Source organism: uncultured Parabacteroides sp., assembly GCF_947855115.1.
GTDB lineage: Bacteria > Bacteroidota > Bacteroidia > Bacteroidales > Tannerellaceae > Parabacteroides.
This window is the reverse complement of sequence record NZ_CANTZW010000002.1, coordinates 173,015-288,357: the sequence shown is the minus strand read 5'-3', so window position 1 is coordinate 288,357 and position 115,343 is coordinate 173,015. Positions and strand designations below refer to the sequence as shown.

The 115,343-nt window shown below is 46.5% G+C and carries 96 protein-coding genes and 2 pseudogenes (1 of these 98 cut by a window edge); 45 read left to right on the top strand and 53 right to left on the bottom strand.

Features of this window, described 5'->3' with window-relative positions; genetic code table 11:
- The 3 genes in view from nqrC to Q0110_RS02890 are tightly spaced (at most 23 nt apart) and all read right to left on the bottom strand, a layout consistent with a single transcriptional unit that may run on beyond the window.
- On the bottom strand, nucleotides 1-141 hold the 5' portion of the coding sequence (gene nqrC, locus Q0110_RS02900) for an NADH:ubiquinone reductase (Na(+)-transporting) subunit C (RefSeq protein WP_297902151.1). It extends 672 nt beyond the left edge of the window; the window shows 141 of its 813 coding nt (coding positions 1-141); its start codon is at nucleotides 139-141; the stop codon falls past the left edge of the window.
- A gap of 13 nt (nucleotides 142-154) precedes the next feature.
- The gene (locus Q0110_RS02895) at nucleotides 155-1,357 is read right to left on the bottom strand and encodes an NADH:ubiquinone reductase (Na(+)-transporting) subunit B (RefSeq protein WP_297902146.1); all 1,203 of its coding nucleotides are present in this window, start codon (nucleotides 1,355-1,357) and stop codon (nucleotides 155-157) included.
- Between the two features lie 23 nt (nucleotides 1,358-1,380).
- Nucleotides 1,381-2,727, bottom strand: coding sequence for a Na(+)-translocating NADH-quinone reductase subunit A (locus Q0110_RS02890; RefSeq protein WP_297902143.1), 1,347 nt, complete (start codon nucleotides 2,725-2,727; stop codon nucleotides 1,381-1,383).
- Nucleotides 2,728-2,859: 132 nt separating this feature from the next.
- On the opposite strand from Q0110_RS02890, the gene Q0110_RS02885 reads away from it, so the two are divergent.
- The 3 genes from Q0110_RS02885 to Q0110_RS02875 are packed head-to-tail and all read left to right on the top strand — an operon-like array spanning nucleotide 2,860 to nucleotide 6,136.
- Entirely contained in the window at nucleotides 2,860-4,128 is a 1,269-nt protein-coding gene (locus tag Q0110_RS02885) for a DUF5103 domain-containing protein (protein WP_297902141.1), read from the top strand.
- A 43-nt stretch (nucleotides 4,129-4,171) separates the two neighbouring features.
- Complete coding sequence (locus Q0110_RS02880) at nucleotides 4,172-5,155, top strand: DUF3843 family protein (RefSeq protein WP_297902138.1); 984 nt, start codon at nucleotides 4,172-4,174, stop codon at nucleotides 5,153-5,155.
- 3 nt (nucleotides 5,156-5,158) lie between these two features.
- Nucleotides 5,159-6,136 carry a 4Fe-4S binding protein gene (locus tag Q0110_RS02875; RefSeq protein WP_297902134.1) on the top strand — a complete coding sequence of 326 codons (978 nt, stop codon included), beginning with the start codon at nucleotides 5,159-5,161 and terminating at the stop codon, nucleotides 6,134-6,136.
- Here the strand turns inward: Q0110_RS02875 and guaD are convergent.
- Genes guaD through Q0110_RS02860 form a run of 3 tightly spaced genes read right to left on the bottom strand, consistent with a single transcriptional unit; the run spans nucleotide 6,101 to nucleotide 9,171 of the window.
- Nucleotides 6,101-7,432 (bottom strand): guanine deaminase, encoded by a 1,332-nt coding sequence (guaD, locus tag Q0110_RS02870; protein WP_297902467.1) that lies wholly within the window; start codon nucleotides 7,430-7,432, stop codon nucleotides 6,101-6,103. The two genes, Q0110_RS02875 and guaD, sit on opposite strands and share 36 nt — an antisense overlap.
- A gap of 36 nt (nucleotides 7,433-7,468) precedes the next feature.
- On the bottom strand, nucleotides 7,469-8,761 hold the full coding sequence (locus Q0110_RS02865; protein WP_297902131.1) for an L-serine ammonia-lyase, iron-sulfur-dependent, subunit alpha: 1,293 nt from the start codon (nucleotides 8,759-8,761) through the stop codon (nucleotides 7,469-7,471).
- Between the two features lie 38 nt (nucleotides 8,762-8,799).
- Nucleotides 8,800-9,171 carry an Hpt domain-containing protein gene (locus tag Q0110_RS02860; protein WP_297902127.1) on the bottom strand — a complete coding sequence of 124 codons (372 nt, stop codon included), beginning with the start codon at nucleotides 9,169-9,171 and terminating at the stop codon, nucleotides 8,800-8,802.
- Nucleotides 9,172-9,356: 185 nt separating this feature from the next.
- Between Q0110_RS02860 and Q0110_RS02855 the strand changes: the two genes are divergently transcribed.
- From Q0110_RS02855 to Q0110_RS02810, 10 genes are all read left to right on the top strand, one after another.
- A complete protein-coding gene (locus Q0110_RS02855; RefSeq protein ID WP_297902125.1) occupies nucleotides 9,357-11,279 on the top strand; it encodes an AAA domain-containing protein in 1,923 nt (640 codons plus the stop codon).
- 183 nt (nucleotides 11,280-11,462) lie between these two features.
- Nucleotides 11,463-12,695, top strand: a complete 1,233-nt coding sequence (locus Q0110_RS02850; RefSeq protein WP_297902121.1) for a Cof-type HAD-IIB family hydrolase — start codon at nucleotides 11,463-11,465, stop codon at nucleotides 12,693-12,695.
- 17 nt (nucleotides 12,696-12,712) lie between these two features.
- Entirely contained in the window at nucleotides 12,713-13,873 is a 1,161-nt protein-coding gene (locus Q0110_RS02845; protein ID WP_297902118.1) for an isochorismate synthase, read from the top strand.
- 14 nt (nucleotides 13,874-13,887) lie between these two features.
- Nucleotides 13,888-15,576, top strand: a complete 1,689-nt coding sequence (gene menD / locus Q0110_RS02840; RefSeq protein ID WP_297902115.1) for a 2-succinyl-5-enolpyruvyl-6-hydroxy-3-cyclohexene-1-carboxylic-acid synthase — start codon at nucleotides 13,888-13,890, stop codon at nucleotides 15,574-15,576.
- A 3-nt stretch (nucleotides 15,577-15,579) separates the two neighbouring features.
- Nucleotides 15,580-16,404: a 1,4-dihydroxy-2-naphthoyl-CoA synthase gene (gene menB / locus Q0110_RS02835; RefSeq protein ID WP_297902108.1), complete on the top strand. Its 825-nt coding sequence runs from the start codon at nucleotides 15,580-15,582 to the stop codon at nucleotides 16,402-16,404.
- 25 nt (nucleotides 16,405-16,429) lie between these two features.
- Entirely contained in the window at nucleotides 16,430-17,482 is a 1,053-nt protein-coding gene (locus Q0110_RS02830) for an o-succinylbenzoate synthase (protein ID WP_297902105.1), read from the top strand.
- Nucleotides 17,483-17,485: 3 nt separating this feature from the next.
- A complete protein-coding gene (locus Q0110_RS02825; protein ID WP_297902102.1) occupies nucleotides 17,486-18,472 on the top strand; it encodes an AMP-binding protein in 987 nt (328 codons plus the stop codon).
- A gap of 2 nt (nucleotides 18,473-18,474) precedes the next feature.
- Nucleotides 18,475-20,436, top strand: coding sequence for a DUF3857 domain-containing protein (locus Q0110_RS02820; RefSeq protein WP_297902100.1), 1,962 nt, complete (start codon nucleotides 18,475-18,477; stop codon nucleotides 20,434-20,436).
- 13 nt (nucleotides 20,437-20,449) lie between these two features.
- Nucleotides 20,450-22,048: a DUF3857 domain-containing protein gene (locus Q0110_RS02815; RefSeq protein WP_297902097.1), complete on the top strand. Its 1,599-nt coding sequence runs from the start codon at nucleotides 20,450-20,452 to the stop codon at nucleotides 22,046-22,048.
- 143 nt (nucleotides 22,049-22,191) lie between these two features.
- Complete coding sequence (locus tag Q0110_RS02810) at nucleotides 22,192-24,705, top strand: beta-N-acetylglucosaminidase domain-containing protein (protein ID WP_297902093.1); 2,514 nt, start codon at nucleotides 22,192-22,194, stop codon at nucleotides 24,703-24,705.
- 275 nt (nucleotides 24,706-24,980) lie between these two features.
- On the opposite strand, the gene Q0110_RS02805 is transcribed toward Q0110_RS02810, so the two are convergent.
- The 10 genes from Q0110_RS02805 to Q0110_RS02760 all read right to left on the bottom strand — a co-directional run bounded on the left by Q0110_RS02805 (nucleotide 24,981) and on the right by Q0110_RS02760 (nucleotide 35,675).
- Nucleotides 24,981-26,252: a DUF4934 domain-containing protein gene (locus Q0110_RS02805; protein WP_297902088.1), complete on the bottom strand. Its 1,272-nt coding sequence runs from the start codon at nucleotides 26,250-26,252 to the stop codon at nucleotides 24,981-24,983.
- Nucleotides 26,249-27,550, bottom strand: a complete 1,302-nt coding sequence (locus Q0110_RS02800; RefSeq protein WP_297902086.1) for a M56 family metallopeptidase — start codon at nucleotides 27,548-27,550, stop codon at nucleotides 26,249-26,251. The genes Q0110_RS02805 and Q0110_RS02800 overlap by 4 nt, the downstream gene beginning before the upstream one ends.
- A gap of 8 nt (nucleotides 27,551-27,558) precedes the next feature.
- Complete coding sequence (locus tag Q0110_RS02795) at nucleotides 27,559-27,924, bottom strand: BlaI/MecI/CopY family transcriptional regulator (protein WP_297902083.1); 366 nt, start codon at nucleotides 27,922-27,924, stop codon at nucleotides 27,559-27,561.
- A gap of 159 nt (nucleotides 27,925-28,083) precedes the next feature.
- Nucleotides 28,084-28,539 carry an ATPase gene (locus Q0110_RS02790; protein ID WP_297902080.1) on the bottom strand — a complete coding sequence of 152 codons (456 nt, stop codon included), beginning with the start codon at nucleotides 28,537-28,539 and terminating at the stop codon, nucleotides 28,084-28,086.
- Nucleotides 28,540-28,594: 55 nt separating this feature from the next.
- Entirely contained in the window at nucleotides 28,595-30,415 is a 1,821-nt protein-coding gene (locus Q0110_RS02785; RefSeq protein ID WP_297902075.1) for a V-type ATPase 116kDa subunit family protein, read from the bottom strand.
- The gene (locus Q0110_RS02780; RefSeq protein WP_297902068.1) at nucleotides 30,412-31,035 is read right to left on the bottom strand and encodes a V-type ATP synthase subunit D; all 624 of its coding nucleotides are present in this window, start codon (nucleotides 31,033-31,035) and stop codon (nucleotides 30,412-30,414) included. The genes Q0110_RS02785 and Q0110_RS02780 overlap by 4 nt, the downstream gene beginning before the upstream one ends.
- Nucleotides 31,036-31,110: 75 nt before the next feature.
- Complete coding sequence (locus tag Q0110_RS02775) at nucleotides 31,111-32,436, bottom strand: V-type ATP synthase subunit B (protein WP_297902058.1); 1,326 nt, start codon at nucleotides 32,434-32,436, stop codon at nucleotides 31,111-31,113.
- Nucleotides 32,437-32,443: 7 nt separating this feature from the next.
- Nucleotides 32,444-34,201, bottom strand: coding sequence for a V-type ATP synthase subunit A (locus Q0110_RS02770; protein WP_297902055.1), 1,758 nt, complete (start codon nucleotides 34,199-34,201; stop codon nucleotides 32,444-32,446).
- A gap of 3 nt (nucleotides 34,202-34,204) precedes the next feature.
- On the bottom strand, nucleotides 34,205-35,083 hold the full coding sequence (locus tag Q0110_RS02765) for a DUF2764 domain-containing protein (RefSeq protein WP_297902051.1): 879 nt from the start codon (nucleotides 35,081-35,083) through the stop codon (nucleotides 34,205-34,207).
- A 1-nt stretch (nucleotide 35,084) separates the two neighbouring features.
- The gene (locus tag Q0110_RS02760) at nucleotides 35,085-35,675 is read right to left on the bottom strand and encodes a hypothetical protein (protein WP_297902048.1); all 591 of its coding nucleotides are present in this window, start codon (nucleotides 35,673-35,675) and stop codon (nucleotides 35,085-35,087) included.
- A gap of 196 nt (nucleotides 35,676-35,871) precedes the next feature.
- Here Q0110_RS02760 and Q0110_RS02755 point away from each other — a divergent pair, with 196 nt between their 5' ends.
- Nucleotides 35,872-36,378, top strand: coding sequence for a GNAT family N-acetyltransferase (locus Q0110_RS02755; protein WP_297902045.1), 507 nt, complete (start codon nucleotides 35,872-35,874; stop codon nucleotides 36,376-36,378).
- Between the two features lie 52 nt (nucleotides 36,379-36,430).
- Here Q0110_RS02755 and Q0110_RS02750 read toward each other — a convergent pair whose 3' ends face one another.
- The 3 genes from Q0110_RS02750 to Q0110_RS02740 are packed head-to-tail and all read right to left on the bottom strand — an operon-like array spanning nucleotide 36,431 to nucleotide 38,777.
- Nucleotides 36,431-36,583 carry a hypothetical protein gene (locus Q0110_RS02750; protein WP_297902043.1) on the bottom strand — a complete coding sequence of 51 codons (153 nt, stop codon included), beginning with the start codon at nucleotides 36,581-36,583 and terminating at the stop codon, nucleotides 36,431-36,433.
- Between the two features lie 33 nt (nucleotides 36,584-36,616).
- Nucleotides 36,617-37,525 (bottom strand): DMT family transporter, encoded by a 909-nt coding sequence (locus tag Q0110_RS02745; RefSeq protein ID WP_297902041.1) that lies wholly within the window; start codon nucleotides 37,523-37,525, stop codon nucleotides 36,617-36,619.
- A gap of 25 nt (nucleotides 37,526-37,550) precedes the next feature.
- On the bottom strand, nucleotides 37,551-38,777 hold the full coding sequence (locus tag Q0110_RS02740; RefSeq protein WP_297902038.1) for an MFS transporter: 1,227 nt from the start codon (nucleotides 38,775-38,777) through the stop codon (nucleotides 37,551-37,553).
- Nucleotides 38,778-39,000: 223 nt separating this feature from the next.
- Here Q0110_RS02740 and Q0110_RS02735 point away from each other — a divergent pair, with 223 nt between their 5' ends.
- The gene (locus tag Q0110_RS02735) at nucleotides 39,001-40,440 is read left to right on the top strand and encodes a glutamate decarboxylase (protein WP_297902035.1); all 1,440 of its coding nucleotides are present in this window, start codon (nucleotides 39,001-39,003) and stop codon (nucleotides 40,438-40,440) included.
- A gap of 75 nt (nucleotides 40,441-40,515) precedes the next feature.
- Nucleotides 40,516-41,481, top strand: coding sequence for a glutaminase A (gene glsA / locus Q0110_RS02730; RefSeq protein ID WP_297902032.1), 966 nt, complete (start codon nucleotides 40,516-40,518; stop codon nucleotides 41,479-41,481).
- A 107-nt stretch (nucleotides 41,482-41,588) separates the two neighbouring features.
- Here glsA and Q0110_RS02725 read toward each other — a convergent pair whose 3' ends face one another.
- Entirely contained in the window at nucleotides 41,589-42,566 is a 978-nt protein-coding gene (locus Q0110_RS02725) for a lytic transglycosylase domain-containing protein (protein WP_297902029.1), read from the bottom strand.
- Nucleotides 42,547-43,890, bottom strand: coding sequence for a gliding motility-associated C-terminal domain-containing protein (locus tag Q0110_RS02720; protein ID WP_297902026.1), 1,344 nt, complete (start codon nucleotides 43,888-43,890; stop codon nucleotides 42,547-42,549). The genes Q0110_RS02725 and Q0110_RS02720 overlap by 20 nt, the downstream gene beginning before the upstream one ends.
- Nucleotides 43,891-44,079: 189 nt before the next feature.
- On the opposite strand from Q0110_RS02720, the gene Q0110_RS02715 reads away from it, so the two are divergent.
- Nucleotides 44,080-45,888 (top strand): LysM peptidoglycan-binding domain-containing protein, encoded by a 1,809-nt coding sequence (locus Q0110_RS02715; RefSeq protein WP_297902023.1) that lies wholly within the window; start codon nucleotides 44,080-44,082, stop codon nucleotides 45,886-45,888.
- Nucleotides 45,889-45,893: 5 nt separating this feature from the next.
- Nucleotides 45,894-46,571: a porin family protein gene (locus tag Q0110_RS02710; protein ID WP_297902018.1), complete on the top strand. Its 678-nt coding sequence runs from the start codon at nucleotides 45,894-45,896 to the stop codon at nucleotides 46,569-46,571.
- Between the two features lie 275 nt (nucleotides 46,572-46,846).
- Here the strand turns inward: Q0110_RS02710 and Q0110_RS02705 are convergent, their stop codons facing one another.
- The 6 genes from Q0110_RS02705 to Q0110_RS02680 form a co-directional block, all read right to left on the bottom strand.
- Complete coding sequence (locus tag Q0110_RS02705; RefSeq protein WP_297902012.1) at nucleotides 46,847-48,190, bottom strand: cobyrinate a,c-diamide synthase; 1,344 nt, start codon at nucleotides 48,188-48,190, stop codon at nucleotides 46,847-46,849.
- A 13-nt stretch (nucleotides 48,191-48,203) separates the two neighbouring features.
- A complete protein-coding gene (panB, locus tag Q0110_RS02700) occupies nucleotides 48,204-49,025 on the bottom strand; it encodes a 3-methyl-2-oxobutanoate hydroxymethyltransferase (RefSeq protein ID WP_297902008.1) in 822 nt (273 codons plus the stop codon).
- A gap of 41 nt (nucleotides 49,026-49,066) precedes the next feature.
- Nucleotides 49,067-49,513: a cold shock domain-containing protein gene (locus Q0110_RS02695; protein ID WP_297902004.1), complete on the bottom strand. Its 447-nt coding sequence runs from the start codon at nucleotides 49,511-49,513 to the stop codon at nucleotides 49,067-49,069.
- A gap of 315 nt (nucleotides 49,514-49,828) precedes the next feature.
- Nucleotides 49,829-50,269 (bottom strand): PepSY-like domain-containing protein, encoded by a 441-nt coding sequence (locus Q0110_RS02690; protein WP_297902001.1) that lies wholly within the window; start codon nucleotides 50,267-50,269, stop codon nucleotides 49,829-49,831.
- A gap of 94 nt (nucleotides 50,270-50,363) precedes the next feature.
- Nucleotides 50,364-51,611, bottom strand: a complete 1,248-nt coding sequence (locus tag Q0110_RS02685) for a HAMP domain-containing sensor histidine kinase (protein ID WP_297901998.1) — start codon at nucleotides 51,609-51,611, stop codon at nucleotides 50,364-50,366.
- 15 nt (nucleotides 51,612-51,626) lie between these two features.
- Nucleotides 51,627-52,304, bottom strand: coding sequence for a response regulator transcription factor (locus tag Q0110_RS02680; RefSeq protein ID WP_297901995.1), 678 nt, complete (start codon nucleotides 52,302-52,304; stop codon nucleotides 51,627-51,629).
- Nucleotides 52,305-52,421: 117 nt separating this feature from the next.
- Between Q0110_RS02680 and Q0110_RS02675 the strand changes: the two genes are divergently transcribed.
- The 5 genes from Q0110_RS02675 (at nucleotide 52,422) to Q0110_RS02655 (ending at nucleotide 58,304) form a co-directional block, all read left to right on the top strand.
- On the top strand, nucleotides 52,422-53,000 hold the full coding sequence (locus Q0110_RS02675) for a 3'-5' exonuclease (RefSeq protein WP_297901991.1): 579 nt from the start codon (nucleotides 52,422-52,424) through the stop codon (nucleotides 52,998-53,000).
- Between the two features lie 74 nt (nucleotides 53,001-53,074).
- Nucleotides 53,075-54,130: an N-acetylmuramoyl-L-alanine amidase gene (locus Q0110_RS02670; protein WP_297901988.1), complete on the top strand. Its 1,056-nt coding sequence runs from the start codon at nucleotides 53,075-53,077 to the stop codon at nucleotides 54,128-54,130.
- Between the two features lie 89 nt (nucleotides 54,131-54,219).
- Nucleotides 54,220-55,461: an anaerobic sulfatase-maturation protein gene (locus Q0110_RS02665; RefSeq protein ID WP_297901983.1), complete on the top strand. Its 1,242-nt coding sequence runs from the start codon at nucleotides 54,220-54,222 to the stop codon at nucleotides 55,459-55,461.
- Nucleotides 55,451-56,983 carry a metallopeptidase TldD-related protein gene (locus tag Q0110_RS02660; protein WP_297901980.1) on the top strand — a complete coding sequence of 511 codons (1,533 nt, stop codon included), beginning with the start codon at nucleotides 55,451-55,453 and terminating at the stop codon, nucleotides 56,981-56,983. The genes Q0110_RS02665 and Q0110_RS02660 overlap by 11 nt, the downstream gene beginning before the upstream one ends.
- A gap of 1 nt (nucleotide 56,984) precedes the next feature.
- Nucleotides 56,985-58,304: a TldD/PmbA family protein gene (locus tag Q0110_RS02655; RefSeq protein WP_297901977.1), complete on the top strand. Its 1,320-nt coding sequence runs from the start codon at nucleotides 56,985-56,987 to the stop codon at nucleotides 58,302-58,304.
- 79 nt (nucleotides 58,305-58,383) lie between these two features.
- On the opposite strand, the gene Q0110_RS02650 is transcribed toward Q0110_RS02655, so the two are convergent.
- Genes Q0110_RS02650 through Q0110_RS02640 form a run of 3 tightly spaced genes read right to left on the bottom strand, consistent with a single transcriptional unit; the run spans nucleotide 58,384 to nucleotide 61,487 of the window.
- Nucleotides 58,384-59,034, bottom strand: coding sequence for a hemolysin III family protein (locus Q0110_RS02650; protein ID WP_297901974.1), 651 nt, complete (start codon nucleotides 59,032-59,034; stop codon nucleotides 58,384-58,386).
- 17 nt (nucleotides 59,035-59,051) lie between these two features.
- Nucleotides 59,052-59,258: a cation transporter gene (locus Q0110_RS02645; protein WP_297901971.1), complete on the bottom strand. Its 207-nt coding sequence runs from the start codon at nucleotides 59,256-59,258 to the stop codon at nucleotides 59,052-59,054.
- Between the two features lie 15 nt (nucleotides 59,259-59,273).
- Nucleotides 59,274-61,487 carry a heavy metal translocating P-type ATPase gene (locus Q0110_RS02640; protein ID WP_297901968.1) on the bottom strand — a complete coding sequence of 738 codons (2,214 nt, stop codon included), beginning with the start codon at nucleotides 61,485-61,487 and terminating at the stop codon, nucleotides 59,274-59,276.
- Between the two features lie 215 nt (nucleotides 61,488-61,702).
- On the opposite strand from Q0110_RS02640, the gene Q0110_RS02635 reads away from it, so the two are divergent.
- Nucleotides 61,703-62,179 (top strand): YhcH/YjgK/YiaL family protein, encoded by a 477-nt coding sequence (locus Q0110_RS02635; RefSeq protein ID WP_297901966.1) that lies wholly within the window; start codon nucleotides 61,703-61,705, stop codon nucleotides 62,177-62,179.
- Nucleotides 62,172-62,987, top strand: a complete 816-nt coding sequence (locus tag Q0110_RS02630; RefSeq protein WP_297901963.1) for an MBL fold metallo-hydrolase — start codon at nucleotides 62,172-62,174, stop codon at nucleotides 62,985-62,987. Before Q0110_RS02635 ends, Q0110_RS02630 begins: the two co-directional genes overlap by 8 nt.
- 4 nt (nucleotides 62,988-62,991) lie before the next feature.
- Here the strand turns inward: Q0110_RS02630 and Q0110_RS02625 are convergent, their stop codons facing one another.
- A complete protein-coding gene (locus Q0110_RS02625; RefSeq protein WP_297901961.1) occupies nucleotides 62,992-63,834 on the bottom strand; it encodes an aldo/keto reductase in 843 nt (280 codons plus the stop codon).
- Nucleotides 63,835-64,079: 245 nt separating this feature from the next.
- Between Q0110_RS02625 and Q0110_RS02620 the strand changes: the two genes are divergently transcribed.
- From Q0110_RS02620 to Q0110_RS02595, 6 genes are all read left to right on the top strand, one after another.
- Nucleotides 64,080-65,258, top strand: coding sequence for a Xaa-Pro peptidase family protein (locus Q0110_RS02620; protein WP_297901959.1), 1,179 nt, complete (start codon nucleotides 64,080-64,082; stop codon nucleotides 65,256-65,258).
- 44 nt (nucleotides 65,259-65,302) lie between these two features.
- Complete coding sequence (locus Q0110_RS02615; protein ID WP_297901956.1) at nucleotides 65,303-67,003, top strand: alkaline phosphatase; 1,701 nt, start codon at nucleotides 65,303-65,305, stop codon at nucleotides 67,001-67,003.
- A gap of 74 nt (nucleotides 67,004-67,077) precedes the next feature.
- The gene (pyrB, locus tag Q0110_RS02610; RefSeq protein ID WP_297901953.1) at nucleotides 67,078-67,998 is read left to right on the top strand and encodes an aspartate carbamoyltransferase; all 921 of its coding nucleotides are present in this window, start codon (nucleotides 67,078-67,080) and stop codon (nucleotides 67,996-67,998) included.
- 12 nt (nucleotides 67,999-68,010) lie between these two features.
- A complete protein-coding gene (pyrI, locus tag Q0110_RS02605) occupies nucleotides 68,011-68,475 on the top strand; it encodes an aspartate carbamoyltransferase regulatory subunit (RefSeq protein WP_297901949.1) in 465 nt (154 codons plus the stop codon).
- A gap of 86 nt (nucleotides 68,476-68,561) precedes the next feature.
- Complete coding sequence (locus Q0110_RS02600; protein WP_297901947.1) at nucleotides 68,562-69,128, top strand: flavin reductase family protein; 567 nt, start codon at nucleotides 68,562-68,564, stop codon at nucleotides 69,126-69,128.
- Nucleotides 69,129-69,132: 4 nt separating this feature from the next.
- Nucleotides 69,133-69,858, top strand: coding sequence for a porin family protein (locus Q0110_RS02595; RefSeq protein ID WP_297901943.1), 726 nt, complete (start codon nucleotides 69,133-69,135; stop codon nucleotides 69,856-69,858).
- A 51-nt stretch (nucleotides 69,859-69,909) separates the two neighbouring features.
- On the opposite strand, the gene Q0110_RS02590 is transcribed toward Q0110_RS02595, so the two are convergent.
- Nucleotides 69,910-71,184, bottom strand: coding sequence for a hemolysin family protein (locus Q0110_RS02590; RefSeq protein ID WP_297901940.1), 1,275 nt, complete (start codon nucleotides 71,182-71,184; stop codon nucleotides 69,910-69,912).
- 167 nt (nucleotides 71,185-71,351) lie between these two features.
- Here Q0110_RS02590 and pheS point away from each other — a divergent pair, with 167 nt between their 5' ends.
- The 4 genes from pheS to Q0110_RS02570 all read left to right on the top strand — a co-directional run bounded on the left by pheS (nucleotide 71,352) and on the right by Q0110_RS02570 (nucleotide 74,516).
- Nucleotides 71,352-72,371, top strand: coding sequence for a phenylalanine--tRNA ligase subunit alpha (pheS, locus tag Q0110_RS02585; protein ID WP_297901936.1), 1,020 nt, complete (start codon nucleotides 71,352-71,354; stop codon nucleotides 72,369-72,371).
- 70 nt (nucleotides 72,372-72,441) lie between these two features.
- Nucleotides 72,442-72,828, top strand: coding sequence for a fluoride efflux transporter CrcB (gene crcB, locus Q0110_RS02580; protein WP_297901933.1), 387 nt, complete (start codon nucleotides 72,442-72,444; stop codon nucleotides 72,826-72,828).
- A 171-nt stretch (nucleotides 72,829-72,999) separates the two neighbouring features.
- Entirely contained in the window at nucleotides 73,000-73,638 is a 639-nt protein-coding gene (nth, locus tag Q0110_RS02575; RefSeq protein WP_297901930.1) for an endonuclease III, read from the top strand.
- Nucleotides 73,635-74,516: a hypothetical protein gene (locus Q0110_RS02570; protein WP_297901927.1), complete on the top strand. Its 882-nt coding sequence runs from the start codon at nucleotides 73,635-73,637 to the stop codon at nucleotides 74,514-74,516. The genes nth and Q0110_RS02570 overlap by 4 nt, the downstream gene beginning before the upstream one ends.
- Here Q0110_RS02570 and Q0110_RS02565 read toward each other — a convergent pair.
- The 4 genes from Q0110_RS02565 to murB form a co-directional block, all read right to left on the bottom strand.
- On the bottom strand, nucleotides 74,513-75,619 hold the full coding sequence (locus Q0110_RS02565; protein WP_297901924.1) for a Wzz/FepE/Etk N-terminal domain-containing protein: 1,107 nt from the start codon (nucleotides 75,617-75,619) through the stop codon (nucleotides 74,513-74,515). The genes Q0110_RS02570 and Q0110_RS02565 overlap by 4 nt on opposite strands.
- Nucleotides 75,620-75,625: 6 nt before the next feature.
- Entirely contained in the window at nucleotides 75,626-78,004 is a 2,379-nt protein-coding gene (locus tag Q0110_RS02560; RefSeq protein WP_297901921.1) for an SLBB domain-containing protein, read from the bottom strand.
- A gap of 115 nt (nucleotides 78,005-78,119) precedes the next feature.
- On the bottom strand, nucleotides 78,120-78,875 hold the full coding sequence (locus Q0110_RS02555) for an MBL fold metallo-hydrolase (RefSeq protein WP_297901919.1): 756 nt from the start codon (nucleotides 78,873-78,875) through the stop codon (nucleotides 78,120-78,122).
- Nucleotides 78,875-79,888 carry a UDP-N-acetylmuramate dehydrogenase gene (gene murB, locus Q0110_RS02550; RefSeq protein ID WP_297901916.1) on the bottom strand — a complete coding sequence of 338 codons (1,014 nt, stop codon included), beginning with the start codon at nucleotides 79,886-79,888 and terminating at the stop codon, nucleotides 78,875-78,877. Before murB ends, Q0110_RS02555 begins: the two co-directional genes overlap by 1 nt.
- A gap of 100 nt (nucleotides 79,889-79,988) precedes the next feature.
- Between murB and Q0110_RS02545 the strand changes: the two genes are divergently transcribed.
- The 3 genes from Q0110_RS02545 (at nucleotide 79,989) to upp (ending at nucleotide 82,088) form a co-directional block, all read left to right on the top strand.
- A complete protein-coding gene (locus tag Q0110_RS02545; protein ID WP_297901913.1) occupies nucleotides 79,989-80,825 on the top strand; it encodes a hypothetical protein in 837 nt (278 codons plus the stop codon).
- 182 nt (nucleotides 80,826-81,007) lie between these two features.
- Nucleotides 81,008-81,292 carry an HU family DNA-binding protein gene (locus tag Q0110_RS02540; RefSeq protein ID WP_005856836.1) on the top strand — a complete coding sequence of 95 codons (285 nt, stop codon included), beginning with the start codon at nucleotides 81,008-81,010 and terminating at the stop codon, nucleotides 81,290-81,292.
- Nucleotides 81,293-81,434: 142 nt separating this feature from the next.
- Entirely contained in the window at nucleotides 81,435-82,088 is a 654-nt protein-coding gene (upp, locus tag Q0110_RS02535) for a uracil phosphoribosyltransferase (RefSeq protein WP_297901906.1), read from the top strand.
- On the opposite strand, the gene Q0110_RS02530 is transcribed toward upp, so the two are convergent.
- The 11 genes and pseudogenes from Q0110_RS02530 to Q0110_RS02480 form a co-directional block, all read right to left on the bottom strand.
- Nucleotides 82,031-83,929: a PAS domain-containing sensor histidine kinase gene (locus Q0110_RS02530; RefSeq protein WP_297901903.1), complete on the bottom strand. Its 1,899-nt coding sequence runs from the start codon at nucleotides 83,927-83,929 to the stop codon at nucleotides 82,031-82,033. The genes upp and Q0110_RS02530 overlap by 58 nt on opposite strands.
- A 141-nt stretch (nucleotides 83,930-84,070) precedes the next feature.
- Entirely contained in the window at nucleotides 84,071-87,535 is a 3,465-nt protein-coding gene (locus Q0110_RS02525) for a DUF1080 domain-containing protein (RefSeq protein WP_297901899.1), read from the bottom strand.
- A 12-nt stretch (nucleotides 87,536-87,547) separates the two neighbouring features.
- A complete protein-coding gene (locus Q0110_RS02520) occupies nucleotides 87,548-88,804 on the bottom strand; it encodes a Gfo/Idh/MocA family oxidoreductase (protein WP_297901897.1) in 1,257 nt (418 codons plus the stop codon).
- Nucleotides 88,805-88,952: 148 nt separating this feature from the next.
- On the bottom strand, nucleotides 88,953-90,353 hold the full coding sequence (locus Q0110_RS02515; protein ID WP_297901894.1) for a Gfo/Idh/MocA family oxidoreductase: 1,401 nt from the start codon (nucleotides 90,351-90,353) through the stop codon (nucleotides 88,953-88,955).
- A 99-nt stretch (nucleotides 90,354-90,452) separates the two neighbouring features.
- Nucleotides 90,453-91,979: a sulfatase-like hydrolase/transferase gene (locus Q0110_RS02510; protein ID WP_297902464.1), complete on the bottom strand. Its 1,527-nt coding sequence runs from the start codon at nucleotides 91,977-91,979 to the stop codon at nucleotides 90,453-90,455.
- 6 nt (nucleotides 91,980-91,985) lie between these two features.
- On the bottom strand, nucleotides 91,986-93,677 hold the full coding sequence (locus tag Q0110_RS02505) for a RagB/SusD family nutrient uptake outer membrane protein (protein WP_297901891.1): 1,692 nt from the start codon (nucleotides 93,675-93,677) through the stop codon (nucleotides 91,986-91,988).
- 14 nt (nucleotides 93,678-93,691) lie between these two features.
- Nucleotides 93,692-97,000, bottom strand: a complete 3,309-nt coding sequence (locus tag Q0110_RS02500) for a SusC/RagA family TonB-linked outer membrane protein (RefSeq protein ID WP_297901888.1) — start codon at nucleotides 96,998-97,000, stop codon at nucleotides 93,692-93,694.
- A 76-nt stretch (nucleotides 97,001-97,076) separates the two neighbouring features.
- On the bottom strand, nucleotides 97,077-98,099 hold the full coding sequence (locus Q0110_RS02495) for a FecR domain-containing protein (protein WP_297901885.1): 1,023 nt from the start codon (nucleotides 98,097-98,099) through the stop codon (nucleotides 97,077-97,079).
- A gap of 78 nt (nucleotides 98,100-98,177) precedes the next feature.
- Entirely contained in the window at nucleotides 98,178-98,783 is a 606-nt protein-coding gene (locus Q0110_RS02490) for an RNA polymerase sigma-70 factor (protein WP_366139632.1), read from the bottom strand.
- Nucleotides 98,784-99,003: 220 nt separating this feature from the next.
- Nucleotides 99,004-100,263: a DEAD/DEAH box helicase gene (locus Q0110_RS02485; RefSeq protein ID WP_297901880.1), complete on the bottom strand. Its 1,260-nt coding sequence runs from the start codon at nucleotides 100,261-100,263 to the stop codon at nucleotides 99,004-99,006.
- Between the two features lie 700 nt (nucleotides 100,264-100,963).
- A pseudogene (locus Q0110_RS02480) lies at nucleotides 100,964-101,032 on the bottom strand (DNA-binding protein); the annotation flags it as partial.
- A 173-nt stretch (nucleotides 101,033-101,205) separates the two neighbouring features.
- Here Q0110_RS02480 and Q0110_RS02475 point away from each other — a divergent pair.
- From Q0110_RS02475 to Q0110_RS02460, 4 genes are all read left to right on the top strand, one after another.
- On the top strand, nucleotides 101,206-101,817 hold the full coding sequence (locus tag Q0110_RS02475) for a TetR/AcrR family transcriptional regulator (protein ID WP_297901877.1): 612 nt from the start codon (nucleotides 101,206-101,208) through the stop codon (nucleotides 101,815-101,817).
- 121 nt (nucleotides 101,818-101,938) lie between these two features.
- Nucleotides 101,939-102,760: a class I SAM-dependent methyltransferase gene (locus tag Q0110_RS02470; RefSeq protein ID WP_297901874.1), complete on the top strand. Its 822-nt coding sequence runs from the start codon at nucleotides 101,939-101,941 to the stop codon at nucleotides 102,758-102,760.
- A 10-nt stretch (nucleotides 102,761-102,770) separates the two neighbouring features.
- Nucleotides 102,771-104,573: an ABC transporter ATP-binding protein gene (locus tag Q0110_RS02465; protein ID WP_297901872.1), complete on the top strand. Its 1,803-nt coding sequence runs from the start codon at nucleotides 102,771-102,773 to the stop codon at nucleotides 104,571-104,573.
- Between the two features lie 28 nt (nucleotides 104,574-104,601).
- Nucleotides 104,602-106,332 carry an ABC transporter ATP-binding protein gene (locus Q0110_RS02460; protein WP_297901869.1) on the top strand — a complete coding sequence of 577 codons (1,731 nt, stop codon included), beginning with the start codon at nucleotides 104,602-104,604 and terminating at the stop codon, nucleotides 106,330-106,332.
- Between the two features lie 336 nt (nucleotides 106,333-106,668).
- Here the strand turns inward: Q0110_RS02460 and Q0110_RS02455 are convergent, their stop codons facing one another.
- Nucleotides 106,669-107,370: an MBL fold metallo-hydrolase gene (locus tag Q0110_RS02455; RefSeq protein WP_297901866.1), complete on the bottom strand. Its 702-nt coding sequence runs from the start codon at nucleotides 107,368-107,370 to the stop codon at nucleotides 106,669-106,671.
- 144 nt (nucleotides 107,371-107,514) lie between these two features.
- Here Q0110_RS02455 and Q0110_RS02450 point away from each other — a divergent pair, with 144 nt between their 5' ends.
- The 3 genes and pseudogenes from Q0110_RS02450 (at nucleotide 107,515) to recQ (ending at nucleotide 110,954) form a co-directional block, all read left to right on the top strand.
- Entirely contained in the window at nucleotides 107,515-108,450 is a 936-nt protein-coding gene (locus Q0110_RS02450; RefSeq protein WP_297901864.1) for an AraC family transcriptional regulator, read from the top strand.
- 346 nt (nucleotides 108,451-108,796) lie between these two features.
- Nucleotides 108,797-108,991 (top strand): annotated as a pseudogene (locus Q0110_RS18270) (Abi family protein); the annotation flags it as partial.
- A 124-nt stretch (nucleotides 108,992-109,115) separates the two neighbouring features.
- Entirely contained in the window at nucleotides 109,116-110,954 is a 1,839-nt protein-coding gene (gene recQ / locus Q0110_RS02445; RefSeq protein ID WP_297901861.1) for a DNA helicase RecQ, read from the top strand.
- A 54-nt stretch (nucleotides 110,955-111,008) separates the two neighbouring features.
- On the opposite strand, the gene Q0110_RS02440 is transcribed toward recQ, so the two are convergent.
- The 5 genes from Q0110_RS02440 to Q0110_RS02420 all read right to left on the bottom strand — a co-directional run bounded on the left by Q0110_RS02440 (nucleotide 111,009) and on the right by Q0110_RS02420 (nucleotide 115,319).
- Nucleotides 111,009-111,623: an aminotransferase class IV family protein gene (locus Q0110_RS02440; RefSeq protein ID WP_297901859.1), complete on the bottom strand. Its 615-nt coding sequence runs from the start codon at nucleotides 111,621-111,623 to the stop codon at nucleotides 111,009-111,011.
- A complete protein-coding gene (locus Q0110_RS02435) occupies nucleotides 111,607-112,614 on the bottom strand; it encodes an aminodeoxychorismate synthase component I (protein ID WP_297901857.1) in 1,008 nt (335 codons plus the stop codon). The genes Q0110_RS02440 and Q0110_RS02435 overlap by 17 nt, the downstream gene beginning before the upstream one ends.
- Complete coding sequence (locus Q0110_RS02430) at nucleotides 112,614-113,489, bottom strand: carbon-nitrogen hydrolase (protein ID WP_297901854.1); 876 nt, start codon at nucleotides 113,487-113,489, stop codon at nucleotides 112,614-112,616. Before Q0110_RS02430 ends, Q0110_RS02435 begins: the two co-directional genes overlap by 1 nt.
- 147 nt (nucleotides 113,490-113,636) lie before the next feature.
- Nucleotides 113,637-114,665, bottom strand: coding sequence for an agmatine deiminase family protein (locus tag Q0110_RS02425; RefSeq protein WP_297901851.1), 1,029 nt, complete (start codon nucleotides 114,663-114,665; stop codon nucleotides 113,637-113,639).
- Nucleotides 114,666-114,725: 60 nt separating this feature from the next.
- Nucleotides 114,726-115,319, bottom strand: coding sequence for a GNAT family N-acetyltransferase (locus Q0110_RS02420; RefSeq protein ID WP_297901847.1), 594 nt, complete (start codon nucleotides 115,317-115,319; stop codon nucleotides 114,726-114,728).
- Nucleotides 115,320-115,343: the final 24 nt, after the last annotated feature.

Below are 115,343 nucleotides of genomic sequence, written 5' to 3'. Positions count from 1 at the left end.
CCGGTTTAAGCCTTTCTTTGCGGCACCCTCTTCCCTGGTTTCCTCAAACTCGGAAACAGGAGCAGCACATACCGGGCAAGTATCAGGAGCCTTATTCCCCTCGTGGACATAGCCACATACCTTACATTTATATTTAGCCATATTCCTTCTTTCTTTATTTTATTACACGTTTCAATCTGCGAGAGATGTTAGCTTCCACTACATAATAATCGATCAGCGGAGCGAACACGTTCATCAACAGGATAGCGAGCATCATACCCTCTGGATAACCCGGGTTCAACGCACGAATAATAATGGCCATAGCACCTACAAGGAAACCATAGATATATTTACCGGTCTCCGTACGGGCGGAAGTCACAGGATCTGTAGCCATGAACACGGCTCCAAACGCAAAACCTCCTAAGAACAAATGATCCAACGGAGATACACACATAACGACCGTAGAACCGATCATGTTAAAGATCAATGACATGAAAGCACCACCCACGAATACCGAAACCATTGTCTTCCAGCTTGCGATACCCGTAACCAACAAGATTATCGCACCAATCAAGATAGCCAATACAGAGGTCTCACCGATAGAACCCGGGATCAAACCCAAGAATGCGTCCCAAGTAGAAATAGGATTGCCCAATACATCGACTGCCTGGAAAGAACCGATCATCTCCTTACCCGCGATAGCGACTTGTCCTAACGGAGTAGCCCCGGAGAAACCATCGACCACCTGGCCAGCCCCGATACCAAACGTATCAGCCGTACGAACGAACACCTGGTCTCCAGACATAGCCGCCGGATATGCGAAGAATAAGAACGCACGTGTAACCAAAGCCACGTTAAATATATTGTATCCCGTACCGCCAAATACCTCTTTCGCGAAAACAACGGCGAAAGCAGTAGCTACGGCGATCATCCATAACGGAGTATCAACCGGCACGATCATCGGGATCAAGATACCGGAAACCAAGAATCCTTCTTGGATCTCCTCTTTCTTCACCTGGGCGACAGCGAACTCGATCCCCAAACCTACCACATACGAAACAACGATCTTAGGCAATACCGCCAAAAATCCGAAAATAAAAGTCATCAAAAATCCCGGATCAGCCCCAATAGCTAAATTATGCTGATAACCGACATTATACATACCAAAAAGCAAAGCAGGCAACAAAGCGATAATGACCACTGTCATGGCACGCTTTGAATCAATACAGTCATGAATATGTACGCCCGTTTTAGAGGTCTCGTTCGGAACAAATAAGAATGTTTCGAAACCGTCAAAAACAGAACGGAACATCGCCAGCTTTCCGCCTTCCTCAAAGTTAGGCTTAATCTTGTCGAGATAATTCCTTAACGCTTTCAATGTATTATAAGTTTTTTATGTTATTAATTCATTTCCTTATACAACAGGTTCAATCCGTCGCGAACGATCTTTTGCAACTCGATCTTGGAAGTGTCCACGAACTCGCAAAGAGCGAAATCCTCGGGAGCCACCTCGTAGATACCTAAGTTCTCCATCTTATCGATATCGAACGCAATAATCGCTTTCAACAGATATTCCGGATAGATATCCATCGGGAACACCTTATCGTATTCATTAGACATAATCATGGCACGTCTACCACCTTTAATACGGGCATCGATCACATATTCCTTGTTCGAACACAACCAGCTGAAATAACTGTGGCTGGCGCTGAACTGATTGAAGCGAGGCATCGCGAACCCCAAGAACTCATGCGTCTCATCGCCTTCCGGTATCACGGTGATCTGGTTGTCGTAAGCGCCTAGGTAATCATCCATATTCACCTTGGTCCCTGTCAATACGTTACCACTGATAATACGGATATGCTCCTGTCCTAATACTTTACCGCTCACCAAGCTCTTGATCGTACAGCCAGAAATCGTCTTGACATAACCTCTCTCCGTAGTCTCGGAACCGGTAATAACGACCATACGGCTGAAATCGGCGACCCCCTTGTTGAACAAGCGTCCGATAACGATCACGTCGGCCGGATTAACCGTCCAGACCACCTCACCCTTATTAATGGGCTTGATATGATTGATCTGCACACCAACATTCGCAGCCGGATGCGGTCCTTCCACTTCCACGATTTCCACGCCTTTCATACCTTTCACGGCAGAACCGCTTCTCACCCCCACATACACTTTTCCATTCGTTAATTTAGCTAGGGCATCTAATCCAGTCTGAAAGTCGGCCTCCTGACCCTTTACGATAAAATCAAAGTTTGGAGCTAACGGGGCAGAGTAAAAAGCCGAAACGAAAATATCGCGCGGAGTATCCAGCGGAGCGGCAATAATGTCGTATGGGCGCTGCTTGATAAACGGCCACATTCCCGCGTTCAGAAGCGCTTCTTTCACTTCCTCTCCCTTCAAGGATGCCACGTTCTTTTTACCAAACTCCTCATACTCGATCTGCGCGTCCGGCTTCACAACGATGCTCAGCACCTTACGCTTCTCTCCTCGGTTTACGGCAGTTACTTCACCACTGACAGGCGAAACAAACTTGATCTCGGGGCGGTTCTTGTCTATCATCAGTACAGAACCGGCTTTGACTTTTTCTCCTACTTTCGCAACAACTTTGGGGAGAATACCGTTATAATAATCGGGGACGATCGCGTAAGACTCGCTCTTGCCGCCGTTTAACAGTACATCCGAAGCTTTGCCCTTCAGATTAATGTCTAAACCCTTTTTAATCTTAATCACATTTGCCATGATACAACTAAAATTGTTTATATGTAATTTTCCTGCAAAAGTAAACATTTTTTCATGCTTTAGAACAGGGAAAGGCAAATAATTAGAGAAATAATTCCATAATTTTGTGTCGTTAAAGAAAGTAATAAGAAAATGAAAGTTTTTAAAATCCTATTTCTGCTGCTTATCACGGTTTTAATGCCGCTGAACGCCCAGGTAACTTACTTTACCAACGTTAGCGATAAGCAAATAAAGACCCTCCAAGTGAAGGTTGCCGGCGAGATGTTCTCCGATCCTTTCATCGAGTTGGGCGGTGAGAACCGTATCGAGATTAATTTCGATGCCTTCAACCCGGGCTTCGGACGGTATGCCTATAATCTGATTCATTGCAACGCGGATTGGACGCAATCGAATCTTTCCCCGATCGAGTATATGGATGGTTTTCAAGGGAGCACGATCGAGGATTTCGCCAATGCGATGGGTACCACGGTGCAATACACCAACTACCGGCTGCTTTTCCCGAACGACGATGTGCAACCGAAAGTCTCAGGCAATTATGCTTTGCAAGTGTATAACGAGGATGATCCTTCCCAGATCGTACTCACCGCTTGTTTCTCTGTTTTTGAGCCGAAGGTCAGTATCGCCGCCACGGTAAGCGGGAATACGGATATCGACACCAATCAATCGCACCAGCAAGTCAGCTTCGCGATCAACAACAAGAACTTCCCTATCACCTATCCGCAGACAGACCTGAAAATCTGGGTCTACCAGAACAACCGTAGGGATAATGCCGTGACCGGTCTTCAGCCCATGACTATATTGGAGAACCAGATCTCTTACACGAACAACCAGAACTTGATCTTTCCGGCGGGAAACGAATACCGCCGCATGGAATTCTTGAGCAATAAATACAATGGTATGCACGTGGAAAGTATCTCGTTCCATAATCCATATTATCATGTAGAATTGATGACGGATTATCGCCGTGATCAAATATCATACCAATATGACCAAGATCAAGACGGGCGTTTCTTTATCCGTTGCAGCAATTGTAACGATCCGGATACGGAAGCGGATTATTACATCGTCCATTTTACCCTTGCCATGGATTTAATTCCCGATGGAAACGTGTATTTGAGCGGAGAGTTATATAATAATGTATTAGACGAGAAAAGCAGGATGGGCTATAATCCGGAGACTCATCAATACGAGAAATCCGTCTTGCTGAAACAAGGCAGTTACAATTATCAGTATCTTTTCGTCCCTAACGGCCAGACCGTAGGCCAGACCGGTCCTATCGAGGGGAATTTCTTCCAGACAGAGAATGAATATAGCATCTACGTCTATTATCGCCCGATGGGTACACGGTATGATCGTTTAATCGGCGTAACAAGTATCAGAAATACAATGCCTGTATTATAATTATTCGCGGAAAAGGCATACTTTTACGCACAAAATATTAAACATGAAAACGAAACGAATTTATCCAAAGGAATGGAGTGAGTGGCATCCATACAGAAAAACCACAGATGTAGACGTTTATTACGCTGATTTCGCAACCGATCTTTATGATTTCCTTGCTGATATACCAATACACAGAGAACTCTTCGAGCAAGATTGCCATACCCGGGAATTCTGTATCTGCCTTACCGCATGGTTCGAGGATATCATTTCCGGGACGGGGATCTGGCAATCGTTCACATCCGAGTGCAAACGGCTTTATGGCACGTATCTCCCTTTCTTCTATCTCAGCAAGAATTATTTCCCCGGTGAGATCAATGAGGAAGATATTCGTTTCCTTATCTGGCATCATGTGCGGCAAATGCGTGAGAACCCAGTCATTTATCCGGAAGATCCCATTATTGCGAGCATAGCCCGCGAGCTCTATCATTTTTTAATGGATGATTACGAGGTCGCCCCGGAAAACGAGCTGATGCAAGCCTATTTCAATCCGAGACGTACCTTCGAGGATTTCCAAGAATACCGCACGTTCTTGGAATGGTTTCATTTTCATTGCTATTTCAACGCATTCAACCATACGGAGTTAGCGACAGAAGAGAATACGACTCTTAATGAACTCGCATTTAAGAGCCGTAAGAATTTCCTTTCGTTGACAACCCCGGAATGGCTGGCGAAAATATTCGTGGAGAGTCCTCAAGCCGAGGTTTTGAGAAACGTAAAAAAAGAAGAACTCTCCTATTTCAAGATCACATCCGAAGAAACAGAATATCTCATCGCCGATGATCTTTGTGATGACAACAAAAAAGGCTTGCACATCATGAAGCAATCTTTGGACCAGAGGCAGATGCCGAAGGTGGGACAGACAATCTCTTGCGTACTCATCCATTACAACAACACTTATTGGCAAAGTGGCCCGTTGGCACACTGTCAGGAAAACCCGGCTTTGCTTCTAACAATAGAAAATTTCAAGAGAGAATCAGCGAAATAACATATGCTCTTTCCTGCAATCAATAGGTCTATTGCCAGTACCGTATTAGTAATCGGAGGATTACTTTCGATCGTCCAGGTCATGCCTAAATATCCGCTGTTGCTCGGTGAAAGGCTATTTCCACATGGAGGATGGATACAAGTAATGCTTGCCATGCTATACGGCGGCTGGCTTTGCCACAAGATGCAGGACCGGGAGGAACGGCCCAAATGGAGAAAAAGAGCGTGGTTATTATTCTCGATCGTTTTCTTCGGGCAACTCATGCTAGGGATTTTTGCCGATCCTATCTTCCTTATGTCCGGAAAACTGCATTTACCAATCCCCGCGGTCATTTTAGCCGGGCCGATTTATCGATTCGAGGGTCTATTTATGCCGATACTGTTTATCAGTACTTTATTACTATCCGGCCCTGCCTGGTGTAGCCAGCTTTGTTATTTCGGGGCATTCGACGCCTGGAACGCCCGGGGAAAATTGGAACGAAAGATGTTTCCCTACCATAAGCAAATGCGATACAGTGTCTTATTTCTGGTTATGGCGGGCGCTTTCCTGCTACGGATATCCGGAGCGAGCGGTGTGGTGGCTACCGCTTTTGGGATAGCGACCGGAGGTATCGGGCTACTTGTCATGTTATTATTTTCCAGGAAAAGACGGAAGATGGTACATTGCAGTAGTTATTGCCCGATCGGGACTTTGGTCTCTTGCCTCAAGTACCTCTCTCCTTTCCGGGTACGGCTGACAGCCGGCTGTTGCCATTGCATGGCCTGTACGAACGCTTGCCGTTATGATGCCCTGCATAAGGAAGAGATCAAGAAGGGAAAGATAGGGTACACCTGTACCTACTGTGGAGATTGCCTTTCCGCTTGCAAGCACGAGGCTATAGAATATTATTTTCCGGGTTTACGGCCGGCTAACGCTGAACGCTTATGGATCGTTATCACGGTGGTATTACATACTTGCTTCTTGATGATCGCACGGATCTGAGCCGTATACCCGCTTACCCATCAAATAGGTAGAAACGGTATTCCGGTCGTCACCGAGGGTTTGCAGGCCAAATAGCTTATTCTCGATCGTCCATTTATCTCTCGATCGGAGATACTCCATCCGTTTCTTTTGGACAGGGGTAGTGGCATAATCCACGACTATAAAATCCGCCTCGCGACCGGGAAGGAAATTCCCGATCCGGTCATCCAGAGACAAAGCCCGGGCAGAACCTAACGTGCATTTATACATAGCGTCTAAAACGGTCATCGGATAACCGTTCAATTGCTGTATCTTATAAGCCTCTCCCATCGTACGCCACATAGAGAAAGAGGTTCCGGCACCGACATCCGTCGCCAGGGTGGTACGTATGCCATAACGATTCGCTTCCTTCATATCAAATAACCCGCTTCCAAGGAAAAGGTTCGATGTCGGACAATGGGCGATAATGCCTCCCGCCTCTCCCAACCGCTTATATTCCCGTTCGGTTAGATGGACACAATGCCCAAATATCGAACGATCGGTCAGTAACCCGGCCCGCTCATAGACATCCAGATAATCCGTATGGCCGGGATAAAGCGATAAGACGGATTCGATCTCCCCTTGATTTTCCGAGAGATGCGTCTGTATATACGTATCGGGATACTCAACATGCAAACGGCCGGCGCACGCTAATTGATCCGGCGTACTGGTTATGGCGAAACGAGGCGTGATCACATAATGGTTACGCCCTTTCCCATCCCACTCCTCTATCAAGCTACGGCAGTCCGACTCACTCTGGCGTGTCGTATCAACCAAATAATCCGGAGCGTTCCGGTTCATCATCACCTTTCCCGCCAATATGCGCATATTATATTCCGAGGCTACGGAAAATAAAGCGGTTACGGAAACCGAATGAACCGTGGTATAAGCAGCGCAAGTCGTAGTTCCGTTTTTCAGCAGTTCCTTTACGAAAAAACGGGCGATATCTCGAGCGTACGCCATAGAAGAGAAAGCTTCCTCGGCTGGAAACGTATATTCGTCCAGCCAATCCAGGAGTTGCTTGCCGTACATACCTAATATCTCCGACTGGGAAAAATGAATATGGGAATCTATAAAACCGGGAGTGATCAATTTCCCGGAATAATCCGTCACCGGAAAATCCGGGTAACGGGAACGCATCGCCTCGAATGGGCCGGCCTCAACAATCTTTCCTTCTACAACAACCAAGCCTCCATCCTCAAAATAGCGGTAAGCCTCCGCATGTTCCAGCGGGGAAGCGAGTAAATAGAACACTTCCCCCCTATATAAGTCCTTCATCATAATCCGATAACAAATTGCCGGCCTGGCCGCATATTAACAAGATTTACCGGTCATGATGTCCAGCACCAAACGGTCTGTCGCCTCCATTCCCTTAGAACCGATAGCGGTCAGGTTGGCGATCGACTTGTCTACATCCTCATCGATGATACCCTCCACGGAAGTCACCACCTTATCTTCCATAGCCATCAGCGCGGAAAGCATAGCCGTAGATACGCCGCTAGACACCTTCATGGCACAACTAGGCTTGGCCCCGTCACAAATCATTCCCGTAATATTACCGATCATATTCTTTACGGCATAAGAAATCCGCGTCTTATCCCCTCCCATCAAATAAGTGATGGCGCAACTCGCCCCCGTAGCGGCAACCACACAACCACAAAGGGCGGACAAACGCCCTAGGCTTTGCTTGATATAGATCACCATCAAATGGCTTAACATCAGCGCACGAATCAGTTGTTCTTCCGAGCATTGGATATCCTCGGCGAAAGAAAGAACCGGAAGCGTAGCGGCAATTCCCTGGTTACCACTCCCCGAGTTACTCATCACCGGGATCATGGCACCATCCATACGAGCGTCGCAAGCGGCGGAAGTCATGATCAACATATGCGTGTAAGCGGAATCCCCCATGAATTTACGGCCAAAAGCCCCCGATACCGTCTTACTCACGGTATGCCCGTAATTACCTTTCATGGAAGCCTGAGCCGCTTTTTTATTCAACTCGGCCGTTTCTAAGATAAAACGAATCTCATCTAACGGCATCTCCATGGCAAACTCATAAACCATAGAAAAGGACAAACGCAAATCCTTGTTCTCGCAAACTTCCTCGCCAGAGGCATTTGTCGTACGCAAATCGGTCAGCACCTCCCCGTTTTTCTCTACATATATTATATGAGTGTGCTCATGGCAAATGATTACCTTCGAGCGGTCGTCTCCTGCGGAGCTTACAATCTCGATATAAAGTTTATCCACATTCTCTTTCAGATCTATATGGATACACTTCTTACAGACCATTTCCCTGCCTTCTTCCAATCCCTCCGGGGTAAGGTCTTTCAGTACTTCCAGCCCATAAGCGGATTTACCGATGAGCGACCCCAAAGCGATAGCGATAGGTAATCCCACCATTCCGGTTCCCGGGATCCCCACCCCCATGGCATTCTTCAAGATATTGGCACTCAGATGAACCTCTATCTTCTCCGGCTTGCGCCCCAGCACCTCCGCAGCTTTTGCGGCGGCCAAAGCCACGGCGACAGGTTCCGTACATCCGATAGCGGGGATTACCTCCCTGTGAATCAATTCTATAATTTGAGTTTTTATGATAGCATCCATAATGACCGTCTTTATTTAGATTTGAATGTTACATTAGATCAGGCGCAAAACTTATGAACGATCTCTTTCACGGCATCATATTGTTTTTCCAGCGCATCTTCATACCGCGACGCATCTTCCAGATTCCCTTTCCTTAACAGGGATAACATATCGTTTGATATACCGGATAATTTCACCAAGCCCAAATTGGCGGCTATCCCTTTCAAGGTATGCGAATATAATTTGGCATCCTCCAGGTTTCCCTCCTTCAAAGAGTCTCGCAATTTCGCGTAGGAACTATCCGTAGTGATAAATTTGCCCAGGAACTTCTTAAAAAGGATGTCATTATTCATAAAACGATCTAAGGTATTCTCTTTATCCCAAGCGGCAACATCTTCTAATGCGTTATAAAAAGCATCGTTCTCATTCATTTTTTTATGATATTAGTTTTCGTACAAAATTAGGAAAATTATAGATACCACCCAATCTAAGCCGTATTCTTTTTCTTTGCTCACCGCAACTTGGATACGAAACGATAATTTTAGTACTTTTGTCGCCTGCCTCGGGCCCCAGAACGCCCAGGCTTCGTTTATCCGACTAATTGAATTAATAAGGAATGGGAATTTCATCACCGCTTGTAGATTTGCGGCATCAATATGATCTCTTGCAAAAGGAATATGAATACGAGAAGGAAACATACCGGCAGCAATCCGAGCGTATGGGATTACGGAAACGAGTGGCGCAAGGCCTTTGCTGGTATCCGGTCGTTGCCGGACGCAGCTATTACAACTCCTTAAACCAGCTAGTGATCGAGATTGAAAGGACGGAAGATAGAGAGATCGAGCATAGTTTCGAATACGGCCGGCCGGTTTGCTTCTTCACGACAGATATCAGCGGTAAATTTAAGTATCTGGATTTCTCTGCCACGATCAGCTACGTGCAGGAAGACCGGATGGTGGTAATCCTTCCCTCTCTTCCCACCTTGGCAACCCTACAGGGACAAAACAAGGATCTCGGCGTGCAACTCTATTTTGACGAAACGAGTTATAAAGCCATGTTTTCCGCGCTCTCGGACGTGATGCGGGCGAAAAACAACCGCCTCTCTCACCTAAGAGACGTATTGCTGGGACAGGAAAAGCCGAGGCAGCGGGAATTATTCCCGATCCGTTTCCCTTGGTTGAACCACTCACAGGAAGAGGCCGTAAACAAGGTATTGGGAGCGAAACAGGTATCCATCGTACACGGCCCTCCCGGAACCGGGAAAACGACAACCTTGGTAGAAGCCATCTACGAGACGCTTCATCGAGAGAACCAAGTCATCGTTTGCGCCCAAAGCAATACCGCCGTAGACTGTATCTCGGAGAAACTGGTAGACCGGGGAATCAACGTCCTGCGTATCGGAAACCCGACTCGCATAAATGACAAGATGCTCTCTTTCACTTATGAACGCCGTTTTGAGGCGCATCCGGATTATACCGAGTTATGGAGTATCCGGAAAGCGATACGGGATATACAATCCAATATGCGAAAGAAAAGCCGGGGGGAACGGGATACGATCCGGAACCGCCTTTCCCGCTTGAAATTCCGGGCGACGGAATTGGAGGTCAAGATCGATATGGAGTTGTTCAACGAGGCTCGTGTCGTTGCCTGTACCTTGGTCGGTTCCGCGAACCGGGTCATGATGAACCGGCATTTCACGACGTTGTTTATCGACGAGGCCGCCCAAGCGTTAGAGGCCGCTTGCTGGATAGCGATCGGTAAGGCAGACCGTGTCATATTAGCGGGCGACCATCATCAATTGCCCCCCACGATTAAATGTATAGAAGCAGAGCGAGAAGGCTTGGGACATACCTTGCTGCAAAAGATAGCCTCGACAAAACCGGAAACGGTCTCTCTCTTAAGGGTGCAGTACCGAATGCATGAGGACATCATGCGCTTCTCCTCCCGATGGTTCTACCACAACCAACTTGAATCGGCTCCCGAGGTAAGCCACCGGGGTATCCTACGCTTGGATATCCCTATCGTATGGTTCGATACATCGGGGTGTGATTTCACGGAAGATACGAAAGAGGAGAGCATGAGCCGTGTCAACAGGCAAGAGGCTGAATTGCTCGTGGAACAATTACGTTCTTATATAGAAAAAATATCCATGGAGCGGGTACTGGATGAGAGTATCGACTTCGGGTTGATCTCTCCTTATAAAGCGCAAGTACAATATATCCGCAAATTGATCAGGCAAGACGCTTTCTTCAAGCGTTTGCGCCAACTGATCACCGTACATACCGTAGACGGTTTCCAAGGGCAAGAACGCGATGTCATCTTGATCAGCTTGGTGAGAGCTAACGAGAACGGGCAAATCGGTTTCTTGAGTGACTTACGGCGCATGAACGTGGCGATCACCCGCGCCCGCATGAAACTGATGATCTTGGGAGACGCCTCTACCCTTACCCGCCATGTGTTTTATAAAGAGCTCTATGATTATATCTCCCAAATAGGTAAAATAATCACGATCCACGCAAAACGAGAGCACGAACGATAGGCAGGATAAAGTGACCCGGTTCATACGAAAATCGCCTTGAAAAAACACGTACGTGTTTTCCAAGAAACATGTACATGTTTTCCGGAAAGCATGTACGTGTTTTTTTCAAAGTGTGTCCAAACAAGCTATCGAACCTCAACTATTTTCCCTATATTTGTATTCTAAACCATAAAATAAGACGCCATGAAGTACAAATTATTAGTCTTAGACGTAGATGGGACGTTGCTTAACGACAAGAGAGAGATAACTCCCCGGACCCATGCCGCCCTATTAAAGGCCCAGCAAATGGGAGTTCATGTTGTATTAGCATCCGGTCGGCCTACCAATGGGGTTCAGCCCTTGGCAGAGACCCTTGAATTGAATCATTACGGTGGTTTCATATTATCTTATAACGGAGGCCAGATCATCAACGCCCAGACCGGAGAGTTGATGTTCGAGAAACGAATTGATCCGGCCATGATCCCTTATTTGAATCGGAAGGCGAAAGAAAACGGCTTCGCGATTTTCACGTATCACAAGGATTATATCCTGACCGATAGCCCGGAGAACAAACATGTCCAAGAAGAGGCAGAACTCAATAAGATGCGTATCATCGGTGTGGAGAATTTCTCGGAAGCGGTGGATTTCGCCCCTTGCAAATGTATCCTTACCAGCGATGACGAGAACAATCTGGTAGGTTTGGAGAATCATTGGAAGAAACGTCTGGACGGTGTATTGGAGGCTTTCCGCTCCGAAGACTATTTCCTTGAGGTCGCTCCTCATTTCATCAACAAGGGAAATACATTGGCGGTCTTGATGGAGATGTTGAACATTACGACCGAGGAGGTTATCGCCATCGGCGACGGTGTGGCCGACGTGTCCATGCTTCAACTGGCCGGTACCGGTGTGGCGATGGGTAACGCACGCGACTCCGTAAAGGCTTGCGCCGATTTCACAACCTTGCCAAACAATATGGAAGGTGTGGCGATAGCGATCGAAAAGGCGATCCTCGCGACAATCAAGCCTACAGAAATTCCGCTAGACCAACTGAACGCACGGGCCAAACATGCCCTGATGGGTAATCTAGGCATTCAATATACCTATGCGTCCGAAGACCGTGTGGAAGCGACAATGCCCGTAGACGAACGGACCCGCCAGCCTTTCGGTATCTTGCATGGAGGCGCTACGCTGGCGTTGGCAGAGACCGTAGCCGGACTAGGCTCCATGATCTTGGCGAAACCGGACGAGATGGTAGTCGGCATGCAAGTCAGCGGCAGCCATATGTCGTCCGCCCACGAAGGAGATACGGTACGTGCCGTCGGGACGATTATCCACAAAGGCCGTTCATCCCATGTGTGGAACGTAGACATATTCACCTCTACCGACAAGCTGGTCTCGTCGGTACGGGTAATCAATAGTATACTAAAGAAGAAATGAAAAATGAACTTTGTTCAATGAGTAATGAAGAATGGCACCATCCGTCATTCTCCGCTCATTACTCATTGATAATAGACACGTTGATCGAGCAAGGCCGGAGTTTCGCTATCTGGCGTATTCCCGGTGAGGAAAAACTTCACTTTAGGATGCAAAGTGTCGGCTCTCCTTGCTTATTATACGACATAAAAGATTTAAATGAACGGAGCGGTTTTGTAATCGCTCCGTTTCAGGTGACAGCGGAGCGACCTATCGTTTTAATCCAGCCGGATTGCTTTGAGATTCCGTCCGAATCCATCGGAGATTTCTCTCGAGAGAAAAACGAAATCCCTTCGAATGAAATCGAAATCCCTTCCGAATCCGAGGAGAAGGAACGATATGCATACCGTTTCTCCCTGTTTACCAACCCTTTGCTGAAAGGAAGTCAAGATAAGTTAGTCCTATCCCGTAGCAAAACGATCCGGAAAGATCCCTCTTTCTCGCCCGGTAAGGCATTTCTCGCCGCGGTAGAGCGATATATCCGTTCCTATGTCTACCTCTGCCATACCCCGGAAACCGGGACCTGGATGGGTGGGACACCGGAAATCTTGTTATCCGGCGAGAAAGGCGACTGGCAAACGGTAGCCCTGGCCGGAACCCAATCTTTACGAGACGGGAAATTACCGAAAAGCTGGGACCATAAGAATTGGAGAGAGCAGCAATTGGTCGCCTCTTACATACGCCGCCAGTTATCCACCTTGGGGATTACCCCCGAGGAGAAGGGGCCTTATTCGGCCCGGGCCGGAGAGGTTTCCCATTTGAAAAGCGATTTCTTCTTCTCCTTGCCGGATTCCGAGAAGCTGGGTGATGTGCTTCAACTACTGCACCCTACTCCCGCCGTTTGCGGTCTTCCCAAGGAGGAGGCTTATCATTTCATCATCGAGAATGAGGGGTACGACCGTAGCTATTATTCCGGTTTCATCGGTTGGCTGGATCCCAAAGGCAAAACAGATCTGTACGTAAACCTCCGTTGCATGAATATCCTCCCCCAAACCTTTACGCTGTATGCCGGCGGCGGTCTTTTGGCTGCCTCGCGGCTTGAGGATGAATGGCAGGAGACCGAGGATAAATTAGATACGATGCGACGGTTACTTCATGATACTTCATTACGGACTACAAGCCTTTGGATTGATACCATTTAAACATTGTATATATTATGTATAGCGATAAAAAGAACATCCTTCAATTGGTAGCCTTGCTGATAGAGCACGGCGTAAGTAATATCGTGCTGTGCCCGGGAAGCCGGAACTCTCCGATTGTCCATACATTGGCAAACCATTCGTTCTTCAATTGCCATTCCGTGACGGATGAGCGAAGCGCGGGATTCTTTGCCGTAGGGCTAGCGTTGCACGGAGGTAAGCCGGCGGCTGTTTGCTGTACCTCGGGTTCGGCCTTGCTGAATATACATCCGGCGGTAGCGGAGGCTTTCTATCAGAAAGTTCCGCTTGTCGTGATATCTGCCGACCGTCCCGCCGCATGGATCGGGCAAATGGACGGACAGACCTTGCCGCAACCCGGAGTATTCGGCCCGCTGGTGAAGAAATCGGTGCAACTGCCGGAAATACATACGGATCAAGATGAATGGTATTGCAATCGATTGATCAACGAGGCCCTGTTGGAACTAAACCATCACGGCAAAGGACCGGTACATATCAACGTTCCGATCTCCGAGCCTTTATTCCAATTCACGACCCCCGAATTGCCGAAGGTACGGGTAATCACCCGTTATCAAGGCCTGAACGTGTACGACCGGAAATATGACGATCTGATCGAACGCTTGAACAAATATAGCAAGCGGATGATGATAGCGGGGCAAATGAGCTTGATCTATCTCTTCGAGAAAAAAATATGTAAGCTATTATACAAACATTTCACCTGGCTCTCCGAGCACATCGGTAACCGTATCGTACCGGGATTGCCTATCAAGAATTTCGACGCGATCCTGTACGCCACCCCCGAGGAGGAAAAAGAGAGGCTGGTTCCCGAACTCGTAATCACCTACGGCGGCCATGTCGTCTCCAAGCGGTTGAAAGAGTTTTTACGGAAGTATCCACCCAAGGAGCATTGGCACGTCTCATTGGATGGGGAGGTAGCGGATTTATTCGGTAGCCTGACCACGGTGATCGAGATAGACCCATTCGAATTTCTGGAGAAAATCGCTTATATGCTGGAGAATAGGCAGATTGAATATCCGAAGACTTGGGAATACAAATCCCGGAACCTGCCGGAACCGGAATTCGCTTATTCCGAGATGGCGGCGATCGGCGGTTTGATACGCTCGCTTCCGGCTGAATCGGCCTTGCATCTGGGAAATAGCTCCACCGTACGCTACGCCCAATTGTACACCGTACCCGACACGGTAGAGGTTTGTTGCAACCGGGGTACGAGCGGAATCGAAGGTTCCTTGTCTACGGCCATCGGATACGCCTCGGCCTCGCAAAAACTAAACTTTATCGTTATCGGCGATCTTAGTTTCTTCTATGACATGAACGCGTTGTGGAACGGCAACTTGCATAACAACCTCCGCATCCTGCTCTTGAACAATGGAGGTGGCGAGATCTTCCAAGCCTTGCCGGGATTTAAGATGAACGAGCGTACGCACCGTTACGTCACCGCCTCCCACCAGACCTCAGCGGAGGGATGGGCCGCGGAAAGAGGATTCATTTACACCGCCGTCCATAACGCCGAGGAATTGGCAACGGCGATGAGTGCCTTTACCCAGACGGAGCAACCAAGCGAACAACCCCTATTCATGGAGGTCTTCACGGACAAAGCGGAAGATGTGCGATTGCTCAAGGAATACTATCATCAACTAAAAAATTCATCCCAATCACAAAACATATAATATATGGAAACGAAAAGAGAATGGACAACCATCAAGGAATACGAGGAGATCTTATTTGATTTCTACAACGGCATCGCCCGCATCACGATAAACCGTGAACGGTATCGCAACGCTTTTACCCCTACTACAACCACGGAGATGAGCGACGCCTTTTACATCTGCCGGGAACGGCCGGACATTAACGTGGTCGTACTGACAGGAGCCGGAGACACGGCATTCTGCGCAGGAGGCGATATGAACGTGAAAGGACGCGGTGGTTACGTGGGTAAAGACGGCGTGCCTCGCTTGAACGTATTGGACGTACAAAAGCAGATCCGTTCTCTCCCGAAACCCGTTATAGCGGCCGTGAATGGTTTCGCTATCGGCGGTGGACACGTATTGCACGTGGTTTGCGACCTTACGATCGCTTCCGAGAACGCTATCTTCGGACAGACTGGTCCTCGCGTAGGTAGTTTCGATGCCGGGTTCGGCTCTTCTTACCTCGCCCGTGTGGTCGGGCAGAAAAAGGCTCGCGAGATCTGGTTCTTGTGCCGCAAATATAACGCGCAAGAGGCTTTAGAAATGGGATTGGTAAATAAGGTAGTCCCCTTGGATAAGCTAGAGGACGAGTATGTTCAATGGGCCGAGGAGATGATGTTGCTTAGCCCGTTAGCCCTGCGCATGATCAAGGCGGGCTTGAACGCCGAACTGGACGGGCAGGCCGGTATACAAGAATTAGCCGGAGACGCTACCATGCTTTACTATATGACCGATGAAGCGCAGGAAGGTGGCAAAGCATTTTTGGAGAAACGCCGTCCGCGTTTCGAGGATTACCCGAAATTCCCATAGTTAGTCGATAAGTGACAGTTACCTTATGAAAGGACATTATAAAACAGAGGTGGTTCCCCGGTGCTTGACTTTCAAGCGACCGGCGGGAACCTCACGAGGAGTTTATACGACCCGGAAATTGTGGGAGATACGAATCCGCAAGGAAGACGAGCCTTCGGTCTTTGGCATCGGGGAATGCGCCCCCCTGCCGGATCTCAGTCGCGACTATGGAGTGGATTACGAAACCGTATTAGCCAAGGCCTGTCTTGATTTGGAACAGAAGGGATACGTTGACACCGAATCTTTACGCCAATACCCCTCCATCCTATTCGGGCTGGAGACAGCCATGCGCCATTATCAGCAGGGAGGTTGGCGGCATTATGATACGCCATTCTCCCAAGGTAAGGTAGGCATCCCTATTAACGGACTGATCTGGATGGGGGATTATAAATACATGCTGGAACAAGTAGAAGAAAAGATGCGGGAAGGTTTCCGTTGCGTCAAACTGAAAATCGGCGCGATCGATTTCGACCGGGAATTGTCTTTATTAAAACATATCCGCGCTCATTTCTCTGCCAGGGAAATAGAACTTCGGGTAGATGCCAACGGCGCTTTTGCCCCTGCGGAGGCGATGGATAAACTGAAACGACTGGCCGAGATGGACTTGCATTCCATCGAGCAACCTATCCGTGCCGGGCAATGGGACGAGATGGCACGCCTCGCGGCGGAAACACCTCTTCCCATCGCTCTCGACGAGGAATTAATCGGTTGTAACGCTCCCGACGAGAAAAGGCGGTTACTGGAAACCATCCGTCCTCAATACATCATATTAAAGCCCTCCCTTCACGGAGGTATCGCCGGATGTACGGAATGGATCCGTTTGTCGGAAGATATTCTAGGGAGTACCCCTGAACAGCCGAAATGGTGGGTAACGTCTGCCCTGGAATCGCAAATCGGGCTGAACGCTATCGCCCAATGGTGCGCCACGCTAGGTAACCCGTTACCGCAAGGCTTGGGCACAGGCGAGATTTTCAAGGACGATGAGCGTAAGTTGATCCGGCGAAAAGGAGACACCATCTGGTTCATCAACGACTTTTGACCTATGCCGATACAAGAAGATTTACAGGCGTTTTTGGCAGAATGGCACGATCCATCCCCTTTTTTGGAAGTTCAGACTTCCGGTTCGACCGGTACGCCCAAGCGGATACGAGTACGCAAAGAACAGATGCTGAACAGCGCCCGGCTTACCTGCGATTATCTGGGGCTCAAGAAAGGTGACAAGGCCTTGTTATGTATGCCCCTGCGCTATATAGCCGGAAAGATGATGGTAGTACGCTCCCTATACGCTGGTCTGGACCTGATAGTACGTGAGCCTTCCGGACACCCGTTGGCAGATTGGGGAGACACGCCTTTGCGCTTTGCAGCCATGATCCCCTTGCAGGTCTACAATACGTTGCGAGTACCCGAGGAACGTAAACGGCTGGAACTAACGGATATACTGATTATCGGCGGCGGGGCGATCGACACAGCCTTGGAACAGGAGATCCGGCAGATGCCTAACACGGTTTATTCCACCTATGGGATGACGGAGACGCTGTCTCACATCGCCCTGCGCCGGTTAAACGGACCGGAAGCCTCGCCTTATTACCATCCTTTCCCCTCGGTAAAGCTATCCTTGTCTCCAGACAATACGTTAGTGATAGATGCCCCATTGGTCTGCGATGAGCGATTGGCAACAAACGATGTCGCCCGCATCCTGCCGGATGGGAGTTTCGCCATAATCGGAAGGAAGGATAATATCATCAATAGCGGAGGTATCAAGATACAGATCGAGGAGGTAGAAGAACGGTTACGGCCCTACCTCGACCGCCCCTATGCCATCACCGCGGTTCCCGATCCCCGGTTGGGCGAGGCGTTGGTATTGCTACGGCAAGGGGAAGTGCCCTCCGGGGCGTTTGAGACATTGACCAAGTACCAGCGGCCCCGATACGTCCTGAAGGTAGAGGCCATCCCCCAAACCGGAAGTGGCAAGATCGACCGTGCCGCCTGCCGGAAACTAGCGAAAAATATCATTACAAAAACACTATAAACATGAAAAGGATTCTAACAATCACCGCGGTCTCCCTATTGGCCTTATCGCCTATGTACGGGCAGGATTCTTGCCGATACCCGCAAGACCCTACCTTGGAGAAATCGCGAGCTTACGCAGGCTACGACTGCGTCACCTTGCTGGACAGCACCGCCGTTACGGTACAACCTACCGGCTCGGGAGCTTTTGCCGTATGCAAGGCTTTTAAGGTACAGACTCCCAAAGGGGCCGTCGACAACCGTATCATCAAATACGATTACGACCCGCTGACGGCACACGCCGAGTTCCGCTACGCCACGATCTATCGCGCGAATGGCGACGTGATCAATCTTGACGTGACCCAAGCTTGCGACTACGCCGCCCCCGCACGTGCCATCTATTGGGGGGCCCGGCAGATCATGCTGGAAGTGGGCCGCCTGCAACCGGGAGATGTCGTGGAATACGAGATCGCCAAAAAAGGCTTCACTTACGCCTTGCTGACAGCAAGCGACGATGACGAACGTTTCATACCTCCCATGCGAGGACAGTTTTACGATATCGTCCCCTTCTGGGCCTCCGAGCCTACCGTACGCAAGGTGTACCAGGTATCCATGCCAATGGAGAAAGAGTTACAATTCCAGTTCTACCAAGGCGAATGTACCTCTTCCATGCGGTATGAGGACGGACGGAAAGTGTATACTTTCTCCTCCGATGATATCCTTCCTTTCGCCAAAGAGCCGAACATGGTAGATCTATTCGATTCCGCTCCGAAACTAATGATGTCCAGCACTCCCCGATGGGAAGATAAATCCCTCTGGTTCAATAAAGTTAATGAGGATTACGGAAGCTTTACCGCGATTCCGGAAGCCCAGGAAAAAGTAGATGAACTGATCAAAGGCAAAAAGACGGAAATGGAGAAGATAGCCGTATTGACCCATTGGGTGGCCGACAACATCCGTTACTCCGGAATCTCGATGGGTAAAGGCGAGGGATTCACGCTCCACAACCTGAAGATGAATTATACCGATCGTTGCGGTGTCTGCAAGGATATCGCCGGTACATTGATCGCCTTCCTCCGCATGGCCGGCTTCGAGGCTTACCCGGCGATGACCATGGCGGGAAGCCGTGTAGAAAGCATTCCCGCCGACCATTTCAACCATTGCGTGGCGGTGGTAAAACTGGCGAACGGCACGTATATGCCTCTCGACCCGACTTGGGTTCCTTTCTGCCGGGAATTATGGAGCAGCGCCGAGCAACAGCAGAATTATCTTCCGGGTGTACCCGAAGGTTCCGACCTCTGCTTAACCCCTGTCTCCGCTCCTGAAAACCATTACGTCCGTATCCACGCCGATAACCGCCTAGACGAGAAAGGTACACTCCGCGGACAATTCACGATCACCGCCGAGGGACAGTCCGACAGTAATATCCGCCGTATCTTCACCACCGGATGGCAATCCGACTGGCAGAACACGATGGAGAAACAATTACTGGCCGTATCCCCCAACGCCAAATTACTTCGTGTAGATTACGGTAAGAACCCGAAGAACTACCAAGCGGCCCCGATCAAGATCACGTTCTCTTACGAGATCCCGAATTACGCGATCATCGCCGGAGACCAGATGCTTATCAAGCCCTTAGTCATGAACAATCTCTATAACCAAGTGAAAAGTTTCTTGCGTATCGACACGAAGCCGGAAAAACGTGCGTATGGATTCAAGGATGCTTGCTCCCGTTTGGTAGAGCAAGACGAGACCATCCGTCTCCCCAAAGGTTATACTCTCTTGAACGCCCCGAAGAATGACGCCTTACAAAGTAACGCGGCTGATTTCGAAGGCTCCCTGTCACAGGAAAACGACCGGAACATCGTCTTGCGCCAGAAATTGGCGTTGAAGAAACGCGTTTACAACGCAGCCGACTGGGAGGGTTTCCGTTCTGCCGTGAACGCCTATAAGAGTTATGGCGACTATTTGATTATCAAGAAATAAAAATAGAAAGACAATGAATAAGATAACCTATAAACTGCTTCTTCTCCTAGGCTTGTTAGCGATGACGGCCACTTCATTCGCCGCATCGGAGGCCGAGTACGGGAAAGTATCGAAAGCTTGGACCTTACATGCCGATGGTAGCCAAGAATATCGATCCTCCATGGAGTTGACGCTCTTCACGCATACAGCGATGAATAGCACGTATGGCGAGAGTTTTATCGTCTACAATCCAGATTTCCAAACACTGAAGATCCATTCATCTTATACAAGGCAGAAAGACGGAACGATCGTAAAGACCCCCAATAACGCCTTTGTAGAAGTCTTACCCCGCTTTGCCGCTAATGCCCCGGCCTATAACCGGCTCAAGGAGATGGTCGTGGTACACACCGGCTTGGAACTGGGGGCCACGATTTACCTAGATTATTCCATTATCACGAAACCGGGCTATTACCCGGCTTTAGATATCAACGAGCGATTGCAAGAAACCTCTCCCGTAAAGGAATGTAAAGTCTCTATCTCCGTCCCAGAGAATAATCCGCTCACTTGGCAATTATCGGGTAGCAATGTAAAAGCGTCTCAAGTCACCCGGAATGGCGTTAAAGAGGTAAGCTGGACTTTACGTAACCTGCCAGCCTCTTCACGGGAGGCTTTTCTTCCTCAGAATCAAGATGGGGTTCCCCGTTTAATCGCTTCAAGCTATACTTCCAACAAGGAGGCATTATCTACGCTAAATAAGCGTTTTAACGCTTCCGGAAATTACGAGAGCAAGACGTTCGGTCCCTATATTACGGAAAAGGCAACCAATGATGAAGAAAAGGTAAAGGCCATCCAAGACCATGTAGTCAATAACATGGGATATTGCGCCATCCCCCTTGCTTGTACGGGCTATTCTATCCGCAACGTCGATGAAGCCCTTCGTAGTGCCTACGGTACATTAGCCGAGAAGACCCAGCTTCTGAATGTCTTGTTAAATGCCGCAGGCATCCAATCGGAAGTTGTTGCCGTATACCCCGGCAACCTGGATATAAACGCTTGCGGATTAAGCGCGATCAAGACTCTAGCCGTAAAAGCGACTCTCGGAGGAAAAGACAAATACCTTTCTGCAACCAGCCTAGCCCCTTCCGTTTTAACAGCCCGGGGGGAATTAGATAAAGTAATCACGCTGAATGGTACGCCCATCTCCTTGCAAGCCGAGCCTATGATCATCAAGGAGCACAAGGCCGTCAGCGTCTCCAAAGAGCAGGCGCGAAACGGATTCGCAATCTGTACCCTTCCGGCTATAACAGGCGGTATCGACGGCTGGGGTATGAGCACCTTGAACAGCAAACGCTCCAATGTATTCGAACTTCCGTCTTTGATCAGGGAAGAGGTAACATACACGGTTACTCCTGCCGAAGGCATGAAATTGCAGACCTCTACGAAAGAGCAAGTGATAAACAAGCCTTTCGGTAAAGTAACCCGCACGATCACGCCGAAAGGAAATACGATCGAGGTGATACGTACGATCGAAGTGAACAAACAACAATTCACTCCTGCCGAATACGACGGTATACGTAGCTTGATCAATGAATGGATAAATCCGGACAACCGGGTATTGTTATTCTCCTTATAATATCGCAAGGGCGGGGTCTACCCGCCCTTGCCGATCTGTCATTCCTTATTATCGTACAGGGGTAGGCAAACTCCGTCTTTATGATATGATTATTCATAAATAATCCTTACATTTACGAACGTTAACGTTAAATCATACCGCATATGAAAACACTAAAGCTTTTATTCGCCACTATGCTGCTATCAGGCGTTTGCAGCCTAACGCATAGCCAGAGGTTATCCCTCGGAATCTTCCCTGAACCCCAAGAGATGACTATTTCCAGTCAAACGTATACGCCGACGAATGGATATACCCTACAAGGCATAGATAATCCGGACGCAGATGCGGTCAAGCTACTTAAAGAGGCACTGCCTTTCTCTAAATCAGGAAAGGGCCATCCTCTAGAGATCAAAAGATTAAAAGATAAAGCACCGGAGATGCAACGCTCGGGCGCTTACACTCTGACGATCACTAAAAAAGGTATCACGATCGGGATCGTTGACGATAATTCCTTGTTTTACGCCGCCCAAACGCTCAAACAATTAGCCAAATATGACGAAGGTAAAAAGGTGTTGCCACTCTGCTCGATCAAGGACTATCCAGACGTATTATTCCGAGGTACCGTGGAAGGTTTCTACGGACAGCCTTGGAGCCATGCCGACCGTATCGAGCAAATCCGTTTCTACGGAAAGATCAAACTAAACACGTATATCTATGGCCCGAAAGATGATCCTTATCACAGTTCCCCGAATTGGCGTAAACCTTATCCCGCAGAGGAAGCCGAGCATATCAAGGAATTGGCGAAAGAGGCCGCCCATAATAAGGTGAATTTCGTTTGGGCGATTCATCCGGGACAAGACATTCAATGGAACCTGACGGATAGCATGAACATCCTCTCCAAATTCGAGAAGATGTATGACCTGGGCGTGCGTTCTTTCGCCGTCTTTTTCGATGATATATCCGGCGAGGGAGCCCGTCCGGAAAAACAAGCCGGCCTATTAAATTATATCCAGAAAGAATTTATCTCAAAGAAGAAAGATGTGCAACCCCTGATCATGTGCCCTACCGAATACAATCGTTCATGGGCCAAGACCGACTACCTGGATGTCTTAGGAACCCAACTCGACCCAGCCATTCAAATCATGTGGACCGGAGATCGTGTCGTAGCCGATATCACGAAAGAAGGTATCGAATGGGTAAATAACCGGATTCGTCGCCCCGCCTATATCTGGTGGAACTTCCCCGTAAGCGACTATTGCCAAGACCATTTATTGATGGGTCCTGCCTACGGACTGGATACGCAAGCCGCCGGTACCATGACCGGATTCGTATCGAATCCCATGGAATATGCCGAGGCATCCAAAGTAGCCATATTTGGTATAGGAATGTACACTTGGAATATCGAGAACTATGATCCTACGCAAGCATGGAAAGACGCTTGCGACTTTATCATGCCGGAAGCTTCCATGGCTTTCCGTACCTTTTGCGAGCATAATTGCGATCCGGGCCCGAACGGACATCAATTCCGCAGGGAGGAATCCGCTACTTATGTAGCTCCGATCCAAGCTTTTCTCGCCGGATATAAAAAGAACATATTCCCCGAACAAAGCGCCAATCTCCTGGGAACCTTATTTGCCCAAATCGCAGCTTCCCCAAGCATGATCTACAGTCAAAGCTCAGACAAACACTTGGTTGAGCAAATCACCCCATGGCTTATTCAATTCGAGTTTTTGGGAAAAGCCGGTACAAGCGCCTTGCACATGGCGCACGCTTGGTATGAAAAAGACCGAGCTTACACATGGCAACGTTATCTGGAAACATCGGTTTTATTAGATAGCATGAAATTGATAAACCGTACGCTAAACCAGAAAGCGCGACCCAAAGGTGTAAAAGTCGGATCGAAGGTCTTATATCCCTTTATCATAGACTTATATCGTCAGACTGGCCGCAATTTACTATCTACAAATGGTATCACCCCAGACGAGATAAAGGTCAGTATCCCTTCCATATTCACGAATATCGATCAATTGAAGAATCAACCTTGCGCGGAGGATGACAATACGGTCGGTTATGTTCCCTTGTTCGAGGTAGTCAAGGTACAGCCCAATCAATACCTAGGTATCGGCTGGGAAGTCCAGAAAGAGGCAGAATCCTTCTGTTTCAATCTGCCGAAGAGCAACCAACCCGGCCGGGTATTCGAATGGTCCGCAGACGGAAAGAACTGGAGCCTAATTCCCGATGTCTCCACGGAAAACGCTAAAGACACGATTCGTGTCATCGATCCGAAAGCCCGTTATATCCGTATGCGGAATAACTCGGATCAGCCCATGGAACTATACGTACTAGGATTCACGGCAACAACCAAACAAGATCCGCAAATCAATGAGGCTCTTATGATGTACGACATGAACTTAGATACATATAAGGACTTGAACCCCGGAGAAGTAATCCATATAAAATGCGACGATATCAACACCGTATCGTTCTTCCTCTCCGGAAGCAATGAGAATTTGGTATCTATCACCGGCATTTCCCAAGATAACGAGAAAAACATCGTTTACCAAGGAAACGTAGGCTACATCAAATTAAATAAAACCATGTTCGAAGATTTCTCTTCTTTAGAAATCACCACAATAGGAAAAGAACCTATACATATCCACCAGATCGTTAGGGAATGATAAATAAAAAAATCCCGATTTTCTTCTTTCCCGGATGGGAGAAGGAGATCGGGATTTTTCATTTATTCGCACTATTCATTCGTATGATATCGCGACCATCCAGCAGCAAAGAAAGTTTCATCAATCGCGCTCGCCCGTTGCCACGAGCCCGAACTTCTTGACCACGGCCTCCATGATATGTATTTAACAAATGTCTTAAAAAAGAGATCCCCCTTACCCTATCTTAAGAAAAAGAAGAGTAAAGGGAAAATAAATGATTATCCGATATAAATAGCTTATCTTAAAAGAACCACCACAGGATTTTGTTCTTCATCAATATCCTTTAATGTGGCCAACTCTTTTGGCAACTCCCGACCTGTATGCTTATCCATCCATTTCGTTATATCTTCCATCGAAAGAATACCTCCATATTCGCCCGAAGAAGAAACAGCCGTTAGCCGGATAGGCAAGAAACCGGTTATATCATCCTTAATTCCATTCTCAAACAAAGAGGCTCTCGTCTCACCTTTTTGTTTATCAAAAGCCACACAGTAGGTCTTTCGTTTATCTTTATCGTATAAGCCGGTAATTGCCAAGGCAAAAAGAGAGCGCTTACTATCTAGTATTTGAGGAATAAAAAGCCCCCTACTCTTATCTACGCTGAAACGATCCTTATAATCCCATTTCAGATCAGCGCAATCAAACCAAAGATAAGGTATTAAGGTTGTATCCTTCATCTGGAATATCGTGTCGTTGAAGGATTCCATAAAATAAGTATCCTTGCCGACATGCCAGAAATTAGAATTGTTGGGATACATTACGCTAGCCGTTTCCGGATCTTTACCTTCTATATAAATAAGGCCTCTTAAAGCGGACGGACCAAATTCTTTCACGGCGCTTTCTCCCTTCCATACAGACATAGAATTGATCTCGAAAGGATCGCATTGGCTCTCATTCGGTAGCAAGGCTAATAATCCCCCTTCCTCTTGAAAATACAGAACACGATTTTCCTCCTTACCCAAAGTATTCTGGAAAAAACCGACTATCGTATCCCTATTCATCACAAAGCAATTGGATGGATACGCTTCTTCCTGAACGCATGGAACCTCTATTTTTCCGACATAATTGCCACTCAGATCATAGCTAATCAAATCATGTCCCCATCCATTAAACAGCAAACGCCCGTTCAACTCGTCCACCAAGCAGTCTACGCTTCTATAACCACCCGGATCATTCCCTACATGCCCTACTTGACATTTAAACCGTCCTGTAGCCTTATCAAACAAAAAGCATTGTCGATTATCGGTAGTGACCAGAATATATTCATCCAATAACTTGATATCAGGAGAGCTTCCGATCAGACAATCATCCTTCGTTTCTAAAGGGATATAACGAATCTCATCAAAATAATCGGATGCTTTCAGCTCGGCAGGCGATGAGATCGCTTTACCGATCTCAATCACCCGCTTACTCGCTTCTTCCTTTTCATGATCCATGCAGGAGGTTAGAAACATTGCCGTACAGAGAGAGCCGAACAAGCTTACCTTGCATATATAGGCGAAACTCATTTCTTCAATTTTATCTCGATAACACCATTACGACCTTTCTCTCCGAATTTAGCGATCGCCTCGTTCCCTTTGTACACATTTACAGAGGCGATGCGATCGGGGTCCAAATTATCCATCCTCTCTTTAGAAGATTCCACTCCGTCAATGTAAACAATACCAGAGAAAGAGGATTTTATCTTCGATGCCTCCTTAACAACTTTCTCATTAATGTCTATGGCTTTCATGGCCTCCTCGACCGCCTTGTCTATCTCAGGCTGATACTTCTCCATCATGGCCAAGACCTTTTCCTGCATAACTCGCATATCTTTTTCAGAAATGACCGAATCCTTTGCGAGGGTCTCAACCTCTACATTTCTTTTAAGCTCCGTCTTTTTCTGAATCGGAATAATTTCGCTAATTTTGACACTCGAAATCTTCTCCAATTCATGAGAGATTTCCGGGCGGGCAAAGGCTACCACCGTTAAGGCTGCCAACGGGAGTACATACAAATACTTCAACCGTGCCCATGGACTTGATTTTTGTTTTAACATCATAGCTATTCGCTTTTTAAGTGAACTGTGATTAAAGCTGTTGGCCATAGAAGTGAAGCGCTGTGCACCAACAGCTTTTTTAATTAATAATAATTGATATCTTTTTGCGTCGACGCCTTGATTTAATACGCTCTCATCGGCCTCGTATTCATGGATATTTTGCAATTCCTGCCTCAACAACCAGACAGACGGGTTGAACCAATGGAACAAGATACAAATCTCGGAGATGAGCATATCTATGGAATGACGGGCTTTTATATGTGCCATCTCATGCGTCATGATCTCTATCCCGCTTTCCTCAAAATCCTTCCGGTTTATTACGATCGTTCGCATCCAACTGAACGGAGTGACCGGCTGGTCCGTAAGAATCAGACGGATTCCGTTCACCAGCCTCGGTGTGCCCTGCCTCATCAATCGGAACAAGGCATAAAATGAACATGCGAATTTACAAAACGTTAATATACCTCCAATCAGATAAGCTATCACCACAACCCGTAACCATACAAGTCGGCTAGTGGCTTCTGCCGATGTCCTCATTGAAACCGCCGCTAGCAGATTCTCCAAATCCATGACCGGACGCTGAATGGCTGTCGCTTCCTCCAAGGTGATCTCACAGAATGGAATGAAAACCGAAAGCACGATCAGGCTTAACAGAGCGATCCGATTGAAACGATGGAAGGTGTCACGGCTCAACAATAACTTATAAAACAGATAAAATATCGTCAAGCACATGGATGATTTAAGGATATATACAAAGAAGATTCCCATACTTGTCCTTATTTATGGTTCCCCCGTTCTACGTCATCTATCAGTTTTCGCAGATCTTCCACAGAGATATCCTCTTCCTTGATCAACGTAGAGACTACTCCCAGATACGAATTATTGAAATACTTAGCGATCACATTTCTCAGCGTACCGTTACTATATTCCTTTTCCGTTAAGACCGCATAATATTGATAGCTATTCCCGAAATTCTTATGGGCGAGGAAACCTTTCTCCTCCAAGCCTCGGACAATCGTAGAAAGGGTATTGAAATGAGGTTTAGGCTCCTCGTAATACTCAAGTAACTCTTTCACGAACAATGGGCCTTTCTGCCAGAACCAGCCCATGATCTCTTCTTCTTTCGCCGTAAGTCGTTTCATAATTTTATCTTGTTTGCGACAAAGTAACTAAAACTTTTAGTTAGCGAACTAATTCATATAGTTAATAAACTAAAAGATATAGTTTATTAACTGATTCCACAAAAAAACCGTCCCGGAAATATCCGGGACGGCCTCTATTATATCCAAATGATTAAATGATTATGCTACAGGAATTGTTCCACCAATCAAGATCACAACCAACAAGGCCAAGATAGCGTACAACTCAGGGAATACGGCCATCACCATCGTAGCACCGAATACGTTATGTCCGGCACCCACGCCAGCGATACCATTCGCACAAACCTGAGCTTGGCGGATCGCAGAGAAAAAGCCGGCGAAACCCAATACCAATCCCGCACCGAATACAGCCGTAGCCGCAAGCATAGAAATACCTTCAACCAAGAATTTCTGCATCATGAAATAACCTACGAATCCATACAAACCCTGTGAAGAAGGCAATGCGCTTAAAGCGATGTATGTACCCAGAGCATCCGGATTTTTCTTCATCGCACCTACTACCGCATTTCCAGCGATCGTAACTCCATAACTACTTCCGATGAATGTTAAACCTGTCATCACCGCGATACCCACATAAGCTAATAAAATTGGTTCCATAATAAAATGTGTTTTTAAATTATTCTTTTTATTGTTTTATTTTCTCATTTAACTTTTATGCTTTCTTGAAAGGCTCATAAGCCTTGCCACCACCCTCAAACTCCGCGTTTTTATAATATTCCACGAAGATCAAACGAAGTGGGTGTACCAGAGAACTGATCGTACAGAGAGCGATGTTAATCGCGTGTCCAAGCAATAGGATCACCAACATACAAATCGCACGCAAAACGATATTCATACCATCTGTCATTGTAACCGCCAACGTATTAAATACGCCTCCTAAGATGGAGCCGGTCAGACCGATCGCAAACAAACGGATGTACGATAACGTATCCCCCAGCAATCCGGAGGCCATATTATACGTGTTCCAAAGTCCGGTTCCAAAATTCAGGAAGACGTTCTTTCCCGGTGTATTGTACAAATAAGCGACAATCAAGCCTAGGATAGCGATTCCATAACATACCGTAACGACGATGTCCGGTAAGTGAACGTTCAACATCGGAAGTCCTAAAGCTAAAGCCAAAGACACGATAACAAATACCCACGCAAATGGAGCGATGCTATACTTTGTTCCTTTTTGTATCTTGGTTTTATACGCAGCGACACATTTTCCGAATATGATTTGTACCAAACCGATAATAATAGAAAACGTCATCAAGTTATCGCTATTTACAAAGTAGTTCTTAATCTTTGACAAAGCAGGAACATCGGCCAAGGCTACACCGAAGAAAGACCCCGTACAAGTTCCCACCAGCAAAGCAGCGAAACCTAAATACTGGAACAAAGTCAAATAAGGCTTGAAATCCGGGTTCACCTTTTTCTTCAAGATCGTACAAACGATCATGACTAACAGACCATATCCACCATCGCCGAAACAGAGTCCGAAGAACAACATAAAGAACGGAGCGAATAACGGAGTCGGATCGAGTTCCCCATAATTAGGCAAGGAGAACATCTTCGTGATAGGCTCGTACAATTTACTGAATTTATTATTCCGTAATTTGATAGGCACCTTATCTCCCTCCTCGATCTCTAATTGCTGGAAGAAATAACCTTGTTTATCTAGTTCATGCTCCAATGCCGGAGCGTTTTCTGTCGGTACCCAGCCTTCCAGCAACATAAGCTTATCGCCGGCTTGTCGGTCTGTCTGTACCAACGCATTAGAAAGGTTAAACTCGTCTTGTAGATTCTTATCGAATTCCTCCAACGTTTTATAATCCTCCGCGGCACGACGTTTCAGTTCATCCTCCATATTCCGGATATCTTTGACACGCTGATCCAAACGGGCACGCAACTTCGCCAATCCTTGAACCGGCATCTTCGGACGCTCAGCGTCTATATCGATCAAGGTTCCTTCCTTGGTGATCGTGATAAAATACGTTACCGATTGGAAGTTATTAATCAGAATGGCGTTATACAGCACGCCCCATTCCGGCTCATACTTAGCGGTAGGACAAGTAAAGAACGTAACCTCATACCCCGCTCTTTTCAGGCGACTGATATTCTGATAACTGAACTCACCCCATAGCTCCATATAGGCCAGATCCTTCTCGATCGATTGCTTGGAAGCGATCAATTGCGCTTTCTTATCTTGCAATTCCTCTATCTTACGCACCAACTTCAGGCCTTCCTCTTTCGTCAACTCACGGGCCGGGGCAAACGTAACGTCTTTCTCCGCCGCATGAAGGTTCTTAAAGTAACGCATCAGCGTATTGACCTGTTTACGCTCAGCCAGAAGCTCTTGCAACCTCTCGTTATCCATCACGGAGTTTGTCTCCTTGATATGGACAACGCCAAGGTCACGAAGCGTAGAAAGGAATGTATCATACTCCTTATGGTACACCATAAAGGCATATTTACTCATCTTTACTATCATACCTCGGCCTCCTCTTTTTCTTCTTTTGCCTTACGTTTCTCCTGATTGGCTCTCATGATCTTCTGTGAGGACTTAGAAAGGCTCTCCTCGTCTTCCATAAATCGTTTCACCTTACGGATCGCATCCTTATAGCCCGGAATCTGTACCTTCTCAAACAGGTTCACCTTCTGAGTGGTCTTTTTCCTAGCATGCTCCAACAACTCCAGCTTCATGCCCGAGAACTCTGCCTCGATACCGGTACGAGCCAGCTTTTTCAGCAACTCGATACCATCCGTATACCATGCGGGGGCATTAAAGAGACTATAGTGTCCGATCTCGAACTTGATCTCGTCCAATAACGGGACGATCACGCCGGCGATCTTCTTCGTGGAAAGCGTCACGTCCTTCACGGAGATCAGCTCCGGATTGAACTCGTTCCACAAAGCCACCATATTCTCGTAACTCTGAATCTCTTGTTCTAGCTGAAGTTCCAATTTATTCACTTCGTCCTTGGTCCGCTTCACCTCGATACGCAGGGCACTCTCCTTGCTCTTGATCGTAGGCAGGGAGCGTTCACGCATCTTCAGTTGCTTTTCCAATTGCTGAAGAGAGGTTTTATTATATTGAAACTTTATTGCCATGTTTTTATTAATTGAAAATTGATAATTGAAAATTGAAAATGTATTGACGATGGGTTAATTTCCCATTCTCAATTCTCAACTTTCAATTTTCCAGTACTTATCCACCAATCCTTGTTTGATATTTACCTCTTCCGGACTGAAATATTTGGCGAACAATCCCCAAGCCACATCCAGCATCTCGGTAGTATCCAAGTTCACGTCGATAGCCAACAACTTAGAAGAATAATCCTTGGCAAAAGACAAAGTACGATTATCATAATCGGTCAAATCGAAACCGTTCTCCAACTTCGTCTTAGCGTTGGCGGCATCGGCATACAAACGCACGGCGGCGTTCATTACTTGCGGATGATCCTCACGGGTCTTCTTTCCGGTTACCAACTGTTTCAAACGAGACAAGCTCCGGAACGGATCGACAATTACCTTACCCACATCGCTATCACGACGCAAATACAACTGACCTTCCGTGATATAACCCGTATTATCAGGTACGGCATGCGTGATATCACCACCCGACAAGGTCGTCACGGCGATAATCGTGATGGAACCTCCCGCCGGGAATTGAACGGCTTTCTCGTAAATCTTCGCCAAATCCGAATACAAGGAACCCGGCATAGAGTCCTTAGACGGGATCTGGTCCATACGGTTGGATACGATCGCCAAGGCATCGGCGTAGTTGGTCATATCGGTAAGCAACACCAAGACCTTCTCGTTCTTCTCCACGGCAAAATACTCAGCGGCGCTCAACGCCATATCCGGGATCAAGATACGCTCCACGGACGGATCCTCGGTCGTGTTGATAAAACTAACGATACGGTCTAGGGCACCGGCGTTACTAAATGTATTCTTAAAGAACAAGTAGTCGTCGTTCGTCATACCCATACCACCCAAGATAATCTTATCCGACTTCGCACGCAAGGCTACCATCGCCATAACTTGGTTGAAAGGCTGGTCGGGGTCAGCGAAGAACGGGATCTTCTGGCCGGTTACCAAGGTATTATTCAAGTCGATACCGGCGATACCCGTAGCGATCAACTCAGACGGCTGCTTACGACGTACCGGGTTCACGGACGGGCCACCGATCTCGACCTCACGCCCTTCGGGTATCGGGCCGCCATCGATAGGCTCTCCATAAGCGTTGAAGAAACGTCCGGCCAACTGGTCGCCCACTTTCAAAGAAGGAGCCTTTCCCATGAATACCACCTCGGCATTCGTACGGATACCCTCCGTTCCGGAGAACACCTGCAACGTAACCTCGTCGCCGATAATCTTTACCACCTGAGCCAGCTTTCCGTCTACAGAGGCCAACTCATCATACCCTACTCCCGTCGCTTTCAGCGAACAGGTAGCTTTTGTGATCTGGGTAATCTTCGTATATATTTTTTGAAATGCTTTTGTTGCCATAACTCTTTTAATTTTCGATTCTCTCCTTCAAAAGTTCATCCAGTTCCGTATTAAACTTCTTGAATTGGTCACTCTCATATTCCGAATAGTTCATCTGCTTAAAGATATTGATCATCTTCTTGAAGTAATCCATAACCTCAAGGAAGCTGTCAAACTTAAACTCCGAACGGCAAACATTCACGACCCTATCCAGCATGAATTCCTGGCGTTGCAACGGAGTAACCGCGTCGATGGCATCAAAAGCGTCCTGTTGCAAGATCACGAAGTCGATCAACTCAGACTTCCAGAATGTAACGTGATACTCCACAGGCACACCATCATCACCCAAGATATTGATCTGCTCGGAGATCTCCTTACCACGCAACATACGGGTCTTGATCTCGTTCACTTTCTCGATCCATTCCGGGGAGATATGTTTAGCGATGTATTCCTGAAACTCAGGATACTCGATATATTTGGAATAACTCTCGATCGGGTTTACGGCCGGATAACGCTTACGGTCGGCACGTTCCTGCTCCAAGGCATAGAAACAGCGGGCCACCTTCTTCGTATTCTCGGTTACCGGCTCCTTCAAGTTACCACCCGCCGGTGATACCGTACCGATAAAGGTTACAGAACCTGTAGCGCCATTCTTTAAATGAACGAATCCCGCACGAGCGTAGAAGTTCGCCACGATAGCGGACAAGTCCATCGGGAAGGCATCCGGTCCGGGCAACTCCTCCAAACGGTTGGACATCTCGCGCAAAGCCTGCGCCCAGCGAGAAGTAGAGTCGGCCATCAACAGAACCTTCAAGCCCATGCTACGATAATACTCAGCGATAGTCATCGCCGTATATACGGATGCCTCACGAGCGGCAACCGGCATGTTGGATGTATTGGCGATAATAATCGTACGTTCCATCAATTTACGTCCCGTATGCGGGTCTACCAATTCCGGGAACTCCGTGAATACCTCCACGACCTCATTCGCACGCTCACCGCAAGCGGCGATAATCACGATATCCGCCTCCGCTTGTTTAGAGATAGCGTGCTGGAGCACCGTCTTACCCGTACCGAACGGTCCCGGGATAAATCCGGTGCCCCCCTCAACGATCGGGTTCACGGTATCGATCGTACGAACACCCGTCTCCAGCAATTTGAATGGGCGAGGCTTCTCCTTATAGCAAGTGATAGCCTTCTTCACCGGCCATTTCTGGATCATCGTCACGTTTACGTCCGTACCATTCTCGTCCGTAAGGACAGCCATCGTATCATGGATCGTATATTGTCCGGCAGCGGCAACCGATTTCACGGTATAAGTACCTTCGAAAGTGAAGGGGACCATAATCTTGTGAGGTTGGAAATTCTCGTCCACCTCTCCCAGCCAATCACCGGCGCTCACGGTATCGCCCGCTTTAGCCAGAGGCTTGAAATCCCACTTCTTATCATTATCCAACGCAAACGTATAATCGCCACGTTTCAAGAATACACCTTCCATCTTGTCCAAGTCGTTCTGCAAACCGTCATAGTTGCGGGACAACATACCCGGGCCCAGCGTAACTTCCAACATATGTCCCTGGAATTCGGCCTCGTCGCCTACACGCATACCACGTGTACTCTCAAATACTTGTACAAAGGCATTCTTACCTATCACCTTGATTACTTCCGACATCAGCTTCACGCCTCCGACAGAAATGTAACAGATCTCATTCTGAGAAACCGGACCATCCACCTCTACGGTTACCAGGTTGGATACGATTCCCTTTACAATTCCTTTCGTAGCCATAATTTATTTTATATTGTTTCTTTTAAATTCTTCCAACGCATTCTCACTACCCATCTTCATGGCGCCTACCAATTCCCGGAAAGTCTTCTCGCCTCTCGCCTTATCCAAGGTTACCCAGCGCTCTATCATCTCCAATTTCAACAAATAAGCGAATACACTCTCTATATCAAACGTCTTGAAGAAGGTATTATCGTCAAGCCATTTCCATTTCAAAAGATCGATTTTCTTCTCACGAACTATCAGATCGGTCTCTTCGGCGATGCGTTGCAACTCGGGCAAATATTCCACGGAATCGCCCAAGCCGAAATCACGGGCGTTCGATGTACGGATATTTTCCGCTATCTCATTATGCCCCACGATATAATCGGCCTTATCAAATCCATATTTACGGCAAGTGATAGCAGTAAGAACATTGTTGATATTCAGGTTAAGCTCGAACCAGTCGGCCACGAACTTATTCCCGCATTTCATGGCATATTCATAATATAACGCAGCCAAGCGGTCTTCCCATGATATATATTCTTTCTCATTTTTGGTGTCCTTAGCCTCTTCGGCTAAATACAGTTTAAAGAATTCCACGAAATATGGCGGGAGATTATCATTTTTGGGAATTTTCACCTCATCCTTCAACGCTTTATATAAAGTATTGAACTCATCATACGTTATTCTTCCTCTCTGATCCGGATCAGAGTCCGGTCTTTTAGCGTGGGCCAACAGATTTATATTATCATATTTCAAATAAAATAAATCAATCAACTTTTTATCTTTAGAAGATAACATATCCTCTATCTCTGTCCGGAATTCGCAGACGGAATAGGCAAGTTTGCTATCATCTAACGCTATATTAGGAAGTCCGGAGATTAAGTAGTAATACTTACTCATATCAGAACAGCATTTCTACTAATTGCGGACGCAAGAACTCTTTAAAGAACTCGACGAACTCGTCTTCGCCAAATGTCACCTTATAAGATCCGTCCTCCGGGACAATGGAGAAAGAAGCTTTCTTTCCGCTTACCTTCTCGATCTTATATCCTTTCGCTAGCAAACCTTTGGCATTGGCCTCAAAATATGCCTTAAGGCCATCGGCATCAGAAGCTTGGATAGTCAGGAACTCATTAGCGGGCCAGCTCTTCACAAGCTCGAGGATCACTTTCTGCATATAAGCGGGATCCATCAACGCCGCTTTCACATTCGAACTAGCGATATCTCCGGTGATAAGGTTTGCCACCTCGCTCTTTAATGCCTCGACAGACTGGGTCGCGAACAATTTCAATTCAGCCTCCGTATTTTTCTTCAACTCGGCAGCTTGTTTCTCAGCAGCAGCGATAATACGTCTCGCTTCCGCTTCCGCATCTTTAAGAATCGTATCCTTCTGGGCATTGGCCTCGGATATTATACGCCCGGCTTCCTCGTTCCCCCTCTCTACACCTTCCTTGTAGATTTTGTCTGTTAGTTCCTGAATCTTTGTATCCATTTCCTATTATGTATTTGAATTGTATTTTTCAATAGTAATTGCTCACAAAGTTATTATTTTTCGCGGATTAACATGAAAATAATTGTAAAATCAATCTAAAAAATAACATCGGTCTATTAAATTTTTATTTACGTTCACCGATATTGCATTTTTGTTCGTCTATTTGTATCTTTGTAGGTCAAAATATAAAATTAACATGTTTACATTCAGAAAAGCTACTATTGACGATCGTTCTCTAATCCATGATCTTGCCTCACGCATTTGGGGACACACATACGAGAAGATACTTTCTAAAGAACAACTGGATTATATGTTTGAGATGATGTACGCTCCCGATAATATCCTGAAACAAATGGAAGAGTTACATCATCAATATTTCATCGTATCGGCAGACAACATGCCAGCGGGTTATTTATCCATCGAAAAAACAGGAGAAAACACCTATAATTTCCAAAAGATCTATTCCCTCCCAGAATTACACGGGACAGGAATCGGACGCTTCATCATTGAACAGGGTATAAACTATTTGAAAGAGATACATCCCGGATCTTTCACAATAGAATTATATGTAAACCGCTACAATCCTGCCGTAGGCTTCTATAAACATATGGGGTTACGGGAAATAGGCACACGCGACCATCATATAGGAAACGGTTACTTTATGAATGATTATATCATGGGCATGGAAGTGGAGAATAAATAGATAATCATCCCCTATTCATGCCTTATATTTATAGAATAGGGGGTGATTATTGTCAGCGAAGCTTATCTTTTCTTGAATTACGAGTTTTTTCTATGACACGTACATTATCAACTCTCACGGAGTAAATAATGGCGATCCTGTCATTCGCCGGATTCTCAATCGCAAGTTGAGAGCTCCATGTTTTCTTTTCCTGTCTTTTATTCATAACACAACAATTTAATAATTTATATTTAACAAGTTAAATTTTCTTTTTCTCTTTTCTTTCCGCTATCTCGACCAAATAGACTCCAATACAAATACAGATAATGGCGAACATCTGCGGCCAACTGAAACGGTCTTGCCCAATCAACAAAGAAGTGATCGTTGCCACGATCAAGATCAAGTATCCATAAATAGCGACCAACGTAGTTTTCAGGTATTTCAAGCCAATTGGAATCAACAGATAACTGATCACTGTAGGGAAAATAAGAACAAATATTAATATGGTAAAAGGCCACCAATGAAACGATCCCGAGAATAGAGGAGCATGAAAGCCATCTATCAGCAAAACCAGCAGGCTGGAAAAAGCGGCACCGGTGAAAGTATACCGAAGCATCGTCATCGTACCGACTTTTTGTAAAATCCGTTGGCTTAAAACCAGATATACGGCATAAAACAGGGAGCTAGCCAAACATAACATATTTCCATTAAAAGCGTCTGCCGCCAGATCATTCGTTTGCTGCGTCAGGATACAGACCAAGGCTCCGGATAAACCGATCAAGATACCCAATATTTTCATCCGGGTTACTTTTTCCTTATAAAAGAATACCATAATTAAAAAGACCCAGATAGGCTGTAGGCTTGTGAAGATAGAACTTGAAACCGGCGTGGTCTTACTAAGCCCTACTAAGTAAAGAAACATAAAACCATAGATACCGATAGCTCCCAGCAAAAATAACCACACCTTATCTTTTGTCGTGGAAACCTCAGGTTTCATAAACCAGCCGATCAGCCAAAAAGCCATAGCCGCAAATACACACCGAAAAGAAGCGCCTGTCAAAGGACTTATCCATACGGGAAGCAGGTACTTCAAGGCGTTCATATTCAATCCGCTGAAAGTTTTCGAGATCACCATGCTAATATTAGCCTCTGTTTTCTTATTTTTCACTGTCTTTCGTTTTTATATTCGTAAATTATATCTTATCATCGAAGAGAAACGAGTCTCGTTTTACATAAGCCCAGACCATAGCGATCAGCGTAATACACAAGTTAAAAATAAACGCGAACTGTTGGCTCTTGACATGAAGCATAGATTGGAAGAAATCTATAATAAACGGGCAAAGTAATATTGCCAAATAATTCATAGCCATCACGAAAGATAATGCCAAGGTTACTTTCTCCGGAATAGCGGTATGAGTCGTTTTATCATATATGATTGGTTGAATCACACCGTATCCTAAACCGGAGAAAATACAGCCCAAACCAATCAACCATTCCGTGTGGGATACCAAAATCAATACCATTCCTAAAGCGATTATTGATAAACTGATAAACTTTGTTTTTTGCTTAAAGAAAGCTATGATTTGATTCAAGACAAAACCGGGAGCCATTATAGCCAAGAAAAACAATGAAATCATTAATCCCGAATTACCGCTCGTAAATTTATATTCCTTCATCAAAAACGGTAAATTAAAACTAACAATAATCACCAAATAAGTGGCTAATCCATAGAAACACATGAGCTGTACCAGATGCTTTATATTCACCCCATATTTACCCGGAACCGTAACGGAAAACGCAACTGAAGGAACCTTTGCCTCCGCGCCAGACACAACCATCGCCCCATTCTCCATACTCCTTTTTAAATACACCGAAAGCACGATAGAAATCAAAGGCAACAAATAAACGGCAAAAGGCAAACGCCAGTTCACCTCTGCCAGATAACCCGTTAATATCGTGGCTAATACCAATGTAAAATTTGTAATAGCCGAGCTTAAACCAAACTGCTTCGTCCGGTATTTCCCGATAAAGAACCGGGAAATCAGCCCTGTCGATAATGGAATAATCAAACCCGACCCGATTCCCATCAAGGCACTCACCGCTATCAGTTGCCACATCTTATTTGAGAGTAAATACAGAATGCCGCTTAAGGCAAAGATTACCAAGCCTAATTGTAGCAAACGAATCTCATTCACCTTCTCCGTTAATTTACCCGACAATATAATAAATGGAATTATCAATAATGAAGGCAACGAGGAAAGCATTTGTATATCCAATTCCGTGGAATGAGGAAAGATAACGGAGAGTTTTCCTAATATTGGAGAAACCGCTAAACCCGGTAAAGCATTTAACGCAGATATAGACCATATCCCGACCAGAGTTATAAGGGGAATTGTACCCCGACCAGTTTGTATTCTCATAAAGATTTAAATTTACGTTTTTATCTAATCAAAACAAACATTTTTTGCGAAAGTTCATCATTTTCGCTCTTTCAAAGAAGACAGGAACCGTATCGCTAATAAACCCCAAATAATGTAAATCACCTAAACTTTCCTATCAACAATCTGTTTTGGCATAAACGCTCAATGGAAACAGAATTCCATTGATTCAAATCATTTTATTAACAATAAAAACTAAAGAAAAATGAAAGACTCAAATTTCAGAAATGGCGATGCCAAGACTGCTATTTTTGGTTCGGAAGTAATGTTGACTCCCTCTCCTGTCGATAAGATCCCAGATGGTCCTACAACACCGGAGATCGCTTATCAAATGGTTAAAGACGAGACTTTCGCGCAAACGCAGCCTCGATTGAACCTAGCGACATTCGTTACCACTTATATGGATGAATACGCTACAAAATTGATGAATGAAGCTATCAACATCAACTATATCGACGAAACCGAGTATCCGAGAATCGCTGTCATGAACGCCAAATGTATTAATATCATGGCGAGTCTTTGGAATTCTCCAGAGCAAGAAAAATGGAAGACCGGAGCTTTGGCTATCGGTTCCTCCGAGGCTTGTATGTTGGGTGGAGTGGCCGCTTGGCTGCGTTGGCGTAAAAAGAGACAAGCGCAAGGTAAGCCCACCGATAAGCCGAATTTCGTAATCTCTTCCGGTTTCCAGGTTGTTTGGGAAAAGTTCGCCCAACTATGGCAAATCGAAATGCGCGAGGTGCCTTTGACCTTAGACAAAACAACACTCGACCCGGAAGAGGCGCTTAAGATGTGCGATGAGAACACGATTTGCATCGTTCCTATCCAAGGCGTGACATGGACTGGTTTGAACGACGACGTAGAAGCTATGGATAAAGCGCTCGACGCATACAACGCCAAGACGGGTTACGACATACCTATCCACGTAGATGCCGCCAGTGGAGGCTTTATCCTTCCGTTCCTAAGCCCGGAGACAAAATGGGATTTCCGCTTAAAATGGGTTCTTTCCATCAGTACATCCGGACATAAATTCGGTTTGGTTTACCCGGGATTAGGCTGGGTTGTCTGGAAAGATAAAAAATACTTACCGGAAGAAATGTCATTCAGCGTGAACTATCTTGGAGCTAACATCACTCAGGTTGGCTTAAACTTCTCTCGCCCTGCCGCTCAAATCCTCGGACAATATTACCAATTCATCCGTCTTGGATTCGAGGGTTATAAGCAAGTCCAATACAACAGCATGGAAATCACAAAATACCTCCATCAAGAAATCGGGAAAATGACTCCGTTCGTGAATTACAGCAACGAGGTGGTGAATCCATTGTTTATTTGGTACTTGAAGCCTGATTACGCAAAGAACGCGAAATGGACTCTTTATGACTTGCAAGACAAACTGCAACAAAGCGGCTGGATGGTTCCCGCCTATACATTACCGAAGAAACTAGACAACTATGTGGTCATGCGTATCGTAGTTCGCCAAGGTTTCAGCCGCGATATGGCCGATATGTTATTAGGCGATATCAAGAACGCCATAGCGGAGCTGGAGAAACTTGAATATCCTACTCCTACCCGCATCGCTCAAGACAAGAACGTTCCGGTTAAGGGCAAGGTCTTTACCCATACCGCGATGAGTAAAACCAAGAAATAAAAATAAAATCCATCAAGGCGTACATGAAAAGGCTATCAGTGTTTTCATATACGCCTTCTTTAATCCTATTCACATATGGACAAGAAAATAACAATCGCCCAGATCAAGGAAGCGGTTCAACAAGCTTACGATCTTTACAAGACAAATACGGATGGTAAGAACGCCGATTACATTCCTTATCTAGCGAATATCAATAAAAATCTTTTCGGAATCAGTATTTGTCTTTTAAACGGGCAAACCATCGAGGTGGGAGATTCCGAATATCGTTTCGGCATCGAATCCGTATCGAAAGTACACACGGCTATCTTGGTATTACGCCAATACGGCGCGAAAGAATTATTGGAGAAGATCGGAGCCGACGCTACCGGATTACCGTTCAATTCCATCATCGCCATCTTGTTGGAAAACGATCATCCTTCTACCCCGTTAGTAAATGCCGGCGCTATCACCGCTTGCAGCATGGTGAAGCCTGTCGGCGATTCCAAACAGAAGTGGGACGCTATCGTAGCCAATATCACGGACCTATGCGGAAGCGCACCGCAATTGATCGACGAGCTTTATAAATCCGAGTCCGCGACAAACTTCAATAACCGTTCTATCGCTTGGTTACTAAAGAACTACAATCGTATTTACGACGATCCGGATATGTCTTTGGATCTGTATACCCGTCAATGTTCTTTGGGTATCACGGCCAAGCAACTATCCATCGCTGCCGCCACGGTAGCCAACCTAGGGCTTAACCCTGTGACAAAGAAGCAAGTGTTCGACGCTGAGTTATCTCCGAAAATCACCTCCATGATCTCTACCGTAGGTTTCTATGAGCATACCGGCGATTGGTTATACACTTCCGGCATCCCCGCGAAAACAGGCGTAGGCGGCGGTGTCATGGGCGTGCTACCCGGGCAATTCGGTATTTCCGCGTTCGCCCCTCCTATTGACCAGGCTGGCAACTCCGTAAAGGCGCAGCTCTCTATCAAATACGTAATGAATAAGCTTGGATTGAATGTATTCAACGGTCACCGCGTAACAATCGTAGATTAGCAGGCTTTATCGCCCAGACAGATAATAAATAAAAAAGTGTCTCATCGCGACGGATAATCATTCCATCAAAATGAGACACTTTATTTCGCGGCAAATAAAAAACCCGATCAATTCTCCGACACGACCCAAGCAGGATTGTGGACATCCGTATTCGGGACCTTATAATACATATCCTTTTGTTGGGGAATGCTCAACTCATAAGTCTTACCTCCCGTCAGCAACTTGCGGTCACGCAGCCAAGGATTAAAACGCTTCAGATCCGCATAAGTGATTCCATGCTCCTTGGCGAAAGCAGCCAAGTTCTGTATATCTTGGTTTACCACCACATCAACGGTAGGGATCGGCTTATACAGGTCGCATGCGCGAAGCACAAAACCATATTTCGACGGATTCTCGAAAATTTGCTTGATTGCCATGATCCGGTACACATAACGGGTAGTCTCCTCCACAAGCCAAAGCTCAAAAGAGCTATCCGCATCTTGTTTGGCCAACTCTCCGGAGATACGTCCCATGCCTCCGTTATAGGAAGCCGCCACAGCCGCCCAATCTCCGTACTTTTTATAAGCAGCTTTTAAATAACGGCAAGCGGCCCCCGTAGCTTTTTCCACATGGCAACGCTCATCGACTGTCGGGGTGATTGTCAGGCCATACTCTTTCGCCGTACTCTCCAGTAGCTGCCACATCCCCACCGCACGGGCCGGAGAAGACACCCGCGGGTCCAGATGGCTCTCTATCACCGCCAGATATTTGAAATCATCGGGAATACCGTTTGCTTTCAGGATCGGTTCAATCACGGGGAAATAACGGTTCGCCCGTTTGATCAGAAGCATTGTCGTGGAATGGAAATAAGTAAAGCTACTCAACTCCCGGTCATAGGCCTCCCGCATGTCATAACGAGTAAGATCAATTTGTTTCCCGCAAAAAGGAACAGAGGCCGGGACATCCGGCGACACGGTCATCGACGAGACCACCGGACGGCTCTCTACCACTTTTTCCACGTCATTCGAGCCTATCGAGATACATGCGGTCAAGCAAACAACAGCTCCACATAAAAAACTAGCTAAATTATTCTTGGATATTCTCATCTTCTTCTTGAATCGTTTTAGGTCTAAGAATGTTTATATCACCTTTTTCCTTATATTTAATACCATCGGAACCTTCGGCCTCTATCACGTAAAAATACACGCCCGGTTGAACATATTTGCCTCCTTTCTTGCCATCCCATCCTTGGGCCGGATCTGTCCAATAATACATCTGTATGCCCCAGCGATTAAATATCCACGCCTTAAAATTCACCAACGACTTATAGGCAACCCGGAACTCATCATTAACTCCGGGAGTGGTTCCCGGGGAAAATGCGTTGGGTATCATCAGGTAAGACTCCGAGATATCAATCTGGACCTCATCTTCCGTATTGCAAGTGGTACTCTGGTCGCTCACTTCCAGCTTGACGATAAATGTTCCGGCCTGATTGAACGTATAATCTACCTCCTCGCCCGTAAAATGGACGACCGGATTATCTTCCTCCCCCTGTTTATAGATTTTCCAATTAAACAAGGCCGCTGTCGGCGTATTCGCCACGGCCGAGAATTGGACAGTCGCCGGGGCACAATAACCATTCTTTGTCGTATTCATATTCGGGGCCTCCTGCTCGATCAGCAAGGTATCGATATGGGCATCCACTGCGGCGGCCTGGTACTCATCGATACAAAGCGTGACTTCTTTTCCAAAATGACGGGCGTAATAATCGCCTTTCACACAGATCTCCGTATCGCACCAGGGAGCAGGAATGGATTTACCGAATAAATTACCTTCGATAACCGCTGTCTCTTGTTTGGATATATATTCCTTCTTATCCGGATCATATTCCAATGTATTATAAATAACATCAAATTGACGAGACAGTTCACGCCTCGTACCGGTATTAGGCCAATAATAATAAATGGGTTGGATCGTACCCGTCCCAGCCAAAACCAACCCGCTGCACGGATCGCTATTATCGGAGACGTGTAAGTCTGATACATTCAACGTGTATTTGCTATAATCAACGATCCAGACGTAGCGCGATACGGCTCCTTCCTCAACAAAATAGCCATACCCATCCTCCACATCCCGGATGGTGGAAGTGGTTCCATTCTGGGTAGAAGCAACTTTCTCGGCCTCCAGCCGTTTGGTGCTATAACGATACCATTGATGCGAAGAAGACGATGATGAAGTGTAACTAATCGTCACATTATTCATGCCATACACCAGATAGACCTCCAGCCGCTCAGCGGAGTCACCAGAACTCTGCTCGGCTTTCATCGGGCTTCCGCTTCCTCCTGTCACCACGTATTGAGCATACGAGGCAACGACCACACACAAAAAACAAAGTGATAACAGTATCTTTCTTAATTCTCTCTTTAGCATATACAATCTAAAAATTACGGTTCAAAATTAGGGAAATAAAAGGACATACGTAGCATGCGGCATAGGCAAATTTCACGATCTTCGCTCAAAAGCGAAGATAAGCGGCGCCTCACCATTAAAAATAAGCAAGCTTATTTTGTACTGCCTTCGGTTTGCATTATCTTTGTCACAAAATATTCCAAACAGAAAATGAGCAAGATTAGTATATACGCATTAACGCTCTTTTTAAGTTTATCGAGCGTAACCGTTTATTCACAAAAGAATAATAAACAAGTTATCTTTACAAACGAGCAAAGGAGCGATATATTTTACCATACCATCGAACGCGGGCAGACCGTATACGCTATCGCTACCATGTATGGCGTAAGCGTAGAAGACATTTACCGGTTGAATCCGGAAAGCAAGGACGGAATCAGGGCGGGTTCTACGCTAAGAATCCCGCAAAAGGATTCTGCCATAGCCCCTTCCGGCAAAGCCGATAACTATATTTACCATACGATCCAGCCCAAAGAAACCTTGTACTCCTTATCCATTAAATACTCAGTACCCGCTACAGACATAATCGCCGCCAATCCGGGCCTTTCCACTTCGACGTTCACGATAGGCAAGAACATCCGGATACCGCCGACACGGCTGGAAACCCTGCCTACCACGGAGAAGAAGATCGTACAGAAGGAGATGGAATATACCGTGCAGAAAAAAGAGACCATGTACCGCATCTGCCGGAAGTTCGATATTTCCAGCGTGGAACTTTTACGGCTCAATCCCGAGTTGAAAAACGGAGTGAAAGCAGGCATGGTCATCAAGATCCCGGTAACCAGCGAGGAAGTGATCACCCAAAACATGAGGCAACCGGAAGAGCGTGAGGTGAACGCCCTCCTCTCCACCCCAAAGGATATAAAGAAGGTGAACCGTATCCAAGTGGCCTTACTGCTGCCGTTCATGACAAACGAAGCGACGCAATCTTCCGCTACTTCCCGTTTCGTGGAATATTACGAAGGGCTGTTATTGGCGGTTGACAGCTTGCGTAATATGGGGACCTCCATCGAGTTATCGGTATATGATACCGGAAACGGCACGAAGAAAGTCAAGGAGATATTAAAGGAAGACGCGCTATCGAACGCTAATCTGATCATAGGGGCCGTACAGAACGATCAAATCGGGTTGGTCGCCGATTTCGCCCAGAAACAGAATATCAAATATGTAATCCCTTTCACATCCAAGAACGACGATGTCTTGTCTAACGCAAATGTTTATCAAGTAAACACGCCCCATTCTTATCTCTACTCCAAGGCGGCGCAGGCAGGCTGCAACTTATTCTCGGATTACAATATCATACTCGTCAACATCAAGGATAAAGAAGAAAAAACAGAATTTATCAAGGTGTTCAAAACGGAGATGCAGCAACGTAATATCCCATTCAAGGAGGTTACTTACAAGAACGACACCTTCGCCACGGACATCGAGGCTGCCATGGTACGAGACAAGCGGAACGTGGTATTGCCAACCTCCGCTTCCCTTGATGCCGTAAATAAGATCAAGACACCGCTCCGCATGCTTTCCGAGCTGAAAGAAGAGGAGAAGGAGCCTTATATGATCAATCTATTCGGTTATCCGGAATGGCAGACATATACAAGGGAATGCCTAGAAGACTTCTATGCGTTGAACACCTATATTTATAGTAACTTCTACGCGGATAACCTGTCTCCGGAAGTACACAACTTCTATTTCAACTACAAGAACTGGTATAGTAAGAATTTAATCAATACGTTCCCCAAATATGGGATCTTAGGTTTTGATACAGGCATGTACTTCCTTAGCGCTATTGATAAATACGGCTCGAACTTCGAGGATAATTTAGACAAGATCCATTATAAAAGCATCCAGACCGGATTCGATTTCCACCGGGTGAACAACTGGGGTGGTTTTATCAATACAAACTTGTTCATCGTACATTATAAGAATGATTATACAGTAACCCGTAGTGAGGTAAGATAACAGTGATGAGGATAAAAAAAGCATTCATAACGATCTTGTTGGGCCTATCGAGCCTATCGCTCTGCCAGGCCCAGAAAAGCGCTTTCAAGCAGGAACTGGCCGTGGGAGCCTCTTTCGGCGTAAACTTTTCCAGCGTAAGTTTTACTCCCAAGGTCCCTACAAAAATGAAACTCGGATTTAACGGCGGGGCGACGATACGCTGGAACACAGAGCCGAACTTGGGCTTACAAGCGGAACTGAACTTCACCCAGCACGGATGGCAGGAGAAATTCGAGGAGAAACCTCAATATAAATACAGCCGTACGGTGAGTTATGTGGAACTCCCCTTCCTGACCCATATTCATTTCGGAAGTAAACGAGTGCGCGTATTCGTCAATTTAGGGCCCAAAATCGGTTACGCTCTCAGCGAGAGCACGGAATCGAACTTAAACGGCGAGAATCCAAACGCGAACCGGCCCGACGAACAACATACGCTAGAGGTTCAAAAAAAGTTCGATTGGGGACTTTGCGGAGGACCGGGAATAGAGCTTCGCACCGGGATCGGCTCTTTCCTGCTGGAAGGCCGTTATTACTACGCGCTGGGAGATATGTTCAACAGCCGAAAGGAAGACCCGTTCCCTAAATCCTCCAGCCAAGTGATTTCCGCGAAGCTGACTTACTTAATCCCGATTCTCAGCAAATAAACCATCAAACAACGATCCTTACCAGGATAACGATATAAAAAAGAAAAGGCCATCCTCACGGACAGCCAATCTCATTGTTAACCTTAAATCTAATACCATGAAAAACACGGTGCAAATATAGACATTTCATGTTATGCAGCATACGTTTACGGCCAAAAAAACATAGCCATTAACCTTATTTAAGAACAACATGCTATACAACATAACTTTCAGCACCTTTTATCTCGTTTTTTATTCTATGAATAAGAATATCTTATTCGCATGTCCCGGCAGTCTTAGGAACAACAAGCGTCTTCCCCATATAGAAAATCGATAAACCAATCGTTCCGGGAAGGATCTCCCCAATATAAATGCGTGTATCCAGCCAATACATTCTTGTAGCGATATAAAGGAGTATCCACTTGGGCCCCTTTCGCGGAAAAGGCTGTAGCGACGGATGGCAAGGGGCTTTCCCCGGGCACGATCCGGGAATAATGAAACTCATGGCCCCGCAACACGTCGTTTTTATAATACAAGGTCCGATATCCCAAACGTAATCTCATGTTCTCCATCGTAGCGGATCGCGGTAATACACCAACCATAGGATACACATTTCCATCCGTACCGATAATCTCCTTGCAGAGATACATCATACCGCCACATTCAGCCAATAACTTACCTCCCCTTTCCACAAAGGCATGAATTGATTCACGCATCCTGGAATTCGCGCTCAACTCCGTTAAGTATAACTCAGGATATCCACCCGGTAAATAGACAAAATCCGTCTCCGGCAAACGATCATCTTTCAGCGGACTAAAATAGGTAATCTTACCTAGCGTGGATAGGAAGCGTATATTTTCCTCATAAGAGAAATTGAAGGCTTGATCACGGGCGATCGCTATATTCAAATCTATCTCCGGGATAGCCTTCGCTACTTCCCTCACTTGAGTATCCGGACTTTTCACGGAGGAAGCGGTGATAGCCAGCAGCCGGTCGATATTCACATGCTCCTCCACCAGGCAAGCGATCCGGTCCGCGAATTCCTCAAAGCAAAAATCCCCATCCAGCGACAACCCCAAATGCCGGCTCGGGATCTCCACATCCGCGCGCTTCGGCAAATAGCCCAGCGCTTCCACGCCAGCGTCCTCACAAGCCTGCCTCAAGAAAGAATAATGATTCTCCGATGCCACAAAATTAAATACCGCCCCCACGACATTCAAGTCTTTCCGGAAATTCCGGAAACCATAGAGTAACGGAGCGACCGAGTAAGCCGTACTTTTGGCGTTCACCACCAATACGACCGGAATCCGCAACAAAGCGGAGATCTCGGCGCTGCTTCCTCTCATGGCGTCGTAGCCATCGAACAGCCCCATAACTCCCTCGGCTACGGCCACATCCGTATCCGATGTATACCGGGCATACAAATCCTTGATATGCCCTTCCGACATCATGAAACTATCTAAATTCACGGAGGCACGACCCGCCGCCATCCTATGGTGGCGGGTATCTATATAATCCGGCCCGCATTTAAAAGGCCGTACCCGTAAAGAACGATTTTTCAAGGCACGAAGCAACCCCAGGGTAAAAGTAGTCTTCCCGCTCCCCGAGGAGGCGGCCCCTATCAGCAAATGAGATCTCATGTATTCCGTATTTCTAATATTGCTCCTTCTCGTTCGGGAAATCTTGGGATTTCACGTCCTCGATGTAGGCTTGTACGGCACGGGTAATCTCTTCCCCCAGGTTTGCGTAGCGGCGTAAGAAACGGGGAGAGAAACCTTGGTTGATACCGAGCATATCATGCATGACCAGCACTTGGCCGTCCACGCCTCCACCGGCGCCAATGCCGATAACGGGAATCGTAAGCTCCGAGGCGACACGAGCCGCCAACGCCGCCGGTATCTTCTCCAGCACCAAGGCGAAACAACCTATCTCCTCCAGCAGATGGGCGTCCTCTACCAGCTTCTTGGCCTCGGCCTCCTCGCGGGCACGTACCGTGTAGGTCCCGAACTTATTGATCGATTGCGGGGTCAGGCCCAAATGCCCCATTATCGGGATACCGGCGCATAAGATGCGTTCGATAGATTCCCGGACCTCGGCCCCGCCTTCCAACTTGATGCAATCGGCGTGCGTCTCCTTCATCACCCGGATAGCGGAAGACAAGGCTTCCTTGGAGTTTCCTTGATACGTACCGAAAGGCAGGTCTACCACCACCAGCGCACGGCTTACCGCTTTCATGACCGATTTGCCGTGATAGATCATCTGGTCGAGCGTGATCGGCAAAGTGGTCACGTTTCCTGCCATTACGTTCGAAGCGGAATCTCCTACCAAGATCACGTCCATCCCTGCTTGATCTATCAATTTCGCCATCGAATAATCATAGGCGGTAAGCATGGATATTTTCTCTCCACGCTGTTTCATCTCTATCAGGCGATGCGTGGTCACCTTTCTATTATCATCTACTTTTGCGACAGACATATTATTTTTATTAATTGTTCCGGCCACAAAGGTAAATATTATTATTTATTTTCGAGGCAAACATTCACGGCACTTAGGCCTCTGTCTCCACGCTCAAGGTCAAACGTCACGATATCATTCACCGATATATCATCCACGACGTTGTTCACGTGAAAGAAATATCTTTCCATCCCCGACAAGTCTCGAATGAACCCGAAACCTTTCTGCTCATTAAAATAATCGATCCTGCCCCTTAAGATAACCGGAGCCACGTCTTCTTTTTTAGGAGTCGAGATCAAGATATCTTCCTGGTTTATTTCTTCTTTCCGGCGAAGCTCGGGAGGGACGGAGGTGATCATCCCGTTCTCATCCACATAAGCGATCATGTCTTCGAAGCTGGTCGCTTTGCCGGACGATTTCCTCTCTTCCTTCCTGTTTTGTTTCTCTACTCGGCGGGCTTGTTTCTTTTTCTCGTTTTCACGTTTACCAAATGATGCGTATTTTGCCATACAGTCTATTTTAATTTATACTAGGGCCTCACGGAATATGAAGCGTATTATACTTTTACTTAGCGTGAGAAGGATGATTAAAGGGGAGATCTGCTTAATATTATAAAAAGAAGAACTGTGTCGATAATGATTCTAGACTCAAACTTTTACAAAGGTAATAAAATAAATAGAGAAGGCCTTACCAATCTCCTCATTTAAGATTAAAAAACATAATGTTATCTTTAAATCCAAGAACGAGGGCATCCTATGCCCCGGTCCGGAACCATAGGATGCCCCCAATAAACTCAGCGCGGAAAAAAGGCACGGAAGGCGAGATCAGTCGATATCGATCAGCCGGTATTGCTTGTCGAACTCCAGCTTCCGTCCATTCGACAGTTTCACCTCATACTCCTTCCGGTCTTGCTCCATCTTCACGACCGATACGTCCGGGTAGTTCTGAGTAATATACGTATGAATCTGCGCCGGGATAGCCGTAGAAGGAATAGAGCCGCTGGAGACGCACTTGATCTCTTTCCATTTCCCGTTTTTATCGAATTCTATCTTATCACCGTTTACGAAGACCACGTCATAGTCCTTATCAAAAAAATCACTGTCTACCTTAGTCAAGGCAACCTTCACTTGAGAGAAGTGTTTCTGGATGAATGTCCGGGCCGTAGCCGGCAACTCATCAAATTGGATCAACCTATCATCTCCCGCCCACATCGAGACTGAACTAAAAGAGAGAGCGCAAACCAGCAACATCAATATTCGTTTCATAACTTCTTGTTTTAATAAATTAGACATTGAAAAATTAATTATAAGACAAAAATCGATAGCGAAATTGAAATTTCTCTGAAATCATAACCCGATATCAATATTTGACACAAAATAAATGCTCCCCGCCCACATAATCATACGACAGATGGAAGCCTTGCATCGCGCATATCGAATGAGCGATCGCCAATCCCAGCCCCGTCGAGCCTTCTTTCTTATGGCCTTGATAAAAACGCTCGAAAATACGGGCCCGGTCCAACGGGCCATCCTCACCCGTATTCCGTATAACGAAACGGCCGGGGCCCGAGGCAATATGTATCTGCCCTCCCTCTATGTTATGTACAAAAGCGTTCTTGATCAGGTTGGAGAAAAGGGAAGCCGCCAACGACTCGTTCATCGTTACCCTGCACACGCCTTCCTCCTCCACGGCTACAGAGATACGGCGATAGGCATACACATCCTTGAAATCCTCCACATAACGCTCTATCAACGGGTTCAACTCGATATCGGCCGTATCGATAAACTGCCCGTTGTCTATCTTGGTCAGCAGAAGCAGCGCCTTGTTCAACCTCGTTATATATTCCAGTGTCTTATGGGTCTTATAAAGTTCCTCCATCTGAGCCTCTGTCAACGAGTCGTCTTCCATCAAACCCTCCAAGCGGTTCCTGCAGATGGCCAACGGGGTCTGTATCTCGTGAGAGGCGTTCCCTATAAACTGCTTTTGCTGCTCGTACATTTTCTCGTTTCGCCCGGCGTTACGAAGTGTCGCCTCGCTCAGTTTCCTGAACTCCGTCACGGAAGAATCGATCTCCAAAGGTTTATTCTTTTTCCCGATCCGGTACGAATCCAACCAATCCAGAAGGACATATAGAGGCTTCATGCTGCGATAGAAAACCCAAGTGGTAACAGCCACCACCGTAAACAACAGGAAAACATATAAAATGATACACCAATACAAGACCGCTTCCCGCAAATCATCTTTCTCTATAGTCGGCGTAGACACGACCAGCTCATAATAACGATCATCCTTATCCCTGAATATCATCGACAAGACACGGGTATCCTCGTCCGTATAATACATATCTTTCTTTTTCTTGTACCGCTCGGCATGATCCGGGCTTACCTCCGATAAATAATACTGGCTGCTCGAGCCGTTATCCCCCGTGGGAAGCTCTTCCCCCGCCAAGACTCGCGTCATAATCTCCTCGGAATAGTCTTCCAGCGAATCATCCACCTCTTCATTGATCTCGTCCGCGATGGCCACGTAAAACAAAAAGGCCCAGACCGCCACGACAACGCTCAGAACCACCGACAAGCGAATTAATATACGATAAATCAATTTCATACCAGCCAAGAAGATCTATTCGACAACCAATTTATAGCCAAACTTGTAAACGGCCCTGATCTCTATATTAGCCCCTCCCGCCGCCAGTTTCTTACGGAGATTCTTGATCTGGGCGTATACAAAATCAAAATTATCTACCTGATCGATATGATCTCCCCACACGGATTCGGCAAGCGTGCCCTTATCGACCAAGCGACCGGGGCGATTAGCGAAATAAACCAATATATCGTATTCTTTCTTATTCAGCTCCAATTCCTTTCCTTCCACTCGTACCTGATACTTGTCGGTGAATATTTTCACGTTGCCAATATCGATGCACGCCGTCCCATTATAATGATGCCTTCGAATCACGCTCTTAATACGGGCGCTCAGCTCTGCCATATGGAAAGGCTTGGCCAGATAATCGTCCGCCCCCAAGTCTAGCCCCGACACTTTATCCTCCAAAGAATCCTTGGCGGAGATGATGATCACGCATTCTTTCTTTCCCATCCTCTTGATGCTTTCCAGCAGGGACAGGCCGTCCCCGTCCGGCAACATTATATCCAGCAAGATACAGTCATAATCGTAATCTTCCAATTTCCGTATGCCTGTGGCATAAGAAGCGGCCACCTCTACCACATACCGCTCTTTCTCCAAGAAACGTTGTATCAACTCCCTTAAAGAAGGTTCATCCTCGACTATCAAGATCTTCATAGGTTCATTCCATATTAAAGTTTATACAAAGAAACCGGATATTTCTGAAAAAGGGCTGAAATATCTATCGAAAAGAATAAAAAAACTTACTTTTGTATCCTATATTAAAAAACTTTTATGAAACTACTTTTTTTCGATCTAGAGACTACCGGCATAAAATACTGGAGAAACGGCATCCACCAAATAAGCGGGGAAATCGTAATAGATGGAGTAACCAAGGAATCCTTCAATTTCAACGTATGCCCGCATCCCCGGTGCGAGATAGAGGAAGAGGCTCTCCGCATTTGCAATGTAACCAGGGAGCAAATACAAGCTTACCCGCCCATGCAAGAGGTATATGCCCGATTAGTGAATATGCTCTCTAAATATGTGGACAAATTTGATAAAAAAGACAAGTTCTTCCTTGTGGGATACAATAACGCCTCTTTCGACAATTACTTTCTGAAAGCCTTTTTCGTACAGAACGGGGATAATTATTTTTACTCCTGGTTCTGGGTGAACTCCATAGACGTAATGGTATTGGCCACCCAGCATTTAATGCGCAAACGGCATGAGATGACAGATTTCAAGCAGGAAACAGTGGCGAGGACCTTGGGCATAAAAATAGACTCCACGAAATTGCACGACGCATCCTATGATATTCAATTAACCAAAGAGATTTACAATAAGATATCCTCTCTATCTTTTGTAGGTTGATTCATTCTTTTTATATATTATCATTTCCGACTATGGGCTGATTTAATTATCTTTACGACGTAGAATCAATTTTTATGAAGTCCGTGAAACACTGTATCCATATATTCTTCATCCTTATTATCACTCTCGTCTATACAGGTCCCTTGACTGCCCAAGAAAAGGCATATCCTAAAAACGGAGAGGGTATCATCCTTTTCCTCAAGCGTTTCAACCGTACCGGACAAACCTATCAGAAAGAGTTTATCAAACTTAATAAAGGGAAGTTTGGGAAGAACAATAGTCTACGCATGGGCGTAAAATATACCCTGCCTCCACTGAAGGCCAAGAGGAAAAGAACCGCCACGGCCAGCGCCTCCTCCGAATCTCCCGTCTCTACTCCTCGGAGGAGAAATTATCAGTCCCTATTCGGTAAGTCGCTAGCAAGCTACCAAGTCACCTCCTCCGACCTAAAGGGAGCTTGCTTCTACCTAGTCAGTGGGCACGGTGGCCCGGACCCCGGCGCAATCGGGAAAATGGGCTCTCACGAGTTGCATGAGGACGAATACGCTTATGATATCATGTTGCGTCTGGCCCGTAATCTCTTAACACGGGGAGCCAAAGTACATATTATCATTCAAGACGCGAAAGACGGGATACGAGATCAACAATTTCTCAATAACAGCAAACGGGAGACTTGCATGGGAAGCCCGATTCCATTCAATCAAGTAAGCAGGCTAGAACAACGTTGCGCCAAGATAAACACCCTAAACCGGAAAGACAAGGAAACCTATAAAAGAGCGATATTCATCCACGTAGACAGCCGTAGCAAGCACCAAAGAACGGATGTCTTCTTCTATCACAAGCCCAAAGACCAAGCCAGTAAACGCCTGGCAAAGACCATGAAATCCACATTCTCGCATAAATACAACCGCCATCAACCGGGCCGGGGATTCTCCGGTACGGTAGATGATCGTAATTTATATGTATTACGGCACACGGTTCCAACCTCTGTCTTCGTTGAGTTGGGTAACTTACAAAACCGATACGACCAACAACGATTTATCCTTAGTAATAACCGGCAGGCTTTGGCCAATTGGCTTTGCGAGGGATTTATCACGGATTACAATTATTATAAGAAGACAAAGAAGTAATAAACAGATTTTATTATCTGCAACAAGCACAAACCAAAGAGGTTTTTTATCTTTGCAAATTAAAAAATTGAACATTTTAAATATGTACCATGAGTAGTTCCTATATCTCTCCTTTCGCAAAGCCGGTTTACATCATGTTGAAACCGGTGGGTTCTGTTTGTAATTTGGCATGTGAGTATTGTTATTATCTTGAGAAAAGTAAGTTCTATCCGGATGTGAAAAATCACATCATGACGGATCAGATACTCGAAAGGTTTATCAAGGAGTATATGGAATGCCAGACTATGCAGGAAGTGTTGTTTACGTGGCACGGGGGCGAGACGCTGATGCGACCGATCAGTTTTTATAAAAAGGCCTTGGAGTTGCAGCGTAAATACGCGGGAGGACGGCAAATAGATAATTGTATTCAAACGAATGGTACTTTATTGAATGATGAGTGGTGCCGTTTTTTCAAGGAAAATAATTTCTTGGTGGGCGTATCGATCGATGGCCCGCAAGAGTTTCACGACGAATATCGTAGGAACCGGCAGGGACTCCCTTCTTTCTATAAGGTGATGAAGGGAATAGAGTTGCTGAAAAAACATGGGGTAGAATATAACGCCATGGCGGTCGTGAATGATTATAACGTGGATTATCCGCTGGAATTCTATAATTTCTTCAAGGAACTGGATTGCCGCTTCATCCAATTCGCTCCGATCGTGGAGCGTATCGGCCGGCATAAGGAAGGAACCAAGCTATCTTCTCCCGAAGAGCAAGACGCGGCGATCAAGCTTGCCCCGTTCTCGGTAGATAGCGAGAAATGGGGAGATTTCCTCTGCGCCTTGTTCGATGAATGGCTGAAAGAGGATGTAGGCAAGTTCTACATCCAATTATTCGATTCCACCTTGGCGAACTGGGTAGGCGAGCAACCCGGGGTCTGCTCCCTGGCCCGCCATTGCGGACATGCCGGGGTAATGGAGTTCAATGGCGATGTATACGCTTGCGATCATTTCGTATTCCCGGAATACAAGCTCGGGAATATCCAGACAAAGACATTGACGGAGATGATGTACAGCCCCGTGCAACAAAAGTTTGGAACGGATAAAGAGGATAAGCTCCCTACGCAGTGCAAGGAATGCGAATACCTTTTCGCTTGCCACGGGGAGTGCCCGAAGAACCGGTTCCTCCATACGCCGAGCGGAGAGCCGGGACTTAATTACCTATGTAAGGGATACCGGAAATTCTTCAAGCATGTAGCTCCTTACATGGATTTTATGAAAAAAGAGTTATTGAATCAACGTCCACCCGCAAACGTGATGGATTGGGCTAAACAACAACAACATGAATATTAACAGACGTGATTTCATTAAAACAGGAGGTATGGTTATGCTTGGGACATTAGCGGCCCCTTCCTTACTAGGAGGTTGCACCGGTAGTGAAGGTGGTAAAGCGGCCGGTATTTCATTCGCCATGGATTATTTTAAGGTGAGTGAGGAGGATTTGAGGAAGGTATTGGCGGCAGCCTTGGAGAAAGGTGGGGATTATGCCGACTTGTTTTTCGAGCACTCATACAGGAACAACGTGGGGCTACAGGATGGCGCCGTAAACCGTGCCTCGTCTAACATCGACTTCGGGATGGGCGTACGTGTATTGGCCGGCGACCAAACGGGGTATGCCTACGTAGAGAACGTCACCTTAGACGAGATGCTGAAGGCGGCCCGTACCGCCGCGCGTATCGCTACCGGATCGGCGAACACCGCCCCGATAAACCTGACGGAGAAAACGCGCGCGAATAATTTCTATGGCGTACGAACACCCTGGGACGAGATCGCCATCAACGACAAGATGCCTTTCTTGCAGAAACTGAACGATCAGATCTTCGCCAAGGATAAGCGGGTCACCAAGGTGATGGCCTCTCTGGGAGACACGACCTCCCATATCTTATTCTGCAACTCGGAAGGGCAGATTTATTACGATTATCGCCCGATGAGCGCCCTGAGCGCCGTCTGCATCATGGAGGACAACGGGAAGATTGAGAACTCATATGCGGCACGGGCTTTCCGCATGGGTGCGGAATTCCTGACGGACGACCTGATCGACGAGCTCGCTCAAGAGGCGGTGGATAAGACCTCTATCTTATTCCGGGCGATCAAGCCGAAGGGCGGGGAAATGCCCGTCGTCATGGGTGCCGGCGGTTCCGGAATCCTATTGCACGAGGCGATCGGCCATGCTTTCGAGGCCGATTTCAACCGTAAGAACACCTCTATTTTCTCCGACCAACTGAACAAGAAAGTTTGTAACGAGCATATCAACGTGGTAGACGATGGCACGATTCCTTTCAACCGGGGCTCGGTCAATATCGACGACGAGGGCGTGGACGGGCAAAAGACCTATATCGTGCGTGAGGGAGTCTTGACCAGTTACCTGCACGACCGTATCAGCGCGAGACATTACGGCATCCCTTCCACGGGCAACGGCCGGCGGGAGTCTTTCCGGCAAATGCCGATCCCCCGCATGCGCGCCACTTATATGGAGGCGGGCAACATGACGGAGGAAGAGATCATCTCTACCGTAAAGAAAGGTATCTACGCCGCCAATTTCACGAACGGGCAGGTACAGATCGGGGCGGGCGATTTCACCTTCTTCGTGAAGGATGGTTACCTGATCGAGAATGGCAAGCTCACCCAGCCTATCAAGGATATCAATATCATCGGTAACGGCCCGAAAGCGTTGGCAGACATCACGATGGTGGGTAATAATTATAAGATGGACAACGGCACATGGACTTGTGGCAAGGATGGACAGTCTTGCCCGGTGACCTGCGGTATGCCGTCGGCCTTAGTCAGCAAACTTACAGTAGGAGGAGAAAACTAATATGATAACAGACGACAATAAGAAATTGGCCGGGTGGGCCATGGAATATGCCCTGAAGAATGGTTGCCAGTCTTCGCGTGTCACGCTTTACAATGGTTCCAGCAGTTCATTTGAGATACGGGATATGAAAATAGACCGTCTGCAACAGGCATCCGAGAATAGCATGGTGATCCATTTGTTCGTGGACGGCCGTTACGGTTCCTACTCTACCAATCGCTTGGATAAGAAAGAGCTGGAGAAATTCATCAAGGATGGTATCGCCGCTACCCGTTTCCTCGCCGAAGACAAGGCCCGCACGCTGCCGGACGCTTCCTTGTATTATAAAGGCGGGGCGGCCGACTTGCGACTGATCGACCCCAACTTCGATTCCGTGCAACCGGACGATAAGGTGGCGCTGGCCATGAGCGTCTGCGAGGAGATCATGGGTAAGGACGAGCGGATCATCTCTGCCAACGCTTCCTACAGCGACGAGAAGGATTTCAAGTATATGATAGCCAGCAACGGTTTCGAAGGCGAGGCTTCGGGCTCTTCTTACGGCTTGGTGGGAAGTGTCAGTATCCGTGGGGAAGGTGACGCCCGTCCTGAGTCTTATTGGTACGACTCTTCCTTGTATTACGATGAGCTGGTGAAGACCGGTATCGGCACGAAAGCGTTGGAACGGGTGCTTCGTAAACTGGGACAGCGGAAAGTGGCGTCCGGCAAATATACCATGATCGTAGACAACATGAATTCCAGCCGCCTGCTTTCTCCGGTAATCGGGGCCATCTACGGTTCCTCCATCCAGCAGAAGAACTCTTTCTTGCTGGATAAGATCGGCCAAAAGGTAGCGAGCGACAAGATGACCTTGATAGACGAGCCTCATCTGGTAAAGGCTTCCGGCGCACGTTATTTTGATAGCGAGGGTGTCGCCACGAAACGTCTTCCGGTATTCGAGCAGGGTATATTGAAGACGTATTATATCGATACGTATTCCGCTAACAAGATGGGCGTGAAGCAAACGATCGGCTCTCCTTCGATTCTTGCCATGCGGAATGGCGATAAGGATCTGGACGGATTGATCGCCTCTATCGACAAAGGTATATTGGTGACCGGCTTCAACGGTGGAAACTGTAATAGCACGACCGGCGATTTCTCGTATGGCGTGGAAGGTTTCTTGATCGAGAGAGGCAAGCTATCCCAACCGATCTCCGAGATGAACGCCACGGGTAATATGCTCTCCCTATGGAGTAACCTAGCGGAAGTAGGAAACGATCCCCGCCTATCCTCCAGTTGGCGAATCCCTTCCTTGCTTTTCCACGGGGTTGATTTTAGCGGATTATAAATACAAGAGACAATATCCGGAAGAACAAGAAACAAAGAGACCGGAACCGCATTTAGCGGTTCCGGTTCTTTGTTTCTTCTTACGCCAAATTATAGATCGCTATAAAATGGCAAACCGTGCCCCCGAGGACGAATAAATGCCACGCGGAATGCATGTATTTATATTTATCCAGAAAGAAGAAAATCGTTCCTAGGGAATAGAACAAGCCTCCTCCTATCAACCAATACAAAACAGGCATCGAATCCGTACGCTGGAAGACATCGACCAAAGGCTTGAAAGCGATAATCACCACCCAGCTCATCAGCAGGTAACAAACCGTTTTCAGGTTGTCCTTCTTCCTCATCCGACGGAAACTAAACCATACGCCGATAACCGCGGCCAGCCAGATCGTAATAAATAATCCCCAGCCCCAGAAACCCTCGTCGCGAAGAGCCACCAAGGTGAATGGCGTATAAGTACCCGCGATATGCAAGTAAATGGCGCTATGATCCAAACGGCGCAAACGGCATTTCCGCTTGGGATCGGAAGCGGCGTGATAAAAGGTAGACGTCACATACGAGGAAGTCATACACAACGCATAAACGGCGAAACTACCGGTCACCCACGGATCACCCGTACGGAGCCCGGCGATCATCAAGACGATAATCGCCGTCAAGCCGAACAACATGCCCGCGCCATGCGTAAGCACATTCGCCACTTCCTCGCCATGAGTCTGTCTTTGTCTTCTCATCCGTCCGATCGCTACGACTATAAGGCGCTAGCCTTGAAACCGGCCTCCGATACAGCGGAAAGAATGGTCTCCGCCGGAAGATCGGTCGTTATAGTCAATGTTTTATCCGGGGATTTCAAGTCGATCGACCATGCGTCCTCATTTACCAATTTATTCAACTTAGCGCCGATAGCCGCTACACATCCACCGCATTTAGCGTTTGTCTTAAATCTTAATGTTGCCATATCTCTATTTATTATTTAAAGTTTACTCCATTTCAACCGTAAGCTGTTTAATACCACCGACACGGAACTGAAAGCCATCGCGGCGCTCGCCAACATCGGATTCAGCAACAAGCCGTTCACCGGAAACAAGATACCCGCCGCCAATGGGATTCCGATCAAGTTATAGATAAATGCCCAGAACAAATTCTGATGGATCGAGCGAACCGTTCGTCTCGACAAGCGGATCGCATCCGGCAATAACATCAAATCCGAGGTAATCAACGTGACCATCGCCACATCCATGGCGATATCCGTGCCCTTCCCCATCGCTATACTCACGTCCGCACGGGCCAAGGCCTGCGAGTCGTTGATGCCGTCTCCAACCATAGCCACTTTCTTTCCGGCGGCTTGCAAGGAACAAATATACTCCTCCTTGTCGTTCGGCAAGACATCCGCTTTATAATGACGGATATCCAGCATAGCCGCCACCGTCTCGGCGGTCCGTTTCCCATCGCCGGTCAATAAATGGACCTCGATACCCATTTCCTTCAAGGCCTCTACCGCCTCTCCCGACGTGGGTTTCAACCGATCCGAAATAGCCATCACCGCAAGCAACCCCGATTCCCGGCCGTAATAAACGATACTCTTGCCATCCTCTTCCCAGCGGACGATTTCCCGGCCTGCCTCGGGTGGAACCATCGCCTTGAAGGTCTCGAGGAAGCCTTTGCTTCCCACCCAATACGTCACGCCACGCACCTGCATGCGGATACCGCGTCCGGTCACGCTCTCGAAGTTATCGGCCTCGATCTCGGCAGCCTCCGTCCCTTTCAGCCATGAGAGGATAGCGGATGCCAAGGGATGCTCGGACTTCATCTCGGCGGTATAAAGGATATCCAGCATATCCCGGCTAGCCTCCGATATCCAGAAAGAGTCTGTCACCTCGGGTACGCCCTCGGTCAAGGTCCCAGTCTTATCCAGCACGACGGTATCCACCTTACAAAGGTTTTCCAAGGCAAAAGCGTCTTTGATCAAGATATGACGCTCGGCTCCCTTACCCATCCCGACCATCAAGGCGGTCGGCGTAGCGAGTCCCAGCGCGCAAGGGCACGCAATCACCAATACCGATACCGCCGATAAGAGAGCGTACGAGAAGTACCCGCTTCCTCCTACTGCCAGCCAGACGATAAAAGTAAGTATCGCCAACCCGACAACGATCGGTACAAATATACCACTTATTTTATCAACGATACGCTGCACGGGCGCCTTACTTCCTTGGGCGGCTTGTACCATTTGCACGATTTGCGATAATACGGTAGCGCTCCCCACCCCGGTCGCCTCCATTAGGAACGCACCCTTTTGATTGATCGTCCCGGCCAAGACCCGGTCGCCTCGTGATTTCACGACAGGAATCGGCTCGCCGCTTAACATGCTCTCATCCACGGAAGAGGAACCCTGAGACACCGTGCCGTCTACCGGGATCTTCTCGCCGGGACGGACACTGACCAAGTCTCCCACCCGCAATAACGAGATAGAGACCTCTTCCTCCTGCCCGTCTTGCACGCGACGGGCGGTTTTAGGCTGCAATCCCATCAAGCTCTTGATAGCGGAAGAGGTGCTGTTCTTCGCCCGTTCCTCCAGCAACTTGCCTAGCAAGACAAACGCTATAATCACGCCGGACGCCTCATAATAGACATGCGGCTCCAGTCCTCTCTCCCACCAAAACCGCGGATATACGGTATTGAAGAAGCTGAACAAGAAAGCGATCGAGGTACTCAACGCCACCAAGGTATCCATATTGGCGCTACCGTGCCAGGCATGGCGCAGGCCGTTCACGTAGAACGACCGCCCGAACCCGATCATGATCATCAAGGCTAGCGCCATCATGACCCAGTTGCCGCCGGGCGTATCCATAAACACCATTCCCAGCAGGGCCAGCGGAACGGAAAGCGCCCACGCCCCGATCGTATTCCGGCGTAGCTTCCGGTAATGCTCCCGTGCCATCTCCTCCTGTACCGCCGTCGGATCCTCTGCCTCCACGACCAAATCGTATCCGGCCGCCTGCACAGCCTCCTTCATTTTCTGAGGGGTGATCAAGGATGGATGATATTTGACGGAAAGCGTATTCGCCGCGAAATTCACCGATGCCTCTTCCACGCCGGGAAGCCCCTTCACCGTATTCTCCACGTTATTGGCACATACGGCACAACTCATCTCGAGAACCGGCAATATAATTGTCTCCAAATCTTTCATAGATCGTATCACCTGTTTAGTTATATATAAATTAATAACAAAGATACGATAAATATGATTGCAACAAGATTGCAAACTTTGCAAAACAGCTTTTACGTACATTAAGGAACATAGAAAATTAATAGATTTATTTGAGGAATATGACTATTATTTAACATGAAAATAGCTGATATTTGTAACAAATTTCAAACCGATCACTAAAACTTAGTAACAATATGATTTTAGACTCACTTGAAAACTCTAAACGGATTGAATGCATCCATCCGTTGTTCAAACAGGCTTTTAACTATGTTAAGTCTACTGATTTTTCAAAGATGGAAGATGGTAAATACGAGATAGCGGAGGCGGGGTTCACGGTTAGCATCGCCAGTATCTTCGGAAAGGAGAAATCGGAAGCGGCCATCGAGACTCATAGAAAATTCATCGATATCCAATTCCCCTTATTGGGTGTAGAGAAAATCGGATGGAAACCGGGGGATCAGTTGCTTGAGGAATCCGTCCCATACAACGAGGAACAAGATATCACCTTCTATATAGACAAACCTACCGCCTATACGAAAATCTACCCCGGGCAATTCGCCATTTATTTCCCGGAAGACGGACACGCCCCGGGTATCGGCCAAGGCAATATCCGAAAGGTAGTTATCAAGATTCCGGCTCAATACGATCAACACGGGGGCTGCCATGAATAACACCCAAATAATCATGCTAGGCACGGGAAACGCTATTGTTACAAAATGCTATAACACTTGCTTCATTATAAAGTCTCCCGAAACGATGCTATTGGTCGACGCAGGAGGAGGCAATGGCATATTGACGCAATTGGAGAAAGCCCGGGTAGCGTTGACCGACATACATGATATGTTTGTAACCCATGCGCATACAGACCATATCTTGGGAGCGGTCTGGATAGTAAGGATGGTTATACACCGAATGAAGAGCGGAAAATACGACGGGGCATTTAAGGTGTATAGCCATGAGAAAGCCTTAAAGGTCTTGGATGGGATATGCCGTATGACTTTGCCGGAAAAGGACCTGAGATTCCTCGGAACATCGGTCCTTTTCCATGAGGTAAGGAATGAAGACAGCTTTTGCGTGGGAGACATGGAGCTTAAATGTTTCGATATATTATCGACCAAGGAGAAACAGTTCGGCTTCCGCATGAGGTTGCCCGACAACAAAATCTTGGTTTGCCTTGGAGATGAGCCCTATAATGAGGAAAACCGCCCGTATGTGGAAAATGCCGACTGGCTGCTGTGCGAGGCCTTCTGCCTCTATAAAGATAGAGAGATTTTCAGGCCATACGAGAAACATCATAGTACGGCGCTGGAAGCCGGCATCCTGGCGAAAAAACTGAATGTCAAGAATCTGTTATTATATCATACGGAGGATGAGAATCTAAAAGCCCGCAAAAAAGCCTATGCAGAAGAAGCCCTGCAAAACTTCTCCGGCAAAGTACTTGTTCCCGATGATCTAGAGGTGATCGACACCGGACAATGATCCTTTAGCGTATAGCGTACACACGGTGTATCTCGCTAGGATCAAGCACGTCTAGTATCATGCCACGGCACATATCCATTCCAGCGATGGCGGTCATGTCTTCTTCCGTCAGCGAGAAATCCCAAATGGCAAAGTTCTCCTCTATGCGTTCTTTATGCACGGACTTGGGGATAGCGATGACTCCACGCTGAATGTGCCAGCGCAGGATAACTTGAGCGGCGGTCTTACCATACTTTCGTCCAATAGCGGTCAACCTCTCATTACCGAAGATCCCGTTTCTGCCTTCAGCGAAAGGTCCCCATGCCTGCATCCGGATGTCATACTCCTTGAGGGTTTCCAGTATTTGCGTTTGCTGGCAGAAGGGATGAGTCTCTATCTGGTTGATGGCTGGAACAATTTTCACATTCATACAAAGATCGATCAGCCGGTCTGCGTTGAAATTGCATACACCGATAGCACGGATCTTTCCCGCCTCGTAAAGTTCTTCCATCGCACGCCAAGAACCATAATAGTCTCCGAAAGGCATATGGATCAGATAGAGGTCAAGATAATCCGTACCCAGTTTTTCAAGAGTATCGGCAAACGCATGTTTCGTTCTCTCATAGCCCGTGTCGTGAATCCACACTTTACTAGCGATGAATAAATCGCTACGCAAAAGACCGCTCTCGCGGATGGCCTCGCCTACCGCCTCCTCGTTTTTATAGATAGATGCCGTATCTATCAGCCGGTAACCGGCGACGATAGCGTCGGATACCACCTGTTTACACTCCTCTAAGTCAGGTATTTGAAATACGCCAAAACCCAACGCGGGGATTTCCACCCCGTTATTCAATCTAATTGTTCGCATAATGTACCGCTTCGTTTATGGTTATTAATCGGAGAAGTAAGCCTCCCCCTTCGAATAGATATCGCAAAATTAGGCAAATACAGATCTCTCTTGTGTAGACAAATTACGGATTGTATAACCTTAATCACTGGTTTTATTTTCGTAAAAGTTTTCTAATACTTTATTCATACCATATTCACTTAATTCTCGTAAAAACTTGTTACCTTTGATGCCTAGAGAAAATAAAAGTAAGTAATATAAGAAAGATGATTTCAGAAGAATTGAAGAATGACCTGAAGATGAAATGGGATCGGATGAGAGAAGGCATGACTAAGATGGGGATGGATGCCTGCTTGCTTACCGTAGATGTAAATCTTTATTATACGACAGGACAAATTTATAATGGTTATTTTTATTTGCCGGCAGACGGTGAACCTTGGTTCTTGATTAAACGACCGAACGGACTCTCCGGCCACCAAGTGGAATATATCCGCAAGCCCGAGGATATCCCTTCCTTATTCGCGGAACGAGGGATTAAGATGCCGAAAAAACTCTTGCTAGAAGCGGACGAGTTAACTTATAATGAATACATCCGTTTGCAAAAGGTATTCCAACCGGAAGAAACAGGCAACGCCACCGCTTTCACACGGCTCCTTCGCCGGGTAAAAACCCCTTGGGAAATCGAGCAATTCCGTATCTCCGCCCGTAAACACGAGGCGACCTATAGCGAGATTCCGGAATGTTTCCACCTCGGCATGACAGACTTGGAATTTCAATACGAGATAGAGAAACGCATGCGCAAGAACGGTTCGATCGGTCTTTTCCGTGCTTTCGGGGCCAATATGGATATCTATATGGGCAGTATCCTCGCGGGGGAAAATGCAGAGACCCCGTCTCCTTTCGATTTCGCGTTGGGTGGAGGCGGCATAAACGCATCGTGTCCTTTGGGCGCCAACGGCACGTTACTGAAAGAGGGAACCGCCATCATGGTAGATATGGCCGGGAATTATACGGCTTACATGACGGATATGACCCGTGTCTTCTCCGTAGGCAAACTGACGGAAGAAGCTTACCGGGCGCATCAAGTGGCCCTTACGATACAGCAAGAGGTAGAGAACGCCGCCCGTCCGGGAGTAGCTTGCTCGGATTTATATAATATAGCGGCGAATATTGCCCAGAAAGAAGGCCTTATGGCAAATTTTATGGGAACCAAGCAGCAGGCTAAATTCGTAGGGCATGGCATTGGTATACAGATCAACGAGTTACCCGTACTTACCCCTCGTTCGAAAGAGGAGCTTTTACCCAATATGGTATTTGCCTTGGAGCCTAAATTCGTTATTCCGGGAATCGGGGCCGTGGGAATAGAGAATAGCTTCCTTGTAACGGATACCGGCGTAGAGAAGCTGACGAGATTCAACGAGGAGATTGTCTCATTAGGGAATTAGGATTCAATAGAAGATATTTATTATACATTACAAAATTAAAGCACATGAAAAAAACATTAGCTTTCCTACTTTTGCTGGCTATCATCATTATGCCGGCCAATGCTGTGGAAAAGGAAAACGTGAAACCTGTCAAGAACGTAATCCTTTTAATCCCGGACGGAACCTCGTTGGCGACGGTCTCTATCGCCCGTTGGTTGCAATGGTACCAAGATCCCGGCAAACCGAAATTGAACATCGACCCGTATTTGTGCGGAACGGTGCGCACACATTCCTCTAACGCCCCTATCGGCGACTCCGCTCCTACCACATCATGCTACATGACCGGACAGCCGAGCCGTACGGGTTATGTATCGACTTACCCGGAGAATGACGGCGATAACGATATCTACCCAACTGATCCGGCCCGTGCCTTCCAACCGTTGACTACCGTATTGGAAGCCGGTAAAATATTAAAAGGAAAAGCTACGGGATTGGTTTTCACTTGTGAGTTCCCGCACGCTACGCCGGCAGACTGTTCCGCTCATAGCTACAACCGCGGAAAATACGACTGGATCGCTCCGCAGATGGTTCATAATGATATCCAAGTCGTAATCGGCGGTGGAGCTTCTATCCTTACGAAGGATATGGAAGATTATCTATTGGCTAACGGATACAACGTATATAAAAACGACCTGAAAGGTATGCGTGCCGATAATAACCAGAAGATGTGGGCTTTATATGGCGATAAGGAAATGGCTTACGATATCGACCGTAATCCGGAAGAACAACCTTCTATCGAGGAAATGACTCGTAAGGCGATCGACAAATTATCCAAGAACCCGAATGGCTTCTTCTTGATGGTAGAAGGCAGTAAGGTAGACTGGGCCGCTCATGGTAATGACCCGGTGGGCATGGCTACTGATTTCTTGGCGTTCGACCGGGCTTGCGGAGCCGCTTTGGAATTCGCCCGGAATAACGGTGAGACTGCCGTTGTCATCGTTCCCGACCACGGCAATAGCGGTATTAGTTTAGGCAGAAGAGAATGCAAAGGTTACGATAAGTTGACGAAAGATCAATTGTTCCACCAATTCTCCTTGTATAAATTGACCGCCGAAGGTTTTGCCAACAAGTTAAACAGTGTCCCTAACTCTGAAGTGCAAGACGTATTCCGTACTTACGCTGGTTTCGAGCTGACTCCGGAGGAGATGAACGCGCTGAACAATTGCAAAGATTACAAGAATAGCCCGATACCGGAAGGCCAACGCAAACAAGAAGATAAATCCTCTATGTACAGCGGCTCATTAACCGGGTTGATGGCGCAGATCATCACTTCCCGCACTTGCTTCGGTTTCACGACCGGAGGACACACGGGCGAGGAGGTGTTCCTAGCCGCCTACCATCCGCAAGGAACCTTGCCTCTAGGTATGAACACAAATATCGAGTTGAACGAGTACTTATGCAATTTGTTCGGGCTGACACACGATAACCTGGAAGATCTTACAAGCAAGAATTTCGCCCGCCACACGGACGTGTTCAAGGATTATACCTGCGAGATCGTACCTGCCACGACAGAGAAAGGTTCTCCGACATTGGTCGTTAAGAACAAGAAAGATAAGAAAAAACAGCTAACGATCACCCCGTTCTCCAATATCGTGAAGTCCGGGAAGAAAGGCCAAGATGAGATTCGGTTAAATTCTGTCGTCGTTTATGTCGATAAAAATAACACCTTCTATCTTCCCGCAAGCTTAGTTGATTTCTTAAAATAAAATATAAAGCGGAGGTCTTTCGATCTCCGCTTTTTTTATACATTCGCGTACATAAGACAGAATATACACAACCTATGAAGAGTAAAAGTTTAGTTTCTATCGATCAATGTTCCAAAGAGGACATTCTTCGTATACTGGATAACGCAAGGAAGTTTGAGGAGAACCCGAACCGGAAATTGCTGGAAGGCAAAGTAGCCGCTACCTTGTTCTTCGAGCCCTCTACACGCACGAGACTGAGTTTCGAGACCGCCGTAAATCGTTTAGGCGGACGGGTGATCGGTTTCTCGGACGCTTCCACGACCAGTTCCTCCAAGGGCGAGACCTTGAAAGATACGATCTTGATGGTAAGCAATTACGTGGACTTGATCATTATGAGACATTACCTGGAAGGAGCTGCCCGCTATGCCTCCGAGGTGACGGATATCCCTATTATCAACGCTGGTGACGGAGCGAACCAACATCCCTCGCAAACCATGCTAGACTTGTATTCCATCCGTAAGACACAAGGTAAGCTGGACGATCTCACCATCACGATGGTCGGCGATCTAAAATATGGCCGCACGGTTCATTCCTTGATCGTGGGAATGTCTCACTTCCACCCGACCTTCCATTTCGTCGCCCCGAATGAATTGCGTATGCCGGACGAGCAAAAGAACTTCTGTGACAAGCACGGTCTCAAATACGAGGAGCATACCGATTTCACGGAAGATATCATCAACCAGACAGATATCCTTTATATGACCCGCGTACAACGCGAGCGTTTCACCGACCTGGAAGAGTACGAACGGGTAAAGAACGTGTATATCCTGCGTAACGACATGCTGAGAAACAGCCGTGAGAACCTGCGTATCTTGCATCCGCTACCCCGTGTGAACGAGATCGCTTACGATGTGGACGATAATCCAAAGGCTTATTACATCCAACAGGCACGCAACGGGTTGTTCGCGCGTCAAGCTATCATTTGCGAAGTTTTAGGTATATCTATCGACGAATAAAAACGAAGTTTTATGTCAGCAGAAAAGAAAAAAGAATTGCAAGTAGCCGCCTTAGAGAACGGCACTGCCATAGATCATATTCCTCCCAGCCAATTATTTAAGGTTGCCTCTTTACTGGGGCTGGAGAAAATGAACAATACGATCACGATCGGAAATAATTTCCATAGTAACAAGATGGGGTGCAAGGGCATGATCAAGATCGCCGGCAAGTTCTTCGAGGAAGACGAGATCAACCGCATCGCCTTGATCGCTCCGAACGTTATCTTGAACATTATCCGTGATTATGAGGTTGTAGAGAAGAAGAAAGTTACTTTACCCGACGAGTTGATCGGACTGGTTAAATGTAACAATCCGAAATGTATCACCAATAATGAGCCGATGCTTTCCCGCTTCGATGTAATAGACAAGGAGAAAGGAACCATCAAATGCCATTATTGCGAACGTAAGATTAACAAAGAAGACATAATCATTAAATAATTTGAGAATTGAGAATTGAAAATTAGCTTTACGGAATCTTTAATTTTCAATTCTCAATTTCCAATTATAAAAGCGTAGTTTTTATTATGAAGCACGATTGGAAACCGGGAACCATGATCTATCCGTTGCCTGCCGTAATGGTGAGCTGCGGAAACAAGCCTTCTGAGTACAATATTATAACTGTCGCATGGGTCGGCACGATTTGTACGAACCCGGCGATGTGTTATATCTCTGTACGACCGGAGCGATTCTCTTATCCAATCTTGAAAAAGAATATGGAATTCGTCATCAATTTGACAAATCGTGAGCTGGCTTACGCTACGGATTGGTGCGGGGTAAACTCCGGAAAAGACCATCATAAGTTCGAGGAGATGAAGCTTACTCCCGGAAAAGCCACTGTTGTCAACGCCCCGACGATAGACGAATCCCCGCTTTGTATCGAATGCCGGGTAAAAGAGGTGATCGCGCTCGGAAGCCATGATATGTTTATCGCCGAGGTCGTGAACGTACAAGCCGATGATAAGTACCTTGACCCAGAGACGGGGGCTTTTGATATGCAGAAAGCAGACCTCCTGGCTTACTCGCATGGTAAGTATTATGGGTTGGGCGAATTTGTCGGAAAATTCGGCTGGTCCGTGAAAAAGAAAAAATAACGGCATGAAAAAAGTCTACTTTATAGGGGTATTGCTCTACCTCAGCCTGTCGGCAGAAGCCCAGAACCTTATACGCATCGAAGATAAGGCATTCAATTTCGGGGCGAAGGTGGGGTTCAACGCCACTTTCCCGATTATAAATTCTCTCTCCATCAACGGAAAAGAAGCGGAAAACATAGATATCGAATATAAGGTAGGCTATCTAGCGGCGATTTTTTGCCGGGTCAATATCGAGCGATTCTTCCTCCAGCCTAGTTTCTCTTGGCATCGCTCTGAGGGCAACATCCGTTTTTCAATGCCCCAAAGCCTGCCAGAAGATAATACACTCTCCATCACACCGGCGGCTACTTCCGATCTATTGATGATGAGAACCAATTCATTAGAGATTCCTATAATGGTAGGCTATAACCTAGTGAAGAAAGGGCCTTACGGGCTCAGTTTTATGGTTGGCCCCAAGTTAAAATACAATTATAAGATCGCATATACGGTAGAGTCTTCTACTACACACATCGAATACGTGAACGATAATACCCCTTTCGGAGTCAATATAGCTACCGGCGTGGGGGTTAGCATTGGACGATTATTCTTCGATTTCGTGTATGAGCTTGGGTTGAATCAAGTAGAATCCGATTTCGAGAAAGTCAACAACCCAGTTCCCGAGATCAATTACGATATCAATATCGACAAACGGACAAACGTGATGAGCATCTCGCTCGGCGTGCTCTTCTAAGAAACAATCTTATAATGCCCATCGCAAATACTTACAATGGGCATCATCCTTTTAATCATCTTTCATACGCTTAACCAATACCTTATCGATCCGGGCACCATCCATATCGACGATCTCGAACTCAAAGTCCAGCCATCTTAATTTCTCGCCCGTCTTCGGCACACGTTCCAAAATCTCTAAGATCAGGCCGCTCAAGGTATTATAATCATGCTCGGCATATAAATCCTCCATGTCAAAATATTCCAAGAAATCGTAGAATGAATACTGGCCATCCACCAGCCAAGTACCATCCTCACGTTGTATGATCTCGGACTCTTCCCCGACTTCCGGAACCTGGCCGATCAAGCCCTCCATAATATCCTTCAAGGTGACGATTCCTTGGATCCCTCCGAACTCATCCGTGACAAGCCCATATTTCACGTGAGTCTGCTTGAAAGACTCCAAGGCGTTGTACACACTCTGGTTCTCCGGCACGAACTGCGCCGGGCGAAGAACCTGGCTGATCGAGAAATCCGGCTGGTCTATCTTTCCGAACAAGTCTTTCAGATAAACAACCCCTACTATATTATCGAACTTCTCCGAAGCCACGGGATATATATTGAATAAATTCTCTTCCACCTTCTCCCGTATCTTCTCCGTACTATCCGTCACGTCCAACCAGACCAGCTCGCTGCGGTGTGTCATGATAGAGCCTACGTCGCGGTCTCCAAGATTAAATACCCGTTCCACGATATCCTGCTCCACCTCTTGCACCTCGCCACCATCGAAGCCCTCTTTCACGATCGCCTTGATCTCCTCCTCTGTCACCTTGTTCTCCTCTTTCGTATCCACGCCCGTCATCTTCACCGCCAACGCCGTGCTCTTAGAGAGCAACCATACAAAAGGCGAGGATATCAAGGATAATAAATTCATAGGCTTGGCAACCAGCATAGAGACCCTCTCGGCACAACTCATGCCAATCCGCTTCGGTACCAACTCTCCAAATATAAGCGTAAGATACGTAACGATAATGACGATCGTCGTTTTAGCGATACCCAAGGCATACGGTTCCAAGGCAGGGATCCGCGCTATTATGAGAGAGAAATTATGGGCTAGCGCCTCGCCCGAGTATAAACCAGTCAATATACCGATCAACGTAATCCCAATCTGGATGGTTGAGAGAAACCTATCTGGCTCATTCGCCAGCTTCAAGGCAGTACCCGCAGATTTATTTCCGCGTTTCGCCTCCGTCTCCAACCTAGCCTTTCGGGCCGAGACCAAGGCGATTTCCGACATCGCAAGAATTCCATTAAGTAAGATAAGGCCAATAATAATGACAATTTCCATTAATTAATTTACAGTTTGATTTTGCTGCGAAGATATATAAATACTTTAATATACGAAACAAGATCTCCAAGGTCTGCGCTTACATTTAACTAAAAAACCTTACGAATCCCTTGCAATTTCAAAAGAAAGGCGTACTTTTGCATGACAAATACAAAGTGTGACTAGAAATGCTCGATAAAATTAAGGCTCTGCTTCAAGAAGTAGAGAATATGAAAGCGGCGAATGCCGAGGAACTAGAAGCTTTACGTATAAAATATCTCAGCAAAAAAGGCGAGATATCAGCGTTGATGAATGATTTCCGCAACGTAGCGGCCGATCAGAAACGTGAGGTTGGTAAACACTTGAACGAATTGAAGGAAATAACCCAGAGCAAGATCAACGAACTAAAAGAAAGCTTTGAGAACGTACAGACCGCAGACGATGATATTGATCTGACTCGTACGGCTTATCCGATCGAACTAGGCACTCGTCATCCTTTATCACTTGTTAAGAAAGAAATATGCGATATATTCGGACGGTTGGGATTCAGCATCGCTGAAGGACCGGAAATCGAGGATGACTGGCATGTCTTCTCTTCCTTGAATTTCGCCGAAGATCATCCCGCCCGCGACATGCAGGATACATTCTTTATCCAGCATAATCCGGATGTATTGCTTCGTACACATACTTCCTCCGTACAGACACGCGTTATGGAAAGGCAAGAGCCGCCCATCCGCATCATCTGTCCGGGACGTGTCTATCGTAATGAGGCTATCTCCTATCGTGCCCACTGTTTTTTCCATCAGGTAGAGGGATTATACGTAGATAAGAATGTCTCATTCGCCGACTTGAAACAAGCCTTGTTATTCTTTGCCAAGGAAATGTTCAGTCCGGACACGAAAATCCGCTTACGTCCTTCTTACTTCCCGTTCACGGAGCCATCTGCCGAGATGGATATCTCTTGTAACATCTGCGGAGGTAAAGGTTGCCCATTCTGCAAAGGAACCGGTTGGGTGGAAATCCTCGGTTGCGGTATGGTAGACCCGAATGTGCTTGAGAACTGCGGTATCGACAGCAAGATTTATTCAGGCTACGCATTGGGAATGGGTATTGAGCGTATTACCAATTTGAAATACCAAGTAAAAGACTTACGCATGTTCTCGGAAAACGATGTTCGTTTCCTGAGACAGTTTGAGTCGGCCAATTAAATTGAAAACCTAAATCATTTACCATCCCCCGGGCTCTTAACCAGGCCCGGGGAAAACACACAGGGGCAATATGATAAAGGTTTTTCTTTTAATAATAGGAGGAGCTATCGGGTCCGCTCTACGGTTCGGGGTTTCCACGTGGGTGCAGCGGTCGATGCTTTACTCCTTCCCTTTTGGTATTCTGTCGGTCAATGTGATCGGCTCCTTCTTAATTGGCTTCTGCTGGAGTATAGCGGAAGCCTATAATTTTTCTATCAATACAAGAGCCTTCCTCTTCACCGGTCTTTTTGGTGGTTTCACGACCTTCTCCTCATTCACTCTCGACACGATGGTGCTTATGCGCACAGGAGAGTATAAAATGGCATTACTCAACATATTGGCCAGTAATATCCTTGGCCTGATAGCGGTCTTTCTGGGAATTATTCTAGGAAAGAATCTTATCTCTATAATTAAATAATACAAACAATCACGTTAATCAAGCCAACTTCCTTTGCCAATAAGATACAATATAGTCAACCTAAAACGTGAAACTACAGTAAGCTTGTTTATTTTTGGTGCATTCCCATTTGTATATTCCTATTAAAAGTTATACCTTTCGGATGCGAAAAAAACAGAAACCAAGAAAACAATGCGAAAAGAAGAAAGATATAAGGGTGTATTAAATTGGTTTAAGGAAAACATCCCGGTAGCCGAGACGGAATTACATTATGACGATCCGTATCAATTATTAATAGCGGTAATCCTATCTGCGCAATGTACGGATAAACGGGTGAATATGATCACCCCGGCCCTGTTCGAGGCATTCCCGACCCCAGAAGTAATGGCTGCCAGCACACCGGAAGTTGTCTATGAATACATACGCAGCGTATCCTACCCGAACAACAAGGCCAAACATTTGGTGGGTATGGCAAAGATGCTGATAGAAGATTTCAACGGCGTGGTTCCCTCTGATATAGATGAGCTACAGAAACTACCGGGTGTAGGGAGAAAAACGGCGAACGTGATCGCCTCCGTCGTATACGACAAGCCGGCCATGGCTGTAGATACGCACGTATTCCGTGTATCCAACCGGATCGGCCTTACCAATAATAGCAAGACCCCTTTGGAAACCGAGAAAGAATTGGTGAAGAACATTCCGGAAGAACTGATCCCCATAGCCCATCACTGGCTGATATTACATGGAAGATATGTTTGCCTCGCCCGAAAACCCAAGTGCGAGGAATGCGGGTTAAAGCCTTGGTGTAAATATTTCCTAAAGCAAACATGACTATCGGCAAGAAGGACATAACGATATTTATTGTCTTGTTTTTGGTTACGATCTCATGCGTGGGGTACTTTTACAAGAATATGAGCGATGAGCAGCTTGTCGCCACGGCTGATCCTTATGGCCTGATCATCCCGACCCCCAAGGCTATTTTCGCCATTAACCATCCTTCTGTGTTCGAGAGAATGATTCTCCCCATGAAGAATATACACAAGGTATTCTCGGATCATATATCCTCCATTTTTCTGTCTTTGATACAGGAGAACCCTGATCTGTCATCTTTTCTGATCGCTTACTATCCACAAGGGGATATCTTGTATGTCCCCATGAATAATTATACGGCGAAACGTATCTTCAAGCAATTGGACGCTTCGTTCGCCTTCCCTGCCCAGCGACAAGAGGAGGCTTCTATTCCCGTAAGATATTATCCGGACATCGATAAGCTGTTCTTGGGTTGTTACTATCACGAGGGTATATTTGTCGCATCTTACAACCGGAAACTATTGGTGGAGACGATGGAAAGGCAACAGGCACATCCCGTGCGTATCATCCCGGAATTAGAAGAACTAATCAATAAAAAAGGCAAGAGCAGCACCATGAATCTCTTTCTCCCTAGCGCTCCGTTAGATTTATACACGCATATAAACGACTCGACAGAATGGAGGATGAGGAATCAATGGCTGGCAGTGGATTTATTCTATAGCGAAGGGAACCTTTGCTGCTTCAATGAGCAACCTTATGAGGAAATATCGGAGGAAGTTTACCAAAATCTTTGTGATACGATAACAAACAGAATCAATCAGCTATTCCCACAAATAAAAACCACGGCACAGGTCAGTCATGACGAGGCCGTGGCGTATTTTACAGTTTGTGGGAATTAGGTATCAGCCTCTGCTTTCTTAAGCGCCGATACAAACGTATCTTTCACGAATAAATATCCGATACACCCGAACAAGGCGAGGAAGACAAAACCGACCAAGATCAGCAGCTTCTTAGGAGAAGATGCTTTCAAGGGTACGGTAGCCGGTTCGATCACGGTATACACGGGTGTTTCCTCCTGTACACGTAATTTGTCTTGCTCTAACTTCTGCGCCAACGTATTATAGACATTAAACGTAAGAGTCATCTCGTTCTTCAAACGTTCTTGCTCCGTACGGTAGCTGGAAGATATGATATTACGGTTGGCATCCTCGAAAGCAGCGTACGCACGTTGCGCTTTATAATAAGCGTCGCGCGACTCGCCAAACACCTTCTGGGTGAACTCAAGGTCTTGTTTCACTTTCTGCGTACGATAATTCGTTATGTAATCCTGAAGGTTCTCCAAGACCACCTTCGTTATCTGAGCGGAAATAACCGGGTCTTGCATCTGTACGGAAGCCGTGATAACCAAGGTCTTCTTATCTACAGAGACGGATACCCGCTCTTGCAAAGCCTTCACCACCTCTTCTTGTTCCTTCGTCAAGTGATAAGGATTCAAGCCCTCCGACTCCTCCTCCTCTCCGGAAATCAGGCTCATGACCGCACCCAACGCCTTAAAAGGGGCCGAGATAACGTATCCCCACCAAGCCTTGCGTTGGTGGTCGTTCATATAATCAAATAAAGTGGTGCTTAATTCCTTTTCCTCATCGGTAACCTGTACCGGAAACAATTCCAACAAGAACGGAGTACTCTGCACTACATCCGGATACAAATCCGGAGAGATAGCGTCCGCGCCAGCCGCGGTATTAAGGTTAATCCCAGCCATAGCGGCCAAACCGCCAAGACTGGACTTCTTCGCGGCATCTTGTGTCTCCGGCGCCAATTTCACCGTAGTCGTATACTCCTTCGGAATACTGAAGGCAACTACCAAGCCTACCACTATCGCGATGCCACAGCCCTTCAATAAGAACTTACGCTCTTTCCACAACTTTTGCGCCAACTCAATCAAATCAATCTCCTGCTCCTCGGGCAACTCTCGTGTCTTTATCTCATTCATCGTATCCATGCCTGATTAGTTTTTAATCATGTTAACAATAGAGGTAATCATCGCAGCCATAGAGGTAGCGGAGCTACTGAGACTCATAATCTCAGCCAAGCTTCGGCGTTCACGTTGCGTCTTCGTCGGAACTACGATCTCGCAACCAGGTTCCACTTTCGGATAACGCTTGAAGAAGATGGCGGTACGTTTTGTCGTGGCGACCTTGCCATTCATATAGATCACGATCGGATACTTACGTGCGATATCGTTATAACCGCCGGCTTGAGACAAGCAATCCTTGACCGACATACCTTTCGTGTAAGTCACGCTATTCGGATAAGTCACGGCACCGCTCATCTTCACCGTGCTTTGTAGTTGCGGGATATAGAGCTCATCACCATCGCGGAGCACGACATCATCGATACTACCCGGCTTCGCCAAGGCTTTCTCTAAGTCGATACCTACGGAATAATCCTTTACATTCATCAACGCCACGCCGATAGAATCTCGGCTTTGCTTATTCGCCTCACTCAATGCCAAGAGGGTTTCCATGCGTTTCAACTCATCTTCCGTCAACTGACGCTTCAGGCTGGCTCCTCTTACATAAGCCTCAGGAGTAACGCCTCCTGCCTTCGCGATAATATCGCTCAAACGAGCGTTCTTCGTAGCCAGTACATAGTTGCCGGCAAAAGTAATCTCGCCACTCACTTTCACAACCTGTTGCTCGTGATATCCCGGAGAGAAACGGACATAAACCTCATCGAACGGCTCCAACGTAAAAATCGTATCTCCGGCACCAACCTTAAAATCCTCGCTCAACGAGAAGTTATATACATCCGCTATCCGATTGAGATTCTGGTTGGAACTCGGATCTTTTACACGACGGGCTACCTCTACATTGATGGAAGACGCAGACTCTCTTAAACCTCCGGCCATCATGATAGCATCCTCTATCGTCAGGTTATGACGATACGGAAGCACCGTATCCGGATAATTCACGGCTCCACCCACCTTGATCGTATAGGGCTCGCGCAAATCGAACAAGGAAGGTATGCTTAATTGATCTTCCGCTTGCAGCTCCACGTCCGGCGCCGTACCGTTCAAGATACCACGTATATCCACAGCGATCATCGTTGTCGTGAAATCCGGGTTTAAGCGAGTAATCAACGCACGACCGGCGAACTCATCTCCCTTAAGGCCCGCAGCCTGTTTTACCAATTGTTTCACCGTCCGGACCGAAGGGCTCAACTCATACTCGCCCGGACGCCATACGGCTCCCGTCACGATCAAACGATTCTCATAGAAAGGAATGACGGAATCCACTCGCAAAGAGTCACCATCTTGCATCACAAAAGAAGCGAACTCATTCTCGGAAACCGTAGAGATCTGATAACGACTCTCGGATTTCCGTTTCACCTGTACGTCTTTCGTGTAGGCATCGCCGGTAAATCCACCGGCCATATCCAACAGTTGTTTCAAGGTCTCGCCTTTACGCAACTCAAAAACACGGTTACGTTTTACCTTGCCTCGCACCGCCACCAACTGGTCATACGGGCCTACCATAATCATGTCATTCTCTTCCAGACGGACATTCGTGGTATATTTTCCGTTCAACAAATAGTCGTACACATCAAGATTCGCGATTTCCTTGCTATTGCGGTATACCTTGATACTACGCAAAGAACCGATCTTGTTTACACCTCCCGCGGCATACAAGGCATTGAACAAAGTAGCGAACGAGGGCAACGTATATGTACCCGGGGCTACTACCTCGCCGACAATGTTCACCTTCATGCTACGAATCTGGCTCAAACTTACGGAAACAAATGTATTACCTTCTCCAGAACCAGACAGCGTAGACATGATCTGGCTCAACTCTTGGCGCAAACGGGTCTCCGCTCCGTCAATCGTCAATCCACTGACAGAGACCGGGCCTAGATTGGGTACAAGAATCGTACCGTCCGGAGAAATCTTCAATTTTAAGTTTAGCTCTGAATCACCCCACACATTAATCAATAACTCGTCACCAGCAGAAAGCACATAATCTTTAGGAGTAGGGATGTTTAAATCCGGGGCGAAAGATAAGTTTTTGTTCGAGAAAATCTCACGCCCGAACACGGTATTCTCTAAAGCCGATTCGGGAAGATTGTTTCTACGTTGGGCTTCCAAGGATTGTACTTCATCGGTCACCGGCATCACCCGGTCGCTAACCTTCGCATCGGTAGCGGTAACTTGAGACCTGCCCGCCCCTTCCTCTTGTTTCATACGCTTGGCTAGTTCCTGCTGGATCTGCGTCTCCGACATTCCAGCGGCTTTCGCCTTGTCAATTAAATCTTGCGGAACCTGTGCGCACACAGAGCCCGACAGTAATAAGCAACATACGCATAGTACGTTCTTAAACGATAAATTCATACAGTCTATTATTGTTTTTATTATATACCACTCCTGCTATAAGCGACTAACTTAAAAAGCAGCTATTCTCTAGATTTTCAGCCGCAAAGATAAAGAATCTTTTTTAATATATGACTTAAAAACTCACTGTTAATCCATCATATGAATAATGTACATGCGGAGGTAACTCTTTTTCAACAACCGCATGTAATCCTATGCGATGGCTCATATGGATTAAATAGGCCTCCTTGGGCCGGATACGGGATATATTCGCAAGGGCTTCCTCCAAGCTCTCGTGTGATTGGTGCTCTCCTTTCCGAAGAGCGTCAATGATCAATACATCAAGGTTTTCCAGTTTGGCGTATTCTTCTTCCGGTAGATATTTAAGGTCGGTCAGATAAGCCATATTACCGATACGGAAACCCAAGATCGGTAATTTGGCATGCATGACACGGACAGGGATGACCGTGACGCCGGCGGCCTCAAAGGGCTTAGTCCCGATCGTATGCAAGACAAGGTTTGGCACCCCCGGATATTTATGTTCCCGAAATACATAAGGGATACGGGTCTTTATCGCCTCCACCACATTGTCTTCCGCATAAATATCCACATCCTTATACCGACCGAATGGGCGCAGATCATCTAAGCCTCCTACATGATCGTAGTGCTCATGGGTTATCAAGACCGCGTCAAAATGGTAAATCTTATTGGTTATCATTTGCCAACGGAAATCCGGTCCACAATCGATCAATATCCGTTTCCCTTCCGTCTCTACCAAGATCGAGGCTCGCATACGCCAATCGCGGGGGTCCGCACTGGTACATACCTCGCATTGGCAACCTATCTCAGGATTGCCCGTAGACGTTCCTGTTCCTAAAAAAACGATTTTCATTATCCCACATATTTAACCTCAGGCATAAGCTCTATACCGAAATGATCTTTTACGGCGGTACGGATACTCTCTGCCACCAACGCGATCTCATGCCCCCGGGCATCTCCTAAATTCACTAATACCAACGCCTGTTTCTCGTAAACACCTACCGATCCATGTTTTTTCCCCTTGAACCCACATTGCTCAATCAACCAACCGGCCGGAACCTTGACCTTCCCTTCCGAGGCGGGATAAGAGGGTATTTCCGGATATCGCTTTTTCAATTTCTCAAAATGTCCCGTCGTGATTATCGGGTTCATGAAAAAACTGCCGGCGTTGCCTAGCACCTCCGGATCGGGAAGTTTCCGCTTGCGAATCGTCATGACAGCCTCACGGACCGCTTCCAAGGTGACTTCCGGATACCCCGCCAACTCTTCCTTCAAATTCCCATAATCTACCGAGAAGCAAGGATTCTTGGATAACCGGAGCGTGATATAAGTAATGATGTGGGGATCATGGTGCTCATTCTTAAAATAACTATCACGATATCCATACTCGCAATCCTTATTCGTAAACGTCCGTTTCTCGAACGTCAGTTGGTTGTAAGCTTCCACGCTCTCGATCACGTCTTTGATCTCTACGCCATAAGCGCCGATATTCTGAATAGCGGCCGCTCCAGCCTCGCCGGGTATCAAGGAGAGATTCTCTATGCCTCCCCATCCTTTCGATACGGCGTATGCCACGACATCGTCCCAAATCTCTGCCGCCCCGACACGGAGCGATACGTATTCGTCCGTTTCTTCCGAGACAGAAATCCCCTTGATTCGAGAATGGACGATAATGCCATTATAATCATTGATAAACAACAGATTGCTTCCACTCCCTATGTGCAAGGACAAACATTCCTGAAAGTACTCATCATGCAAGATTTGTTGTAACTCTTCCTCTGTCTCATACTCCATAAACCAACGTGTCTTTACCGGAAGATGGAAGGTATTGTGTTTCTCCAACGAATAATTCTGCTCAATTCTCATCGTTTATTTTATTTTTAGGACAAAAGTAGTTATAAATAACTCATCCACAAATTATGTGGTTCCGGATTTTTTTAATAGATTTGTACATAGAGTCGATCGTATGGATGAGAACACGTCCGGCATATCCGGTGAGATACAGAAAATGATCCTCGACAAGTTAAATGCGTTCAACCGGGGAAAAACGTCCGACAAAGGGCGGTACTACATTCTTTTGCCTACCTCAAAGACCTTATATTACACCCTTTGGTTCTTTACCCCCTCGGCCATCTATCACCCGACGGTCTATTTGGCGAATCTCGACTTGAACGTCATAAGCTCGGTAAACAAGGCGATTAAAATGGTAAACAACTCCTTCCTGCCTTTATATATAACGACAGATATTAAAGATTCTCCCGATAACGGTGATGATATCATTTCCTTTGGCAAATACAGAGGATATCATTTATATGATATTTATACGATTGATCCCCGATATGTCGTTTGGATCGCCGACAAATACGAGCCTCGCGTAAAAAGTGAGATGCGCTTTAAAGAATTGGCCGTGACCTACAGCAAAATCTATCTAGACCTACAGACCCGCAAGAAATATAAAATGCCCGTAAGCCGCTTTGTCGGGACACCGGGAGAGAAACTGAGCGATTTAAAGCTGACGATCACCAGAGTCCGCATAGAAGACGATTCCTACAAGACCCGGATCATCCGCGGCACCGAGTATTTTTATGTAGATCAATTGCTCACGGCCGTAGACATCGCCGGAAATTATTTCTTATTAAGAATAAAAGCGAAAGATCGCAGTCTTACTACGCAAACCTTGCCTCCGGGCGCTCACGCTTTCCAAGTAGGGGAAAAATTAACCTTGATTTCCGCGAAGGTCTTAAAACACATAGAGTCCCGTAATACTAAGTACACACGAATAGGGTATATCAAGTTTCAATAAACGTTCTGAAATTCACAAATTGATATACATTTAACATTTTTTATTCTTAAAAATGTAACAAACACACGCAGGCCTTGTTTAATAAGAAACTCAAATGTAAATGTATCTTTGCAAAACGTAACTATAAAACCAACATCAAAGTGTACATTTGTGGTGTTTAACAATTAAAAAAATTTGTATTTATGAACAAAGCAGAACTTATAGAGGCTTTAGCAGACAAGACCGGGTTACAAAAGCAAGAAGCAAAGAAAGTATTGGACGCTTACATCGAGATCGTAACAGAGCGCATGTCTGAGAATGAGGAAATCGTACTTGTCGGATTCGGGACACTTATCCCAAGGCCGCAAACACAACGTCTCGCCAGAAATCCTAAAACAGGAACTCCGGTAATGATTCCCGCTCGTACGACCGTAAAATTCAAACCGGGTAAATTCCTCCTCGAGGCAATGAACGCCCACCTGAAGTAATAACGCCATAGAGCGTCTCCCCCTTAGTAAAAGGTTAAAAAACATAAGTTGAAATTCTTCATTCAATAAGCATGGATGAAAAACTTCATACTTATGTTTTTTAGTGTCCGGAAATGATTACTTTTGAGCTCAAAAAAGACTCATGAGAATCATTAATCTTGGAGATACAAACTCCATATTAAACAAGTTCGTAGCAGAACTTAGAGACGTAGACATACAAAAAGACAGCCTTCGTTTCCGCCGTAACGTTGAGCGTATCGGGGAAATCATGGCTTACGAGATCAGCAAGGAGTTTCATTACAGCACGAAAGACATCCAATCTCCACTAGGTATAGCCCCGATGAATACACCCGACGACCCGATCGTGATCAGTACGATCTTACGTGCCGGGCTTCCATTCCACCAAGGTTTCCTCCGGTATCTGGATAACGCCGAGAACGCTTTTGTCTCCGCATACCGTAAATATAAAGACCGCTTGAATTTCGACATTCATATTGAATACATCGCCTCTCCCAGCTTAACGGGTAAGACCCTGATCATCTCAGATCCGATGTTGGCCACCGGAAGTTCCATGGAACTGGCATACGAGGCCTTGCTGACAAAAGGAGTCCCCGCCCATGTACATGTAGCCTCTATCATCTCGAGCAAACAAGCCCTGGAATATATACAGAAAAAGATGCCGGATGACAAGACTACGATCTGGATCGCCGCATTAGATAATGACCTCGACGATCATTCTTATATCGTTCCCGGATTAGGCGATGCCGGAGATTTAGCGTTCGGCGAGAAGGAATAAGGATGCGTAAACCAAAACGTACTGCCTTTTCCCAGTTCGGAACTCACCCCGATCCGGCCGCCTAGCCTATTTACGATAGTCTCGCAAATAGAGAGCCCCAAGCCCGTACCTTGCTTAAACGTATCTCCTTTGTAAAAACGATCAAAGATATGGGCTTGTATCTCTTGGCTCATCCCCTCTCCCGTGTCGGTCACGGAGAATCTTATCTCGTCTCCTACGATCTCATAAGCTAGGGTGATAGAGCCTTTACTCGTATATTTGATCGCATTGTTGAGGAAATTGGAGATTACTTGTATCAGCCGCATACGATCGCTATAGATTTGGCATTCCGGCAAATCGTCGGGGGCGATCAAGACAACATTATCCGGCATTTTGATACGGAAAGAGGTCATGATCTCGTTGACCACCTCTTTCACATTCATATCGGCCAGCTTGAAATCCATCGTACCGGACTCGATCTTAGCTAAATCCAGAATATCACTGATCAATTGAAGCAACATTTGATTATTACTGTTGATGATTTCCACGAACTCACGTTTCTCCTCTGGATCGTTCGTATCTGTCAGTAATTGAGAGAAACCAACAATAGCATTCAACGGCGTACGAATCTCATGGCTCATATTCGCAAGAAAAGCAGACCTCAAACGATCCAGTTCCTCTGCCCTCTCTTTCTTCAATTGGGAGTCTTTTAACTCCGTGATGTCATAATTAATGCATATCATCTCCGGCTTATCCGGATCCACGCTTTGAGGATTACGGGTAATGTTGGCACAAATCCATTTCCATCCGTCACCGGACTTCACACGTATTTCCCTGCGGAAATGATGCGCCTTACCTTGCCTCACTTTCTCGAAGAACGAGTTTATATGTTTCGCGTCATCGGGATGGATGTACGAATAGACCCCGATAATCTGGGACAAGGGAGTTCCGTCTTTCTCGCCCATATTCTCATACCATTGCTTAATAGCGTATCCCTCAAACGAATATAAATCATAAAGGGCGTAACCAACCTTGGCGTATACGCTGACCAATGTAAATACATTCTCAAACTCAGCGATACGGTTATAAGCGATCATCTTTTCCGTATTATCAAAATTAATAAGTAAATAACAGGAAGGTTCGCCTCTTTGGTCATATAAGATACGGGCCTTGGTCATGATATCCAACTCCCCTACCTTTGAGGTATTATAATAATTATCGACCTTTTTAAATGGATAATTCAGCCGGAAATTCACGGGTTTATTTTCCTTGAGTTTCTTGATCACATCTTTAGGAAGAATCGGATTGCTAAAAATATTGACCCCTAAGACATCCATCTTCGATCGGATACCGAATATCTCCATATCCTTCTCGTTCAAATCTATCAGATAACCGTCTCTGTCATAAAGCTCGACACCCACGGGCAGATTCGCATATAGTTTACGAAAGACCGTCTCATTATGTTCGACCATCTTTTCGATCTTTTCCTCTTTCAACCTAAAATCAGGCAAAATCTGGAATATACCCAAAGCTTTCACACATACCCCATTATCCAATTCACGCTCACACAATCTGGAACGTACCCATTTCTCTCCTGTTGGCGTTATTATCGGAAATACCTGCTCATACGTATCCACAGACTGAATCGACAGAAAATCCTTGGTAATCAGATCCCTGAAATCTTCCCGGATTATATGGTAGAACTCAAAAAAAGAAAGATTATTCCCTTTCTTTCCCAATATACTCATCAAATAATCGGAACAGATATAACTTCTCTGTACAAAATCGGCTTCCCATAAGCCGACTTCCGCTCTAGCCAATAATTTATATTGATCGAATTGAGTAGCCTGTATTCCCTCCATAAAAATATTCCTCTAATAAAATTATCTCATGACCGCACAAAGATATAATTTAAATAGCATAAATCCGCTATAATAAAAAAAGAGATTGTCCCGGGATTAATCGAGACAATCTCTTTCTATAATTAGAATTCCTGATACAAATTATTTCAGTTCCTTGATGCGAATATTACGAAATTTAACGGGGGAACCATGTCCTAAGAAACCTATATGGCCTTTCTTATTAAACAATCCTGGATGCTCTTTTCCGTCTGGCGTGCCATTTTTCACGGCATCCCTTATATTCCCATCCAAGATCACGACTCCATTCACCGTCACACGAATATGATCGCCGTCTGCCATAATCTCTTCCGTATTCCATTCGCCAACCGGCTTGAGCACTTCCGAATGATTCTCACGAGCCGGAATGATACCATATACGGAACCATGATGCTGCAAAGGAGTGATATCGCTATAGATAGGATGCTCACAATCCAAGATCTGCACCTCCATACCTACATAAGCGGCATCTCCTTCCATCGGGGCACGGATACCGACTCCGTTATTCGCTCCCGGGGTCAATTGGAAGTCAAAACGATAGATAAAGTTTCCGTATTCCTTCTTCGTATATAGGTTACCTCCGAAACTACTACTTGGGACCATAGAAATACAGCCATCCTCCAAGATATAATCTACCGTGTTTCCTGTCCATTCATGCATATTCGTTCCGTCGAACAGGATTTTGAACCCTTCTTTTTCTTCTTCCGGAGACAACTTGAACGGTTCTTGTTTCTCTAGCTCTTTCACGTATATATTCCGGTAATAAACCTTACTGCCATGAGCTTGCAACTCAATTTGCTCAACCGGGAAAATCGGAAGCTTACGATCCCAGAAGTTTTCCAAGATCACATTATCCACCACCTTTTCTCCGTTCAAGACAACCGTTACACGGTCACCGATCATCTTAATATAGAAAGTATTCCACTCTCCTAGTTTATTATCGGCAACTTTCGAAGGTTTGCTTTCATTTACCTGATTGTTGTATAGACCACCGGAACCTACTTGTGCGCCAACATTCACCCGGGAAGTATCCCAGATCTGCACTTGAGGCGTGCCGCGCAGATAAATACCGGCATCAGCCTCGGGACCTTTCGGATCTAACATCCAGTCCACGTACATCTCGAAATCGCCATATTGTTTCTCCGTACATAAGTTGTCGTACCCTGTACCGTCAAATACCAATAAGCCATTCTCGACTTTCCAGTCGCGACGCATATTCTCATCTGCCTTCTCCTGCGCTTTCTCCAATTGGGCCGGTTTCATTTTCGCACGGGCAATCGGATTCTCAACCAGGCCTTTCCAGCCTGTTAAGTCCTTACCATTAAAGAGGGAGACAAAGCCTACCTCGTCCGGCATCGCATCCAAATGTTGCTTCAAGGCATCGATATCGTAACGAGCGTCTTCCCCGTCAAACATGGTCAATACACGTCTTAAGATCGCCTTCACGTTGTCACCCTTATATTCCGGATGGTTACGGGCGATATTCCAAATCGCATAAACAGCCGCCGAGCGGACAGCCGCGTCATTCGAGTCTAGGAACTCCGACGCATACATCAACGCCAAGAATGTATCTGCCCGTTGGATCTGACGTAAAATAAGAGCTTTCTGCTCGCTCGTCCGGGCGATCTCCATGACCTTCCGCAAGCTTAACAAACGATTCTCTCCCGTAAATACCGGATCAGAAACCAATTGTACATAACGCTTCAACGCTTTATCAAATACTTGGTCGGAAGAGGTAGATTGACAAACCGCAAATAGCTCATCGGCAGCCTCGATACCCTTCCACACCAACAAAGCATCGAATGCCGCATCCTTAGCCGCCCCATTGCCTTTATTCAGGCCTTCCACGATTGTAGCCAAGGCCTCCTTCTCGCCAGTCGCCGATAACACCTTATAATAGAGATATCTCTTGCTATCCCCTGCTTGTATCATACGGCGATTCACGTTGGATACTTGAGTAGCCGCCGGCTGCTTTGAGATAGCGACAATGATCGCATCTTGAATCGGCTCAATAGCGGAAGCCTCCGCGGTCTCTAGCATTCCACACAACAAAGTGAAATCCTTCTCAGACACCACGTCTTTCAATGCGGTATACGCAGCTTTCTTCACCTCCGGAGAACCGGTTTTAATCTGATCCAGCACCGTATTCAGGTTAGCGTCGGCCATACGTATCGACAACAACTCCAATCCGGCGATCTTTCCAGCATCGGAAGCGGATGGAATTGCTTTAGCGACCGCTTGGTCAATATCCCCGTTAAATGCCATCAAAGCATCTTGGCCCAATAAAATCATTTGTTTATCCTCGCTCTTCAACAAATTCGCCAAAACGGGAATGACGCTCTTGTCTCCGATTTTAACCAAGGCCCAAACAGCGGCCTGCCGTACATCGAAACTTTTATCTTTCAACTGATCCAAGAGAACTTGTCGAGCCGGTAAATCAAAACGAAGTTCCAAATTCTTGATCACGTCATGTTTGGACGGGCATTTGCTCTCGCGGCCTATCCAATTCAATATATCCACCTTAGCTTCCGGCTTCGCCTTTAACATGTATTTCATGACCTCGATATAGACATTTTGATCAGCGAAACCCGAGGCGAAATTCAAGGCCGCGTTACGATATCCCTTATCCGGATCTTTCAGCGCAGACAACAAATTCTTTGTAGCAACCTCCGGCTTAGCGGCCAAAAGAATCTGAAGAGCGGCCTCACGAGTTTGTGTCATGCCCGCTTTCGTAGATTTCTTCAATAAATCATTCGCCGCTTTCTCCGCATCCTTGGTATCCCCTTGCTCAAGGACACGTTTTATCAAAGCGATATACGCCTCGTTAGCCCCTGTCTTTTCCATCGTATAACCGGCTTTCTCCGCTGCCGCGGCCAAATCCTTCAAAGAAGCTTTAGATCCAACCCGGCCCAACGCATAAAGAACTTCTTTCTGCATATTCTCGTCGCCGGAACCAAGCATCGCCTTCAATACATTTTCCGCATCGGCGATTTGTACGTCGGCAATCGCACGGATGATGTCTTTCTGCGTCTTCGGAGTACCCGAGCGACGCATCAAAGAGGTTACCAGAGCTTTCTTCGCATTATCGGTACGGATAGCGGACAACGCACGAGCCGCAGGGCCGCTTAGACTCTCATCATTCAAATAACCTGCCAGCGCATCCACGCACTCGTCTTTTCCCAATAATTGAATCTGCCGGATAATAAAAGCCTTTGTCTCCCGGTCGCTCACTTTATCCAAAGCTTTCAGATATGCGTTGGCCGTTACCAGGCGAGCCTTCTCCTCACCTTTCGCCATCACGTAATGAGTCAACCCGCTCAAGGCATAATCCACGTTCGAGTTACTGCCTTTCCCCGGGGCGTTAATCTTGTTTATTAACATCAAGACCCCTTCCTCGCCAGTAGAACTCAGGTCGTTAATTAATTTGTTATATTCAGCTTGTTGTTCTGCCGGCATCTGCGCCAATACATCGGCCACAATTGTTTTTGAGGTACGGTTAGCCGGGCTTTGAGCCATTAACATGCTACAGCTCAACAATAAGCTGGCAATCGATATATATACTTTTTTCATATGTGTACGTGTTTAGATATTCCAAGGTGCTCTCATCGGTTGGTCCAACAGGCGATTAGCGGCCTCATCATTAATAAATTCCAGTTTTACGGGATCAAAGTGAAGCGTACGATTCAAACGAAGGGCTACGGCACCCATGTTCACGATCGTAGCGGAACGGAAGCCATTACGCTCATTCAAGGCAAAAGGCTGACGGGTCTTCACGCACTCGATAAAGTCGGTAACCTGCGGCTCGGGTTCAGGATAATCGGATAACTTTTTCTCCCAATCCGGGATATCGCACACGAAATTCTTATATACATTACCGTTCGGTCCGGAAATATAAGGCGTGTCCGGGTCTCCGTAATCACCACCCCAGAGTACGATCTGGCAGCCATCCTCATAGGTATACGTGATCGAGCGCCAAGTACCCACAGCGTCCGGATGTTGTTGCGGAGCGTCTACTTCCACCTTTACCGGGCTGGTATCATCCTTTCCCAAGAAATATTGTACAGGATCGATATAATGCTGTCCCATGTCGCCTAAACCGCCACCATCGTAATCCCAGTATCCGCGGAATGTCTGATGCACGCGGTGCGGGTTATAAGGCTTGTAAGGGGCCGGACCTAACCAGAAATCATAATCCAGCTCGCTGGGCACCGACTGTGGTTCCAGATATTCTTTCCCGACCCAATAGAATTTCCAGTCGAAGCCGGTATGTTTACTGATCGTCACTTTTAGAGGCCATCCCAACATGCCGCTTTGAACCAGTTTCTTCAAAGGTTTCACGGGAGTACCCAATCCATAGAACGGGTCCGCGAAACGGAACCACGTATTCAAACGGAACATACGCCCGTATTGCTTCACCGCTTCCATCACCCGTTTACCCTCACCGATCGTACGGGTCATCGGTTTCTCGCACCAAATATCTTTTCCGGCCTTAGCAGCCTCGACAGACATGATACCATGCCAGTGAGGAGGTGTAGCTATATGAACGATATCCACATTTGGATCGAGGATCAGATCGCGGAAGTCATGGTATGCGGCGATCTTATCTTTTACCAGTTGTTTGCCTAGTTCCAGATGATTCTTATCGACATCGCACACGGCAACAAGACGAGTCCCGGCATAATCCACATGCCCGCGTCCCATACCGCCTGTACCGATAATTCCTTTTGTCAACTGATCACTTGGAGCGATGAATCCATTACCCAACACATGGCGCGGTACAATCGTAAATACCGCGATTCCTCCAAGAGTCTTCAGGAAGTCTCTTCTGTTTGTCTTCATAGTACGAATTTAAAAAATTAGATAGAATAGATTAACTTGAATGACAAAAGTAATCATAATACTTGAAGAGGCAAGAAGAATGTACACAAAAAAAGAGAAGGATACCTCAAAATGAGACATCCTTCCCCCCCTATTTTATGAAAATCCTTTACAAAGCGAACTGCGGCTGGCGACGAATCCACTGTCCTCGGGTGAAATCCGGGAAGTCCACCAAAGCACCACCACGAGCGATCGACATCTCCGATAAGCCGGAAATAGCGCTCCAAGCAGCAGCGTCATAGCAATCCATCGGAGCCGGCTTCTTATTCCGGATCGCATTGATCAAGTCGTACATCATGATATAGTCCATACCACCGTGTCCGGCCTCGGCAGCCTCGGCTGAATGCTGCGCCCACAATTTATGGTCATATTGCTTGAACCATTCCTCCGAGTCATCCCAACGGTGAGGCTTGGATTTACCTTGTACATATACATGGTCTCCATCATTCATCCACAAGCCTTCGGTTCCTTGAATACGGAAACCTAACGAATAAGGACGAGGGGAGTTCGTATCATGAGTCACGATGATCGTCTGTCCATTCGCGCATTTGATCATAGAGGTAACGATATCTCCCAAGTTAAAACGAAGCTTAGCCAACGGATGGTTCTCGCCACCATTATCCACGATAAACTTGTGCAACCCGCGAGACTGGGTAGCCATAGCCGACAAGGAAAGGAAACGATTGCCGCGATTTATATCCAAGCAATTAGCGACCGGTCCGATACCGTGAGTCGGATAGATATCGCCATTACGGTGTACGGAATGATTCGTACGCCATTGAGCCTCGGCAAAAGCCGTAGGCCCCATACGCAAATCACCGCTACCCGGCTGATACGTATAATGTTGCCCATCGTTAAACTTCACGTCACGCAAATCATGCTCATAACCGCACGTAGCATGTAGCAGCTCGCCGAACAATCCTTGGCGAACCATGTTCAACGCAGCCATGCAGTCGCGACGATAACATACGTTCTCCATGATATTCAAATGGCTTCCCGTGGCTTCCGAGACATTTACCAAATCCCAGCATTCCTCCAGCGTATTGGCAGCGGAAACTTCCACTCCCACATAAGGAACACCTGCCTTCATCGCAGCCACAGACATCGGGACATGCCATTCCCAAGGGCTCGCGATGATCACGCAATCAAACTCCTCGTTATTCAACATACGCTCAAATTCACGTTCTCCACCCTTGTATACTTTCGGTACAGGCACATTAAATTTAGCGATATGTTTCAAGGTGCTATCGATCGGACCCTGTTGGATATCACAAATCGCCACGATCTTATTACCGGGGATCGCCAATACATTATTAATATGCTCATGGCATCTGGAACCCGTTCCAATAAAACCGAAACGTAATTTACCATCATCTTTACCGGCTGTTTTTTTCTTTTGGGGTTCAGCGGCGGTTGTTGTAGCTCCGGCGTTTCCGGCCATAGCCAAACCAGCGGCACCAATGCCGGCGGCAGATACTTTCTTAAGGAAAGAACGACGAGTGTTTTCCATATATTTTATAATTAGTTTGTGTTTTGAAGATACAAAATTAAGAAAATGTTTTTTCAATCAAAACGTTATCAAGTATTTTGAAAAATAAAGAGTCCAAGACTAAAAATCCGTTATCTTTCCGGTTTCCCTTTTTAGCCTTTCGAAGGTCATCATCATCTGTCGAAGTCTTTTCGGTTCTTTTTCCGCCAAATTGACTTGCTGGCCGACGTCTTCTTTTACATTATATAATTGATAGCAGCCGCTGTTCCCGGCAAAGGCCGCTTCTTCCGCGTCTCCATAGGTATCCGGATACGGTGGGATCATTACCCAGTTCCCGTCACGCAACGCATAATTGAAATAGCCTTCCAAGACAAGCTCCTTTCGCCCGTTACCGCCTTTTCCCAAAAAGACAGGCAGGGTATTTTGGCTATCCACCTTATCCGAATAGGCTTGTCCAACCAACGCCGACAGCGAAGCCAACAAATCCATCTGGCAAACCAACGCATCCGATACGGTACCCGGCTTAACTTCCGCAGGCCAACGAAGCATAAACGGGATACAAGTACCGCCATCATACAAGCTCGTCTTCCCTCCGCGAAGCGGTCCGGCCATCTTATGATCCCCTACCAGTTCCACGGCTTGATCCTGGTAACCATCATCCAGAACCGGTCCGTTGTCGCTAGTGAAAATAACCAATGTATTTTCCGTCAGCCCCAACTTATCCATCTCCTTCAAGAATTCCGTCACGCACCAATCCGCTTCCAAGATAACATCTCCGCGAGGTCCCATCCCCGACTTACCCGCAAATCTCTCGTTCGGTATGCGAGGAACATGCGGCTGATGCAAGCCATAGTACAAAAAGAAAGGTTTGTCTTTATTCTCTTTCATGAAACCTTTCGCTTTCTCAAGGAACAATTCGGCCATATCCTCATCTTTCCATTGGGCGGTCTTGCCTCCTTTCTGGAAACCTATACGAGGCACGCCATTTACGATGGATCCGGCATGTCCGACGCTCGGATGCATTCTCAACAATTCAGGATTATCCTTTCCTGTCGGTTCCCCGGGAAAATTCTCCTTATAACTAACGTAGAGAGGATCATCCGGATCAAGGTTTACCCCTCTTCCATTCTCGATAAAGATACAAGGAACCCGGTCGTTGGTAGCGGCTTGTATAAAAGAATAATCATAACCGATCTCTTTCGCCCCGGGATAAACCAACTTATTCCAGTCTACCGCCCCGTCACCTAATCCCAGATGCCATTTACCGACCGTACCGGTGACATAGCCCGCTTGCTTCATCACCTTCGGCAAAGTAACCTGTCGAGTATTGATAATCAGAGCCGCATTGCCAGGTAATATCTTGGCATCCTTATTTGTCCAAGGATATAATCCGGTAAGCAAGGAGTACCGGCTGGGAGTAGAAGTCGCCGCCGTACAATAACCTTGCGTAAAGCGTATGCCTTCATTGGCGATACGATCCATTCCCGGAGTTTGTATGCGATGGGCCCCATAACAGCTTAAATCCCCATACCCGAGATCATCGGCCACGATAATCACCACGTTTGGTTGCCGGGGAGATGATTGAGCCATTAAAGCTGTTGGCAAGGAAACCCCTGCCAACACACTTATTATACAATACTTATTCATCATTTATCACGGATTCTGAGTTAAAGTACCCGGATAGGCATTGATCTCAGACTGCGGAATGTACTGGATAGCCAACGGGCTAGTTGCGGGATACTCAGGCACGCCATCGTGGAATCCCGGATAATGACGTTTCATCGTTTCGCCTACGCGATACACGTCAAAGCCACGGTCTGCCTCGTAGGCCAACTCCAACTGCCGCTCTTTCATGATACGCTCATGGGCGTTTGTAGCGTCCAAAGATTTATATCCGGCGTTTGGTAGGGAACGGGTACGAACAGTATTTAAATCAGACAAAGCCTTCGAGTAGTTCCCTAACTTAGCGCTAGCCTCGGCACGAATCAAGTACAACTCTCCCAAGCGAGAAATAACCGGCGAATAAAGATGCGGATACCCCTCTTGCTTAGAGCACTTATAACTATAGAATTTCGGGTTACCCTGGCTTTCCAGCATAAGATAGTCATAATCCCCCTCATACTTTTCTCCCTTATAGTTAATAGAATAACGTTTATTATCCACATCCACCGGAGTCAGCACATAATCCTCATTTTCAATGGTAGCAACCAAGTTACCACCTACTTCCTTCGTCTCTCCTTGGCGATATACATAACCGGAGATCTCACCGTTCGTATATAAATTGGCGACGAAACGGAATGCCGGGATTTGCTCACCGTTGTCATCGGTCTTATATTGCGGATGGATGAAAGCCTCACGAGCATCCGTATTCTTCCCTGTCTCATGCAATAAGTCCAGATACTTGGCGCTGGCGTATACCTCACCCCAGCCTTGACCGTCAATCTCGGCGTACATGCTTCCCAGAGGATCTCCCCAATCCTCCCAGTCTGAGGCAACGAACTTCACAGCGAAAATAGTCTCCGTCTGTGAAGCCGCATCCGGAGCCAACTCATTATATGTCATGAACGCGTCACGGCTCAACAAAGAGAACTGACCGCTTTCGATCACCTTATTCGCATAGTCGTAAGACAATTGAGCATATTGCTTATCCGGATTCTCAAACGTACCGCTCATATACATATAAACCTTCGACAACAACGCTTGAGCGGCATATTTCGAAGCATAGGCGGTCGACTTGAAATCGGACATCAACTCCTCGGCTTTCTTCAAGTCAGACAATGCCTGCTCGTACGTATCCTTCACCGAGGAACGGTCCGGAAGGTTCAAGTTCTCCATATCCTCCGGCATACCATTCACGATAGGCACACCCAGGTTCTTCTCCGGCTCTTGGTAATAAGGACGGCCAAATACACGGCAAAGGTAAAAATACATCATGCCGCGCAAGTAATAAGCCTCTCCTAATTTCTGGTCCAATTCCACAGACTCGCCCTCATTGATCATCTTCATCAAAGAGCTAGACTGTGAGATAATATTATAAGCACTGTTCCAGACCGAAGTAAGGCCACTGTTATTTACCGTATGCTGGTAGGTAAAATAAGTACCGAACGGATTCGTAGTCGGCTTATCCTTACAAACGTTGTCACCCGGGAACTCTCCACAATAATGTAAATGTTCGGAAGCTGTCTTTAATTTAGCGTAGCAACCGTTCAATAAAACATCGACAGCGGCATCCTTGTCTCCCATGATATCTTCTTCCGTATATTTATCATAAGGCAGACGTTCGATATCACAACTTGTTATAAGCGTGGCCACTGCCGCAAGGGCCACTATAGCGATTTTTTTCATTGTAACTTCTTTAATTAAAATGTAACATTTAGACCAAACATGAATTTACGAGCCTGCGGATACGGAGAGATTGCCACACCTACCGAACCTGCCTTAAGGTCGTTTCCTACCTCCGCGGGAAGTTCCGGATCAACTCCTGAGAATCCGGAAAGAACGAACAAATTCTCCCCTGAGAAAGATAGACGTACATTTTCCACATACTGAATCTTCCAAGGCAACGTATAGCCTAGCGTCAAGCTACGCAAACGTAAGTAGCTAGCATCCTCCAAGTAACGAGAAGATCCTTTGCTGGATTGGCTCTTGTTGCTATATTCAGCCTTGGGGTGCGTAGCGATATCGCCCGGCTTTTCCCAACGGCTCCAGCCGTCTTTCAGGTTCATCTGGTTATAGTTCACATAAGCTCCATCGCTATCATACATAGAGCGGTCGTAGTTGTAGATCTCGCCTCCTACAGAATAACCGAATACAGCGGATAAATCAATGTTTTTCCAAGATAAGTTCGTAGAGAAACCACCATAGAAATCAGGGCTCAACTTACCCAATATAGTTTGATGCTTAGAGGCCTCGCTATAATCCGAGGTCGTTACACGCTCTCCATCCTCGTTCGTCGTATACCACAACGGAGATCCCGTTTCCGGATCTACGCCGGCCCATTCCGTCCCGTACCAAGTATCTACGTCTTGTCCCGGAGTCAATATCTTATCCATAGAAATGGCATAACTTGATCCAGCGTTGGAAGTAATGATCTCGCTCTTACCACCATACAGCTCGGTGATCTTATTGCGGTTCAAACCCAAGTTGGCCGCTACGCTCCAGCTCCAATCACCGCCTTTCAATATATCCACGCCTAATGAAAGCTCGAAACCATTATTCTTGACAGCACCCACGTTACGGTAGATACCCGAGATACCTGTCACGCCCGGCAGAGGCACTTTGTAAAGCAAATCGGTTGTTTTCTTATTATAATAATCCAAGTTAATCGTCAAGCGGTCGAACAAGATGGCATCGATACCTACACCAGCCGTATAAGTCTTCTCCCATGTCAGATTCTTGTTCTCTTTCTGCTCGATCACCGCGCCCGGATCACCGTTGTATCCCGTAGACATGGCGTATGTCGTATATTGAGAATATAACTCGGTAGGACGGTTACCTACGGAACCATAGCTGGCACGCAATTTCAACTGCTGCACCCAATCCTTAGCCCGGAAAAAATCCTCTTGGTGGATGTTCCAACCACCACTAACCGAGAAGAAGTTACCATATTTAGCGTCCGTACCAAAGTTTGAGGCACCATCCCGACGGAAGGAGAAAGAAAGCAGGTAACGGTTGTCGTATGAATAATTGGCATTGAACAAATAAGATTGTACGGCCCATTCATTTTGCTCTCCTTTTATCGTCTTGGGGGTAGTGGCCACGTCTGCCACGGAGAAGCCCGGAGCGAAACTAGCCGCTGTCTGATCCTTGATCTCTTGCGTATAGGTGTTCCACTCATAAGCCAAGATCGCGTTGATAGAATGCAAACCGAACACCTTGTTGAAACGAAGCAACTGGTTGCTATACACGCGATAGGAAGAAGTGGTCTTATCCTGCAATAATCCATTATCCGCCTCTCCGTCTTTAGAGCGGGGATCTTTATAGCTCTTAAAGAGGATACTATTGTACTTATAGTTATTTACGGACGAGAAAGTCAACCAATCCGTAAACTTGATATCAAAGTCGAAGTTACCCATGAACTCATAAGAGGTCTTCTTGTCATAGTTCCATTGCAGGTCGTACAAGTAGTTGGTAGCGTCGCTGTTGATCCAGTCCGTGGGTCTGTATTGCTGTATCAAATCGCCATTTTCATCATACGGGGAGTCCCACGGGAAATTAACGTACATGATAGCGCCTATATCTTGTTGCTGATCCATCACGTCACTACGCGTAGCCCATACTTTCGGTTTGATAGTCAACCAATCGGTCGCTTGGTAATCTACGTTAAAACGCAAGTTATAGCGCTTATAGTCGTATCCTTTTACCGCACCGTCCTCACCGTAGTAACCAACGGAAGTATAGGTCTTGATCTTCTCTGAGCCACCGGAAACAGATACGTTATAGTCTTGAGCGAATCCTAGATGCGTACCTTCCTTCCACCAATCAAAATTACGATTACGTAAACCTTCATTAAAATAGCTTAAGCCATTAACAACATCTTGGTTAGCGAAAGATTTATAATAATCATACAGTTCAGAGCCGTTCATCATATTTAAGTTACCGCGGTGCAACTGGTTCACACCCATCTTCACGGACGCATTGATCGTAGCTTTACCGATCTTACCTTTCTTCGTGGTCACAACGATAACGCCGTTCGCTCCTTGAGAACCATAAATAGCGGTAGAAGCGGCATCTTTCAAGATAGACATAGACTCGATATCCGCAGGGTTCAAACTACCGGCATCCGTACCTACGATTACACCGTCCACGATCCAAAGCGGGTCCGTGCTACCGTTCACCGTAGACTTACCGCGGATCACGACCTTACCGGCAGATCCCGGCTGTCCACCACCGGAAGTTACCTGCACACCCGGAGCCTTACCCGACAACAAGTTCTCGACCGTAGGGCTGGTGGCATCCAACAGCTTCTCGTTGCTCACCACTTGCATGGCACCCGTCAAACTCTCCTTTTTCTGAACGCCGTAACCTACCACTACGACTTCCTCAAGATTCTGCGTGTCTTCCTTGATACGGATGGTCATCGGAGTATTAGTCGCCTTAACCTCATGGTCCACGTAACCGATGTAAGAAATGACCAAAGTAGCCCCTGCCGGAGCCTCCAAGCTGAATTTTCCATCGAAATCGGTACTGGTACCGTTCGTAGTGCCTTTCACTAGCACGTTCGCGCCGATTACCGGCTCACCCGTCACAGCGTCGACAATGGTACCTGAGACCGTAATTGTCTGCTGCGCCACCATTCTCTCTGCGTTCCTCAATTCTTTTGGATTAGAAGATAACTTGTAAACAACAATTCTATTGTTGTTTACAATAAAATCAGCATGCTGATTTTTCAACGCCGTCGTCAAAATCTCCTCAACCGAGCGGTTCGACATGTCGATCGAGATACGCTCATTCAAGTTGATGTCATTGTTACGGACAAGGAACGTGTAATTAAATTTTTCCTCGATCAAATCGAAAAGCTCTCTTAAAGTCGTACTTTCCATTTGAACAGACATCATTTGTGTCTGAAGTTCGGACGCTGAAACCGTACCGGGGATAAACGGAAGCCCCGCAAGCATACATGCGGCGACCATCATCTTCCCGGTCTTTTTGAAATAGTTCATTTCCATTAATGTTAGATTTAATAAATAATTTTCTCGTTTATAAATATCTTTCACACTTACCTTTAGAATTAAGGTTTGTTTTCTACTTATCTTTTATAATGATCTCGTCTCCTGAACGAGTCCACACATATTTGCGCTCCACATCTACCTCATGGAGTATCTCGTCTAGCGAATAATCTTTCGTGAAGCTGCCGGAGAAGATTTCCTTTTTCAAGAGATCGCTCTCGATACGGATACGCACATTGAATTTACGTTCCAGATCCTTGGCGATATTGACGAAGGGTTGCTCGGAGAATTTCAGGCTACCGTCCATCCACGAGAGAGCGTCTTTGGCATCTACCTCGCTGACTCTCACCTTGTTTGTCTTCTTGTTAAAGCTAAGTTTCCGATTAGGAGTCAAGGTTACATCGCCCGCATGTACGACATCATCCCTCAAACTCACGTTCACTTTCCCGGATATAAGGGTGACATCAGTCATTTCATCCAGCCCGTACGCCTTTACGTTAAAGCTGGTTCCGATGACCTCGATATCTAATTTCTTCGATTTCACGATAAAAGGCTTAAGGGAATCCCGGGTAACCTCGAAGTAAGCCTCGCCGTCCAATTGCACGCTACGCCCGTCCGTATTGAAATCACTGCCATACCTCAACGTGGAACCGGCGTTGATCCATACCACGGACTGATCCGGCAAAACGACTTTCGTCTGGCCTCCCATAGGGGTTGTCGTCTCAAAATAGCTTAGCGCGGTTGATTTCGGCAAACCATGCTTCTTTCCCATGTAATAAGAGGCCGTCCCTACCGATATCACGACCAAGACGGTAGCGGCCGCCTTTCCCAGAAAATGGAAATTCAACCAATGGCTCTTCCGGGAAGAAGCCGCAGGGATGATAAATGTCCCGAAATGTTTTTGGAAATCGGCTTTCATACTTGAGGCAAACAAAGGCACATGTGCCGTGGCCCAACAATCCGCCATCTCGGAGAGGAATCGCTTATGAGCGTCATCCATCTCCAACCACCGTAGTAATTCTTCTTGCTCCTCCTCGGATATATCTCCCGCAAAGTAGCTATAAATCAAATTTTCTATGTGTTTATTCTCTAATTCCATGATATTAACAAAGACTCCGGTTTTTAACCCGGCTTTTATTATATACACATGTTTTAGAGATTCCGTTTAAGGAGATTCCTATTTTTTTTCGAAAAAATTAAATATAAGTAAGAAAAGAGGATAAAGATCGCCCAAAAGCTCTCGCAATTTCGTCAAGCCGATCTTGATTTGTACCCGTACCGTACTGGAACTGATATTATTGGCGGCAGCTATTTCCTCATAGGTCTTGTTATGGTAAAGATATTGCACGAAGATATCCCGGCATTTGGCAGGCAAGGAATCTACGGCACGATAGATTTTCTCCTCGAATTCCTTATTTTCCAGATAGGCCAACGGATGGGGATCCGCATCTATCTGGCCTTCTTGTATAGACAACAGATTTTCTTGCACATCGGATAAAGGGACCTCTTGCAGACGTTTATCCCTTAAATAATTCAGGCAGCAATTGCGTACCGAACGAATTAAATAAGCGTTCACCGGATGTATTAACGCCGAATGATGATTCCACACATTCATGAAAACATCATTGACGATCTCACGTGCCGTCTCCGGATTATAAACATATTTCGTTGCCACGGCGCATAGATACACGTAGAATGTCGTATATAACTGCTCAAACGCTTTGGCATCGCCATTATTAATCCGAGATATTATGTCCTCTTTTACAATCAGCACAAACGTCAACCCTTAAGTTCAATCACAATTCGAATGACAAAAATAATGAAATATTCTAAGGTTGCCTCATATTCTGTTTAAAGTACGCCTAAAATATCTATTTTCAAATAATTAAAGACCTATTCCCCGCCCACCGCAGACTGAGGCATACCATCCTTACGGCATATCCGTGCCTACACAATAAAAAGAGTGGCAATGAATGCCACTCAAACACAATACCTTATTATTATCAGAGGAAGGTAGCGGTACATTCCTCGTCGTACCAGTAACTACTATCATCTTCGCTATCAAACATATCATAGCCTATCGATTCTTGCCCGGTCACCTTATTGTACCTAGCGCTGGCGGCTCTCACCTCCTCGGAATCATACATATGGTCGCTCACTACGTTGACTTCCTTGCCGAGCAACCTCTGGATGCTTCCCAAAATAGACACCTCATCAGCAGAGCAAAAAGAGAGAGCCACGCCTTCGTGCCCCGCACGGCCCGTACGTCCGATCCGGTGCACATAAATCTCGGGCACATAAGGAAGCTCGTAGTTGATGACGTGCGTCAGGCGATTCACGTCGATTCCGCGGGCGGCTATATCTGTAGCGATCAATACACGGGTCTTATGCTTCTTGAAGTTCGTCAAGGCACGTTGACGGGCAAACTGGCTCTTATAGCCATGAATCGCCTCCGCTCTTATATTCGCTCTCGACAAGAGATTGGCTACCTTATCCGCTACACGCCTCGTGCGAGTAAAGATCAACACAGACTCCAGTTCCGGGTTCTTCAACAGGCTTTCCAGCAAATTGATCTTTTCGTCTTTCTCGACGAAGTAAATGGATTGCTTGATCATGTCTACAGTCGACGAGGGCGGGTTTGCTTCCACCTTTCGAGGCTCGTTCAAGATCGTACCAGCCAGATATTCGATATCGGCAGGCATGGTAGCCGAGAAGAACAAGGTCTGGCGTTTCTCGGGCAACAACGGTAAAATAAGGTCGATCTCTTGGCTAAAACCCATGTCCAACATGAGGTCCGCCTCATCCAAGACGAAATATTCCAACGTATCCAACTCGATAAACCCTTGCCCGACCAAATCCAGCAAACGTCCAGGAGTAGCGATCAATATATCGACACCCTTTCTCAGGGCATCCGTCTGGGGTTTCTGCTTCACTCCCCCGAATATCACCGTATGGGACAATCCGGCGAAATAGCCGTAAGAAGCAAAACTCTCTCCGATTTGGATAGCGAGCTCACGGGTGGGCGTAAGGACTAAGGCTTTGATTCCGTATCTGTGGCTTTCTTTCCTGAGATATAACTGCTGGATAATCGGAATGGAGAATGCCGCCGTCTTACCGGTTCCTGTCTGAGCACATCCTAATAAATCATAGCCTTGCAAAATAATGGGAATCGCTTCTGACTGTATAGGTGTTGGTGTCGTATACCCTTCTCTCTCGAGAGCCTTATTTATCGGCTCTATCAAATCTAAATTTTCAAATGTCATTATAAATAGGGTGAGCCTTCACGACTCGTTATGTAAATAATATGGGCAAAGGTAGTTAAATTTATTCATATAGACTATCTTTCTTCACAGAAACACGCTTGAACCGAGGGAAATATATTAAAATTTTGAAAATCAAACACAAATATCATACCAATCTTGTTATCAGTTTTAAAGTTTCCTACGCTTTATTACAGCAAGACATAGACACAACGCTTCTTTTTTACCCTCGAAAATATGACATCGTAACCGATGTTATAAGTTTATACCATAAGCAATATATTTTTCGTTTATACTGAATACCCAATAATAATAGGTACTTGATTTTTATCGTTTGCAAAGGCAGCATATTTTATTGATAAACAGAAAACAAATCCCCGATAACAGTCTGATACGCATATAAATAGAGCTTCCAAAGGGAATAAACCAAGGCTACAACAAGAGGGGAAAGATGATTTATTACGCACGACGGCAAAGAAAATACCTTTCCATAGGCGATTTCTGCGTATTGATTTTAAGAGAACAAACCAAAATAGGGAAAAATAAACACAGAATTAAATATTAATCATAGACATAAAAATAACGGGACGATTTTCATACCGTCCCCATTATTTTTACTTTAATAGCTTGTGTTCGTTACCGCCATTCTCCAGTACTTCCATTTGATATAAGCTCGTTGATTGTGGCATAGTTCCGGATATTAAAATGCCTTGTGGTTAATCTGCGAATAAGCCAACGTGCCGTTGTCGCGCAAAGTCTGCAAAGTAGAAGGGTATTGGATGTCAAACAATGGGTTGGCATTTTCGTGGAAGCATGTGGCAGTGATTGGCGTTTTTTATGATGGCTAACATCAAGATGTACAATGGTAAGATAAAATCCCTAAAAGTAGGTATTGCCGGACGATTTCAAACCCTATACTTTTGTAAAAGCAAAATTCCATTATACATGCAAGTGCTGAAAGAAGACATTCGAGGTCGCATATTGACGGTTGCCGGACAGCAATTCGGGCAGAAAGGCTATTCCAAGACTTCCATGCGCGAAATAGCGGAGACTGCCGGGATTGGTGTCGGAAACATCTACAACTATTTCACGAACAAAGATGAACTGTTCCGTGAGGTGGTTCGTCCTGTCTTGTGCGCTTTGGAAGCCATGCTGCAAGAACATCACGGCATACAGGGCGAGGACATTATGACGATGAAGTCGGAGAAGTATCTGAAATCCTGCATAGACGAATATATTTCATTGATTGATAAACATCGCGCACTGATGGGGATTTTGTTGTTTCATGCGCAAGGTTCTTCGTTGGAACGCTTCCGCGAAAATTATACCGACCGTTCTACGGAATTGGTCAAGGCGTGGTTCGCGTCCATGCGGCAGAAGTACCCCGAAATCAATACGGCGGTGTCCGATTTTATCATCCATTTGCATACGGTATGGATGTTCACAATGTTCGAGGAACTGTTGATGCATTCCATACCTCGACGAGAGATGGAAGCTATTTTACACGATTATATCCTATTTGAGATTCAAGGTTGGAGGGCAATTATCAAGATATGATGAGATACAGACATACAAACAGCCGCATCAGGACGGCAGACAAGGAGGAAATCTTCACGGAGGTTTCCTCCTTTTTTTATGAACAAATTTGAATATCGTTCACTATTAAACACAAAAAAATATGAAACAGAAATACGAGTTTAAGAGTATCGTGGCGGAAACACTGCTTATTCCGTTATATATGAGAGCCAAGGAAAGTCGTCGGGATAATCCCATCCTGAATGACAAGACTGCAGAACGGTTGGCAGACAGCTTGGAATATGACTATTCCCAATTCGACGGAGCAAAGCTGAGCGAAGTGGGATGCGTGGTACGGGGATGGTATTTCGATTGTGCCGTACAGCGATTTATCGAGGCGCATCCCAATCCGGTTGTGGTCAATGTGGGATGCGGACTGGATACCCGTTTTCAGCGCATCGGAAGCGAGAAAGCCATCTTTTATGACATGGACTTGCCGGAGGTCATCGCATTGCGTCGGGAACTGATACCCGAACAACCGGGCAATGTCTATATCGCGGCCTCACTACTGGAAACTGACTGGATGGACGACCTGCGCCGGAAGCATCCCGATGCGGAATTTATCTTCATCGTGGAGGGTGTGCTGATGTATTTTTACGAGAAACAAGTCAAAGCTTTTCTGCATCATGTGGCAAGCCGTTTCGAAGGAGGCGAACTGTGGTTCGACGTGTGCGGCACGATGATGAGCCGACACGGGGTAAAGCCCGATTCACTTCGCAAGCACGAGGCGCAAATCCGTTCTGGACTGAGCGACGGACACCAGGTAGAACAATGGGAACCAACTTTGAAGCTCATCGAGCAGGCCAATTACATGAAGTTCTTCCGTTCGCGCTGGGGATTCGTCTTTGGGCAGATATTGGGCCGCATGAAACGATTGTGCTATAAATTCAGCTCATTGCTCGGATATAAAATCACATCAAAATAATGTAATTGCAATGGAAAAATTAAAAAAGAAAGAAGGTTTGTCCCGCCTGTTCGAAATAGCGGGGCAAAGGAAAGGTCTGCTTATACTAGCTGGCTTGCTGTCCGCTGGCAGCGCGGTATGTATGCTTGTGCCTTATTGGGCTGTTTATGAAATCTTGGAGAAATTGTTGTCGCATGGCGTAGATCCAGCCGCTTCGAACGGAACGGACATGATACGCTGGGGATGGATAGCGTTTGGAGGACTTGTCGGCGGACTGGTGCTGCTGTATGCCGCCCTGATGTCCTCTCATGTGGCTGCATTCCGCATTCTGTACGGATTGCGTGTCCGTTTGTCCGAACACATCGGCAAACTTCCGTTAGGGTATCTAAACAACACCTCTACGGGAGCCATCAAAAAAACAATGGAACAGAACATCGAAAAGATAGAAGGATTCATCGCCCATACCATACCCGATTTGGTGAATGTAGTGGCTACGGTGGCGGTAATGCTGGTCATCTTTTTCTCTTTAGATGTGTGGTTGACGGTTGTCTGTCTGGCGGTAGTGGTGATCAGCCTTTTCCTGCAATTCTCCAATTTTATGGGGAAAAGGGCGAAAGAGTTCATGGCTGTCTATTATGACGCGCAGGAAAAGATGAGCGCATCTGCCGTGCAATATGTGCGCGGAATGCCCGTAGTCAAGATTTTCGGGCAGAGCGTACGCTCGTTCCGTCAGTTCAATGCCGAAATTCAGGCATACAAGACATTTGCCTTGAAATGTTGCGACACGTATCAGAACGGGATGATAGCGTTTACCGTATTGTTAAATTCGATGGTAACGTTTATACTTCCTATGGGTATTCTGCTGTTGCAAGCCAGTCCACAATCGCTTTCACTGGCTGTGGTGTGGCTGTTCTTTATCGTCATGGGGCCGGGCATGGCTTCGCCTGTCTATAAGCTGACATTCTTAGGCGGCAATACGCGCGACATCAATGAAGGGGTAAACCGTATCGACCGTATATTGGAAAAAGAACCTGTGCCGGAGCCGGAGCATCCGCAAGTGCCTGCCGCTTACGATGTGGAGTTCCGCCATGTGTCATTCTCCTACGAAAACACGGAACAGGGAACACGGACAGAAGCCTTGCGTGATGTCAGCTTCATGGCACCACAGGGGAAAATAACCGCCCTTGCCGGTCCGTCAGGAAGCGGCAAATCAACGATTGCCAGTCTGATACCCCGTTTCTGGGATGTGGAGCAAGGAGAAATATGTATAGGAGGAGTGGATATACGCCGGATAGCTACGGCAAAGCTGATGGATATGGTTTCATTCGTATTTCAAGATACATTCCTTTTCTACGACACGCTGTACGAGAACATCGCCGTCGGCTCTCCTGATGCAACGAAAGAAAAGGTGATAGCCGCCGCGAAAGCCGCCCAATGCCACGATTTCATAGAATGTCTGCCTCAAGGCTACGAAACACGGATAGGCGACAAGGGCGTGTTCCTGTCCGGTGGCGAAGCCCAACGGATATGTGTGGCACGTGCCATATTGAAGAATGCGCCGATATTGGTGCTGGACGAAGCTACCGCTTTTGCCGACCCGGAAAACGAGCACAAGATGCAGATGGCTCTGCAATCGCTGATAAAGGACAAGACGGTTATCGTGATTGCCCACCGGCTTTCTTCCATCATTTCCGCACACCAGATTGTCGTCATGAAAGAAGGACGCATCGTGCAGCGCGGAAAGCATGAACAGTTGTCCGTAACGGAAGGCGTATATAAAAACATGTGGGATGCCTATACAAGTGCTTACCATTGGACGCTGAACAAAAACTAAAAGTTATATGAGAAAAAATGAAATAAATATGAACGCAATCAAAAACATCACAATAGGACATACCGAACGGCTTTACAAGCCCGTGGGTTACACCATGCTTGCCAACTTAGTAAATATAGTACCGTTTTGCCTTTCCATAGAAGCGATACGCATCATTTTCAAGACCTTTGACGGGAGCGGACAATCGCTTGATACGACCCGCCTGTGGTGGATATTCGGCATTATGGCTGTTTATATGCTGATCATGGCTCTGGCGGAACGGGCATCTTACCGCGCCAATTTCAGGGGTGCATACGAAATGAGCGCCTCCGGACGTTTGTCGCTTGCGGAACACCTGCGGAAACTTTCGTTGGGCTTTCTGTCAAGGCGTGATCCCGGCGACTTGTCGTCTATGCTCATCACGGACTTCACAATGGCAGAAACCGGAATCTCACACCATCTGCCTCAGTTGATGGGTGCGGTGGTCATGCCCGTGCTGGCTTTTGCCTCACTGATTTGGATTGATTGGAGGATGGCAGTCAGCATGTTTGCCGCCTTACCGTTTGCCTTGCTCGTCCTATGGGCAAGCACAAAGGCGCAGCGGAAGTTGAGTGGCAGGCAAATCCAAGCGAAAATAAATGCCGGAAACCGATTGGAAGAATACTTGCAGGGCATACGGGTGATGAAAGCCTACAATCTGTTGGGTGACCGTTTTGTCCGGCTGCGCGACGCCTTTGCCGAGCTTCGCCGTGCCTGCATCCGTCAGGAAGCCCTGTTAGGGCCGTTCGTTCTGTTAAGCATTACGTTGGTACGTGCCGGACTGACCATGATGGTGCTATGCGGAACTTATCTTTTGTTGGGAGGAGAACTTTCTATCCTTGTATTTGTGCTGTTCCTCGTAGTCGGCTCCCGTGTGTTCGACCCACTGACCTCCGCCCTGACCAATTTTACTGAATTCCGCTACTTTTCCATTGCCGGAGGACGCATCCTCGCCTTGATGAACGAGCCGGAAATGAAAGGGGAACGGCAATCACCGACGGCAGGTGATATCCGGTTCGAACACGTATCGTTTGCCTATCAGGATAAGGAAGTATTGCACGACCTAACCGTTACGCTTCCGAAGAATTCATTGACGGCTCTTGTCGGTCCTTCGGGAAGCGGAAAAAGTACGGTGATGAAACTTTGCGCCCGTTTCTACGACCCGCAAAAAGGACGCATCTTCTTTAACGGTGTTCCGATGGACGAAATAGCACCCGAAAGCCTGATGAGCCGTATCACCATGGTGTTCCAAGATGTCTATTTGTTTCAAGACTCTATACTCAACAATATCCGTTTCGGTAAGACAGATGCGACAGATGAAGAAATCATTGCCGCTGCCAAGAAAGCCTGTTGCCACGACTTCATCATGAGGTTGCCACAGGGCTATGACACGCTGGTGGGCGAAGGAGGTTGCACTTTATCCGGAGGGGAAAAGCAACGCATATCCATTGCACGTGCTATACTGAAAGATGCACAGGTCATTCTGCTGGACGAAGCTACTGCCTCACTTGACCCTGAAAATGAAGTGGAGGTACAAAAGGCCATCGACTCGTTAATAAAAGGACGTACTGTTATTTCCATTGCCCACAGACTCAAAACTATCAAGAATGCCGACCAGATAATCGTTTTGGATGACGGACAGATAAAGGAAGAAGGCACACACGATGAACTTGTCCGAAAGGAAGGACTTTATGCCCATCTATGGAATATCCAAGAAAGCATTTCCGGCTGGAAACTATAAAATAGCATATAAGAATAAGCAATATAATGGATGTCTGTTTTTTCTTCATGGAACAGACATTCATTTTTCGGTAGTAACCGAAAAGCTTTTGAGTTACTTAGAAAATCCGGTAGATTGTGGAGTAATCACTTCCATCACCAACAATTCTTATTTGTTCAACAAATTCCCCATAAGCATTTCGCATTTCTTCGTTAGTTACTTCCTGTGAGGGTTCGGACAATAGTCTTAGAAACCTCATACTTAACAATTCATTCATATGCATAATTTTTAATATAAATATTAATCATCAAACTTGGATGTCTATTTTATGCTGAATGAGTTCCTGACATTACTACATCACAACTTCATTTTTCGATTAAAGTTTTGTTTAAGTTGTTTTCTACTATCAGCAGAGCCATGTGCAGGTAGAAAGAGCTTACAATTTGTCGATAGTAGTTTTTCCCAACTATTGACTAATTCTTTTGAATCATCAGCGTAGGGAGGAAATACACTTTTTCTCAATACACCAAACATTGCATCACCGACAATTGCAATTTCATCATCAATAATAAGGCTCATTGAACCAGTGGAATGTCCCGGGGTATGTAGTATGTAGGCATTAAGCCCTAAACTTTTCAAGTTATAAATTGAATCCACTACAATATCATATGAACAAGGCTCGAAATCAAATTGGGGTTCAAATCTTTTCCCCAGTAAGTTAATCAACGTTTTAGTAAAAACATTCGTGCCTTGTGGTAGTATAGCTTCCCCTTTAATCAGATGTACCGCTTCATTTTGATGAACAATCACGGAGGCATTGTAGTTATCCTTTATCCTTTTAGCATTAGCGGCATGGTCGTGATGTGTATGTGTCAGAATTAGATAGTCTATTTTAGAAATCCCCATTGATTTTAATGTACTATTTAACTTCTCCCAATTGCCGCTTGTACTCGTATCAATTAAAAAATACTTTTCGCCACTTTCTACAAAAAACACATTGCTTCTGCCAGATATAATTTGTGAAATGGTGTAGCCGCTTTTTGTTTTCCAAGTATTCATAACTTATTTCTTGAAATTTTATAAAAATGTTATCTGAATGCAAAATAACGGAATAAAAAAGATTGAAGTTAGAAAATAAAGCCATACTTTTGTCCAAATACGACAATATGAGAAGCTATGTACATTACAGCAAGTTTGTTTAATATGATTCAGAAACAGTTTGAGGATGTTAGCTTTCAGTGTTTAAAAATGCCCGAAGAACCAACATCTAAAGTGGATGCAAGTCTCTTAGGTTCGTTAATCGAAGCTATTGTTACAAAAAGGAACAATTATCGAATTGGGTTAGAAACTGGCTTCAATATACCAATAACAGTAACAGGGGTAATTTATAAGCTATATCAAAATTGTGGTACTTTGGGTGAGCTATTTGATAAATCCATATTGTACTCTCCTTTGGTAAATACCATTTCTAAATATACCTCGAAAATCGAAGGCGATTTGTTTTTTCATGAATTAGAAATAAATCCAGATTTTGTTTGTGAATATCCTATTGCAGCAAGGCAATTATATGAAGCACAGATTGGAGTTTCATTGCAATTATTTTACTCCCTGACGGGAAAGAAAATATCCCCGCTTAAAGTTTTTACCGTTTACAATAAGGAAGAGCAGAAAGATAAAATAGAAGATTATTTAAGTTGCCCCATCGTCTATGGCTATAATCAGCTGAGATTGGTTTTTGATAAATCAATTTTGCAATTACCCATATTAACAGCAAGCAAAGAGCTTTTACCCTTGATGGAAAAATTAATAAAGAGCATTTCTTATGAAAATCAAGTATATTCATTATCAGAATCTATTAAAGACTATTTAATGAAAGGCATTTCAACAATGGAATTAAGCCTTAAATCTGTGGCATGGCGATTTAATATGAGTGAACGTAATATTCAAAGAAAATTACAAAAAGAAAACACTTCTTATCAGAATATTTTAAACAATGTCAGAAAGGAATTAGTAAGTATTTATTTACACAAGAATATTCCGTTTTCGGAAATAGCCTTTCTATTGGGCTTTGAAAGTCAAAGTGCATTCAATAAGTTTTTCAAAAAGCATTTTAATAATGCACCAAGTCGATTGAAATAATAAAATTCACTATATTTGCAAAAGAGTTATTTGAAGCAATGGAAAACCAAAGCAGACCAAAGTAGTTTGCTCGTTTCTACATCGTTACCCATTGTTATACTCTTCTTCTTCAAAAGTCTATTGCTCAATAGATTACAATCACATTTCTTGTTTCTTAGAAGACACCTTGCTGATTTCAGGTGAAATCAATAATCCGTCAGTAAACGGATTGGAACTTGTACTGTTATTTCAGCCTGAAAGTATCGTTTGCTGATGCCCAAACTGCCCAAAAGAAGAACGGAAATAAAGAAATGCAATTTTAGGCAAACATTTCCTCGCTTGTTTGCAAGCTTAGCGAACCAATAGTTTGCAAAAACGATATAGTTTCAATGATACGTTGACTTGCTGTTGTGCTGTCGTACTGGTTTGCGACAGCACAACAGCAAATTTTATCAAGCATTACGATTCTAAATATAATGACTCTCCGATACCGCCAAGCTGGATGGCGCTCGAAGTGGTGTCGTTTGCCACATTGGGGCGGTTATTCCAATCCTTGAAGTTAGACAATCGTAAAGGTTACCATTGCCACGTTGCAGGTGGCAGACCGCATATTGTGTATTACTCATATCTGTTGCGTTTTTGCGATTTTAAACTATCTTTGCGCTTCTTATGCCCGGTAAAACGATATGAAAGAATTATTACTACTACTGAAGAAATTCTTCGGATATACCTCTTTCCGTCCCTTGCAGGCGGACATCATACAACGTATCTTGCAAAAAGAGGACTCGTTGGTGCTAATGCCCACGGGCGGAGGCAAGTCGATCTGCTTCCAACTACCGGCCATCTATCTGCCGGGCACGGCATTGGTGGTATCTCCCCTGATCGCCTTGATGAAAGATCAGGTGGAAGGGCTGGTCACCAACGGCATCCCGGCGGCGGCGTTGAACAGCATGATGCCGGAAGAGGAGCAACAACAGGTGAAACAACTTTGCGTGCAGGGCAAAATCAAATTATTGTATATCTCCCCGGAACGGATCAAGGTGGAGGCGGATTGGTTCCTGCCCCGGCTGGAACTCTCGCTGATCGCTATCGACGAGGCGCATTGCGTATCGCACTGGGGGCACGATTTCCGTCCGGAATACACGCAACTGGCGATCTTGAAGGAACGTTTCCCGAAAGTACCGGTCGTGGCCCTGACCGCCACCGCCGATAAAATCACCCGGAAGGACATCATAGAGCAGTTACGGCTTCGCACGCCCCAGACATTCATATCATCGTTCGACCGCCCGAATATCTCCCTCACGGTACGCCGCGGACTTAACAAGAAAGAGAAGATAGCCGCCATCGTCCATTTCATCCGCAAGCACCGGGAGCAAAGCGGTATCATTTATTGCATGCGCCGCAATGATACGACCGAGCTGGCCGATGAGCTGGCGATGTATAATATCAAGGCGATCGCTTATCACGCCGGTCTCCCGCCCGCCCTACGGGAACAGGCCCAGAACGATTTCATCAACGACCGGGTAGACGTGGTATGCGCCACGGTTGCTTTCGGGATGGGGATAGACAAGAGTAACGTACGCTGGGTCGTGCATTACAGCATGCCGGGGAGTATCGAGAATTATTACCAAGAGATCGGCCGGGCCGGAAGAGACGGGATGAAAAGCGATACTCTCCTGTTTTATTCCTTGAGCGACCTGATCGTACTTCGCCGTTTCGCCGAGGAGAGCGGCCAAAGCGAGGTAAACCTGGAGAAACTAAACCGGATGAGACGGTATTGCGAGTCTGATATGTGCCGCCGCCGTGTGTTGCTCAGTTATTTCGGCGAGGAGGCAGAGCATGATTGCGGCAACTGCGATGTCTGCAAGAACCCACCTCAGCGTTTCGATGGCAGTGTCTTGATACAAAAAGCGCTGAGTGCCGTGGTCCGCACCGGCGAGCATGTCGGCATGCAAATGCTAATCGACATTCTACGTGCCTCCGGCCGGGCAGAGCTCCTGGAGAAAGGATACGATAAGCTAAAGACGTACGGAGCCGGCCGGGATCTCTCATATAAAGAATGGAAAGAATACATCTACCAGATGATCCAACTCGGATACATGGAGATCGACTACGCCGCCGAGCGTGTATTGAAAATGACCCCGTTAGGCAGGCGTGTCCTGTACGGAGAGCAAAAAGCCCAGCTTGTCGTCTACCGGGAGCCGGAGGAGCTGAGGCGCCCCGTCCGCAAGAGCGAGCGGAAATCCACATTCAAGGCCCAACCGATCCGTCCGATCCGGTCTGCCTCCATAGACGAGACCTTGCTGGATTCCCTCCGACAGCTCCGCAAGCAGATCGCCGAGCGGGAGCATACGCCGGCTTATATCATCTTCTCCGATGATTCTTTGGAGGACATGGTGGAGAAAAAACCTGTCACCTTAGACCAGTTCAGTGATATCCGGGGAGTCGGACAGATCAAGCTAGACCGGTACGGAAAGGTGTTCGTGGCCTTGATCCGGTTCGTGCTGAAACTACCGAAAGAATAATTTTCCAATACGTGATCAATATTCATATGAGAACCTTAAGATACTCGCGTAGGGTCATACGTATATACGTGTGATCTCATCGATTTCCCCGAACCCGATCAAGGCGTTAAACAGACGGATCCGGGTATACTTGGACAGATCCTCCACCGGGATATCCCCGGCCTGTATCAAGCCCTTATCCAATAAGTAAGCGCGCATCGTACCGCATAACAAAGGGCGTGCGGGAGTGATCCAAGAAGCGCCGTCCCAAAGGGCGATATTGCAAATGGACGTATCGGTCAGCAAACCGTCACGGATTATCAGGATATCGTCATGCCCCGCTCGTTGGGCGAACAAATCGTTCAGGCATTGGCGATCCGTACTTTTATAGGAATAATCGATCTCATCGCATGTAACCAATCGCAAGGAACGAACCGGACGCATACGGTAAGGAACGTATTCTACCTTTAAGACCTCGCGGGTATATTCCACCCGGCATTTGGTACGTTCTTGATAAGGCCCGGGATGGATATAACCCGCGAGATCGATTTCTTCCCTCGCCCCGAACAGCTCCTCGCGGGTACGGTTCATACGGGCATTATGGTACGGGAGGTTGTGTATCCGTCCCTTCTCGATACGGATCGTCTCTACAAACGGTTTTCCTGATAAAGTCTCAATAGATGGGCACATATACTTTTTGTTTCATCTCGTTATACTCGGATCTCAAGTCACTTTTAGAGGTGATTCCCCCACCGCTCTTGAAAATAAATGAACGGGGAGAGACTTGTTCCATAAAACGGATCATCACGGCGCTGTCTAAATCTTGGCCATCAAAATACCCCATCACCCCCGTATAGAAGCCTCGCTCATAGGTTTCCGCCTCGGCGATGATCTCCAACGTCTTTTTCTTGGGAGCGCCCGTGATGGAACCGGCGGGCAATAGGCCCAGCAAAATATCCCCGATATGCCCCTTCCATCCTTCCGGCAACCGGCCTCTTATCTCAGAGCTGACTTGCAACAAACGCCCGTTATGCGTACGCAGCTCATCGATATAACGATACCGGGGAACACAAACCTCGGAGGCTACGATACTCAAGTCATTCCGTATCAAATCCACGATCGTGGCATGCTCCGCCGCTTCCTTGGGATCATCGAGGATACGCCTCCGGGCATCGGGTAGCGTAGCGTCGATGGTCCCTTTCATGGGATACGAATAGATAAAACCATCCCGCATCCGCACGAATATCTCCGGCGAGAATACCACGAAACGATCCCGCATCCAAAGCTTATACTTCGCCTTGGAATGGTAGAAGATATCTTTTAAGGAGAGGTTCGCATGTACCGGGGTGGCGCACGTCAGGTTTACCAAATAAGAGTTACCCGCATGGATATGCCGGGCGACGGTCTCGAACGAACGGGCGTACTCCTCGAAAGAGACATACGAGGGTTGCCATTCAACGGGTTCTCCGGGGATAAGATGGGAGGAATCCTGGAAGTTATGTGCATGATTCGCGTTCGTAAAACCGTTCAGGTCGTACAACAAGTCGGAGGAAGCGATATTTTCCGGGCTCTCCACGCAGATCCGCTCTCGTTTATAATCAATGATAAAAAGGAAAGGCCGCCCCGCTCTTCCCATTTCGTTCATGCGGAAGACGGCCTCTTCTTGCGTGTATACGGTCATTATATTAAAAATCGTTCTGTCAAACCACCAAACGCATCGATACGGCGATCCCGGAAGAAGGGCCACCAACGACGCACGTTCTCACCGCGAGCCTTGTCGATCTCTATCACACGTATCTCCTCCTCGTCATTCGGGAATACGGTCAATAGCTCACCTTGGGGGCCGGCCACAAAGCTGTTTCCCCAAAATTGGATACCGCCCGTTTGTCCCGAAGGGTCCGGCTCATGTCCGGTACGGTTCACGGAAATGACAGGAAGCCCGTTCGCCACGGCATGTCCTCGCTGTATGGTCACCCACGCATCGAGCTGGCGATCTTTCTCCTCCCGCGTATCGCTACTTTCCCAGCCGATAGCGGTCGGATAGATTAACATCTCCGCGCCGCGCATCGCCATCAAACGGGCTGCTTCCGGATACCATTGATCCCAGCAAACCAATACGCCAAGACGTCCCACAGAGGTATCGATAGGCTCGAAGCCTAAATCACCGGGGGTAAAATAGAATTTCTCGTAATAAGCGGGATCATCGGGGATATGCATCTTGCGGTATTTTCCGGCGATCGTACCGTCTTTCTCCAAGACAACGGCCGTGTTATGGTACAAGCCCGGGGCACGCTTCTCGAAAAGGGATAGCACCAGGACGATGCCTAATTCTTTTGCCAAGGCACCGAAGGTTTCCGTCGAAGGGCCGGGAATCGTCTCTGCCAGGTCAAACTGATTCGTATCTTCCGTCTGGCAAAAATACAGGCTGTTATGCAGTTCTTGCAGAACGACCAATTCCGCTCCCTCCCCGGCAGCCTTGCGGATATTAAACTGTAGTTTCTCTATATTCGCCGCTCTATCAGCGGTATTCTTTTGTTGTATTAATCCTACCTTCATTTTAATTCATATTGATTATTATCCAGTTGTAGAGACGGGGCGTGCCCCGTCTCATCCCAGCAAAATGGTATTCTAAATTACCATCAGACAGTGGTGAGACGGGGCACGCCCCGTCTCTACAACTAGGTATATCATAGACTATGTTGTTTATTTGATAAAACCTTCCGGATATTGTATCGTCACGCAATGCAGGGAACCGTGTTGCTTGATAAGCGGAAGGCAGTTGATGCCTACGATCTCCCGGTCCGGGAACGCTTTCCGCAAAGCCGCTCTAGCGACCTCATCCTTCGGAGAGTCATAGAACGGAACCAATACGGCCCCATTCATGATCAGGAAATTAGCGTAAGTAGCGGGCAAACGCTCCCCCTTCCACTCCACCTGATCCGCCATCGGCAGCGGAATCAAGCGATAAGGGGTACCATCGGCCTGAGTAAACTCCTTGATATCCTCCTCCATCCCTTTCAACTCGGCGTAATGCTCATCTTCCTCATCCTCGCAGCGGACATAAGCGATCGTATCCTCGCTACAGAAACGGGCGAGAGTATCCACATGGCTATCCGTATCATCCCCGGCCAAATAACCGCTGGTAATCCAAAGGATACGGTCCAAGCCAAATACGTCTTTCAAATAACGTTCCAACTCCTCTTGTCGCAAATACTCATTACGGTTCACGGATGCCAGGCACTCGACGGTAGTCATCAACGTACCCTTCCCGTCGGATTCGATACTACCGCCCTCCAGTACGAAAGGTTGCATATTTACTGGAACCACCTCTTCGGAGAAGGTCTTCATATGGCAAAGATTACGGGTAATCAAATTATCATGATTGGCGGCATACTTCATTCCCCAACCGTTGAACACGAAATCATAAAGCATCGGCGTTCCCTCATCGAAGACGGAGATACCCCCGTGATCCCGCGCCCACGTATCATTCGTCTCCATCTCACGGAAAATGACACGCCCGTAATCAACCTCCCCCAATTGTTCCCGCACGGCGGCCTCATCCGGACAGACAATCAATAGCTTCTCTCGCTTGATCACTTCCTTGGCGATAGCCACGAAACAAGGAATCACCTCGTCCAATATCGGAGCCCAATCCGTATCCTCATGCGGCCACGTAAGCTGCACGGCACTTTGCGGATGCCATTCCGCAGGTAATATCACGTTATGTTCCATATCCTCATGTTTAGAATTGCGGGGATAAAGATAGATAATCTTATATAAAAACAGAGCAACTTAAACCATCATATTCTTCAGGTCAAAATACATGGATCTGGTAGACAAGACTTCCGAAACGGTGAATCCTGAGAATTCTTTCTCTTGCTCTTCCGTGGAAAAAATAAATTCAAAACCATTATTTAAATAAAAGCGAAGCGTGTTTTCTTGATTATATGCGTCTACTACTAAAAAACGACATCCTGTTTTATTCATCGGCTCAATGAACCATGCCTTGATAAAGCTAAGTAGCTCTCGCCCTATACCTCTATTTATATACTTCTTATTCACACCTAACCGTCCTAACAATACAGCAGGATAACTTTTATACTGTTTCATCCGAGGTATGTATCGGTTTACTTTCTTCTTTCGGCTATTTGGCAGATAACAGACTTTTATACTATCATTCGATAAAGTAAACGCGCAGACTATTACAGAAGGATCACGATCCAATAAATAGCAGTATGTTTTACCCAACAACTCTCTTGAATAAAATATAGCATCCTCACGAAAAAAATAATTCAGGTCGGAATCTCTACAGTCAAAAGGTTTGCATGTTAACAACAAGCCCTGATCTAACAAGGTAATCGTACAATACTCTTCTAAAAATATCATGTGTCAGGTTTTAGGTTCTCAATA

Coding starts and splice junctions, on each gene's coding strand:
- Q0110_RS02890 (WP_297902143.1), bottom strand. CDS start 2,727: ATGGCAAATGTGATTAAGATTAAAAAGGGTTTAGACATTAATCTGAAG.
- Q0110_RS02885 (WP_297902141.1), top strand. CDS start 2,860: ATGAAAGTTTTTAAAATCCTATTTCTGCTGCTTATCACGGTTTTAATG.
- Q0110_RS02880 (WP_297902138.1), top strand. CDS start 4,172: ATGAAAACGAAACGAATTTATCCAAAGGAATGGAGTGAGTGGCATCCA.
- Q0110_RS02875 (WP_297902134.1), top strand. CDS start 5,159: ATGCTCTTTCCTGCAATCAATAGGTCTATTGCCAGTACCGTATTAGTA.
- guaD (WP_297902467.1), bottom strand. CDS start 7,432: ATGAAGGACTTATATAGGGGGGAAGTGTTCTATTTACTCGCTTCCCCG.
- Q0110_RS02865 (WP_297902131.1), bottom strand. CDS start 8,761: ATGGATGCTATCATAAAAACTCAAATTATAGAATTGATTCACAGGGAG.
- Q0110_RS02860 (WP_297902127.1), bottom strand. CDS start 9,171: ATGAATGAGAACGATGCTTTTTATAACGCATTAGAAGATGTTGCCGCT.
- Q0110_RS02855 (WP_297902125.1), top strand. CDS start 9,357: ATGGGAATTTCATCACCGCTTGTAGATTTGCGGCATCAATATGATCTC.
- Q0110_RS02850 (WP_297902121.1), top strand. CDS start 11,463: ATGAAGTACAAATTATTAGTCTTAGACGTAGATGGGACGTTGCTTAAC.
- Q0110_RS02845 (WP_297902118.1), top strand. CDS start 12,713: ATGAGTAATGAAGAATGGCACCATCCGTCATTCTCCGCTCATTACTCA.
- menD (WP_297902115.1), top strand. CDS start 13,888: ATGTATAGCGATAAAAAGAACATCCTTCAATTGGTAGCCTTGCTGATA.
- menB (WP_297902108.1), top strand. CDS start 15,580: ATGGAAACGAAAAGAGAATGGACAACCATCAAGGAATACGAGGAGATC.
- Q0110_RS02830 (WP_297902105.1), top strand. CDS start 16,430: ATGAAAGGACATTATAAAACAGAGGTGGTTCCCCGGTGCTTGACTTTC.
- Q0110_RS02825 (WP_297902102.1), top strand. CDS start 17,486: ATGCCGATACAAGAAGATTTACAGGCGTTTTTGGCAGAATGGCACGAT.
- Q0110_RS02820 (WP_297902100.1), top strand. CDS start 18,475: ATGAAAAGGATTCTAACAATCACCGCGGTCTCCCTATTGGCCTTATCG.
- Q0110_RS02815 (WP_297902097.1), top strand. CDS start 20,450: ATGAATAAGATAACCTATAAACTGCTTCTTCTCCTAGGCTTGTTAGCG.
- Q0110_RS02810 (WP_297902093.1), top strand. CDS start 22,192: ATGAAAACACTAAAGCTTTTATTCGCCACTATGCTGCTATCAGGCGTT.
- Q0110_RS02805 (WP_297902088.1), bottom strand. CDS start 26,252: ATGAGTTTCGCCTATATATGCAAGGTAAGCTTGTTCGGCTCTCTCTGT.
- Q0110_RS02800 (WP_297902086.1), bottom strand. CDS start 27,550: ATGGGAATCTTCTTTGTATATATCCTTAAATCATCCATGTGCTTGACG.
- Q0110_RS02795 (WP_297902083.1), bottom strand. CDS start 27,924: ATGAAACGACTTACGGCGAAAGAAGAAGAGATCATGGGCTGGTTCTGG.
- Q0110_RS02790 (WP_297902080.1), bottom strand. CDS start 28,539: ATGGAACCAATTTTATTAGCTTATGTGGGTATCGCGGTGATGACAGGT.
- Q0110_RS02785 (WP_297902075.1), bottom strand. CDS start 30,415: ATGATAGTAAAGATGAGTAAATATGCCTTTATGGTGTACCATAAGGAG.
- Q0110_RS02780 (WP_297902068.1), bottom strand. CDS start 31,035: ATGGCAATAAAGTTTCAATATAATAAAACCTCTCTTCAGCAATTGGAA.
- Q0110_RS02775 (WP_297902058.1), bottom strand. CDS start 32,436: ATGGCAACAAAAGCATTTCAAAAAATATATACGAAGATTACCCAGATC.
- Q0110_RS02770 (WP_297902055.1), bottom strand. CDS start 34,201: ATGGCTACGAAAGGAATTGTAAAGGGAATCGTATCCAACCTGGTAACC.
- Q0110_RS02765 (WP_297902051.1), bottom strand. CDS start 35,083: ATGAGTAAGTATTACTACTTAATCTCCGGACTTCCTAATATAGCGTTA.
- Q0110_RS02760 (WP_297902048.1), bottom strand. CDS start 35,675: ATGGATACAAAGATTCAGGAACTAACAGACAAAATCTACAAGGAAGGT.
- Q0110_RS02755 (WP_297902045.1), top strand. CDS start 35,872: ATGTTTACATTCAGAAAAGCTACTATTGACGATCGTTCTCTAATCCAT.
- Q0110_RS02750 (WP_297902043.1), bottom strand. CDS start 36,583: ATGAATAAAAGACAGGAAAAGAAAACATGGAGCTCTCAACTTGCGATT.
- Q0110_RS02740 (WP_297902038.1), bottom strand. CDS start 38,777: ATGAGAATACAAACTGGTCGGGGTACAATTCCCCTTATAACTCTGGTC.
- Q0110_RS02735 (WP_297902035.1), top strand. CDS start 39,001: ATGAAAGACTCAAATTTCAGAAATGGCGATGCCAAGACTGCTATTTTT.
- glsA (WP_297902032.1), top strand. CDS start 40,516: ATGGACAAGAAAATAACAATCGCCCAGATCAAGGAAGCGGTTCAACAA.
- Q0110_RS02725 (WP_297902029.1), bottom strand. CDS start 42,566: ATGAGAATATCCAAGAATAATTTAGCTAGTTTTTTATGTGGAGCTGTT.
- Q0110_RS02720 (WP_297902026.1), bottom strand. CDS start 43,890: ATGCTAAAGAGAGAATTAAGAAAGATACTGTTATCACTTTGTTTTTTG.
- Q0110_RS02715 (WP_297902023.1), top strand. CDS start 44,080: ATGAGCAAGATTAGTATATACGCATTAACGCTCTTTTTAAGTTTATCG.
- Q0110_RS02710 (WP_297902018.1), top strand. CDS start 45,894: ATGAGGATAAAAAAAGCATTCATAACGATCTTGTTGGGCCTATCGAGC.
- Q0110_RS02705 (WP_297902012.1), bottom strand. CDS start 48,190: ATGAGATCTCATTTGCTGATAGGGGCCGCCTCCTCGGGGAGCGGGAAG.
- panB (WP_297902008.1), bottom strand. CDS start 49,025: ATGTCTGTCGCAAAAGTAGATGATAATAGAAAGGTGACCACGCATCGC.
- Q0110_RS02695 (WP_297902004.1), bottom strand. CDS start 49,513: ATGGCAAAATACGCATCATTTGGTAAACGTGAAAACGAGAAAAAGAAA.
- Q0110_RS02690 (WP_297902001.1), bottom strand. CDS start 50,269: ATGAAACGAATATTGATGTTGCTGGTTTGCGCTCTCTCTTTTAGTTCA.
- Q0110_RS02685 (WP_297901998.1), bottom strand. CDS start 51,611: ATGAAATTGATTTATCGTATATTAATTCGCTTGTCGGTGGTTCTGAGC.
- Q0110_RS02680 (WP_297901995.1), bottom strand. CDS start 52,304: ATGAAGATCTTGATAGTCGAGGATGAACCTTCTTTAAGGGAGTTGATA.
- Q0110_RS02675 (WP_297901991.1), top strand. CDS start 52,422: ATGAAACTACTTTTTTTCGATCTAGAGACTACCGGCATAAAATACTGG.
- Q0110_RS02670 (WP_297901988.1), top strand. CDS start 53,075: ATGAAGTCCGTGAAACACTGTATCCATATATTCTTCATCCTTATTATC.
- Q0110_RS02665 (WP_297901983.1), top strand. CDS start 54,220: ATGAGTAGTTCCTATATCTCTCCTTTCGCAAAGCCGGTTTACATCATG.
- Q0110_RS02660 (WP_297901980.1), top strand. CDS start 55,451: ATGAATATTAACAGACGTGATTTCATTAAAACAGGAGGTATGGTTATG.
- Q0110_RS02655 (WP_297901977.1), top strand. CDS start 56,985: ATGATAACAGACGACAATAAGAAATTGGCCGGGTGGGCCATGGAATAT.
- Q0110_RS02650 (WP_297901974.1), bottom strand. CDS start 59,034: ATGAGAAGACAAAGACAGACTCATGGCGAGGAAGTGGCGAATGTGCTT.
- Q0110_RS02645 (WP_297901971.1), bottom strand. CDS start 59,258: ATGGCAACATTAAGATTTAAGACAAACGCTAAATGCGGTGGATGTGTA.
- Q0110_RS02640 (WP_297901968.1), bottom strand. CDS start 61,487: ATGAAAGATTTGGAGACAATTATATTGCCGGTTCTCGAGATGAGTTGT.
- Q0110_RS02635 (WP_297901966.1), top strand. CDS start 61,703: ATGATTTTAGACTCACTTGAAAACTCTAAACGGATTGAATGCATCCAT.
- Q0110_RS02630 (WP_297901963.1), top strand. CDS start 62,172: ATGAATAACACCCAAATAATCATGCTAGGCACGGGAAACGCTATTGTT.
- Q0110_RS02625 (WP_297901961.1), bottom strand. CDS start 63,834: ATGCGAACAATTAGATTGAATAACGGGGTGGAAATCCCCGCGTTGGGT.
- Q0110_RS02620 (WP_297901959.1), top strand. CDS start 64,080: ATGATTTCAGAAGAATTGAAGAATGACCTGAAGATGAAATGGGATCGG.
- Q0110_RS02615 (WP_297901956.1), top strand. CDS start 65,303: ATGAAAAAAACATTAGCTTTCCTACTTTTGCTGGCTATCATCATTATG.
- pyrB (WP_297901953.1), top strand. CDS start 67,078: ATGAAGAGTAAAAGTTTAGTTTCTATCGATCAATGTTCCAAAGAGGAC.
- pyrI (WP_297901949.1), top strand. CDS start 68,011: ATGTCAGCAGAAAAGAAAAAAGAATTGCAAGTAGCCGCCTTAGAGAAC.
- Q0110_RS02600 (WP_297901947.1), top strand. CDS start 68,562: ATGAAGCACGATTGGAAACCGGGAACCATGATCTATCCGTTGCCTGCC.
- Q0110_RS02595 (WP_297901943.1), top strand. CDS start 69,133: ATGAAAAAAGTCTACTTTATAGGGGTATTGCTCTACCTCAGCCTGTCG.
- Q0110_RS02590 (WP_297901940.1), bottom strand. CDS start 71,184: ATGGAAATTGTCATTATTATTGGCCTTATCTTACTTAATGGAATTCTT.
- pheS (WP_297901936.1), top strand. CDS start 71,352: ATGCTCGATAAAATTAAGGCTCTGCTTCAAGAAGTAGAGAATATGAAA.
- crcB (WP_297901933.1), top strand. CDS start 72,442: ATGATAAAGGTTTTTCTTTTAATAATAGGAGGAGCTATCGGGTCCGCT.
- nth (WP_297901930.1), top strand. CDS start 73,000: ATGCGAAAAGAAGAAAGATATAAGGGTGTATTAAATTGGTTTAAGGAA.
- Q0110_RS02570 (WP_297901927.1), top strand. CDS start 73,635: ATGACTATCGGCAAGAAGGACATAACGATATTTATTGTCTTGTTTTTG.
- Q0110_RS02565 (WP_297901924.1), bottom strand. CDS start 75,619: ATGGATACGATGAATGAGATAAAGACACGAGAGTTGCCCGAGGAGCAG.
- Q0110_RS02560 (WP_297901921.1), bottom strand. CDS start 78,004: ATGAATTTATCGTTTAAGAACGTACTATGCGTATGTTGCTTATTACTG.
- Q0110_RS02555 (WP_297901919.1), bottom strand. CDS start 78,875: ATGAAAATCGTTTTTTTAGGAACAGGAACGTCTACGGGCAATCCTGAG.
- murB (WP_297901916.1), bottom strand. CDS start 79,888: ATGAGAATTGAGCAGAATTATTCGTTGGAGAAACACAATACCTTCCAT.
- Q0110_RS02545 (WP_297901913.1), top strand. CDS start 79,989: ATGGATGAGAACACGTCCGGCATATCCGGTGAGATACAGAAAATGATC.
- Q0110_RS02540 (WP_005856836.1), top strand. CDS start 81,008: ATGAACAAAGCAGAACTTATAGAGGCTTTAGCAGACAAGACCGGGTTA.
- upp (WP_297901906.1), top strand. CDS start 81,435: ATGAGAATCATTAATCTTGGAGATACAAACTCCATATTAAACAAGTTC.
- Q0110_RS02530 (WP_297901903.1), bottom strand. CDS start 83,929: ATGGAGGGAATACAGGCTACTCAATTCGATCAATATAAATTATTGGCT.
- Q0110_RS02525 (WP_297901899.1), bottom strand. CDS start 87,535: ATGAAAAAAGTATATATATCGATTGCCAGCTTATTGTTGAGCTGTAGC.
- Q0110_RS02520 (WP_297901897.1), bottom strand. CDS start 88,804: ATGAAGACAAACAGAAGAGACTTCCTGAAGACTCTTGGAGGAATCGCG.
- Q0110_RS02515 (WP_297901894.1), bottom strand. CDS start 90,353: ATGGAAAACACTCGTCGTTCTTTCCTTAAGAAAGTATCTGCCGCCGGC.
- Q0110_RS02510 (WP_297902464.1), bottom strand. CDS start 91,979: ATGAATAAGTATTGTATAATAAGTGTGTTGGCAGGGGTTTCCTTGCCA.
- Q0110_RS02505 (WP_297901891.1), bottom strand. CDS start 93,677: ATGAAAAAAATCGCTATAGTGGCCCTTGCGGCAGTGGCCACGCTTATA.
- Q0110_RS02500 (WP_297901888.1), bottom strand. CDS start 97,000: ATGGAAATGAACTATTTCAAAAAGACCGGGAAGATGATGGTCGCCGCA.
- Q0110_RS02495 (WP_297901885.1), bottom strand. CDS start 98,099: ATGGAATTAGAGAATAAACACATAGAAAATTTGATTTATAGCTACTTT.
- Q0110_RS02485 (WP_297901880.1), bottom strand. CDS start 100,263: ATGACATTTGAAAATTTAGATTTGATAGAGCCGATAAATAAGGCTCTC.
- Q0110_RS02475 (WP_297901877.1), top strand. CDS start 101,206: ATGCAAGTGCTGAAAGAAGACATTCGAGGTCGCATATTGACGGTTGCC.
- Q0110_RS02470 (WP_297901874.1), top strand. CDS start 101,939: ATGAAACAGAAATACGAGTTTAAGAGTATCGTGGCGGAAACACTGCTT.
- Q0110_RS02465 (WP_297901872.1), top strand. CDS start 102,771: ATGGAAAAATTAAAAAAGAAAGAAGGTTTGTCCCGCCTGTTCGAAATA.
- Q0110_RS02460 (WP_297901869.1), top strand. CDS start 104,602: ATGAACGCAATCAAAAACATCACAATAGGACATACCGAACGGCTTTAC.
- Q0110_RS02455 (WP_297901866.1), bottom strand. CDS start 107,370: ATGAATACTTGGAAAACAAAAAGCGGCTACACCATTTCACAAATTATA.
- Q0110_RS02450 (WP_297901864.1), top strand. CDS start 107,515: ATGATTCAGAAACAGTTTGAGGATGTTAGCTTTCAGTGTTTAAAAATG.
- recQ (WP_297901861.1), top strand. CDS start 109,116: ATGAAAGAATTATTACTACTACTGAAGAAATTCTTCGGATATACCTCT.
- Q0110_RS02440 (WP_297901859.1), bottom strand. CDS start 111,623: ATGTGCCCATCTATTGAGACTTTATCAGGAAAACCGTTTGTAGAGACG.
- Q0110_RS02435 (WP_297901857.1), bottom strand. CDS start 112,614: ATGACCGTATACACGCAAGAAGAGGCCGTCTTCCGCATGAACGAAATG.
- Q0110_RS02430 (WP_297901854.1), bottom strand. CDS start 113,489: ATGAAGGTAGGATTAATACAACAAAAGAATACCGCTGATAGAGCGGCG.
- Q0110_RS02425 (WP_297901851.1), bottom strand. CDS start 114,665: ATGGAACATAACGTGATATTACCTGCGGAATGGCATCCGCAAAGTGCC.
- Q0110_RS02420 (WP_297901847.1), bottom strand. CDS start 115,319: ATGATATTTTTAGAAGAGTATTGTACGATTACCTTGTTAGATCAGGGC.